The sequence below is a fragment of the Sphingomonas sp. TDK1 genome (assembly GCF_001650735.1).
Lineage (GTDB): Bacteria > Pseudomonadota > Alphaproteobacteria > Sphingomonadales > Sphingomonadaceae > Sphingomonas.
Window position 1 is genome coordinate 1 of the sequence record NZ_LXVY01000043.1, and the last position, 105,792, is coordinate 105,792.

Consider the following 105,792-nt stretch of genomic DNA (forward strand, 5'->3'; position numbering starts at 1 on the left):
CTGATCGCAGCGATCCAGAGCTGAGCGCCAACGCTCAACCTTCAACGCGCCGCGCCGAAACTACCGACCAGCTACTGCGAAGCCGTTTTTACACGGCCTGGCCCACAGGTGGGACGATCCGGGCTCAATCCATCATCGCATAGGCCGGCGCGGGGGCGTTGCTGCGCATCGTGCGTTCTTCCTCAACCCGGAACGCCTCGGCGTTGCGAAGCAGCGTGCTCGCTTCGCGATCCAGCGAGCGCGCGGCGGCGGAGGTTTCCTCTACCATTGCAGCATTCTGCTGGGTGGCGGTTTCCATTTCCATTACCGATCGCGTGATGTCCGAGATCGCGCTGGCCTGCGAGCGATTGTCCTCGCGCAGGGCCTGAAGCAGCGCCTGCACGCTTTCGAAATTTTCGACGATGTCGCCCAGCGCGGTGTCTACCGCACCTACTTCGCTGGCCGCCAGCGCCACGTCGATCTGCGTCTCGTTGATTAGCTCGCGGCCACGCTTCGCCTCTTCCTCGGCGCGCAGTGCGAGCGCGGAAACGAGATCGGCGACCACGGCGAAGCCGCGTCCCGCTTCGCCGGCGCGACCGGCCTCGACCGCGGCGTTCATCGCCAGCACGCGCGTCTGGAAGGCGATCTTGTCGAGGCCCTCCACCACCGTGTCGATGGCGTTGGCGCGTTCGGAGACATTGTTCATCGCGTTCGCTGCATTCTGCGCGGTGCTGCGGCCGGCATGGACCGCGGTGCCGGCTTGCTCCGCCCGGGCCATCGTCGTTTCGGCCGACTGGCTGCTGCTCTTCAGCCGATTTTCGATCAGCTGGATCGCGGCGCTGGTTTCCTGCAGTGTGTGCGCAGTGGTCTCGGTGCGGCGGGCGAGGTCTTCCGAGGCAGTGGCGATCTCGCTCGACCCGGTGCCGATGTTGCGTGCGCTTTGGATCGCAGTGCGCAGCATCTCCGAGAGTGCGCCGGCAGCGCGGTTGAAGCTTACACGCACGGGCTCGTAGATGCCCGGGAAGGGGGTGTGGATCCGGTGGCGGAGATCGCCGGTTTCCAGCGCGGCCAGCGCGGTGCCCAGCATTTCGCCGACGTGTTCCTGCTCGGCAAGATGCGCCGCATCCATCTCCGCGCGGCTGCGTGCGGCGGCGTGGAAGCGGGCCACAGCCTGGGCGATGTCGCCCAGTTCGTCGGTTCGGTCGCGATAGGGGATGGCGATATCCTGCCCGCGGGACAAGGTGGTCGTCGCCGTCGCGACTTCTGATAATGGCCGTGCGACGCGCCCGACCAGCCACCAGGCGAACCAGCCGATCGTGCCGAACAACCCCAGCGCGAGAAACGACAGCACCACGATCGAGGTGATCAACGACCCCGCCGATCGATCGCCAAGCGCCGTCTGTTCCTCTGCGGTGGCGCGGACCAGCGCGTCGATCGCCCTGCGGTGCGCGTCGTAGGCGGTGGTAAGCGCGGCGTAGCGGGCACGGGCGGCAACGAGATCATGGGCTGCGATGGCGGCGAGGAAGGGCCCCTGTACCTCCTGCCAGAACTGCATGGCCGGGGTATGCGTGTCGTTCAGAATGGCGCGCTTCAGGCGCTCGGGCAGCTCCGACTGGGCCCATACCGCGTGACGCTCGTCATAGGCTTTGCGCAGCTCCGCGAGATGCGCGCGGGCGGCATCCAGGCGCTCGGGATGGTCAAGCAGCAGCGTAGCTTCGAGATAGGGTTCGATGATGTATTCGGGCGGCGGCAGGATGTCGGCATTGAGGTCGGCGATCTGCATCGAGGCGCGATGCATCGGCCCGCCCATGCGGATCGTGTGAATGCGCCATGCCGAGACGGCAAAGGCGATCGCCAGAAGCAGAATGAGCGCAATCGCGCCGCTGCGGACCCGCGCGGTGATCGTCATGAATGTCCCCCCGAGTGCTTCGCACCCCCGTTTCGGAACCATTATAGAAACATTTCTAAAGCCGAGGTGGGAACGTCATTTCCTTTTTGACGGAGTGTTTGGTTCCTCCCGGTCGGACATAACGCATCGCTCTTGCGCCTGGTTATGAACGATTGCGGAGTGGAAACATTGTCCTGCCGCGAGAGGCAGGCGTGTCGCCCTGCACGAAGGAGCACAGTGCATGGGCGAGGCGGGGTATCCGATCGGGGGAGGGCAGCTGGGGCAGATGATCCGGGACTTCGATTGGTCGGCAACCGCGATCGGGCCGCTCTCGCGCTGGCCGCAGAGCCTCAAGTCCGTTACCCAGATGCTGCTTCTCTCGCCGGTGCCCATCGTCCTGCTGTGGGGAGCGGATGGCGTGATGATCTATAATGATGCCTATTCCGAATTCGCCGGCAGCCGGCACCCGGCGCTGCTGGGATCAAAGGTACGCGAGGGCTGGTCGGAGATCGCCGACTTCAACGACAATGTGATGCGTATCGGCCTAGGCGGGCGGACGCTCGCCTATCGCAACCAGGAACTGGCGCTGCAGCGGCGCGGCAAGCTGGAGCCGGTGTGGATGGATCTGGACTATTCGCCGGTACTTGATGAATCAGGCACGCCTGCGGGCGTGATCGCCATCGTCGTGGAGACTACGCAGAAAGTGATCGCCCAACGCCAGCTCCGCGAGAGCGAAGGCCGGCTGCGCGCCTTTGTCGAGGCGACCTCGGATGCGATCTACCGAATGAGTCCGGACTGGTCGGAACTGCTGCACATGGACGGCGGCACCTTCCTCGCTCATGCCGATACGGCGCTGGCGGATTGGCGGAACATCTACCTTCATCCCGAGGATAGGGATCGGGTGCAGGCGGCGATCGACGACGCCGTGGCGACGCAGGCGCCGCTGGCGCTGGAACATCGGGTTCACCAGGCTGATGGCAGCATCGGCTGGGTGGCTTCCCGCGCGGTGCCGCTGACGGATGAGGCCGGCAGACTGGTCGAATGGTTCGGGGCTGCGTCGGACATCACCGAGCAACGCCGCACAAACGAGCATCTCCGCCTTGTTATCAACGAACTGAATCATCGGGTGAAGAATACGCTGGCGATGGTGCAGGCGATCGCGGTGCGCACATTCCGCGCCGCTCCCGACCTCGCGGTTGCGCAGGAGCAGTTCGCCGCGCGGCTGGTGGCACTGGCCCAGGCCAATGACCTGCTGACCGGAGAACGTTGGGCCGGCGCATCGCTTTGCGAGGCAATCGAACAGGCGGTGCGACCGCATCAGCACGACCCGGCGCGCTGCACGCTTTCGGGGGCGGACGTGCGCGTGTCTCCCAAGACGGCGCTGGCATTGGCGCTGGCAATGCATGAACTTTCCACCAATGCCGTCAAGTACGGCGCCTGGGCCAACGAGCAGGGGCGGGTGGAGATCGTATGGCGGATCGATCAGGAGCAGCTGCGCCTGGAATGGCGCGAGCGTAACGGTCCGCCGGTGATTGCGCCTGCTCGTCCCGGTTTCGGCTCTCGGCTGATCGAACGGGGGCTGGCCGGGGAACTTGGCGGCAAGGTGACGCTTTACTTCGAGCCGGAGGGGCTGCGCTGCACCGTCGCCGCGCCGCTTGCTGCGGTTACCGTGGAATAGGGGTAGGGTCTTGCGTGTCCTGATCGTCGAAGATGAAATGACGATCGCTTTCCTGATCGAGGACATGCTGGAGGAACTCGGCCACGAAGTGGTGGAGGTTGCCATGCGGCTTTCCGATGCGCTGGAGGCAGCACGGCGAGTCGAGGCAGATCTGGCGATCCTGGACGTGAATCTCGACGGTCACCGATCCTTCCCGGTAGCCGATATTTTGCAGGAGCGGGCGATCCCCTACGCCTTTGCCACTGGCTATGGCGTGCTCGGGCTGGAAGGCGCGTATCGTGATCGGCCGGTGCTCGCCAAGCCCTTCCTGCGCGAGCATTTGGCCGCGCTGATCGTCAAGGCGTGTGGATAACCTTCTTTAGCCCCCTCCTCCTCGGAGGAGGGGGCGAAGAGCATCCTCAGCTGTGCAGGAAGTGCATCACGTCGCCGTCATGTACGACATACGCCTTGCCTTCGGCGCGCAGCTTGCCCGCCTCGCGGGCCTTGGCTTCGCCGCCGAGCGCGACGAAATCGTCATAGGCGATCGTCTCGGCGCGGATGAAGCCCTTCTCGAAATCGCTGTGGATCTCGCCGGCCGCGTTCGGCGCAGTGGCGCCGCGATGGACGGTCCAGGCACGCGCTTCCTTGGGGCCGACGGTGAAGAAGGTCAGGAGGTCGAGCAGCGTGTAGCCGGCGCGGATCACGCGGGCTAGGCCGGTTTCCTCCAGGCCCAGCTCGCCGAGGAATTCGCCGCGCTCCTCCAGCGGCATGGTCGCGATCTCGGCCTCGATCGCTGCCGAGACGACGACCGCCTGGGCACCCTCGGCCGCCGCTTTGGCGAAGACCTTCGCGGAGAGATCATTGCCGTTGGCCGCGTCTTCCTCGTTGACATTGCAGACGTACAGCACCGGCTTGGCGGTGAGCAGCTGAGCGAGGCGCAGGTGGCGGGCCTCGTCCTCGTCCTTGGGCTGGGTAAGGCGCGCAGGTTTGCCGTCGCGCAACAGGTCGAGCGCCTGGCCGAGCACCGACGCTGCGGCCTTGGCTTCCTTGTCGCCCTGCGCCGCCTTCTTGGCGAGGTTGGGCACGCGCTTCTCGAGGCTTTCGAGGTCGGAGAGCATTAGCTCGGTCTCAACAGTCTCGGCATCGGCAATCGGATCGACGCGGTTGTCGACATGCTGGATGTCGTCATTCTCGAAGCAGCGCAGCACATGGACGACCGCATCCACCTCGCGGATGTTGCCGAGGAACTGGTTGCCCAGGCCTTCTCCCTTGCTCGCGCCGCGCACCAGGCCTGCGATGTCGACAAAGCCGAGCTGCGTCTCGATGATCTTCTGCGAGCCGGCGATCTCGGCCAGCTTGTTGAGGCGCGGATCGGGTACCGCAACGTTGCCGACGTTCGGCTCGATCGTGCAGAAGGGATAATTGGCCGCCTGCGCCGCGGCCGTCTCGGTCAGCGCATTGAAAAGCGTGGACTTGCCCACATTGGGCAGGCCGACGATGCCGCAACGGAAACCCATTGTATTTCGATCCTGTCGTGAAGGGCCGGCGGGTGCGCCGGCGATATGGCGGGGTCGATACGCGCAGGCGGCGGGTTTTTCCAGTGTAACGCGTCCAGCCTTGACGCAGGGGCGTTCATCTGGGGTACAGGGGGCCAAGTCTTTTCCTGCGTGCGCCAGGTTCTCGAGGAGTTTTCGTATGATTCGCCGTTATGTCATTTTGGGCAGCGCCGCGGCTGCGGCCGTGCTCGCAAGCTGCAGCGGCGGTGGGAACTCCTCGTCGACGCCGACCCCCACGCCGACCAGCTCGCCCACACCGACTCCCTCGCCGACGCCGACCTATACCGCGTTCCCGCTTACGACCGCGACCGAGTTCAATACGCTGAACGCGACCACCAACTACACCGGCGATCCGGCAACGTCGGCAGTGACGCTGTCCGCCACCGCGACGGAGACCCAGACCGTGACCGGTCGCGTAAAGCTCGCGGCTACCGCGGACCTGACCAACGGCACCTTTGTCATGGACGAGGCCTCGGAGGAATCGCGCTTTACCGGCACCAATGTCGTGACGCAGCCTTCGCCGACGGTGACCGAGTTCGTCTATCGCATCGTCAGCACCGCCACCGGCGCGCTGCCGGGCAATTTCAGTCAGCTCGAAGTGCTCAACAATATCGGCGTGCGCACGGCGACCACCTCCACGCCCGCAGTGGTCACCAGCGACAGCCTGCTCGGCTCGCTGACCGTGCTGAGCTACGCCAACTGGTGGCGCGCTGATTCGACCACCGGTCAGAAGCGCCTGACCTATTCGGTCTGGGGCTATCCGACCCTGTCCTACGACATGCCGACCACCGGCACGGCGACCTACACCACCCGCATCGTCGGCCGCGCGGTGAGCGTCGCCAACAACGCTACCACGTTGAACCGCGTCGGCGGCACCGCCACCGTCACTGTCAACTTCGCGACGGGCCTGGTCACCACCACCCTGAACCTGACGACGGTGCCGACCAGCGGCGCGCAAACTCCCTATACTGCGCTCACCGTGCAGGGCGGCATTCCGATCAGCCAGAACCAGTTCACCGGCAGCCTTTCGGGCGCCAACGGGGTGACCGGCACGGTCGCCGGCTCCTTCTACGGTGCCAAAGGCGGGAATATCGGCTTGGTCTTCGGTGCGGCCGGCACGATCAACGGTGCGGACACGCGCATCGTCGGCGAAGTGGTCGGCGCGAAGCAGTAAACGACCGCCCTCGCAGCTATCGGAAGGGGCTCGGGAAACCGGGCCCCTTTCTTTTGGGTGGGTGCCTGGCGGTCAGCGGAGGAGCAGCATCACCGCTCCCGCCGCCAGGCCGAGCGTGAGGAGGCAGCCCAGCGAGGCAAGCACCTCGACCCACCATGGCCTGCCCCGTCCCAGCTGATAGCCGAAGATCTCCGCGACGCTCTGGATAGCGGCTTCGATCAGCCAGCCCATGAGTTCGCCTTCTCAGCGGGCCTGGGGTAGCAGTGGCGAATAGTCCGCCACCGTCATGAAGATGCTGTCGACCTTGGTCACCAGCTTGCCGTTCGCTTCCGACTCCGCGGCGACCCTCTGCCATTCAGGATCGGCGACGAACGCCTTCCAATCGGCTTCGCGCGCTTCGCGGCTGGGGTAGGACAGGATATAGACAACGCGACCCTCCGGGGCCTCGGGGCGTGCCAGTTCGTTCCAATAGGCGACGTTGCGCATGCCGTGCTTCTCGAACAGCTTGAGCGTGTGATTGCGGAATCGGGCGTTCAGCGCCTCGGCCTTGCCCGGCGCGGGGTAGTAGATACGCAGTTCGTACACCGGCTGCTGCGCGGCAGGGGCGGTGGTCTGCGCCCAGGCGGGCGCGGCGATCGGCAGCAAGGCGAGCATTGCAGGCAGGACAAGGCGCATCGGGATCCCCTTTGTCGATGTCCGCGGAGCATGCCATGGCCGTCGCCGGTATCAAGCCGCAACCGGCTGGAACTGCGGAGAAATCGCAGTTTCCGCAGGGTCAGTCCTGCAGCCGCCGTGCCACTTCGTTCATGAATCGCACATCGTCGCCGACTGCCAGCCACGGCGCCTCGGCGGCGATGGCACCCAGCATGTCGCTGAGCGGCTCGATCTCGGCCTTGGCGTAGTTGCCGAGCACATAGCCGGTCACCCGGTCCTTGTGTCCGGGATGGCCGATCCCGAGCCGCACCCGGCGAAAATCGGGGCCCAGATGGGCGTCGGTGGAGCGCAGGCCGTTATGCCCCGCGGTGCCGCCGCCGCGCTTCACCTTCACCTTCATCGGCACCAGGTCGAGCTCGTCGTGGAAGACGGTCACGTTCTCGGGCGACAGCTTGTAGAAATCCATCGCGGCGCGCACCGCGCGGCCGCTCTCGTTCATGAACGTACCGGGCTTGAGCAGCACGATCTTGTCGGTGCCGATGCGGCCTTCCTGGGTCCAGCCCTGGAACTGCTTCTTGGGCGCGGAGAAGCCGTGCACCTCGGCCAGCGCGTCCAGCGCCATGAACCCGACATTGTGGCGGTGCATCGCATATTGCGGCCCCGGATTGCCGAGACCCACCCATAGCTGCATCACCTACACTCCCGAAAAACAAAATCGCCCCCGCACCTAGGGTGCGGAGGCGATCTTTTGAACCCGTGAAGGGAAGGCCGATCAGCCCTCGGCCGACTCGGCTTCCGCTTCGCCGTCTGCCGACTTCAGCGCCGACGGCGCGACGACGGTGGCGATGGTGAAGTCGCGATCGGTGATCGACGGGGTCGCGCCCTTGGGCAGGGTCACGGCCGAGATGTGCAGCGAATCGCCGACTTCGAGGCCCTTGACCGAGATCTCGATCTGGTCGGGGATCTCTGCCGCGTCGACCACCAGCTCCAGCTCGTGACGGACGATGTTGAGCACGCCGCCGCGCTTCAGGCCGGGGGCCTCGTCCTCGTCGACGAAGACAATCGGCACTTCGACGGTGACGGTCGCGTGCTCGGAGATGCGCAGGAAGTCGACATGCAGCGGACGCTCGGTCACGACGTCGAAGGCGACGTCCTTGGCCAGCGTGCGCTCGCCGTTGACCATGATCACCGAATTGAAGAAGTGGCCGGTGTTCAGCAGCTTCTGCAGTTCACGCTCGTTGACGTGGACGCTCTTCGGATCCTGCTTGTTGCCATAGATCACGGCGGGGACGCGGCCTTCACGACGCAGCGCCCGGGAGGCTCCCTTGCCAGCCCGGTCGCGCGATTCGGCCGACAGCGTAAGCGTGTCGCTCATGTGTCGATTTCCAATGCACTAAATGTTTCAACCTGTATGCAGTGGCAGGCCTCCAGGGATGACCCTGCCACGGCAAGCGCGCGCCTATAGTGGAAGCGGGCGCGAATCGCAAGGCAGGATACAGACGGCCGACCAGCGTTCACTGCAGCCTCTCCACCTTCCTGCCGGCCCTGGATAGCAGTGCCAGCACGCTCGACTCCCCGGCCAGATGCCCGGCCCCCACCGCGACGAACACGGTGCCCGGCTGTTGCAGCCGCGTGGCGATCCAATCTGCCCAGGCACGGTTGCGGCGGAGCAGCAGGGTGTCGCGCAATTCGGGGTTGCCGGACAGATCGGCGTTGAGCTGGCCGGCGAGCGCATCGGCATCGCCCTTGCTCCAGGCGGCGACCGCGGCGTCGATGGTTGCGCCGGTTTCGGGCAATCCGGCCAGCGTGTCGCCGAGCAGGCGACCCTGCGCGGCGGCAGAGAGATGGTCGAAATAGCCGAACTGTTGCTCGGCGGTCTCCAGCCCTTGCACGCGCTTGCCCGCCTTCTTCGCGGCGGCCCGCAGCACCTGCTCGACGCCGCTCGCATCGTCATAGCCGAGCCTCTGGAGCGGCAGCAGCGACAGGGTGAGGGCGGCCAGCCACGGCTCGTCGCGGTCGAGCGACTGCGGCGAAAGCCCGGCCTGGCGGAGCGCGCCTTCCAGCCTGGCATGCTCGGGCGCGGGGAGGGCGGCGACGGTCGGATCGCCGGGGGTGCGGCCGAGCCTGTCGAGCAGCGCCTGGGTTTCGGCTTGCGGAGGCATCACCAGTTCGAGGACGAGCGTGTCGCTCGCGTCGAATGCCGTGCGCACCGGTCCTTCGAACCAGCGCAGGTCCGGGCGGAGCAAATGGACGGTGCCGAACAGATAGACGGTGGTATCGCCGTCGCGCACTGCCCAGAGCGCCGGCTTGGCGTCAGTCTGCGCGGCGTTGCAGCTGCCGAGGAGGAACAGGGCGGCGAGAAGAAGCGCGCGGAACATGGGCGCGGCTTGGCGGGCCGGGGGCAGGGGAGTCAATCGCCCTACAGCCGTCATCCCGACGAAAGTCGGGATCCAGACGCCACGCGGTCGGTAATGAAGCTGCGTCGGCGACCCCAATGGATCCCGGCTTTCGCCGGGATGACGGCCGAGGGCGAGGGGCCAGCTTCCCCTCCCGGTTGACCCCCTCGGCGCCCTGCGCCAAAGCGCTCCCCAAACCTTACAGGGTGACCAACTTGTCCGAACCTCTCAGCTTCCAGCGCATGATCCTGACGCTCCATGACTATTGGAGCACGCGCGGCTGCCTGATCCTGCAGCCCTATGACATGCGCATGGGCGCCGGCACCTTCCACCCCGCCACAACGCTGCGCGCGCTGGGGCCGGAGCCGTGGAACGCCGCCTTCGTCCAGCCCTGCCGCCGCCCGACCGACGGCCGCTATGGCGAGAACCCGAACCGGCTCCAGCATTATTACCAGTATCAGGTGATCCTGAAGCCGAGCCCGCCCGACCTGCAGGAGCTGTATCTCGGCTCGCTGGCCGCGATCGGCATCGATTTCACCAAGCACGACATCCGCTTCGTCGAGGACGATTGGGAATCGCCGACGCTCGGCGCCTGGGGCCTGGGCTGGGAAGTGTGGTGCGACGGGATGGAAGTCACCCAGTTCACCTATTTCCAGCAGATGGGCGGGTTCGACTGCAAGCCGGTGGCGGGCGAGCTGACCTACGGGCTCGAACGCCTCGCCATGTACATCCAGAACAAGGACAGCGTGTACGATCTCGCCTTCAACGACGCGGGCGTGACGTACGGCGACGTGTTCCTGGAGAATGAGCGCGAGATGTCGAAGTGGAACTTCGAGATCGCCGATACCGATGCGCTGTTCGACCTGTTCCGCAAGGCCGCGGCCGAGTGCGAGCGGTCGCTGGAGGCCAAGCTGCCGATCCCGGCCTATGAGCAGGCGATCGAGGCGAGCCACATCTTCAACCTGCTGAACGCGCGCGGCGTGATCTCGGTGGCCGAGCGCCAGGCCTATATCGGCCGGGTACGCGATCTGGCGAAGGGCGCCTGTTCGGCGTGGATCGAGAAAAAGAGCCCCGAGTGGGAAGCCGCCTATCCGGGGTGGGCGGCGTGATGCGCGCCTGCCGTTCCCTTCTCGGTGCGCCTGCGGAAGCAGGAGCCCAGGGCCGCACGCAGCTCGCTTCCCAACACTGGGCACTTGGCAACGCAGGTGCACTTGGAATTGCCCATGACTGACTTCCTTCTCGAACTCCGTTCCGAAGAAATCCCGGCGCGCATGCAGGAAAAGGCGCGGGAGGATCTCGCGCGCCTGTTCGCCGCCGAGCTGGACAAGGCCGGGCTCAAGGCCGCCGAGGTCGTGTCCTACGCGACGCCGCGCCGGCTGGCGCTGATCCTCAAGGGCCTGCCCGCTGAGACCGCCGCCGTCTCCGAGGAGACCAAGGGCCCGCGCGTCGGCGCGCCGCCCCAGGCGCTGGAAGGTTTCCTCCGCAAGACCGGCCTGACTGCCGACCAGCTGGTCGAGCGCGACGGGGTGCTGTTCGCCGTGGTCGACAAGCCCGGGCGCGCGACGGCGCAAGTGCTCGCCGCCGCGATCCCCGCGGTGATCCGCGCCTTCCCCTGGCCCAAGTCGATGCGCTGGGGGGCGGACTCGCTCTCCACCGAGTCCTTGCGCTGGGTACGTCCACTCCAGGGCATCGTTGCGCTGTTCGGCAGCGATGTGGTGCCGTGCGAGATCGCCGGCGTGACGAGCGGCGCGGCAACGGTGGGGCATCGCTTCCACCATCCGGGCACGATCACGATCGGTTCGGCCGACGACTATGTCGAGAAGCTGCGTGCCTGCCATGTCATCGTCGACGGTGCCGAGCGGCGTAACATCATCGCGCTGGGCGCCAAGATGGCGGCGCAGAAGGCCGGGCTCAGCCTGATCGAGGACGAGGGCCTGCTGTTCGAGAATGCCGGCCTCACCGAATGGCCGATGCCGCTGCTCGGTCGCTTTGACGAGGCCTTCCTGGCGGTGCCGCCCGAGGTGATCCAGCTCACCGCGCGGGTGAACCAGAAGTATTTCGTGTGCCGCGATAGCGCGGGCACGCTGGCCAACGCCTTCGTCTGCGTGGCGAATATCGACGCGGCCGATGGCGGCGAGAAGATCGTCGCGGGCAACCAGAAGGTGCTGGCGGCGCGGCTGAGCGACGCGCGCTTCTTCTATGAGACCGACCTGAAGGTGAAGCTGGCCGAGCAGGCGGCGAAGCTCGAGAAGATCGTCTTCCACGAGAAGCTGGGGACGGTGGCCGACAAGGTCGAGCGCGTCGCCAAGCTTGCGGAGTGGCTGGCGGCCGAGAAGATCGTGCCGAACTGCGATCCTGCGCTCGCGCGCCGCGCGGCAGAACTCGCCAAGGCGGACCTCGTTACCGGCATGGTCGGCGAATTCCCCGAGCTGCAAGGCCTGATGGGCGGCTATTACGCCGCCGCGCAGGGCGAGAACCCGGCAGTCGCCGCGGCGATTCGCGATCACTACAAGCCGGTCGGGCAGGGCGACGACGTCCCCACCGATCCGGTGACGGTGGCGGTGGCGCTGGCGGACAAGCTGGATACGCTTGTCGCGTTCTTCTTCGCGGACATGCCGCCAACTGGGTCGAAGGACCCCTTTGCCCTTCGCCGAGCGGCGTTGGGCGTGCTGGAATTGCTTACGCGCAACGGGCTGCGCCTCAACCTTTGGGAGGGTATCACCCGAGGCCTGCGAGGGATGACCGATCTGCGCGTATCGCCGGAATCCTCTGACGAGGCACTGGCCGAGCATAACGCCGCCATGGAAAGCGTTTTCACATCGCTTCCCACCTTCTTCGCCGACCGCCTTAAGGTCCAGCAGCGCGAAGCCGGTGTCCGCCATGACCTGATCGACGCGGTGTTCGCGCTCGGCGGCGAGGACGATCTCGTTCGGCTGCTCGCGCGGGTGAAGGCGCTGCAGGCGTTCGTCACCACCGAGGACGGCGCCAATCTGCTCGCCGGCTACAAGCGCGCGGCGAACATCCTCAAGAAGGAAGGCGTCGCGGCTGCCGGTGCTCCTGCGGAAGCAGGAGCCCAGCGTAGCGAAGGGCAGGGCAATCCTGGGTCCCTGCTTTCGCAGGGGAACGGGTTCGCCTACGAGCCCGAACCCGCCGAGGCCGCGCTTGCCGCTGCCCTCGACGACGCCGAACCCAAGGCGAGCGCTGCGATCGACGCCGAGCAGTTCGAGGATGCCATGGCCGCGCTCGCAATTCTGCGCGCGCCGATCGACGCCTTCTTCGATCAGGTAACGGTCAACGACACCGATCCGGTGAAGCGGGCCGCGCGGCTGAGCCTGCTCGCGCGCATGCGTGATGCAGTGCACAAGGTCGCGGATTTCGCTAAGATCGAAGGGTGAGCCGCTTAATTGTACGATTAATCGTTGGTTAAATCGGGCAAAACTGCCATCGTCCCGAAATAAACCGGCACCGACAACGCAATCAGCGGTTCCTGTGTCTTCGCAGCTGCGGTAGCGCCCTTTCTGTCTTGAAGGGGCGCTTTCGATCGGAAGGGGATCAGAATGACGCAATATGTGTACCGCTTCGGCGGCGGTGTTTCGGACGGTGGTGCTGGGGACAAGAATCTGCTCGGCGGCAAGGGCGCGAACCTTGCCGAGATGGCCTCGATCGGGCTGCCGGTGCCGCCGGGCTTCACCATCTCCACCGCGATGTGCACGCGTTATTATGAGGAAGGCGAAACCTTCCCGGAGAGCGTGAAGGCCGAAGTGGCGAATGGCATCGCGCATATCGCCGCGATCACCGGCAAGCAGTTCGGCGATGCGGCCGATCCGCTGCTCGTCTCGGTCCGCTCGGGCGCGCGGGTGTCGATGCCGGGGATGATGGACACCGTCCTCAACCTCGGCCTCAACGACCAGACGGTGGAAGGGTTGGCCGCCACGAGCGGCGACGCGCGCTTCGCCTGGGACAGCTATCGCCGCTTCATCCAGATGTATGCCGATGTCGTGCTGGGCCTCGACCATGGCCGCTTCGAGGAAGCGCTGGAGATCGCCAAGGAAGATCGCGGCTTCACCCTCGATACCGAGCTGGCGGCCGCCGATCTCCAGGCGCTGGTCGCCGAATATAAGCGCATCGTCGAGGAGCTGTGGAACAAGCCGTTCCCGCAGGACGTGCACGACCAGCTGTGGGGCGCGATCGGCGCGGTGTTCGGATCCTGGCAGTCCGAGCGCGCCAAGGTCTATCGCCGCCTGAACGACATCCCGGCCGATTGGGGCACGGCGGTGAACGTGCAGGCGATGGTGTTCGGCAATATGGGCGACACCTCGGCGACGGGCGTGGCCTTCACCCGCGATCCCTCGACCGGTGAGCGCGCCTATTATGGCGAGTTCCTGATCAACGCGCAGGGCGAGGACGTCGTCGCCGGCATCCGCACGCCGCAGTACCTGACGCAGCGCGCCCGCAAGGCGGCAGGCGCCAAGCCCGCCTCGATGGAAGAGGCGATGCCCGAGGTCTATGGCGAGCTGGCGGCGGTGTTCGACCGGCTCGAGACCCATTACCGCGACATGCAGGACATCGAGTTCACCGTCGAACGCGCCAAGCTGTGGATGCTGCAGACGCGCAGCGGCAAGCGTACGGCGAAAGCGGCGCTCAAGATCGCCGTCGACATGGCGAATGAAGGGCTGATCACGCGGGAAGAGGCGATCCTGCGTGTCGATCCGCAGGCGCTCGACCAGCTGCTCCACCCGACGCTCGATCCCAAGGCGCCGCGCGATGTGCTGACCAAGGGCCTGCCCGCCAGCCCGGGCGCGGCCTCGGGCCTCGCGGTGTTCGATAGCGACACGGCGGAGAAGCGCGCCAATGCCGGCGACTCCGTGATCCTGATCCGCGTCGAAACCAGCCCCGAGGACATCCACGGCATGCACGCGGCGCGCGGCATCCTCACCGCGCGCGGTGGCATGACCAGCCATGCGGCGGTCGTCGCGCGCGGCATGGGCCGGCCTTGCGTCTCCGGCGCGGGCAGCCTGTCGATCAACGCGCGCGAGAAGGTGATGCGCGTCGGCAGCCGTGAGGTCCGCGAGGGCGACATGGTCACCATCGACGGCGCCACCGGCGAGGTGATGGCCGGCCAGGTGCCGACCGTGCAGCCCGAGCTCTCGGGCGATTTCGGCACGCTGATGACCTGGGCCGACGAAGTCCGTCGCCTCAAGGTCCGCGCCAATGCCGAGACGCCGCTCGACTGCCGCACCGCGCGCGAGTTCGGCGCCGAGGGCGTCGGCCTGTGCCGCACCGAGCACATGTTCTTCGAACAGAGCCGCATCACCGCGGTGCGCCAGATGATCCTCGCCGAGGACGAGGCCGGCCGGCGGGCGGCGCTGGAGAAGCTGTTGCCTGAACAGCGCAGCGACTTCCTCGAGATCTTCGAGGTGATGGCGGGGCTGCCGGTGACGATCCGCCTGCTCGATCCGCCGCTCCACGAATTCCTGCCGCATGAAGAGGCCGAGTTCGCCGAAGTCGCCACGGCAGCGGGCGTCGATGTCGACACGCTCAAGCGCCGCGCGGCCGAGCTGCACGAGTTCAACCCGATGCTCGGCCATCGCGGCTGCCGCCTCGGCGTGACCTATCCCGAAATCTACGAGATGCAGGCGCGCGCGATCTTCGAGGCGGCGATTGCGGTCGCGGAGAAGTCGGGCGCGGCGCCGGTGCCGGAAGTGATGATCCCGCTCGTTGCCACCAAGCGCGAGCTGGAGCTGATGAAGGCAGTGGTCGACAAGGCGGCGCAGGCGGTGTTCGCCGAGAAGGGCCGCACGCTCGACTATCTGGTCGGCACGATGATCGAGCTGCCGCGCGCCGCGCTGATGGCGGGCGAGATCGCAGAGGTCGGTGCCTTCTTCTCGTTCGGCACCAATGACCTCACCCAGACGACGCTGGGCGTGAGCCGCGACGACGCCTCGCGCTTCCTGACGACCTATGTCGAGAAGGGCATCTACGCCAAGGATCCGTTCGTCAGCCTGGACGTGGAGGGGGTCGGCCAGCTGATCGCGCTCGCCGCCGAGCGCGGCCGGGCGACCCGGCCTGACATCAAGCTCGGCATCTGCGGCGAGCATGGCGGCGATCCGGCGTCGATCGCGTTCTGCGAGAAGACGGGGCTCGATTATGTCTCGGCTTCGCCCTATCGCGTGCCGATCGCGCGGCTCGCGGCAGCGCAGGCGGCCATTCGAGGGAAGTGATGCTGGTAGTGGCGGTAGCGACGGCGACGGACGATGCGGCGGCACTTAGCCGCGACCTTCTCGCCAGCCCTACCGCCACCGCCGTGCTGGAGCGTCGCTGCGGCGGCCCCATCCGCGCCGAGGTGAATCGCGCGGCGTATAAGGATCCCACCCCGGAGCAGCGCATCCGGCTGGGCGTAGGACCGGACGAGCGGGTCGTATATCGCAGCGTGGTGCTGAGCTGTGCGGGCGTGGCCTATTCGATTGCGGAGAACTGGTATGTGCCGGCGCGGCTGACGCCGGAGATGAACGCCGCGCTGGAGCAGGGGGATATCCCGTTCGGCGCAGTGATCCGCCCGCTCCATCCGCACCGCAAGCCGCTGGAACAGCTACAGGTGGGCATCCCGCCCTATATTCTGCGCCACCGCGCGCTGGTGCTGAACGGCGACGGGCGCGCGCTTGCCGAAGTGGTGGAGAATTATACGGCCGCGCTCGTTTCGCACGGAATGCGGCCCGCCCGATAGGCGGCGGTTAACGCACGGGTGCCTAGATGACCGCTCGATCTCCTCGATCGCAATGGGGGAAGGCGCGTGATTGTCGCTGCTTTGATGATATCGTTGGAGGGGCCGCAGCGCCCGGGACATGTTTCGTGGTCGCTCGTCCGAGAAGGCGGGTGCAGCGCCGTTTCGGCCTCGTCGATGCCGCGCTGGACGATCAGGCAGGACGCGCCGGGCAAGCCCGTGCTGATCGTGGAAACGCCGGCAGGGCCGCCATCGGGGGCGCCGGCGCAATTGCGCCTGTTCTGGGGACGCACCTTTACCCTGCCCGAACTTAAGGTAGCGCTGCCCGTCCAACCCACCGCTTCCGGATTCCAGCTCGACATCGGGGCGCTGGAACAGACAGCACCCGATCAATATTCCTTCGTCACGCTGTTTGGCGCGGGTTCGAAGGAGCCGATCGGCGCCATGACCAAGCGAAGCCTTGGGAGCGGGATCGCGCTTGTCCGCCGCTGCCTGCTGGAGCGGCGACAGAACGATCCGGGTTCGGGGGAGCCCGTCGCCACCCAGCCCAAGCTCCTTTCCATGCCGCTCAATGCGGACGACTATCCCTTTTATGCGCAGGCCGTGCATGCGGAGGGCGTGACGCGCCTTGCCCTCACGGTCTCCGCGGCGGGACGCGCAAGCCGCTGCGATGTCGAGCAATCCAGCGGCAACGAAGACCTGGATCAGGCCGCCTGCATGCTCGTCGTCTCGCGGGCCATTTATACACCGGCACGTGACGGGGCCGGGCGCCCGACGGAAGCAAAGGTCACGCAGCCCTATCGCTGGAAGCTCAATGATATGAGCGCGCCGCCGGCGAGCGCGGATAAAGACGCGGGCGCTGCGCCTTTCCGGTAATTCTCGTCCGGATACAGCTACCGGCGGAAGGGCTGGACATCGTCGGCCACGCCCCCCCCGTTCAGACCACCTGCCCGAACCGCCGGGCGTGTTCGTCGGTGCGTCCTTCGCGGAGCAACGCCGCCTGTTCGCGCCAATGCTCTTCGACGATCGTGCCGTGCGGCAGGCCCAACCGATCTTCCAGCGGCAGTTCGTCCTCGCGCGGCAGATCCTCGATGTCGCGGAAATGCTGAATGCCGAGCTGGTTGAGCTGGCGCTCGCGATGCTCGTCGATGCCGCGGATTCGCGCCAGCACGTCGGTGCCGCCGTAGAACCAGCTACGCATCGCCGAATCGCGTTTGGCGGGCGCCGGATCGGCGACCGGCGTCGGGCGACGGTCGACCAGGTTGCGCTCCAGCTTCGCGTTCGCCGCTTCCAGATCGCGGATGCGGGTGTTCGCCGTGCCGAGGTCCTTGCGCAGCGCCTCGTGCGCGTCGCGTTCGGTCTCATAGCGTTCGCGCCAGCGGCGACCGCTGCTGCTGCTCGCCAGCCCGAGCAGCCATCCGGCGACCAGCGCGAGCGCGAGCCCGATGAACTGCAAGGGCGTGGTATAGGGTAAGTCGCTCATGTTTTCAGGCTCCGGGCGTTCTGCCCACAACCTGCTACACGCGCGCGGGTTCCGTGAACGTCACTTCAGCAGCGCATCGTTGATCGAGCAGGCCGCCGGCCCGAGGATGACGATGAAAAGCACCGGCAGGATGAACAGGATCAACGGCACGGTCATGATCGCCGGCAGCCGCGCGGCCTTTTCCTCGGCCCGCATCATCCGTTCGTTGCGGAATTCCGCCGAGAGAACCCGCAGCGACGAGGCGAGCGGCGTGCCGTATTTCTCCGTCTGGATCATCGTCGTGACCACGCCGCGGATCGCGTCCAGATCGATCCGCATCGCGAGATTCTCGAAGGCGGCGCGACGATCCGTGAGAAAGCCCAGCTCGATCGAGGTCAGCGAGAATTCCTCGCCCAGCTCCGGATAGGCACGGCCCAGTTCGCGGGCGACGCGGCTGAAGGCGGCATCGACGGTAAGTCCGGCCTCGGCGCAGATCACCAGCAGGTCCAGCGCGTCGGGGATGCCCTTGCGGATCGCATGGCTGCGCTTCTGGATGCGGTTCTTGAGGTAGAGGTCGGGGAATTTGTAGGCGAGCAGGAAGCTGCCTGCGACGAGGCCATAGGCCTTTAGCGGGGACCAAGTGGCGAAGGCGTCGGTGCCGTACACGAAATACAGCATCGGGCCGCCGACGACGATCGGCAGCACCAGCCGGCCAAAGATCACCGCCACCGCCCATTCGCGGCGACGGATGCCGGCCTGGAGCAATTTGAGCTGGGCGACCTTGAGCTGTTCGTCCTGCAGCACCTTCAGCGAGGACAGCACGCTGCGCATGCGATCGGTGGTATCGCTGCGCTGCACCAGCTTGGCGCGACGCTTCGACGGGGCGGCGGCGATGCCGGCCTTCAGTTGCTCGCGCCGTTCGTTGAGCGCCTTCACCCGGCGGGACATGGGATTGCGCACCGTGGTGGCGGCATAGATGGCGACGAGCACAGCGAAGGTGGCGACGGCCGAGAGCAGAGTCGCGACCCAGGTGACGTCGATGCCGAGCAGGGTGGGGCCGGGGGTGGGATCCATTGCCGTCAGATCTCGAAATTGACCATCTTGGCCATGATGAACGCGCCCAGCGACATCCACACCAGCCCACCGCCGCCGGCGACGATCAGCCGCGGATCGGTGAAGAAGTGCATCATGTAGTTGTTGTTGATGAACCACACGAGCCCGAAAACGATGAACGGCAGCGAGCCGACGATCAGCGCCGAGGCCTTGCTCTCCGACGACATGGCGCGGATCTTCAGTTTCATCTGCGCGCGCTTGCGCAGCACGTCGGACAGGTTGCTCAGCGTCTCGGCGAGATTGCCGCCAGTTTCGCGCTGGATCGCGATGGTGATGGTGAAGAACTGGAATTCGGGCGTACCGAGCCGATCGGCGGTCTCCTGAAGCGCGGCGTCCAGCGTCCTACCGATCTTCATCTTGTCGCTGATCATGCGGAATTCCTCGCCGACCGGACCATCGACTTCCTGCCCCACCACGCCCATCGTCTCGGTGATCGGCAGGCCCGAGCGCAGGCCGCGCACAAGCAGGTCGATCGCATCGGGAAAGGCGGCGGTGAAGGTGCCGACACGGCGCTTGATGCAGAAGCCGACGACGAAATGCGGCAGCCACAGACCGACGAACGCGCCGAACATCAGCGCCAGCAGCAAAGGTGCGCCCTTGAACAGCAGGAGGACGATCATCGCCAGCGACAGGCCCAGCGTGGCGAGGCCGTACTGGCCCACGGTCCAGCTCTTCCCGGTCATCGCCAGGCGCTTTTCCAGCTGCTCCTGATTGGGCAGCAGCCGGGCGAAGGTGAGATCGAAGCCGCTGGCCTGGGCGGTGGAGATGCGGCGCAGCTGCGCTTCCATCGCGTTGGCCCCGGTAGCACTCACCATGTGGCGGTCGCGCAGCGAGGTCAGCCGCCGCGCGCCCGCGCGCTGGGCAGAGGGGCCGGACAGCGCCAGCACCAGCAGCACCAGCACTGCGACGACACCCAGGCCCAGCATGAGGAGCGGCAGCAGCGGCATGGCTATTTCTTCTTGCTCGCCATCAGCGCCTTCAGGTCGCCGAGCTTACTGAGCAGCGAGCCGCCCTTGGCCACGGCCTTCTGCGCGCCTTCCTCTCCGGCATCGGTGATGTCGAGGATGCGGACGGCGAGGTCGGTCAGCGGCGCGAAGCCGCGATGCGTCCGGCCCACTTCGGCCATCGGCTTGCCGAGCTTGGCGGCCTGGCTGGCGATCTTGGGCTCGAAGGGCACCACGAAGTCGATGGGGCGCTCGATCGAGCCTTCGAAATCCTTGCGGCTGATTTCGACGAGAGCGGGCTGCGGCACCTTGTTGGCGACGATGAAGAGCTGGGTCTGCGGCGCGTTCGACTTGAACCAGCTGAGGATGCGGATCGTGTCGCGGGCGGCGGAGAGGGTGAGCTCGGTCACCAGCACGGCCACCTGGACGTCGGCGATCAGGTGCGGGTGCTGCACCAGCATCTGGCGCGGCAGATCGGTGACGGTACACTCGAACGCGCCGCGCATCTCTTCCTGCAGCTGGTAGAAGGCGGCCCCGTCGCCGGTCATTGGCGTGTTGATCGGCGCTTCGGCGGAGAGCACGGCAAGCCGTTCGGATGCCCGGACCATCGCGCGTTCGATGAACAGCCCGTCGATGCGGCTGGGGTTCTCGATCGCGTCCGTCAGGCCGCGGCCGGGCTCCAGGTCCAGCGCCAGCGCGCCCGTGCCGAAATGCACGTCGAGGTCGAGCAGCGCGGTGGTGCGCGCCTGGCGCTCGCTCATCAGCCAGGAAAGCGATGTCGCGATGCTGGTGGCGCCCGAACCGCCGCGCGTGCCGATCACCGCCAAGGCGCAGTGGGGGCGGCCGGTGGCGACGTCGCTATGCTTGGGCGCGGCCAGTGCAGTCTGCGCCTGCAGGAACGCGTCGCGCAGCATGTCCGGATGGATCGGCTTGAGCAAATAATCCTGGATGCCGCTGGCGACGAGATCGCGGTATAGCCGCACGTCGTTCACCGCGCCGGCGGTCAGCACGATCGTGCCGGGCTCGCAGACTTCGGCGAGCGCGTTGATGTCGTGCAGCGGGTCGCCCGATTCGGACAGGTCGACGAACAGGACCGTCGGGCTGGCCGAGACGGCAAGCGTCTGCACCGCGTTGCGCAGGCCGCCCTTGTGTACCTTTTCCGGCGACCAGCCGAGTTCGATGGCGATGGGGCGCATCAGCTCGGCGGTGGCCTCGTCGCATACAAAGGCGGTGAAAGGCTCGCGACTAGCGGCGCGCGCGGGGTTGAAGGGCGCGTTCACTTCGGGGCGCTCCCGCTGGTCGTCTCGGACTTTACCGTCGTGCCGCCGCCGCCCGAGGGCATGGCGGCGCGATAGGCGCCGATCGCCTTGGTCATGGTCTGCGGGTCGGCGGTGGGGGCGCCGGGCGCGCCGCGGACCAGATCGGCCGGATCGGCGACCATCGCGGCGAGGTTCGACGCAGTGGCGCAGCCGAAGTTGGAGCTGGTGCTGGCGTCCGCCGTCATCCCGCTGGGATGGGAGTAGTCGGGGCAGCCGGGGACCGCGGCGCTGGCGCGGGTCAGCACGACGCGGACCATGCCGGAGTCGCTGGGCCTGCCGGTGGCGGGGGCGCGATCGGCGAGCATCAGGCCGTAGCGGCCGGCCGCAGCGGCCACTTCCGCGCGCGCCGTGGCGCCGTCGCCCCCGTCGTCTATCGCGAGTCGGTCGCCATAATGCAGGTTCATCGCGCCCATCCATTCGGCGAGGCGCTTGTCCTCGCCCGGCGCGAGGTGACCGCCCTCGGCCTGGAGGTCGAGCGTGAGGTCCTGGCGACTGACGACCGGCTGGTGCACCGAATCGAGGCCGCCATTATAGCCGGCGCATCCTGCGAGCAGCAGCGCGGGGGCAAGAAGGGCGAGAGCGGGGCGCGGGAACAAGGCGGTTCTCCTGGGCAAGCGCATCACAGGCCGAAGCCCGGGGCGGCCGCGGTCTTCCTGGACCTGGCGGGCCGGCCGGACGGCGGCGCGATCGGGGTGGGCGTCAGCGCATCGGTCGCCGGCGCGGCGCTGGGCGGCGCCATGGTCGGCATCGGCCGCTCGCCGCCGCTCTTCCCTTCGGCCAGCGAGCCCATGAAGATTCGGTCGAAATCATTGGGCGCCTTGTAGCCGTCGGTCGGCAGGCGGATCTGGTTCGCGTTGACCGGGCGGACGAGATAGGGGGTGATCACGATCACCAACTCGCTCTCGTTGCGCTGGAAGGCGTTGGAGCGAAACAGCGCGCCGAGGATCGGCATGTCGCCCAGGCCCGGCGTCTTGGTGATCGAGTTGTTGTGGCTGTTCTGCAGCAGCCCGCCGATCACCATGCTCTCGCCCGACCCCATCTCCACCGTCGTTTCGCTGCGACGGGTGGTGAGCGCGGGGATCGTGGTGTTGGCAAGCGTCACCGCGCCCGAGGAGGAGAGCTGCGACACTTCCGGCCGGACATGGAGCGAGATGCGGCCGTCCGCCAGCACCGTGGGGGTGAAGGCGAGGCTGACGCCATACTGCTTGTATTCGACCGTGGTGGTGCCGAGCGCCTGCGCGATCGGGATCGGGATTTCGCCGCCCGCAAGGAAGTTCGCCGTCTCGCCCGACAGGGCGGTGAGGCTGGGCGAGGCGAGGGTGGAGACCTGGCCGATCGTCTCGCCGAAATCGAGGCTGGCAAGCAGATCGGTACCCAGGAAGCGACCGGCTGCGCCGAGCATCGTGTTGCCGGTGCTGGGCGCGGGAAAGCTGAAGATCGAGCTGCCCGGCGCGGCGCCCGTCGCGGGATCGGGCGTCGCGCCGTTGTAGGTGGTGATCGTCCCCGGCTTGCCCTGGCTGATGCCGAACAGGAAGCTGCCGCGATCGCGGTTGGTGAGGTTGACGTTCAGGTTCTTGACGAAGCTGCGGCTCACCTCGGCGAAGCGCACCTGGAGCTGCACTTGGAGCGGCGTCGCGGTGCGCAGCCGGTTGACCACGCCGATCTTGAGCAAGGCGTTGGGATCGTTGGCGTTCACGCCCGGGTTGAGCAGCCCTGTGACGAGCCGCTGGGCCTGTTCGCTATCCTGCGGGGAGCGGACGGTGCCGTTCAGCACCGCGATCTGGCCGACGGTGGTGACGGTGATGTCCGAATCGGGCATCGCGGCCTTCATCATCGCATCGATGCTGTTGATGTTCTGGCTGACGCGGATGTTCGCCGAATAGACGATGGCGCCGCTGGCACTGGTGGCGAACACCGTCGCCTCGCCGAACGCCTTGCCATAGAGATGGATCTGCCTGGCGCTGGCGACATAGACATCGGCGACGCCGGGGTTCGACGTCCAGACATTGGCCGCGGCGGCGGGCAGGGTGACCAGCTCGCCTTGCCCGATCGAGAGCAGGACCTCGCGCGAGGGCCGCTGGCTGCCCGGGGGCAGCTGCGCCATGCGAGCGACGGGCTTGGCGGCACGGGTCTGGGCGAGGCCCGGCTCGGGGGCGGCCAGAACGGCAAGGATCGCCACGCGGAGGGGAAGGGTGCGCTGCATCTCAGTTCTTTCCGCCGACGGGGACGATCGTCGCGTCGCTGCCGCGCACGACCCGCACGACCGGGCCGGTTGCCTGCACGGCGCCCGGATAGCTGGTGGGAGGGGCTGGCGTTCCGCCCGGGGCCATGCCGATGGGGGCACCCTCGGTCTTGGCCGGCACGGTGCGGCGCTGGAAGCGGGACACGTCCGCGCCGGTGACGAAGCTGTCACCATCGTCCTGCGGCCGGCTGGCGACATGCGCGAGAAACGCCTTCTCCTTCGCGGGGTCGCCGGGCACGTTCACCGCGCCGCTGGCGATGGCCTCGTCCAGGTCGCTCTGCGTGTCGGCGATCGAGCGGAGCGACAGCGACAAGCTGCCGACGGTCTGCGCGACCGCGATCTTTTCCGCGATCTTCGGCGTCGCCTCGACGGTGACGGTGGAATAGGCGCTGACGACGGTATTGCCCTTGTCGTCGGTCTGCTTGTCGGTGCGCTGGTCGGTGGCGAGCACGCGCAGGTTGCGCAGCACCGTCTCCGACGCGCGCAGCGGCGGCCCGTCGCCGCCGCCGGTGACCGACTGGGTGAGGATGAGATCGACCCGGTCGCCCGGGAAGACGAAGCCGGCGACGGCGCTCTGGGCGGAGACCGGCACGGTTACCGCGCGCATCCCCGGGCCGAGGGCGGCGGCGAGGAAGCCGCGGTCGCCCGGCTTGACGAGCGCACCTTGCGACAGCGGCTGGCCGGCGGGGATGGCGAAGCGGACCACGGTGCCTTGCAGCTTGGCGGGCTCGCTCTGGCCGCGGACAAAATAGGCACCCTGCACCAGATCCTTGGGCCAGGGGCGGAATTCCAGCGCGGTCGGGTCGAGAATGGTGCCCACCGGCAGCGCGCGCTTGGCAACCAGGACTTCGGTGGTATTGACCGGCGGCACGGCGGCCGCGGCGGCGCCGTTCGGCGCGGCACCGGCGACGGGCGCGCCCGAGCCGATCACCAGGCTGCGCGCCATGAACGCCGTGATTGCGGCGACCACCAGCGCACCTACCAGCAGCAATAGCCTACGAGCATCCATCGTAAATCACGCCTTTTCGCGTTCTTAGGCCGACCCGGTTGTGGCCGCGTTAAGCATCACCCAATCCGGTTAAGAATCGGTTCGCTAAGGATAATCAGCGCTGCCAGGGTGATGGCCACGCCATAGGGGACTTCGATCGGTGCCTGCGCCTTGCGGCGACGCAGCTTTTTGCCGAGCAACATCAGCAGCGTGAGCGCACCGCCCAGCAGCGACATGAGGATCAGCATGCGCAGGAGCGGGGCCAGTGGCAGCCACAGGGCAAGCGCGCCGATCAACTTGACGTCGCCGCCACCCATCATGCTGAGCGCGAACGCGCCGACGAACAGCGCAAAGACCAGCGCGGCACATCCGATCTGGAGGGTGATGTCCGGCCAAAACGCCATGCCGCTTGCCCACCACCAGAGCGGCGCGCCCAGCGCGATGGCTGCGTTCTTGAGGTTGCCGATGGTGCGGAAGCGCACGTCCTCGACCCCGGCCGAAACCAGGAGCAGCGCCAGCGCGCCGAGCAGAATCAGCTGTAAAGACGCCCCCATACGTCAATTTGGTAGACGGACGGGCTTACGAAACCGTAACCACGCGCAATGGCAGTTTCCCTGAAGGCGCGGCGGGAAATCCCGGCCGGCGCGCGCGTGGATCATTGGAGCGCGCCGGACGGCTGGAGGCTCCGCCGCCTGCACTGGCCCGGTGAAGGCGCGCCGCGCGGCAGCATCCTGTTCCAGACCGGCCGCGGCGACGTGTTCGAGAAGTATCTGGAAAGCTTCGCCCATTGGCATGCACAAGGGTGGTCGATCACGGCGTTCGACTGGCGCGGCCAGGGCGGATCCGGACGGCTGACCCCCAAGGCCAATTGCGGGCATATCGACGATTTCGCGACTTATATCACCGATCTGCGCGCCTTCGCCGCGGCGTGGGTGGCGGAGACGCCCGGGCCCCATGTCGTGATGGGGCATTCGATGGGCGGCCATCTGGTGCTACGCGGCCTCGCCGAGAAGGCGATCGCGCCCGACGCGGCGGTGCTGATTGCGCCGATGCTGGCGGTACGCAGCGCGCTGGGCAGGCTGGCGGCTCCGATGGCGCGCCTGCTGGCCCGGCTGGGCGACCCGCGCCGGCCGGCATGGAAGGGCAACGAAAAGCCCTACACCACCGAAACCCGCGCCAACCTGCTCACCCATGACCCCGATCGCTATGCCGACGAGCTATGGTGGCAGGCGCAGGACCGCACGCTCCTGACCGGCGCGCCGAGCTGGCAGTGGCTGGTGGAGGCGTTCCGCTCGATGGCGGCGCTGGAGGCGGGGCCGCTCGAAACGCTGGAGGTGCCGCTGCTGCTGGTGGTGGCGGAGGCGGACGGGCTGGTCGATGCGCGCGCCGCCCTGCGGATCGCGCCGCGCCTGCCCGATGCTGAGCTGCTGCGGTTCGGGCCGGAAAGCGCACACGAGATCCTGCGCGAGGTGGATCCGGTGCGGGATCGCGCGATAGCCGCGATCGACCTCTTCCTGGACGCAAGGGCGCCGCGCCGGTGACGCGGTACGACATTGCCATCGTCGGCGCCGGCATCGCCGGGGCGAGCCTCGCCGCCGAACTGGCCCCGCACGCCCGCGTGCTGTTGCTGGAGGCCGAGGATCGGCCGGGCTATCATGCCACCGGGCGATCGGCGGCCTTCTGGTCCGAAACCTATGGTGGACCTGATATCCAGCCGCTCACCACCGCGTCCGGACCGATGCTGCGCGACAACGGGTTTCTGGATCCGCTGGGCGAGCTGCACCTGGCACGGGCTGGCGACGCCGCGCGGGCGGAGGCGTTCCTCGCGGCGTTCGAAGGCAGCGGGGTGGTGCTGGATCGCGTCGATCCGCAGGCAATGGTGCCGGGCCTTCGCGCAGAATGGGCGTACGGCGTGCACGAGCCCGGCTGCGCCTATATCGACGTCGCCGCACTGCATCAGCATTTTCTTGCCCGCGCCAGGGCGGCCGGTGCCGAACTCCATTGCTCGGCGGCGCTGGGAGGCGCGGCGCGCGCGGGCGGCACCTGGCAGCTCCAGACTCGCTCGGGGCGGTTCGCCGCCGAGGTGCTGGTGAACGCGGCTGGCGCCTGGGCGGATCAAGTGGCGGAACTGGCGGGCGCGGCGCCGATCGGCATCCGCGCCTATCGTCGCACCATGGTGCAACTCCGCACCGATCCGTCGCCGCCGCCGGGCTGCCCATTGGTCAGCGATCTGGCGGGGAGCTTCTATTTCAAGCCCGAGGCGGGCGGTCGGCTGTGGCTCACGCCGCATGACGAAGTGGACAGCCCCGCATGCGACGCCGCGCCGGAGGAAATCGACGTCGCCACCGCCATCCATCGCTTCGAGCAGGTGGTGGACTGGCGCGTCGCGGCGCTGGAACATCGCTGGGCGGGGCTACGCAGCTTCGCGCCCGATCGCCGTCCGGTCTATGGCTTCGATCCGGCGACGCCCGGCTTCTTCTGGTGCGCGGGGCAGGGCGGGTTCGGTATTCAGACGGCACCCGCGGCAGCGCGATTGGCCTGCCAGCTGCTTCGCCAAGAAACGACCTCGCTGGACTCCGATCGATACTTGCCCGACCGCTTTCGGGACTGATTGGTAAGGCCAAAGGCTTTGCGAAAGCCCGCCGCTCGCCTATGAGAGGGGGTGATGAAACTCAACCGAAGCAAACTCTATCAGCGCGTGGCCGCATCGATCGCCGACGGGATCGAAGGCGGTCGCTGGGCCCCCGGCACTCGCCTGCCGGGCGAGCGCGACCTGGCCGAAGAGTATAAGGTCAGCCGGCCGACGATCCGCGAGGCGATGATCGCGCTGGAGATGAAGGGCTGGATCGAAGCGCGGCACGGCTCGGGCCTGTACGTCACGCATCGCGACAGCTCGGGCGGGCTGCGCGAGGATGCGCTGAACCTCGATATCGGCGCTTTCGACCTGACCGAGGCGCGTATCCTGTTCGAAGGCGAGGCGGCGGCGCTGGCGGCGGTATCGATCACCGCGGACCAGCTGGCGGAACTCGATCATATCGCGCAGGAGATGGCCGATCCCGCGACCGGCAACGCGACGCTGTTCGATGCCGATCACCGTTTCCACATCGCGGTGGCCAATGCCACCGGCAATGCGGCGATCCGCAGCGTGGTGGAATATCTTTGGGAGCTGCGCACCCGCTCGCCGCTGTGCGCCAACATGTTCGATCGGGCGCGGCGCAACGGCGTGAATCCGCGCTATGACGAGCATCGCCCGATCCTCGACGCGCTGCATGCCCGCGATCCGCACGGTGCGCGCGCGGCGATGCGACGTCACCTGCGCGGCGTGGTGGACGACCTGCTCGAGGCAACCGAGCTGGAGCTGATCGAACGCGCCCGTCACGAGCTCGATGCGCGCCGGGACACGCTGGCGAAGCGGTTGGAAATCGGCCCGGCCTGACCATTTCCGCTACGGCAAGCGCGGCGCGCGCGCCCTGTTACCGTCTGTAGGAATATACTTGCCCGGCGGGTCGCTTGTCCGGGCCCGTTGGTCTATGATGCAAGGGTGAGCAACGCTGCGATTCCCTTCGAATTCCGGGTCGACGTCGAACAGGACGACATCGACTTCATGGGGCATGTCAACAATGCCTCCTATCTGAAGTGGGTGCAGGCGGCGGTGGTGAGCCACTGGCAGGCACTGGCGCCGGTGGAGGCCGTGGCCGAGCATCTGTGGGTCGCGCTGAAGCACGAGATCACCTATCGCCGCCCGGCCTTTCTTGACGACGATGTCGTCGCCACGGTGCTGCTGGAAAAGGTGCAGGGCGCACGGGCCTTTTACGAGACGATCATCCGGCGCGGTTCCGAGGTGCTGGCCGAGGTGAAGTCGAGCTGGTGCTGCCTCGACGCCGAAACCAAGCGGCCCGCGCGGCTGGCGAAGGACGTGATTGACCATTTCTTCGTCAAGGCGGCCGATTGACGGAAACATTTCAGACGCATAGCGTCTGGTCATGTTGTCTGCGTTCCGCCGCCGCTATCTCGACCTGCTGGGGTCGATCTACATCTACAACGAGTATCGCGGCTATACGAGCATCGATCGGGTGCTCGATGCGGTTCGCGTCCGCGCCCCGGACGACGCCGCGCTGATCGCAGCCATCGAGAAGCACCGCGCCGACGAACGCAAGCATTACCAGATGTTCAAGCGCTGGTTCGAGCTGCAGGGGCGGATGCCGCTGGCGGTGGACCGGACCTGCGGCCATATCGATCGCTTCGTCGAGATCATGTTCCGCCGCACCATCGACACGCTGGATACCCAGGCAGTGATCGACGACGACGCGCAGTTCGAAAAGCTCTGCCGGGTGGTCTCGCTGACCGAACGGCGCGGGCATCGCCAGGTCCATGTCCTGCTGAACCACCCCGCAGTGCTGAGCGACAAGGTGCTCACCCGCATCTTCCGCATCATCGAGAAGGACGAACCGAGCCATTGGGCGCCCTATGACGGCTGGCTGCGCGCGAACGGCAAGCGCGAACCGCGCTGGTGGGAGCGCGCGGTCGACACGTTCATCCACTCCGAACTTCTGTTCGTGAAGCTGCCTTTCCTGTTCCTCAATCCGTTCGTAAAGCGGCGCATCGATTGGGCCGATGCAGGCGAACCGTTGCATCATACGATAGGCTTGGCTGCGGCCTGAGCGCTTGCACCGCCGTGCAGCCGCGCGCATGGGCTCCCGCAGTTTCCCTGGTGCGAGTACCCGCATGGCTGCCCTTCGTCGCTGGATCGATCCCTATCTGTTGATGCTGCTGGGCACGGTGGGCCTTGCCGCGTTGTTCCCTGCCCGCGGCGGATGGGCCGATGTGGCGAGCGAAGCGGTGACGATCGCGGTGGCGCTGCTGTTCTTCCTCTATGGTGCGCGCCTTGCACCCTCGGCGATCTGGGCGGGGCTCACCAACTGGCGGTTGCAGCTGATCGTGTTCCTCAGCACCTTCCTGTTCTTCCCGCTGATCGGCCTCGGCGCCTATGCGATCGCCGGGCATCTGTTGCCGGGCGGGATCGCGCTCGGCATCCTGTTCCTATGCCTGCTGCCCTCGACGGTGCAGTCGTCCATCGCCTTCACCTCGATCGCGCGCGGCAACATCCCCGCGGCGCTGTGCAGCGCGTCGCTGTCCAACCTGATCGGCGTGATCATCACACCGCTGCTCGCCGCGTTGATATTGCCGCACGGCAGCGGCGCGGGCTTCTCGCTGTCGCAGCTCGAATCGATCGCGATGCAGATTCTGCTGCCCTTCGCGGCGGGGCAGGCGGCGCGGCCGCTGATCGGCGGCTTCATCCTGAAGCACAAGCTGCTGACCATGATCGTCGACCGCGGATCGATCCTGCTGGTCGTCTACGCCGCGTTCAGCGAGGGTATGGTCGCGGGTGTTTGGACGCAGGTCTCGCTGGCCGATCTGGCGCTGGTGGTGGCGTTCAACGCGGTCATGCTCGGTATCGTCATCCTCGTCACGATGTTCGGCAGCCGCAAGCTCGGCTTCTCCACCGAGGACGAGATCGCCATCGTCTTCTGCGGATCGAAGAAAAGCATGGCGAGCGGCATCCCGATGGCGACGATCCTGTTTCCCGGCGGTGCGGTGAGCCTGATCGTGTTGCCACTGATGATCTTCCACCAGCTCCAGCTGTTCGTCTGCGCGGTGTTGGCGCGCAAATATGGGGCCCGTCCCTGATGCGGGTGCTGCTTACCGGATCGTCGGGCTGGCTGGGGCGCTTCCTGGCGCCCATGCTTCGGCAAGCGGGACATCAGGTGATCGGTCTCGACGTGGCGCCCGGCGCGAATACCGACGTGCAAGGCTCGGTGGCCGATCGCGCCCTGATCGAGCGGGTCTTCGCCGCGCACGGCATCGAAGCGGTGATCCATGCCGGCGGGCTCCACCAGCCGGATATCGTCCGCTACCCAGCCCAGACCTTCGTCGACGTGAACGTCGCCGGCACGCTGAACCTGCTCGACTGCGCGGTAGCCGCGGGACATGACCGGTTCGTCTTCACCTCCACCACCTCGCTGATGATCAGCCAGTCGATCCGCGACGAATCGGGCGAATCGGCCGTATGGCTGGACGAAACAAGCGGCCCGATCGCGCCGCGCAACATCTATGGCGTGACCAAGCTTGCGGCGGAGGGGCTGTGTCGAATCGCATCGCTCGAAAAGGGCATGGCGACGATCGTCCTGCGCACCAGCCGCTTCTTCCCGGAGGGCGATGACGGCCACGCCATGCCATCGGGGGAGAATCTCATGGCGAACGAGCTGCTTCACCGCCGGCTGACGGTGGAGGACGCGGCACGTGCCCATCTGGTCGCGCTGGAGCGTGCGCCGACGGTGGGGCACGGTGTGTTCGTGATTTCTGCCCCGACGCCGTTCGGGCGGGCCGACTGCGCGCTTCTGAAGACCAATGCGGCGGCGGTGATCGCCCGGCGCTTCCCCGATGCGCCGGCGCTTTATGCTGCGCGCGGCTGGACGCTGCCGGCGAGCATCGGCCGGGTCTATGATTCGGCACTGGCGGAGCAGGTGCTCGGCTTCCGCTGCTCCACTGACTTCGCCAAGCTGCTCGCGGCGCTGCGCAGCGAAGCGCCGCTGCCCTTTGCGCATGATCCGTCCCATGTCTCTTCCAGGGAAGCGGCGCGCTGACGCTGTCGCAAGACCGCGCCGCGTTGGTCTGAGTTTTCCACCTGTCTCAATCCCCGCAATGCCATGTACACGGACTATTGACTTAACCGCGCGTCAACAATAGCGTGGCGATGTTAACGTGAACATCGCTCGAAAGGGGCAGGGCCGTGACATGCGCTTGCGTGTCCCGGGCAAGTCTTCCGCGCGATTTGTGAGACGAACCAAGGCGTTGGACTGGAGAGGAGCCGATCGGCAGCCGCGGTGCATTTGCTGCGCCGCGTCGTGAATGGGTGCGACCTGACGTCGTCGGCATGTTCGGCGCGTCCTCGCCACGCGTTCGCCGCCGCCTCCCGACGGTCCTTCGACCGACAAAAGGGAGGTGAGGATGTTCGAACATAAGAGGGATCGCCGCCGCACATTGTTGCGCACCACGTCCATCCGGCTGATCGTGGCCGGGATGGCGATGGCGCCGCTGCCGGCGCTCGCGCAGATCGCGGCCGAACCGCAGCCCCAGGCGGCGGAGACGAGCGTGCCGCAGACGCGCCCGGGCGATGCCGAGGCCGGCGAAATCATCGTCACCGGTTCGCGCATCGCGGTGAGCGGCTTCAACGCGCCGACGCCGACGACGGTGCTGGGTGAAGAGCAGATCGCCGCCAATGCGCAGCCCAACGTCTTCACCACCATCTCACAGCTGCCGTCGCTGCAGGGGTCATCGGGCACCCAGGTCAACACCTTCAGCACCTCCAGCGGCCAGCAGGGCCTCAGCTCCTTCTCGCTGCGTGGCCTGGGCACGATCCGTACGCTCACGCTGCTCGACGGCCAGCGCGTCGTCGGTGCCAATGTTACCGGCGTGCCGGATGTCAGCTTGTTCCCGCAACTGCTCGTCAAGCGCGTGGACATCGTCAACGGCGGCGCCTCTGCCTCCTATGGCTCGGATGCGGTGGGCGGCGTGGTGAACTTCATCACCGACACCCATTTCACCGGCATCCGCGGCAACATCCAGGGCGGCATCACCACCTATGGCGACGACGCGACGGGGCTCGTCCAGCTCGCGGGCGGCACCAGCGCGCTGGGCGGCCGGCTGCACCTCGTCGGCAGCGCGGAATATGACAAGGAAGAGGGCATCGGCGGCGGCGAGTTCGGCACCAAGCTCGCCAATGGCCGCAACTGGTTCACCCAGCGCTCGCTGATCGATCGCGGCGTGCTCAACGACGGCATGCCGCAGTTCATCGTGCGCGACTGGGCGCAGTCGATCACCTTCACCAAATACGGACTGATCACCGCCGGTCCGCTGCAGGGCATCGCCTTCGATCAGGCCGGCCAGCCCTTCCAGTTCCAGTACGGATCGAACGGCGTGCCCTCGCGCACCAACAGCGGCGCGGTGAGCGGCTGTATCTCCAGCTTCTGCCAGGGCGGTGATCTGTCCGGCAACGTCGATGCCGGCCGATCGCTCAAATCGGCAATCCAGCGCGTCAACGGCTATGGTCGCGTCGGCTTCGACATCGCGCCGGACAACGAGCTCTATTTCACCGCCAATATCGGCCAGGTGAAGACCAACAACCAGCCGGTGAACGGCCAGAACCGGCCGGGCCTGACGCTGCAATGCGCCAACCCGTACGTGCCGGCGCTAGTCCAGCAGGCCTGCGCGACCGCGGGCATCACCAGCTTCCAGTACGGCACCAGCAACGCCGCGCTGGGCAATAGCCGCGTCTATACCGATCGCCGGCAATATCGCTTCGTGCTGGGCGGCAAGGGCAAGGTGGAAGTGGCCGGTACGCCCTGGACCTACGACATCTATGGCGAGCACGGTACCAACTATACCGACATCGACGTCCGCAACATCATGCTCACCCGCCGCTTCAACCAGGCGATCGACGCGACGACGCTGAACGGCACGATCGTCTGCCGCGATGCCACGGCCCGCGCCAATGGCTGCCAGCCGCTCAACATCATCGGCGGCAACCCCTCGGCGGGCGCGCTCGCCTATATCATGCCCGAGCACGGGCCCTATCAGCGGACCCGCCAGACCCAGGACGTGGCGAGCATCAACATCTCGGGTTCGCCGCTTGACCTCTGGGCAGGGCCGCTCTCGATCGCGTTCGGCGGCGAGTACCGCCACGAATATTACAAGGTTCGCGCCGATCCCTATGGCGCCGGCTTTGCGGCGACCGCACCGGGCGGCGACTATCCGAACGATCCCGCGCTGCTGACGACCGGCAACAACTGGTATGCCGGCAACTACAAGAACGGCAGCGGCGCCTATAGCGTGAAGGAAGCCTTTTTCGAGGCGAACCTGCCCTTCCTGAATTCCGAGAAGCTCGGCCGCGCGAACCTGAACGGTGCGGTGCGGGTGACCGACTACAGCACCTCGGGCACGGTGTGGGCGTGGAAGATCGGTGGCACCTGGGATCTGCCGATCGACGGTTTCCGCATCCGCGGCGTCACCTCCCGAGACGTGCGCGCGCCCAACCTGTCCGAACTGTTCGCCGCGCCGGTCACGACGACGCTGCCGAACTTCTTCGATCCGTTCAACAAGGTGAACGTGCTGGCGATCCAGAATTCGATCGGCAACACCGCGCTGAAGCCGGAGATCGCGCGCAACACCACGGTCGGCATCGCGCTGGCGAACCCCAGTTGGGCGCGCGGGCTGAACCTCTCGTTCGACTGGTACAAGATCAAGATCGACGAGGTGATTTCCAGCCTGGCGGCGACCGACATCGTCCAGCTCTGCTACCAGAAGGTGCTGCCGGAGACCTGTGGTGCGTTCAACCTGAGCAACACCGCCGGCCCCAACTTCATCAACGTGCAGGCGTTTAACCTCGCCTCGATCCGCACCGAGGGCTTCGACATCGAGGCGAGCTATCGCTGGGCCCGGCCGCTGGGGCTTCCGGGCAACCTGACCCTGCGCGCGCTGGCCACCCATGTGATCAACAACATCACCGATACCGGCCTGCCGGGCACCATCCCGGTCGACAATGCCGGCAACAATCTGGGCGCGACGCCGCACTGGAAGTGGCTGGCGGTGCAGACCTATGATGCCGGGCGCTTCTCGCTGCTGGTGCAGGAGCGGTGGTTCAGCGCGGGCACGATCGGCAACCAGTATATCGTCTGCCAGAGCAACTGCCCGGCCTCGACCACCAAATATCCCACGATCGACAACAACTACATGCCGGGCTCCTTCTATCTCGACGTCGGCGCGACGTTCGATGTGGTGAAGGACGTGACGCTGTACGGGAAGATCGACAATCTGCTGGACCGCGATCCGGCACCATCGACCATCTTCAACAATCCGGCGCTCTACGACCAGATCGGCCGCGTCTACCGGGCCGGTGTCCGGTTCAAGTTCTGACCGGAGGCGTCCCCATGGGTAGGCGCGCGAGAGCAGATATCGATCTGGCGTGCCTACAACCCGGCTGCATCCATGCCCGGCGCTTCGTACGCGCCGTCCTCGCCGGGATAGCGCAACAACGTGCCGAAATGGCCATCTGCCTTGGCTAACGACCAGACGAGGCTCTGCCCCGCGGGCAGCACGTCGGGCTCCGACGTGAACAGCGGCGAGGCAAATGCCGTTTGGGCGTCGATGAGGTGCCAGCCTTTGGCTTTGAACATCGCAAGCAGGTCGCCGAGGAAAAGGCCCGTCGTCAGCCGATGATGCAGCAAGATCGTGTGATTGATAGAGTGTCCGAGCATGTTCTGCGCGAGCCGGTCGTAGAAGCTGGCGCGCGCCCAGATGTGGTCCAGATAGTAGCGGCGATAGGGCGCGATATCGGCGTTCGGCGACGCGGTCAGCCGTGCCCGGAGCCGATTGTCGATATACCAGTCCGATGTATCGATGGTGACATGCGCATTGGCATAGCCTTGGCTTTTCAGCAGCGCGCGCATGCGGTCCCTGCCGGCGGCCGTTTTCCCTTCTGCGAGAAACGGGAAGCGGAAAAGCTTGCGGAAGCCCGAATGGCCCGAAAGCAAGGGTTCGCACCGCAGGACGTCGGCCATGAACGCGTCGGGATCGCGCCCACTGAAATACTGGTGCGAGAAGCTGTGATTGCCCAGAAGGTGGCCGGCACGCGACCATGCGCCAAGTACCGACTCGCTGCGCGCGCCCTGCACATATTTGCCGGCGACGAACCCAGCGGCTTTCACCGCGTGCCGCGCCAGGGCGGCGCGGATCGCAGCGTCGCGCGCTTCTCCCGAAAGCAGGGGAGTATCGGACAGATCGAAATCATCGATGGTGATCGCGATGCCAGGGGTTCGCGCCGCCGCAGACGCGGCCATTGCTGACCTCCCGACAATGCCCGAAGCGACGAGCCCGGCAAGTAACGCGCGGCGATCGGGTCGGCAATGCATGGGGAAGGTATGCGAGAGGCCGTCTGACACTGCAACGCCTGATGCGCTGGACGCCGCGGGTCAATCGAGAACTATTTTCTACTAGCAGCACAAAATGTCCCTAAAGCTTGCATCCGCGCACGATTCGACTAGATCGCGCGCATGTCGCGTGAACCCCGCACCCTGTACGAGAAGATCTGGGCCGACCATGTCGTCGAGCGCCGGGACGATGGCACCTGCCTGATCTATATCGATCGGCACCTCGTCCATGAAGTCACCAGCCCGCAGGCCTTTGCCGGCCTTCGTGCGGCCGATCGCAAGGTGCGCCGCCCCGACCTTACCCTCGCGGTGCCCGATCACAACCTGCCGACCACCCCACGCGTCGACGCCGCCGGCAACCCGCTGTCGATCGCCGATCCGGCCAGCGCCGGCCAGCTCTCTGCGCTGCGCAGCAATGTCGCCGAGTTCGGCGTGCCCTATATCGACGCGCTCGATGCGCGGCAGGGGATCGTCCATGTCGTCGGTCCCGAACAGGGCTTCACGCTGCCCGGCACGACGCTGGTCTGCGGCGACAGCCACACCTCGGCGCATGGCGCGCTGGGGGCGCTGGCCTTCGGCATCGGCACCAGCGAGGTCGAGCATGTGCTCGCCACCCAGACGCTGCTGCTCAAGCAATCCAAGACGATGGAAGTCCGCGTCGACGGCAAACTTGGCCACGGCGTCAGCGCCAAGGACGTGGTGCTGGCGATCATCGGCAAGATCGGCGCGGCCGGGGGCACCGGCTATGTCATCGAATTCACCGGCGAGGTGATCCGCGACCTCTCGATCGAGGGGCGGCTCACCATCTCGAACATGTCGATCGAGGGCGGCGCGCGATCGGGCCTGATCGCGCCGGACGAGAAGACCTTCGCCTATCTCAAAGGCCGCCCGATGGCGCCGACCAGCGAGGCGTGGGACCGCGCCGTCGCCTATTGGAAGACGCTGCCGACCGACAAGGGCGCGGTGTACGACAAGGTCGTGACGCTGGACGCGGCCGACATCGCGCCGTCGCTCACCTGGGGCACCAGCCCCGAGGACGTGGTGCCGATCACCGGCGTCGTGCCCGATCCGGAGAGCTTCGCCGATCCCTCGAAGCGCGCCGCCGCGCAGCGCTCGCTCGACTATATGGGTCTCACCCCCGGCACCGCGATGCAGGACATTCCGGTGGAGCACATCTTCATCGGCTCGTGCACCAACAGCCGGATCGAGGATCTGCGCGCGGCCGCTGCGGTGGTGCAGGGTCGCAAGGTCGCCGATCGCATCCGCCAGGCGCTGATCGTGCCGGGCTCGGGGCTGGTCAAGCGCCAGGCCGAGGAAGAGGGGCTCGACCGCATCTTCCTGGAAGCGGGCTTCCAGTGGCGCGAGCCGGGCTGCTCGATGTGCCTGGCGATGAACCCGGACAAGGTTCCTGCCGGAGAACGTTGTGCTTCCACTTCGAATCGCAATTTCGTAGGACGCCAGGGTCCGGGTTCGCGCACGCATCTCGTCTCGCCCGCAATGGCGGCGGCGGCGGCGGTGACCGGGCACCTGACCGACGTCCGCGCGTTGATGGCGGACCAGGCGTAACGAATAAGGGGAGAGACGCCGTGAAAAAGGCGCTCGTCGCATTGATTGCCGGAACCATTCTCAGCGGTGTCGCCGCGGCCTATGCGGGTGCCTATCCGCGGCCCGAGACGCCGATCAAGACCATCCCGGCGCTCGAGCGGACCGTCGTCGCACCGCGCTGACGCGGGCGGCCGATTGCCGGAAATTCGGGATGGCCGCCGGCCATTCGTTAGGAAAGCTGTGTCCATGCATCTGAATACCGTGTCGGCGGAGCGCCGCTGATGGAGCCGATCCAGCAGGTTTCGGGGCGCGCCTACCCTTGGGGCGCCAAGAACATCGATACGGATATTATCATCCCTGCGCACTGGCTGAAGACCACGACGCGCGAGGGGCTGGGCAAGGGCGCCTTCGAAAGCGTGCGGGCTGAGCCTGGCAATCTGTTCGATGATCCCCGCTATGCGGGTGCGCCGATCCTGGTGGCGGGCGAGAATTTCGGCTGCGGCTCCAGCCGCGAGCATGCCGCCTGGGCGCTGGCCGATCTGGGCATCAAGGCGGTGATCGCGCCGAGCTTCTCGGACATCTTCTCGGGCAACGCCTTCAAGAACGGCATCGTCACCGTGGTGCTGCCTCAGGAGGCGATCGACCGGCTGGTGCAGGTGGCGACCGCCAACGAGATCACCGTCGACCTGGAGACGATGACCGTCACGACGGACTTCCAGGACCGCTTCGCCTTCGAGCTCGACCCGTTTCGCCGCGACTGCCTGATGCAGGGGCTGGACGAGATCGGCATGACGCTGGCACAAGATACCGCGATTTCGAAATTCGAATCTGCGGTTGCGCACGAACGCCCGTGGATCGCTGGTGGAGGCGGACATGAAGGCGTTGCTGTCGAAGGCGTCGGGCGGACCTGATACTCTAAGCCTGGAGGATCTGCCCGATCCCGTAGTGGGGAAGGGCCAGGTGCTGGTTGGCGTGCGGGCCTGCGCGATCAACTATCCCGACGTGCTAATCATCGAGGACCGCTACCAGTTCAAGCCGCCCCGCCCGTTCGCGCCGGGCGGCGAGATCGCTGGCGTGGTCGAAGCGGTGGGCGAGGGCGTTACCGACTGGGCGCCGGGCGACCGAGTGATCGCGGTGCCGGGCCATGGCGGGCTGGTCGAGAAGCTGGTGCTGAGCCCGGCGCAGCTCTACCGCCTGCCGGAGGGCCGCAGCTTCGAGGACGGCGCGGCGCTACTGCTCACCTATGCGACGACGATCCACGCGCTGCTCGATCGCGGCAAGCTGAGCGCCGGGCAGACGCTGCTGGTGCTGGGTGCGGCGGGCGGCGTCGGGCTCGCGGCGATCGAGCTGGGCAAGGCCTATGGCGCGACGGTGGTGGCGGCGGTCTCCTCCGAGGAAAAGGCCGAGGCGGCGCGGGCGGCGGGGGCGGATGCGACGCTCGTCTATCCGCGTGGGCCGCTCGACAAGGAAGCGTCGAAGGCGCTGGCCGAGGCGTTCAAGGCGGCGGTCGGCCCCAAGGGGGCGGACGTGATCTACGATCCGGTCGGCGGCGACTATGCCGAGCCGGCGCTCCGCGCGATCGGCTGGGAGGGGCGCTATCTGGTGGTGGGCTTCCCGGCGGGCATCCCCAAGTTGCCGCTCAACCTGACGCTGCTCAAGAGCTGCGACGTGTGCGGCGTGTTCTGGGGCGCCTTCGCTGCGCGCGACCCCCAGGCCAACCGCGCGCATGTCGACACGCTGTTCCGGCTATGGAGCGACGGCAAGATCGCGCCGCGGGTGACGGAGGTGTTTCCCCTCGCCGAGGGTGGCGCGGCGATCGCCAAGATGGCGGCGCGGGCGGTGATCGGGAAGGTGGTGGTGCGGGTGGCGGATTGAGCCGTTACGGCTTACCGCTGCTGGCAGGAGGCAGGCGTTGAGACATAATTCTCAAACCAGATCTTGCTTTTCCCATGCCCTTGCTCACGATCCGCTATCGCACATCGATTATAGCCATGCCGGGCCATCTCCCGTTCGATAAGGCGATGGCCTTGCGATGCGTCCAACGCGTACCCCCCAAAGGTTGTAAGCAGAATTAGCAACCCTGTGTGCCACCGCTTTCCGATGTCGGCACGTAACGCAATCGCTGCGGTCGCGGTGATGCCGGCCGCGATCGCCATGAACGCTGCTCGCAAGCTGGATGTATCGACGTCGATCGATGCTTGGTGGCGTTTGGCCTGCTGAAGCGCTTCCGTGAACGAAGAAATCCCCCCTCCGTCGAACATCCCGATGCCATCGAAAAACAGCAGCTGTACTGCGACTGCGCCAAAGGCGGTGAGAAGGACACCCCGCCATCGATAGGCGGCCGGTTTCTGATCGACTGTAGCCCCGTTCATGGTGGCCATCTGTACAATCACAGCATGCCGTCTGATCAAGGGGTAGGCTGTAGTTCTTATCGTTCTCCAGTCTTACGCTTGATGGCAGGCGATCGGTGATCCACCGCCATCCGGAACCTCCCCCGTTGCCAGCGCCGCCCGGCCCTCCTATCTCGGGCCCGAGTTTAGGTAAGGGGCATGTAATGAGCACATTCGACGATCGCGAACGGGCGTTCGAGGCGAAGTTCGCGCGCGACGAGGATATGGCGTTCCGCATCACCGCGCGTCGCAACAAGCTGCTCGGCCAGTGGGCCGCCGCCAAGATGGGCCTCACACCCGAAGAGACCGACGCCTATGCCAAGGCGGTCGTCCAGGCCGATTTCGAGGAAGCCGGCGACGAGGACGTGATCCGCAAGCTGCTCGGCGACATGCTCGCGGCGAATGTCGAGATCGACGACGCCACCGTGCGCCGCGCGATCGAGGAAAAGACCGTCGAGGCCCGCCGCCAGCTGATGGAATCCCAGTAACATGCCGATGCCCGCTGCCGAGATTGAGGCGCTGATCCGCGCCGGCATCCCCGACGCCCAGATCGAGATCACCGATCTGGCCGGCGACGGCGACCACTATGCAGCGCGGGTTGTCGCCCCCATGTTCCGGGGCATGCCGCGCGTGCGGCAACACCAGGCCGTCTATGCGGCGCTGGGTGGACGGATGGGCGGCGTGCTCCACGCGCTCCAGCTGACCACCGAAGCGACGCCCGAGGAGTAAGCAATGACCGACGATACCCAGGCCCGCATCAAGCAGCTGGTCGACGGCAGCGACGTGCTGCTGTTCATGAAGGGCAGCCCCCTGTTCCCCCAGTGCGGCTTTTCCAGCCGCGCGGTGGCGATCCTCAACCATCTCGGCGTCGAGTTCGACAGCTTCGACGTGCTGCAGGACCAGGGCGTCCGCCAGGGCATCAAGACCTTTTCCGACTGGCCGACCATTCCCCAGCTCTATGTGAAGGGCGAGTTCGTCGGCGGTTCGGACATCATGATGGAAATGTACGAAAGCGGCGAGCTGACCCAGCTGATGGCCGACAAGGGCGTCGCGGCGTCGGCCTGACGCGCGGTTCGTACCGATCGATGGGAAGGGCTCTCGCCGGCGGCGGGGGCCCTTTTCGTTTGAGGGGCAGGTGGTGGTCCCAAAGAACGTCAAGCCGCAGCCAGGCGCCTTGTGCTCGCGGCAGGCGCGAGATCGGCGACCCCAATGGGTTGCTACTTTCGTCAGAATGACGGGGAAGAGCCTGGGATGGAGAGAGACCCGGTGCGGGCGGGTCGATGGCCATGCCGGTGAACCATCGACCCGCCCTGAAGCGTCTGGGTATGACGCTTGGGGGTGCCCAATCTTTTGCAGGAGGCGTGCCAGAATCGCGGATCGACGGGGTTCTGCGGATTGCGGTGGTGAATGCGTCGTAACCCCGCGCGTCGGGTGTAAGCCAGGCCGACGCTTTTCAGCCCCGCAATCCCGGTTCATCTGCCATTCAGTGGATTGACTACAGACGTAATCGGAGCGATTACACGTGTAGTCAGTGAGGGCGTGATGACCGAGCGAATCAGCGAAGCCGAACATGCAGTGATGGAGGTGCTCTGGGAAGAGTCCCCGCTCACCGCGCAAGAGGTCACCGAGCGTGTGCCCGCCGATCGCGATTGGAGCGCCAACACGGTCAAGACGCTGCTTGGGCGGCTGCTCGCCAAGAACGTCATCGCGCACGAGGAGGAGGGGCGGCGCTATCGCTATCGCCCGCTCGTCGCGCGGGGCGATTATGTGGTAGGAGAGTCGCGCAAACTGATCGACCGGCTGTTCGGCGGCCGGCTGACTCCGCTGGTGGCGCATCTCGCCGAGCGCGACGCCATCACCGATCAGGACATCGCCGAAATCGAAGCTCTCCTGAAGGAGCTGAAGCAATGATCGGCTGGTGGATCGAAACCCTGCTCGCGAGCACGTTGCTGATGCTGCTCGCGCTTGCCCTGCGCGGCCCCGTTCGTCGCGCCTTCGGGCCGCAGCTCGCCTATGCCCTGTGGGTGTTGCCCGCCGCGCGGATGTTGCTGCCGCCGCTGCCCGGCCAGTGGCATTTGAGCCAATGGCTCGCGCCGCTCACCCGCAAGGCGACCGAGGCGCCGGCGATGGCGATGGGGGTACTCGTTCCCGCAAAGCTCCCGGCGACGATCGACCAGGGCGCGGTGGTCACCATCGATCTGAGCGCCGGCAGCCATCACCTGCCCGCCGCGCTGGTCGCGCCGACGCCGGTGGCCGAAGGGCTGAACGTCACGCTGCTGCTGCTCGCGCTGTGGAGCGCCGGCGCGCTGCTGTTCCTCGCTTATCATCTCGTGGCGCATCGCCGCTTCTGCCGTCACCTGCTCTCGCGGGCGCGGGTGGACCGTACCGTGGCGCAGGGCCGCGTGCGGGTGATCGAGACGGACGCCGCGCATGGCCCGCTCGCCTTCGGCATCTTCCGCAAATATGTCGCCTTCCCGCGCGACTTTTCCGAGCGCTATGACGAGGTCGAACGCGATCTCGCCCTCGCGCACGAACTCGGCCACCATCTGCGCGGCGACCTGATCGCCAATTGGGCCGCGCTGATCGTGCTGGCCGCCCATTGGTTCAATCCGGTTGCATGGCGGGCGTTTCGCGCCTTCCGTGCCGACCAGGAAATGGCCTGCGATGCCCTGGTGCTCGCCGGCCGCGCCCAGGCACTGCGCCATGCCTATGGCCGTGCGATCGTCAAGTCCGCGCATGGGGGCGCGGTCTCGGCTGCCTGTCACCTCCACACGATAAATGACGTCAAAGGGAGATTACGCATGCTCTCGATCCACCGGAAGCTTTCCCCCATCCGCATCGGCGCGGGGCTGGCCGGTATCACCACCGTTTCGCTCGCCGCGCTGGCGCTGACCGCCTCGGGCAGCCAGGCCGCCGAACGGCTTCGCGACAGCGTGGGCGCGGCGATCCAGGCGAAGAACGCGCCGGTTGCGCCCGTAGCACCCGTCGCCCCCGTTGAAGCCGTCGCACCGGTAGAGGCGGTCGAACCCGTCGAGCCGATCCCTGCGGTTGCACCCGTGGCGCCGGTCGCGCCCGTGGCCCCCGTGACGACAGCAGCGGCGCTCGGCCTTTCCGCGCAGGACGCGGCGGGCGACAAGCAGCGCGTCGTCCGCGTCGACCAGACCGTTCATGACGGCCAGGCCATCAAGAAAATGGTGATCATCCGCCGCGACGGGAAGCGCCAGGACATCGCCATGCCGGATATGGCCGCGATCCAGGCGAGCATCCCCGAGATCCGTAACGGCAGCTGCGGCAAGGGCACCAGCCCCACCGTCGAGCATCGCCGCGAGGGCAACAAGCAGATCACGATCATCTGCAGCGATCGAATCGCGGCAATGAGCGCCAACGCCACGCAGGTGGCGGCGATCAGCAAGGGCATGGCGATGCGCAGCGCGGAGATGAGCCTGCAGCATGCCCGCCGCACGATCGAAATGCAGCAGGGCCTGAGCGCAGCGCAGCGCGCGGAGGCGCTGGCCGGCATCGACCAGGCGCTGGCCGAACTGCGCGAAGACGCCAAGGACGACAACGACAATTGAAGTAGGGCCCCGCCGCAGTTTGCCCCGCGGCGGTGTTCTCGGCGGGACCGGCCTACTCCTTCGGGGCCGGTCCCGCTCCCCAATCGGCTTGCCCTTCGGCGCGGAATGCCCAAATGCGGCTGCATGACCGATGATGCGCCCACGGGCCTTGCGATCGCCCTGGAGCCGCTGGTGACGCGGATCCTCGCGGGCAATCCCTCGCCTTTCACCAACACCGGCACCCAGACCTATCTGGTCGGTACGACCGATCTGGCAGTCATCGATCCGGGCCCCGACGATCCCGACCATATCGCCGCGCTGCTGGCGGCGATCGACGGGCGGCCGGTGCGGGCCATCCTGTGCACCCATACCCATCGCGACCACAGCCCCGCTGCGCCGGCGCTTGCGGCGGCAACGGGCGCGCCGATCATCGGCTGCGCGCCGCTGGTGCTGGCGGATGCGGGCCCACGCGCCGACGCCTCCTTCGACAGCGCCTATGCTCCCGATGCCGTGCTGGCCGATGGCGAACAGGTGGCGGGGCAGGGATGGACGCTTACCGCCGTGGCGACGCCGGGGCATACTTCCAACCATCTCTGCTTTGCGCTGGAGGAGAGCGGCGCGCTGTTTACCGGCGACCATGTGATGGGCTGGTCGACGACCGTCGTCGCGCCGCCGGACGGCGACATGGCAGCCTATATGGCCAGCCTCGACAAGCTGATGGGGCGCGCGCAGGACCGCCTCTATTATCCGGCGCATGGCGAACCGGTCGAGAATCCGCGCCGCTTCGTGCGCGGGCTTGCCGGGCACCGGAAGCAGCGCGAAGGGCAGATCCTGCGGCTGCTCGGCGAAGGGGTTGGCACGGTGCCGGCGATGGTCGAGCGCATGTATGTCGGGCTCGATCCGCGGCTCCACGGCGCGGCGGGGCGATCGGTGCTGGCGCATCTGCTCGATCTCTCGGCGCGGAAGCGGGTAGAGCGCAGTGGCGAAGACTGGCGCTTGCCTCCCGAGTAATGCGTCAAAACGGGTAGAGTAGCACTGCGCAAGATTGTAGAATCCGACAAGTAGAGCTATACTCTCGCCAAATTGGAGGGGGTAGGTGATGGCGACGATTGCGCAGGATCCGCCGCGCGTCCGGGTGGGCGACACGCGCTTCTTTCTGGTGATGGCGTTCGTCATGGCCGCGATCGATGTCGCGGGATTCTCGCTCAACCTTGCGGCGGGTCGCTCCAGTTTCGCTGTGCCCATCATCTTCCACGTGCATGCGTTCGTCTTTTTCGGCTGGATCGCGCTCTACCTCGCACAGAATCTGCTCGCCGATACCGGATCGATGGCGCTGCACCGCCGGCTTGGGTGGGTTGCGCTGCTCTGGATGCCGCTGATGGTGGTGCTGGGCACGGTGATGACGGTCCTTTCGGTGCAGCGCGGGGCGCCTTTCTTCTTTGACGTGCGCGAATTCCTGTTCAGCAACCCGTTGCAACTGCTGCTGTTCGGCGGACTGGTCGGCGCGGCGCTGACGATGCGGCGGCAGACCGGTTGGCATCGGCGCCTGATGTATTGCGGCATGGCGATCCTCACCGGTCCCGGTCTGGGGAGGCTGCTGCCGATGCCGCTGTTCATGCCGCACGCCTGGTGGGCGACCGTCGTCGCGGTGCTGATCCTGCCGTTGATCGGCGCGTTCGCCGACTGGCGGCGGGCGGGGCGGGTCCATCCCGCCTGGCTGTGGGGCATCGGAATGTTGCTAGGGATGCAGCTTGCATCCGACACCATCGCCTTCAGTCCGGTGGGCACCGCGATCGCGCGCAGCGTTACCGCCGGCACGGCGGGCGGCCATCGTCCGATAACCCCCGCCTTCCCTTGATCCCGCGGCCCCGCCGGGCCATGTGGCGGCCAAACAAAGGGAGTTTCGGGAATGGACGCGCGCAACGGCATCGGCGGCAGCCTCAGCGGACTGGATCTCCGCGCCGAGATCGAGCGGCTGCGCAAGGAGCGCAACGCGGTGATCCTCGCGCATTACTACCAGAAGCCCGAACTCCAGGACCTGGCCGATTTTGTCGGGGACAGCCTGGACCTCAGCCGCAAGGCGGCCGAGACCGATGCGGACGTGATCGCCTTTTGCGGCGTACGGTTCATGGCGGAGACGGCGAAGATCCTGTCTCCGGACAAGATCGTCGTACTGCCGGACATGGATGCCGGCTGCAGTCTCGAAGACAGCTGCCCGCCCGATCAGTTTGCCGCCTTTCGCGCGCAGCACCCCGATCACATCGCGCTGACTTACATCAACTGCTCGACCGAGGTGAAGGCGCTGAGCGACATCATTGTCACCAGCTCCTCGGCCGAGAAGATCCTCGCGCAGATACCGGCGGACCAGAAGATCATCTTTGGACCGGATCGCAACCTGGGAGGCTATCTCCAGCGCAAGACCGGGCGCGAGCTGCTGCTGTGGCCGGGCGTGTGCATCGTCCATGAGGCGTTCAGCGAGACCGAGCTCTTGAAGCTCAAGGCCGAACATCCCGGCGCGCCGATCGCCGCGCACCCCGAATGCCCGGCCTATATCCTCGATCACGCCGACTATATCGGCTCGACCAAGGGCATCCTCGATTTCTCCAAGACCATGCCCGGCAACACGCTGATTGTCGCGACCGAGCCGCACATCATCCACCAGATGCAGAAGGCAATGCCGGAGAAGAACTTCATCGGCGCGCCGGGAGCAGACGGTAACTGCAACTGCAATATCTGCCCGTATATGGCGCTCAACACGATGGAGAAGCTCTACCTCGCATTGCGCGATCTGACGCCGAAGATCGAGATCGAGGAAAGCTTGCGCATCCAGGCGAAGAAGAGCCTCGATCGCATGCTGGAACTTGCGAGCGGCACCGTGGGGCAGGGCGATCTGGGACCGGTGCCGGCCTGATCGATCAGGAGCGGACGTCCGACAGGAGCGAAGCGAGCATCGCCGCCGTCGTGGCGATACCCAGATTGGGGATCGTGCGGCGGCGCACCGCGCGCCCTGGCGGGGCCGCAGCCGGACCATGAGCGGCATTGCCGTCGCGGATGGCGGTGACGATCGGTGCTTCCGACAATTCGAGGGCACGGGCGACGGCGCGGGCAAACCCGACCGCGTAAATTGGCGCACCGCAACGATCGAAACGGGCTGACTCTATTGCTTCCAGATGGTTGCGCCCGACTCGGGTGCGTTCGGCAAGCGTATCCAGCGACATGCCGAGACTCTCTCGTCGATCCCGCAAAATGGTAGCGGCAACATGCCAACCCTGCGGCCAGCTTTCAGGCAGCGTCGAATGCATCATTATGATACGGCGACCTCAGCTACGTCGACCAGCCCATTGATATGGGCTAGTAACGATTCGCAAACTGCGGGGTACTCATTTTGGGTGGGAAGAATGAGTACTTGCCTTCTTTTTCCCGCTGGGGCCGATTCCGCTGATGCAGGACATGATCCGATCCGCTCCCGCGAGCGACCGAAGGCCCGGCGCGCTGCCGCGGGGACGGTTGATGGCGCGGCTGATCGCCGATCTGGAAACGACGATGATCGCGAGCGGCATTCGCGCGCTGGACGGTGACCTGGACCGCGCAATCATTTTCATGGTGGTAGCGCGGGCAAGCGAGATGCTCTCGCCGCATGGTGCCGGTCATGCCGGGGGCGAGGGGCGCGCAGCCAAGGCGATCAGCATCAACGCGCTTGCCGCCTCGCTGGGGCGCCCGTTCGAGACGATGCGTCGCCACATCCATGCCCTGTGCGCCATGGGCCTTTGCGAGCGGGGTCCTGCCGGGGTGACCGTACCCGAAGCCGTGCATTGCCGGCCGGAGATCGCGACGCTGTTCCGCACCAACCATGACGCGCTTGTGCGGATGGTCGAGGATTTCCGTAGCTTCGGGGCCACGCTTCCGGAAAGCCGGCCACATCTTCCCTATGACTGGTACACCGGACTGGCGGCCGCCCATGATGTATTGTTGACCGGCATCGAGTTTCACGCGCACCGTTTCCATTCCTGGACGGACATGGCGCTGGCCAACGCGATCCTGAGCGCCAATGCGCGACCGCTCGCGGACAATCCCGGCCTGGCGCTGGCACATGCCGAATATGGCGCGCCGCCGCCCGACACCTTGTGCCAGCCGGTGTCGACCGGGGCGGTCGCCCGCGTGCTCGGCATTCCGGCCTCGACGGCGCATCGGCGGGTCGCGGCGATGACCGAGGCCGGTATCATCGCGCGACGCTCGCGCGGGGTGGTGCTCAGCGAAGCGATGCTCAGCGATCCCGCGCGCATCGAGGAAAGCCGTACCAGCATGCTGCATGTCCGCCAGATCCTGGCGCGCCTGGCCGCGGGCGGCTTTTGCTTCAACGATCCGGCAGCCAACTATCTGGATGGGCGGCCCGCGCCGCTGCAGTTCGCGTAGACGCGCACGGCGCGGGATTCTACAGCCCGCGCATGACCTTCGCGCTTTCCGGCTTCGATTGCGACTCGTTCGTCCGTGCTACCCTCGGCGAGGATCTCGGCCAGGGGGGCGATATTACCGCCGCCGCGGTGATCCCGGCAGAGGCTCGGTTCGACGGTGTGATGGATAGCCGTGACCCGATCACCGTCGCCGGCCTGCCGATCGCCGAGGCGTTCTTCCGCACGCTCGATCCCGAGGTGACCATCGAGCGGCTTGTCGAGGATGGCGCGCGGGTATCTGCCGGTACTGCGTTGCTCCGGCTCCGCGGACGCGCGCGGGCGCTGCTCACCGCGGAGCGTTCCGCGCTCAACACGGTCCAGCATCTCAGCGGCATCGCGACGATGACCCGCACCTATGTCGAGGCAATCGCGGAAACGGGCGCGACGTTGCTGGATACGCGCAAGACGCTGCCTGGCCTGCGGGTACTGGAGAAATACGCGACCCGCATGGGCGGCGCGACCAACCATCGCATGGGCCTGTGGGATGCGGCAATGATCAAGGACAACCACGTCGCGGTGGCCGGGTCGGTTGAAGCCGCAGTGGCGCGCGCCGTGGCGGCCGGCATTGCGCGGATCATCGTGGAGGTCGACCGGATCGACCAGATCGAGCCTGCGCTCGGCGCCGGTGCAACGCATTTGCTGCTCGACAACATGCCTCCGCCCGTGTTGCGCGAGGCAGTTGCGCTGGTCGCAGGGCGCGTGCCGACCGAGGCCTCGGGCGGCGTGCGGCTGGATACGATCCGGGCGATTGCCGAGACGGGCGTCACCTATGTCAGCGTGGGCCGGCTGACCCAGTCGGCACCGGCGGCCGATATCGGCCTCGATTTCGCGACTATCTGAGGGAGAAGGGGCATGAACGCGATTCTGTCAGGGTTCGGCATACTCGCCGCATTGGTGCCGGGGGCGGCGCTGGCGCAGGCGGAGATGTGCGTCGCGCCGGCCAAGGTGGAACGGCCGCTGCCCGAATTGCCGAGCGCCAAGGAGCCGCAGCGCGTGCTGCCGATCGGCAGCTACACGCTCGCACTCACCTGGGCACCGGGCTTTTGCCGGGCGCATGGCGACGAACCGGGTAAGGCCTTCCAGTGCGGCGGCGAGAATCGCTTCGGCTTCACCCTGCATGGACTCTGGCCGGACGGGCGCGGCAAGCTGTGGCCGCAATATTGCAAGGCCACGCCCATCCTCCCGCCCGCTTTGATCCGCAAGACAATGTGCGCGACGCCGTCGGAACAGCTGATCCAGCATGAATGGGCCAAGCACGGCACCTGCATGCGGACGACGCCGGAGGCGTATTTCCAGCGCTCGACCAGCATGTATCGCGCGATCCGCTTCCCTGACATGGTCGCGCTCTCGCGGGGGCAGCTGACCGTCGGTGACTTCAAGCGTGCGTTCGCTGATAAGAACCGCGCGATCCCGGCAAGCGCCATACGGGTGACGACAACCCGCGAAGGCTGGCTGGACGAGCTATGGCTCTGCCTCGACACGCGGTTCCGCTACCATCGGTGCGAGGCAGGAACGGGTGGTACGGCAGACGCTGCCGAACTGAAGATCTGGCGCGGGAAATAATCCCACCAGCGTAAGCCCCGCCTCGTGGAAGACGCGGGCGGGGCTCCAGGCGCGTTAAAGGTCGATTACCCGGCTCGCGGGGTGATGCTTGTCGAGATAGCGTTTGATCAGCCGCAGGTTTCGGGTGTTCGAGCGGAAGAAGAAGTCCGGCACCGCGCCGACAAAGGGGATCATCCCCAGCGCCCAGTCGACGCCGATATTCCCGGCCATGCGCGCGATGGTCCGCTTGGGCATGCCCAGATTGCGTGCCTCCCACGCCATGTATGCGCCCATGGCTGCCGCCACGCTGGGGCCGATCGCGGGCACGAAATCCAGCAGCACGTCCAAGCCGACCTTCCGCTTGGTGCCGGGAATGGTCATCATCCCCTCCAGCAGATGCTCCATCGCCTCGATCCGCTGGCGAACCGCCGCGGCATCGGTGCCGATCGGCAGCCGCTGCGCGAACCCTTCTTGCATTCGTGTTGCCCGTGCCATCCCTGACCTCATTGCTTGCGCAGATGGTTCAACGGGTGCCAGGCGCGCGCGTTCCCCTGCCAGTTGACCAGCCGCAGCGCGACGATCGACCAGCGTAGCGGCCGGGCGATCGGGATGAACGCGACATCGCTGGCGAGCATCGCATCGGCCTCTGCGATACGGTGGGTGCGATTGTAGAGATCGGGCGCATCGCGCGCCGCAGCGATCAGCGTAGCAGCATCGTCCGAGCAGGCGCGGCACGCATTGGCCAGATACCAACGGCCGCTATCATAGGGTGCGACGGCGTCCACCAGGGTCAGCTCCGCCCGTGCGTCGTTCAACGCCACCCGGTGTGGCGTGATGCCGATGCCGATCATCGCCGATGCGAGATGCCCCCACAGCAATGTCGCCCCGGGACCGGTCGGCAGCGCGATGGTGAGATCCACCGGCCCGCGATGCACCGCCTGCCATTCCCGCACGCGTTGGGCCGCCAAGGCGCGTCGCAGGTCCGGGGCGACGGTCATCCAGCTGCCGGGGGCGGGGGGCGCGGCGGAATCGAACTGCGCCGGCAGGACGGTTTCCGCAGGTGTCCAGTCCGGCGCGATGGCCGAGGTGAGGGCGGTGCGATCGATGGCCATCGCCACAGCGGCGCGGTTCTGCGGTGTCGACAGGAACCCGTCGCGCTTGAGGATCGCCAGCCCGAACAGGCCGATCGCCGAGTCGACCCGAACATTCTCGGGTGCAATGCCGGCCGCCGCAATGATGGGCCAATCGACCAGCGACCCGCCGAGGACGAGATCCGAGCCGCGCGCCCGGAATCGCGCGATGGCGACTGCGGCCCCTTCCCCGCGCAGGCGCACATAATCCTGCGGCGCGGGCGGTGTGCGGGTGTCGCTTGGGGTCTCTTCGATGGGACGGAGCAGCAGGCCCTCCCGCTTGCCGGGCACGATCCGGAAGGGGCCGGACCCTGCGAAGCCGCGCGGACGGAACACCGCCATCTCGGGCTGGGCGAACAGATTGAGCAGATCGGGCCGTGGGCTCTTCAGCCGCACCTCGATGACCTGGGGGGTCATTTCCACGATCTCGTCGATGACCGCGAGATAGGGGGCGAGGCGGCTCTGGCTGCCGGCGGCCACGGCGCGCCGCAGCACCTTCACGATCTCTCCGGCGGTGACCGGCTGCCCATCCGGCCACGTCGCTTCGCCCAAGCGGAAGATATAGCTCCGGGCATCGTCGAACACGTTCCAGCGCTCGGCCAGCGCAGGTTCGATCTGGCCGTTCCGATCGAACCGCACCAGTCCCTGCGCCGTCGCAGCCAAGGCCACCGCCTGGGCCTCATCGATAGCGACGGTGCTGGGATCGACGAGCAGCTTTTCGCTGCCGATCGCGCTGACCACCACCGGGGTGTTGTCCTTGCGCTGCCCTTGGGGGCCCCCGCACGCGGTGGCGGCGAGCATCAGAGCGATCACGGACAGGCGCAGGCGTGGCATCAGCAGGTCCCAGGCGACAAGGGGCAAGCTCTATGGGAGTGCGCCGCCGCTGCCAACCCCGACGGGTTTCGCGCGACGCCCGCCAAGCCTATCAGCATGCCATGGCGCTTCCCCGTTTTCGTTCGCACCCCGTCGCCGCAGTATCGCTTGCGTTGGCGCTGCGGGCATATCTGGCAGCGCGAACGGCCGGCTGGTTCTTGACTCGGCCGCGCACGCGCGGCGTGCGGGCGATTGCCGTTACTTCATCGGGGCAGGTCGTGCTGGTGCGCCACAGCTATATCGAAGGCTGGCATCTGCCGGGCGGTGGGCAGGGCCGGGACGAAGCTGCCGAGGCAGCGGCCTTGCGCGAACTGCGCGAGGAAATCGGCATGGTGTCGCATGGCCCGGCACGCGCGCTGGGCACGCTGCAGCATCGTCCGAACTTTCGTCGCGACACGGTGACGCTCGTTCTGGTCGAGCAGGTCGCGTTCGCCTTCCGGCCGTCGCTCGAAATCATCGAGGCGCGGGCATTCGATCTCGACGCGCTGCCGCCAGGAGTCACCAAAGGGACCGGCAGACGTCTCGCCGAATGGCGATCAAGGCAGCCGGTCCCCGATACATGGTGAAGGCGGCAAAAATGGTGCGGACGGCGGGACTCGAACCCGCACGCCCCGAGGGGCAGAAGATTTTAAGTCTCCGGCGTCTACCGGTTCCGCCACGTCCGCGTGGGCGGCAGGCAAGAGGCTGCCGCACGCCGCGTGTCAAGCGCGCATCACATATTAAGGCGAACGCGCATCTCCTTGCCGGGCTTGAAATAGGGCACGCGCTTGGCGTCGACCTCCACGGACTCCCCCGTCCGCGGGTTTCGGCCCAAGCGTGCGTCGCGCGCGCGGGTCGAGAATGCCCCGAAACCGCGCAGTTCCACGCGACCATCTTCACTCAGCCGGCCGACAATCTCATCGAAGAAGATCGAAACGATCTTTTCGACTTCCCGAACCGATAGGCCGGGATTTTCCTGTACCAGCAATTGAACCAACTCAGACCGGATCATCCGGGCCCCTCCCTTGGCGAACGCGCCCCACTTTGGCCGCGAAACGGCTATCCCCAAGGAAACCTTAGCGCTTTTTGCCAATCTGCATCAACCAGAAGATGTGGTTGATGCTGTCCTAAAATCAAAAAAGAAGGGCCCGGGAACCGCTCTCGCGGCGCCCGGGCCCCTTCTTTGGTCGTTCTTATCAGTTGTTCTGGCTGCGGGCCTTGAGCGCCTCGCCCAGAATGTCGCCCAGCGACGCGCCCGAGTCGGACGAGCCATACTGCTGCACGGCCTGCTTCTCTTCGGCGATCTGCATCGCCTTGACCGAGAAGGTCGGCTTCTTCGAACGATCGAAGCCGGTCACCATCGCATCGAACTTCTGGCCGACCTGGAAACGCTCCGGACGCTGCTCGTCGCGGTCGCGGCCGAGATCGGTGCGCTTGATGAAGCCGGTCGCGCCATCGTCGCCAACCTGCACTTCGAGGCCCGCGTCGCGGACTTCGAGGACAGTGACGGTGACGACTGCGTTCTTGCCGAGGCGATCCGCACCACCGGTCGAACCGGCAGCGGCGACGCCGCCACGCTCGAGCTGCTTCATGCCGAGCGAGATGCGCTCCTTGTCGGCTTCGACGGCGAGGACGACGGCCTTCACCATCTCGCCCTTGCGGTGCAGGGCCAGCGCGTCTTCACCCGAGATGCCCCAGGCGATGTCGGACATGTGGACCATGCCGTCGACGTCGTTGTCCAGGCCGATGAACAGGCCGAACTCGGTAGCGTTCTTGACTTCGCCCTCGACGGTCGAACCGACCGGGTGCTCTTCGGCGAAACGCTCCCACGGATTCTGCTGGGCCTGCTTGAGGCCGAGCGAGATGCGGCGCTTTTCCTGATCGACCTCGAGGACGACCACATCGACTTCCTGCGAGGTCGACACGATCTTGCCCGGGTGGACGTTCTTCTTGGTCCAGCTCATTTCCGAGACGTGGACCAGGCCTTCGATGCCCGGCTCCAGCTCGACGAACGCGCCATACTCGGTGATGTTGGTGACGCGGCCCGAGAGCTTCGCGCCGACCGGGTACTTCACGCTCGCGCCATCCCACGGATCGCTCTCGAGCTGCTTCATGCCCAGCGAGATACGCTGCGTGTCACGGTTGATGCGGATGATCTGAACGCGGACGGTGTCGCCGATGTTCAGGACTTCCGACGGGTGGTTGACGCGCTTGTAGCTGAGGTCGGTGACGTGCAGCAGGCCGTCGATGCCGCCCAGGTCGACGAACGCACCGTAATCGGTGATGTTCTTGACGACGCCGTCGATCACCTGGCCCTCGGCGAGGCTCTGGATCAGGCCCGAGCGCTGCTCGGCGCGGGTTTCCTCGAGCACCGCGCGACGCGACACGACGATGTTGCCGCGCTTGCGGTCCATCTTGAGGATCTGGAAGGGCTGGGCGATGTCCATCAGCGGGGTGACGTCGCGCACCGGACGGATGTCGACCTGGCTGCCCGGCAGGAAGGCCACGGCGCCGTTGAGGTCGACGGTGAAGCCGCCCTTGACGCGGCCGAAGATGACGCCTTCGACGCGGGTGTTCTGGGCGAATTCCGCTTCCAGCTTGTCCCAGGCGGCTTCGCGGCGGGCGCGGTCGCGGCTGAGCATCGCTTCGCCGTTCGCGTTCTCGACGCGGTCGACATAGACTTCGACTTCGTCGCCGACCTTGAGGTCCGCCTTCTGGCCGGGGGCTGCGAATTCGCGCAGCGGCACGCGGCCTTCGGACTTGAGACCCACGTCGATGACGGCGAGGTCGTTCTCGATGCCGGTGACGGTGCCGATCACGACGCGGCCTTCGAAGCCGTCCGCCTGACCGAAGGTTTCGTCGAGCAGTGCCGCGAAATCGTCGCGGGATGGGGTTGCCGTAGTGGCCATAAAAAAGAGGTTCCTAACGTTCGTTTTTCCGGCCAGCCGGTTGGGTCCGGCGGTCTTGAGGGCCAGAATCGCCGCGGCGGCCGAATGCCGGTCGCGACATCCTTTGCGCGGGTTCCAGTGGAGGACGAGCAAGTCGCGCCGAAACGCGAAAAGGGCGCATGGAAGCACGGCTTCCAGCGCCATCCCCCACGAGCACCCGCCCGCAGGATGCGCGCGCCTTACTGCGAACGGGGCGCGAAAGCAAGGTTTTCGGGGTGGGGCTCCTACTGAGCCCCTCGTCCTGGGAGGAGGGGTCGGGGGTGGAGGGGGTTTCGGAACGACTGCTGGTCTCGGTGAGATCCCGCCCCGCCCCCAACCCCTCTCCTGCAGGGGCGGGGCTTAGGCGGTCGCCCGCTTCTTCTCGACGATCTCGATCGCGCGCTGCACGGCCGCGTCGATCGACAAAAAGCTTGTGTCCAGCGTCACGGCGTCATCGGCCTGGGTGAGCGGGGCCTCGCTGCGCTTCGAGTCGCGCTCATCGCGCGCGCGGATGTCGGCCAGCACCTTGTCGAGGCTGACATTGATGCCGTTCTTGCGCAGCTCCAAATGCCGGCGCTGGGCACGGATCATCGGCGTCGCCTTGACGAACAGCTTCACGTCCGCGTCGGGCGCGATCACCGTGCCGATGTCGCGGCCGTCGAGCAGCGCGCCGCCGGGTTGCTGCGCGAACCGCTTCTGGCGCGCAAGCAGCGCGGCACGGACCAGCGGATGCGCCGACACGATCGACGCCGTCTGGCCGATCTCGTCGCTGCGCAGCGACGGATCGTGCAACAGCGAATCGTCGAAGCCGCAAGCGGCGACGGCATCGGCTTCCCGGGTTGGATCCAGCCCTTCGCGCAGTACCGTTGCGGCTACGGCACGATAGAGCAGGCCGGTGTCAAGATGCGGCAAGTTGTAATGGCGGGCGAGGGCGCGCGCGATGGTGCCCTTGCCCGAAGCTGCCGGGCCGTCGACTGCGATGATCATGCGGTCCACTCGCCAGCATCGCGCGGGACGTCAAGCGATTTGCCGTCAGTTCGTAGCATTAGTCGGTGGTCAGTGCGTCCAGCGTCGGAAAGAAATTCGGGTAGCTGGTCGCCACCGGCGCGACGTCGTCGATCGCGATCGGCTGTTCCGCGGCGAGCGCGGCGACCGTCATGCTCATCGCGATGCGGTGATCGAGCTTGGTCGCGACCGATCCCCCGCCGGCGAGCGGCTTGCCGCCGGAACCCTGGATGGCGAGGCCGTCCTCGAATTCCTCGGTTGCCACGCCGCACGCTTCCAGTGCGGTGCGCATCGTGGCGATCCGGTCCGATTCCTTGACGCGCAGCTCGTGGGCGCCGCGCGCGACGGTGCGGCCCTCGGCCAGCGAAGCCGCGACGAACAGCACGGGATATTCGTCGATCATGCTCGGTGCGAGAGCAGCGGGCACCTCGATCGCCTTCAAGGGCGCATGGCGGACGACGAGGTCGGCCACCGGCTCGCCGCCGACGGTGCGCGTGTTGGTCTCCGCGATGTCGGCGCCCATCAGGCGCAGCGCGGTGATCAGGCCGGTGCGCGTGGGGTTCATGCAGACATTGGCGATGGTGATGTCCGATCCCGGCACGATCGACGCGGCGACCATCCAGAAACCGGCGGAGGAGGGGTCGCCCGGTACGACGATATGCTGGGGCTTCAACTCGGCCTCGCCGGTGATCGAGATGACCTTGCCCTCGGGCGAGTCCTCGACGGTCAGCTCGGCACCGAAGCCGCGCAGCATCCGCTCGCTATGGTCGCGGGTGGGCACGGGCTCTATCACGCGGGTGATGCCCGGCGTGTTGAGGCCCGCGAGCAGTACCGCCGACTTCACCTGTGCCGAGGCGACGGGCAGGGTATATTCGATCGGCACCGCCGGGCACATGCCGCGGAGCATCAGCGGCAGGCGACCGCCGGGGCTGGCGGTGATCTCGGCGCCCATCTGGCTCAGCGGCTCGATCACGCGGCCCATCGGGCGGCTGGAGAGCGACGCGTCGCCGGTGAAGGTCGCGGTGATGCCGTGGCTGGCCACCAGTCCCATCAGCAAACGGGTGGAGGTGCCCGAATTGCCCATGTCGAGCGCCTGTCCGGGCTGTTGCAGCCCGCCGACCCCGACGCCGTGGACGCGCCAAACGCCGTCCTTGTCCCGCTCCACCCGGGCCCCCATCGCGCGCATCGCCGCTGCGGTGGCGAGCACGTCCTCACCCTCCAGCAGGCCTTCGATCCGGCTTTCGCCGACGGCAAGCGCGGAAAACATGATCGCACGGTGGCTGATCGACTTGTCGCCGGGGACGGTAACGGTGCCACGCAGCGGACCACGGGCGGCGAGGGTGAGAGGGCGGGGATCGGTGTTCGACATGGGCGCGGCTTTGACAGGCGGCTTGCAGCATGGCAAGGCGCGCCCCACTTTCCGGGATCACATCCCGAAATTTCCGAACACAGCGAAAGGCGAAGAGGCAACACATGGTGAAGCCGGAATGGGGCACCAAGCGCAGCTGCCCGAAGTGCGGTACGCGCTTCTATGATCTGACCAAGGACGAGCCGGTCACCTGCATCAACTGCGGTTTCGCCTGGGAGCCCGAGCCCATCCTGAAGTCGAAGCAACCGCTGCCGTTCGAGGCAGTGAAGGCCAATAGCGACAAGCCGGAAGCCGAGGATTCGGATCTGGTCGGTGATGACGATCTGGACATCGGTGCCGACGACGAGGAGCCCTCGCCGGACGACGACGTCGATCTCGGCGGCGACGACGACCTGGGCGTCGAGACCGGCAAGGACGAAGACGAGCAGTAAGTCTGAAAAATGTTGGCAAGCGCGAAAAAGGCGCTTGCCAACCCGGCAAGGCCCTTATAGAGGGGCCGCCTTCCCGGGGAATGGGGCCGTAGCTCAGCTGGGAGAGCGTCGCAATGGCATTGCGAAGGTCAGGGGTTCGATCCCCCTCGGCTCCACCATTTCCCCTCTTCATGACATCGTTGGTGGCAATCGGGCGTAGGGCGCTGCGGGGTTCTCCCCGCGCTGTCATGCGCTCTTTCTGCGTCTGTGCATGTGCCGCTCTCCTCCACCTGCGGGGTGGTTCCCCTATACCTCCGTTCGATTTCGCCGCCGAAACGCTGCTGCCATGACGAGCGCGGCCGATCGGGCGTGCGTGGCGCACTCTTGCTGGATCGGCGCGGATTCAAAAAGGAGCGCGGGGATGAACGGGTTCGGAGAAATGCTGGGCGTCACGCGCCGCGAGCTGCTCGAGGGCGCGCTGGCGATAGGTGCGGTGGCCGCAATCGCACCGGCAGCGCAGGCAATGGCCCAGGGCCATTCACATCATGGAGAAGAGAATATGGCTACCATCACGGTCAAGGACGGCACGACGATCTTCTACAAGGACTGGGGTCCCAAGACCGCCCAGCCGATCGTGTTCCACCATGGCTGGCCGCTCTCGGCGGATGACTGGGATGCCCAGATGCTGTATTTCCTGCAGCACGGCTATCGCGTGATCGCACATGACCGCCGCGGCCATGGCCGTTCGACCCAGACCGACACCGGCAACGACATGGCGACCTATGCGTCGGACGTGCTGGAGCTGGCCGAGGCGCTGGACCTGAAGAATGCCGTGCATATCGGCCACTCGACCGGCGGCGGCGAAGTCGCGGCCTATGTCGCACGTTCAAAGCCGGGCCGCGTCGCCAAGGCAGTGCTGGTCGGCGCGATCCCGCCGATCATGGTGAAGACCGCCAGCAACCCCGGCGGCCTGCCGATCGAGGTGTTCGACGGCTTCCGTGCCGCGCTCGCCGCCAACCGCGCGCAATTCTATCTCGATGTGCCGACCGGCCCGTTCTACGGCTTCAACCGTCCGGGCGCGAAGGTTTCGCAGGGCGTCATCCAGAATTGGTGGCGCCAGGGCATGATGGGTGGGTCCAAGGCGCAGTATGACTGCATCAAGGCCTTCTCGGAGACCGACCAGACCGAGGATCTGAAGAAGATCCAGGTGCCGGTGCTGTTCATGCACGGCGACGACGACCAGATCGTGCCGATCGCCGACTCGGCGATGCTGGGCGTGAAGCTGGTCAAGAATGGCGAGTTGAAGGTCTATAAGGGCTATCCGCACGGCATGCTGACCGTGCATGCGGACGTGCTGAACCCGGATCTGCTGGCGTTTATCCGCAAGTGATGCGGTGAAACGGGGCCGCACCTGCCGCAAGGACAGGTGCGGCCCCTTTTTTGGTATCTGCGCGGTTAGGCATGTTTGGCCACCGCTTGTTTACATCCCGATGCGAGACTGGCGCATCGGAGTAGCGCCATGATCGCCACCAACATTGCCCTTACCGGGGTTCAGGCCAGCGTCGCGCGCATCAATGTCAGCGCGCAGAACGTCGCCAATGCCAATACCACCGGCGAGACCGCCAAGGCGGTTACGGCGGCGAGCGCGATCGGCAAGACGGTCAACCACGCCTATCAGCCGATCGCCATCTACCAGGCCGCTGCGGCCGCAGGCGGCGTGAACGCCAAGCCCGTGCCGGCGGTGCCGGGCACGCAGATGCGCTACGATCCGGAATCGCAGGATGCCGACGCAGACGGGAACATCGAGGCGCCCGACGTCGACCTCGCGAGCGAGGATGTGGAACAGCGCAAGGCCCTGTTCTCGTTCCGCGCCAACCTTTCGGTACTCCGCACCCAGGACCAGATGATGGGCTCGCTGCTGGATACCCGAGTCTGACGCACACGAAAAAACCCTCTCCCAGACGGGAAGAGGGTCGCATCGTGCTCTAGAGCGAAGCGCCCCCGTCCTTCCTCGGGAAGGGCAGGGGCTCCTTGCGGTCAGGCCAGCGTCAGGCCGACATTCACATTGCCGCGGGTGGCGTTCGAATAGGGGCAGGTCTGGTGCGCGGCCTCGACCAGCTTCTGGGCCTCTTCGCGATCCATGCCCGGCAGGTCGATCAGCAGATCGGCGGTGATGCCGAAGCCGCCTTCCGAACGCGGGCCGATACCCACCGTTGCGGTGACCTTCACGTCGGCCGGAACCTTAATCTTCATGCCGGCGCCGACCGCCTTCAGCGCGCCGATGAAGCAGGCCGAATAGCCCGCCGCGAACAGCTGCTCCGGATTGGTGCCGTCGCCGCCGGCGCCGCCCAGCTCCTTCGGAGTCGACAGCTTCACTTCCAGCACGCCGTCTTCCGAACGAGCGCTGCCGTCACGGCCGCCGGTTGCAGTTGCCTTGGTGCTGTACTTCACATCGACCGACATCGGGTGTCTCCTTTGAAGATTGCGATAATCATTATCGCGATAACGAATAGATAGGCGAGGCTGCTCCCCTTGTCCAGAGGATTCGTTATCGCGATATATGATTTTGTCCCGTCGCTGTCGGCGGGCAGGAGTTTCCGCTTATGCCAGCCCCGCTTCCGCTCGACGGTCAGCTCTGCTTCTCGCTCTACAGTGCGAGCATGGCGATCACGCGCATCTACAAGCCGATCCTCGATCGGCTGGGCATCACCTATCCGCAATATCTGGTGCTTCATGCGCTATGGGAGAAGGACGGCCGTACCGTGGGTGCGATCGGCGAGCGCCTCGGGCTCGAGTCGAGCACGATCACTCCGCTGGTGAAGCGACTGGAGGCCGCCGGTCTGGTTGTACGCAAGCGCAACCCGGAGGACGAGCGCCAGGTCCAGGTGTTCCTGACCGAGCGGGGCAGCGCAATCCGCGAGGATTGCGGGTGCCTGGGCGAGGCCGTGGTCGACAAGACCGACCTGACGCTGGAGCGGCTGGCGCACCTCCATCGCGAAGCGCAGGCGTTGCGGGACTCGCTGGCGCGGGACTGATCGCTGCGCCAATCCCGGTTTGCCGCAGAGCGCCTTGCGGCTAAGGGAGGACGTTGACCCCCAAAATCTGCTGGAACCCGAGTTTCGATGCTGCGCCTGTCCGGACTTTCCCTGCCCCTCGACCATCCCGCCGACGCGCTCGCCCCGGCGATCGCGACGCGGCTGGGCGTGGCCCCGGCTGAGCTGCGCGGCTTCACCGTGTTCAAGCGCGGCAATGATGCCCGGCGGCGGAATGCCATCCTGCTGGTCTATACGGTCGATGTCGATCTCGCCGACGAGGCCGAGGTGCTGGCGCGGCTGGCCGGCGACAAGGATGTGCGGCCGACGCCGGACATGACCTATCGCGCGCCGTTCCATGCCCCCGAGGGGTGGCGCGGCCTGCGCCCGGTGGTGATCGGCGCAGGGCCGTGCGGCCTGTTCGCAGGGCTGATCCTGGCGCAGATGGGCTTCCGACCGATCATCGTCGACCGCGGCAAGATCGTGCGCGAGCGCACCAAGGATACCTGGGGCCTCTGGCGTCGCTCGGAGCTGAACCCGGAGTCCAATGTCCAGTTCGGCGAGGGCGGGGCAGGGACCTTTTCCGACGGCAAGCTCTATTGCCGGGTGAAGGATCCCCGTTTCCTGGGCCGCAAGGTGCTGGAGGAGTTCGTGAAGGCCGGCGCGCCCGACGACATTCTGTGGCAGGCGCACCCGCATATCGGCACCTTCCGCCTCGTCTCGATGGTGGAGAGCATGCGCCGCACCATCGAGGAGCTGGGCGGCGAATATCGCTGGCAGACCCGCGTCGAGGGCATCGAACTCGATGCGGAGCGCGGCATGCGCGGCCTGCACCTCCACGACGGCAGCTTCCTGGAGGCCGATCACGTCGTGCTGGCGGTCGGGCATAGCGCGCGGCCGACCTTCGAGATGCTCCACCGCCAGGGTGTCCATATCGAGGCCAAGCCCTTCTCGATCGGCGTGCGCATCGAGCATCCGCAGAGCTGGATCGACCAGGCACGCTTCGGCAACTGCGCCAAGCACCCGGATCTGGGCGCTGCTGCCTATGCATTGTCGCACCACTGCGCGAACGGCCGGACCGTCTACAGCTTCTGCATGTGCCCCGGCGGGCGGGTGGTGGCGGCGACCTCCGAAGAGGGCCGCGTCGTCACCAATGGCATGAGCCAATATTCGCGCGCCGAGTTCAACGCCAATTCCGGTCTCGTCGTCGCGATCGATCCGGCACGGGATTATCCCGAGGGACCGCTTGCGGGGATCGCGCTCCAGCGAAAGTGGGAAGATGCGGCGTATATCGCCGGGGGCTCCAACTATAACGCGCCGGGCCAGCTGGTCGGGGATCTCCTGGCCGGCCGCGCCTCTACCGCGCTGGGACAGGTCGTGCCCAGCTACAAGCCGGGCGTGACGCCGACCGACCTTTCCGCCTGCCTGCCGGATTTCGTGATCGAGGCATTCCGCGAGGCGCTGCCGGTGTTCGGCCGCCAGATCGCCCGCTACGATCATCCCGAAGCGGTGATGACCGGCGTGGAAACGCGCACTTCCTCCCCCATCCGCATCACGCGCGGCGGGGATTTCCACAGCCTCAACACGCCGCGCCTGTTCCCGGCCGGCGAGGGGGCGGGCTATGCCGGCGGCATTCTCTCGGCGGCGATTGACGGCATCAAGGTGGCCGAGGCTGTGGCCAAGAGCATCCTGGCCGACTAACCAAAGCGTTTGTCTTGTATACGAAATCCTGGCTGCTGCCTCTATAATGGGTAGCGAAGGGAACGTTTGTGCAGGATTACCGGGAAGCGGCGCGGCTCGATGCGCTGTATCAGTTGAAGCTGCTCGATACCCCCCCGAGCGAGCATTTCGACCGCATCACGCGCATGGCGGCGCAGATCTTCGGCCTGCCGATCGCGGCGGTGTCGCTGACCGACAGGGACCGGCAATGGTTCAAGTCACGCGTCGGCGTGGCGCACGACAGCATCCCGCGCGACAAGGCGCCCTGCGCGAAAGTCGCGGAGGCGCGCGAGCTGGTGGTGATCGAGGATTTCGCCACCCATCCCTGCTATGCCGACAGTCTGCTCGCGGGACATGGCACGCGCTTCTACGCGGGCGCGCCGTTGGTAACCAAGGATGGCTATGGGCTCGGCGCGCTTTGCGTGCTGGGCACCGAGCCGCGTGTTGCCGCACCCGAGGAGCTGGCGGCGCTGGCCGACCTTGCCGCGATGGTGATGGAGCAGATCGAGTTACAGCATGCCTTTGGCCGAATCGATCCGATCAGCGGGCTTCCGACGCGCGCGCAGTTCCGCGACGATCTCGTCGACCTCGCGCTCGACTGCCCGGGGCAGGCGCGCATCGCGGTGGTGGCCGATCTCGCGCGCGACGACCAGATCGCCAAGATTGTCGGCGCGATGGGCGCGGCCCGGCTCGACGAGATGGTGCGGGAGGCAGCGCATGCCATTCAGAACATCCTGGGGCCGAATCGGACCGCCTATCATGTCGGCACCACCCAATTCGCCTTCCTGTCGCCCCCAGACGCGGAGGTAATGGCCTATACCGCTTTGCTCGAACGCGGCTTTGAAGTGATCCGGGCAAACTCGAGCGTTCGTTTCGTCACCAGCGTGGCCATCGGTGTGCGTCCGTTCCGGCTGGGCGCGGTGCCGGCCGAGGACGTATTGCGCGGCGCCGCCAGCGCGGCGCAGGACGCGCGCCGCACCGACGGCGCGATCGCGCTCTACTCGGAGGCGCGGGACCATGCGATGCGGCGCCATTACGACTTGCTGCAGGACTTCGGCGCGGCGCTGGAAGCGGGCGACCAGCTGCGGCTGGTCTATCAGCCCCGTATCGACCTTGCCACCGGGTGCTGCCTGGGGGCGGAGACGCTGCTGCGCTGGCGCCATCCCGAGCTTGGGGAAGTATCGCCGGCCGAGTTCATCCCGATCATCGAACAGACCGCGCTGGCCCGCCCGACGACGCACTGGGTGCTGGAGCATGCGCTCGATCAGCTCGCCGCCTGGCAGGCGGCGGGGCTCGACATGACGCTGTCGGTCAACATCTCCGCCGCCAATCTGATGGAAGCGGACCTGATCCAGCGCATCCAGCTGGCGTTGATGACGCGCCAGTTGCGGCCCTCGCAACTGGAGATCGAGCTCACCGAAAGCGCGATGATGGCGCAGCCGGAAAAGGCGCTGGCGATGCTGCGTGAGCTGGCCGAGGCCGGGGTTGCGCTGGCGATCGACGATTTCGGCACCGGGCACAGCAGCCTGGCCTATCTGCAGCAGGTACCCGCGCACGTCGTGAAGATCGACCAGGCGTTCGTGCGCGGCCTCAGTGCGCCCTGGGGCGCCGATTACGTGTTGGTCGAAACGATGGTGGGCCTGCTCCACAAGCTCGGCCGCCGCGTCGTAGCCGAGGGCGTGGAGACCGAGGACGCCGCCACGATCCTCGCCGGCATGGGCTGCGAGGAAGCGCAGGGATACTGGTTCGCTCGGCCGCTGGAAGTGGCCGCCTTCGCCGATTGGATCGACGCGCGCAGGGCGCTGGCGGCCTGAGCGGTTCCTACCCCCGTTGCGGCGGAGGAAATGCCTGGTTTAAGCGGCTTCGGCGAACTGCAGCGCCGCGAGCCGCGCGTAGAGCCCGCCCTGCGCCACGAGCTCGGCATGGGTGCCGGTCTCGACGATCCGACCCGAATCCATCACGATGATCCGGGCGGCAGCGCGTACGGTGGCGAGGCGGTGGGCGATCACCAGCGTGGTTCGGCCCTGCATCAGCCGCTCCAGTGCGTCCTGCACCAGCTTCTCGCTTTCCGCATCGAGCGCGCTGGTCGCCTCGTCGAGCAGCAGAATGGGGGCGTCGCGAAGCAGCGCACGGGCGATGGCGAGCCGCTGGCGCTGCCCGCCGGAGAGACGCGCACCGCCTTCCCCGAGGAAGGTATCGAGCCCCTCGGGCAGCGCGCGCAGGAATTCGGCGGCGTTGGAGGCTTCGGCGGCCGCCCAGATCGCCTCGTCGCTCGCATCCCAGGCGCCATAGCGGAGATTATCGCGGGCACTGGCGGCGAAGATCACCGTTTCCTGCGGCACCATCGCCATGCGGGCCCGCACGTCCCCCGGATCTGCCTTGGGAATGGCGACGCCGTCGACGCGGATCTCACCGCTCTCGGGATCGTAGAAGCGCTGGAGAAGCTGGAACAGCGTGGACTTGCCTGCCCCCGAAGGGCCGACCACCGCCACCGTCTCGCCAGGTGCGACGAACAGCGAGAAGTCCTGTAGTGCCGAGACTTCGGGGCGGGTGGGGTAGCGGAAGGTCACCGCGTCGAACGCGATCGCTCCCTCCGCCGGGCTGGGCAGGGAAACGGGATTGGCGGGCGCGGCGATGTCCGGCTCCTGCTGGAGCAATTCGGCGAGTCGGCTGGCGGCGCCCGAGGCGCGCAGCAGGTCGCCATACACTTCGGTCAGCGCACCGAACGAGCCGACCACGAGGCCGGCGGTGATGACGAAGGCGGTAATCGCGCCGCCGCTGATCTGCCCGGCGGCAACGCCCGACACGGCATCCCACATGATCAGCGTGATCGCAGTGAAGAGCAGGCCGATCACGAGCGCGGTCATCACCGCGCGCAGCGCGAAGCGCTTCTGCGCGGCGGCGAAGCTGCGCACGACGGCGTCATGGAAGCGCTGGCCCTCGCGCCGTTCCTGCCCGAAGGCCTGGACGATTCGCATCGCCCCCAGCGTTTCGGAGGCGATTGCGCCGATATCGGCGATTCGGTCCTGGCTGGTGCGCGAATATTGCCGAACACGACCGCCCAGCCACACGATCGGCAGGATCGTGAGCGGCATGCCGACAAGCAGATAGGCCGCGATTTTCGGCGCGAGCACGAACAGATAGATCACGCCCCCCACGCCGGTGAGGAAATTGCGCAGCGCGATCGACACCGTGGAGCCCACCACCTGCTCGACAAGCGCCGTGTCCGAGGTGAGTCGCGAGGCGATCTCGGACGGGCGATTTTCCTCGAACCATTTCGGCGGCAGGCGCAGCAGATTACGGTGCACTGCAACGCGCAGATCCGCCACCGTCCGCTCGGCCACCCAGGAGATGAAAAAGAATCGGACCGCCGTCGCAATCGACAGCACCAGGATCACCGCAAGAAGCCCCTGGAAATACACGCCGATCTTGCTCGTATCGGCACCCGCGGAGAAGCCGTTGTCGACGATCTGCTTGAACGTCCGCGGAATCCACAGGGTCGCGGCGGAGGAGGTGAGGAGTGCGATCGTTGCCACTGCAATTTGCAGAGGATAGCAACGGGTGAACTGCCAGATAACGAGGAGGCTGCTGAGCTTGCGGCGCGGCGCAGGCGGCGGGGTCGTGTCGGCCATGACGAAAGCGCGTAGCGCGGTTCGCAGAGCAGGGGAACCACCTGCCTTCGTCTCGGTTCCGCATTGCTACGACGTTGCGGCGCACAAGGCGGACGTCTATATGCATGGCAAGACAAACCCCCGCTGCAGGGATCGGGGCACGGGGAAGGACATTTATGCTGTACGACGCGTACGAGATTCAGCGTTCCATGCTCGCCGGCGCTAGTGCCCTGGCCAATTTCAGCGCGGGCCTGCTCAACAATCCGGCCAACCCTTTCGCCTATTTTGGCGGCGGCCCGGTGATGGCCTCGGCGCTGGAGGTGTTCGCGCATGCGTCCGCTCCGCGCGGCAAGCCGGATTTCGCCCTCGATTTTACCGAGATCGACGGCCGTCAGGTGGCGGTGCATGAGGAGATCGTGCTGCGCAAGCCGTTCGGTCAGCTCAAGCGCTTCGTGCGCGAGGGCGTGGACGGCGGACCGAAGCTGCTCATCGTGGCGCCGATGTCCGGCCACTATGCTACGCTGCTGCGCGGCACGGTGCAGCGGATGCTGCCGGTGGCGGACGTCTACATCAGCGACTGGCGCGACGCCAAGCTGGTGCCGACCAGCGAAGGCCGCTTCGACCTCGACGACTATGTCGATTACGTGATCGATTTCCTGGCGCATATCGGCGCCGAGGGCGCGCCGCGCCCGCACATGCTGGCGGTGTGCCAGCCCTCGGTCCCCTGCTATGCCGCCGCGGCGGTGATGAGCGCGGACAACCACCCGAACCGTCCGGCGACGCTGACCATGATGGGTGGCCCGATCGATACCCGCGAGGCACCCACCGCGGTCAACACGCTGGCGACCGAGCGGCCGTACAGCTGGTTCGAGCACAATGTCATCGCCACCGTGCCGATGACCTATGCGGGCGCGGGGCGGAAGGTCTATCCGGGCTTCTTGCAGCTTGCCGGCTTCATGACGATGAACCTCGGCAACCACCTCATCTCGCACTGGGAGATGTTCAAGCATCTCGTCCAGGGCGATGACGAGAGCGCCGATGCGACGATGAAGTTCTACGAGGAGTATCGCTCGGTCTGCGACATGACCGCCGAATTCTACCTTCAGACGATCGCCGTGGTGTTCCAGACGCATGCGCTGCCCAAGGGCGAGATGCTGCATCGCGGCCGCAAGGTGGATCCGGGCGCGATCAAGGACATCGGCATCCTCGCGATCGAGGGCGAGCGCGACGATATCTCGGGCATCGGCCAGACCAAGGCGGCGCTGACCATCGCGACCAACCTGCCGGAATCGCACAAGCAATATCATCTGGCCGAAGGCGTCGGCCATTACGGCATCTTCAACGGCTCGAAGTGGCGCAACCGCATCGCGCCGGTCGTCGAGCAGTGGATGGCCACGCACGCCGGGTGATACCGCGCTAGAGTGTAGCTTTCAGGTCACCCTCACCCTCACCCTTCCGGCGCTTCGCGCCTTCTTCCCTCTCCCAATGGGAGAGGGAAGGGGCCCGTCGCCGAAGGCGGCGGGAAGGGTGAGGGTGAACCCCCTCAAATCCCGCCTTCGTCCAGGCTGAGCAGCGTCGCGTTGCCGCCCGCGCTGGTGGTATCCACCGACACCGCCCGCTCCGCGCAGAAGCGGTGCAGATAGTGCGGCCCGCCCGCCTTGGGGCCGGTGCCCGACAGGCCCTCGCCGCCGAAGGGCTGGGAGCCCACCACCGCGCCGATCATCGAGCGGTTGATGTAAAGATTGCCCACCCGCGCGTCCGCCTCGACCAGCTCGGCCGAGCGGGCGATGCGGCTGTGCAGGCCCATCGTCAGGCCGAAGCCCTTGGCGTTGACCCGCGCCACCGTCTCGGCGAGCTGGCCTGCCTTCCAGGTGGCGACGTGGAGGATCGGGCCGAACCACTCGCGGGTCAGATCTTCCGGGCGATCGATGCGGATCATCGTCGGTGGCACGAACAGGCCGGTGGCGGGTACCGGCACGGTCTTGATCCACTGGGCCTTGGCGCTGTCGCGATAGGCCATCAGCTTGTCGTACGCCGCCTGGTCGATCACCGGGCCGATATCGGTGCGCGGATCGGCGGGGTCGCCGAGGATCAGCAGCTCCATCGCGCCGCGCAGCATCTCGATCACGCCTTCGGCGATCTCCTCCTGCAGCAGCAGCAGGCGCAGCGCCGAGCAGCGCTGGCCCGCCGAGCGGAAGGCCGAGGTGAGCACGTCGGCTACCACCTGTTCGGGCAGCGCGGTCGAATCGACGATCATCGCGTTGATGCCGCCGGTCTCGGCGATCAGCGGCACCAGCGGGCGATCCTCGCCTTCGAGGAGCGCTGCGGCGATCTTCTTGGCGGTCGGCGTCGAGCCGGTGAAGGCAACCCCGGCGATGCGCGGGTCCGAGGTGAGCGCGGCGCCCACATCAGGGCCGCCGGTCACCAGCACCAGCGCATCCTCGGGCACACCCGCCTGATGGGCGAGGCGCACGGCGGCGCGGGCGATTTCGGGGGTCTGCGGCGCGGGCTTGGCGACCACCGCGTTACCGGCGACCAGCGCGGCTGCGGTCTGGCCGAGGAAGATCGCCAGCGGGAAGTTCCACGGCGCGATCGTCGCCCACACGCCGCGGCCTTCCATGCGCAGCTCGTTGCGCTCGCCCGTCGGCCCGGGGAGGGTGATCGGGGCGAGGCCGGTGCGGGCCTGTAGCGCATAGTAGCGGCAGAAATCGGCCGCCTCGCGGACCTCGCCGAGCGCGTCGGGGATGGTCTTGAAGGCTTCCTTCACGGCCAGCGCCATTAGCTCGATGCGGTTTTCCTCGAGCAGGTCGGCGAGGCGTTCGAGGATCGCGGCGCGGGTGGCAAGGGGCGTGGCGGCCCAGCCGGGGAAGGCAGCCGCGGCGCGGTCGATGGCGGACCTTACAAGCCCCTCCCCTTCAGGGGAGGGGTTGGGGGTGGGGACTGCACTGGGAGCGAGTCCTGCGCTTGAGGTTACAGGCCCCACCCCAACCCCTCCCCTGAAGGGGAGGGGCTTAGAAGCAATCGCCATCGCCGTTTCGGCCAGGATCGTCCGCTCGGCGAGATCGATCCCGCCGCTGTTCTTCCACGCGCTGAACAGCTCGACGGGCAGCGGAATGCTCGGGTGCCGCGTGCCACCGACCGCCGCGATCTTCTCCACCGGATCGGCGAGCAGCTCGGCCTCGCTCAGCTGCTCGTCGGCAAGCTGATGGACGAAGCTGGAGTTCGCGCCGTTCTCGAGCAGGCGGCGGACCAGATAGGCCAGCAGGTCGCGATGCCCGCCCACCGGCGCGTAGATGCGGCAGTGATAGCCCTGTTCGTTGACCAGGCGCTCGTACAGGCCTTCGCCCATGCCGTGGAGGCGCTGGAACTCGAAGTCGCGGCTGTCGCCAGCCCAGTCGAGAATGGTAGCGACGGTCAGCGCGTTGTGGCTGGCGAAGGCGGGCGCGATGTTCCGGGCCGCGAGCATGTCGCGCGCGCAGGCGAGGTACGACACGTCGGTCGCCGCCTTGCGGGTGAACAGGGGGTAATCGGACAGGCCTTCCACCTGGGTGCGCTTGATCTCGCTGTCCCAATAGGCGCCCTTGACCAGGCGGACATGCATCGGCCGGCCGAGATCGTCGGCCCAGCCGATCACCGCGCGGGCGCGCTTGCCATAGGCCTGCACCGCCATGCCGAAGCCGTTCCAGCCCTTCAGCTCCGGCCGGCGCGCGACCGAGCCGATGATGTCGAGGCTCATCTCCAGCCGCTCGCTCTCCTCGGCGTCGACGGTGAGGGGGATGCCCTGCGCCGCCGATTCCGAGGCGAGCTGCGCCAGCATGTCGGTCAGCTCCGGCACGCAGCGATCATATTGCGCGACTTCGTAGCGGGGGTGGAGCGCGGAGAGCTTCACCGAGATCGAATGACCGGCCTTGGGATCGCGGCCCACCGCGCGGATCGCCTCGAAATAGGCCTGGAAATAGCGCTCGGCATCGGCCTTGGTGCGCGCCGCCTCGCCCAGCATGTCGAAGCTCGCGGTGAAGCCCTTGTTCTCGGGCTTCTTCATCCGCTTCATCGCCTCGTCGATGGTGCGGCCCATCACGAAGACTTCGCCCATCCGCTTCATCGCGGCGCCCACCGCCTGGCGGACGAACGGCTCGCCGGCGCGCGAGATCAGGCGGCGGAGCGCCCCCGTCTTCTCGTCACCGACCAGCGCGCGGCCCAGCATCAGGCCCCAGGTCGCCGAATTGACCAGCACCGAGTTCGACTTGCCCGAATGCGCCTTCCAGTCCGCATCGCCGATCTTGTCGGCGATCAGCAGGTCGGCGGTCTCGGGGTCGGGCACGCGCAGGAATGCCTCGGCGAGGCTGAGCAGCGCCACGCCCTCGGACGAGTTCAGGCGGTATTCCTGGAGGAACTGGTTCACCCAGCCGCGGGTCTGCGCCGCGCGCAAATCCGCCAGCAGCGCAAGGGCATGATCCATCACCCGCTCGCGCGAATCGGGGGTGAGTCGTGCCCGCTCCAGAAGCGGTTTTAGAACATCGGGTTCGGCCGCACGGTGCAGCTTGGCCATCGTTTCGCGGTGGTGTGACGGTACGGCAGTCGGCATTTTCCAGTTTCCGGTCGGCTAAAGCTTGCAGGGAGGCCGGTGGCCCCACTAGATATGGCGTGCCTATGAAAGATAATTACGCGAGAGGATAGTCTTGGCGGCGACCGTCACCCCGCACGCGATGGCCGAACGGATCGGTGCCGAGCATGTCTCGGACTGGGTGGAGATCACCCAGGCGATGATCGACCAGTTCGCGGAAGCGACCGGCGACCACCAGTTCATCCATGTCGATCCGGTGCGCGCGGCCGAAACGCCGTTCGGCGGCACGATCGCGCATGGTTTCCTGACGCTCTCGCTGATGCCGATGCTCGCCGCGCGCACCGATGCGCCTGCCATCGAAGGCGCGCGAATGGGCGTGAACTATGGGGGGAACAAGGTCCGGTTCCTCACGCCGGTGCGCTCGGGCAAGCGGGTGCGCGGTCGATTCACGCTCAGGAAGTTCGTCGAGCGCAAGCCCGGCGTCTGGGAGCAGGTGCAGGACTATGTGCTCGAGATCGAAGGCGAGGAGAAGCCGGCGGTGATCGCCGAGTGGATCGCGCTGGTGTATGTTTGAAAGACAAAAGCCCCTCCCCTTCAGGGGGGGGGGGGGGGGGGGGGGATGTCCGATCCACCAGCCCGCAACTGACAGAATAGTCCCCACCCCAACCCCTCCCCTGAAGGGGAGGGGCTTGAGAATTCAGAAGAGAGGAACCCTATGCGCTCCGCAGTCATCGTTTCCACCGCCCGCACGGGCATCGGCCGGGCCTATCGCGGGGCGTTCAACGCTACGCCGGCGCCGACCCTGGGCGCGCATGCGATCCGCGCCGCGGTCGAGCGGGCGGGCATCGAGCCGGGCCAGGTCGACGACGTGGTGTTCGGCGCCGCGCTCCAGCAGGGCAGCCAGGCGCCCAACATCGCCCGTCTCGCGCTGCTCCGCGCCGGCCTGCCGGTGGAAGTGCCGGGCATGTCGATCGACCGCCAGTGCGCCTCGGGCCTGATGGCGATCGCCACGGCCGCGAAGCAGATCGTCGTCGACAATATGGACATCACGCTGGGTGGCGGCGTGGAATCGATCAGCATCGTCCAGACCCCGCAGATGCGCGTCGAGCCCGATCGCGAGCTGATCGCGCTGCACAACGACACCTATATGCCGATGCTCCAGACCGCCGAAGTGGTGGCCGCGCGCTACGGCATCGGCCGCGAGGCGTGCGACGCCTATGCGCTCCAGTCGCAGCAGCGCACTGCCGCCGCGCAGGCCGCCGGCAAGTTCGACGACGAGATCGTCTCGGTCACCGCGACGATGAACGTCGTCAACAAGGAGACCAAGGAGGTTTCGCAAAAGGAGATCACCCTCGCCAAGGACGAGGGCAATCGTCCCGAAACGACGCTCGAAGGCTTGCAGGCGCTCCAGCCGGTGGTGCCGAACGGTACCGTTACCGCGGGTAATGCCAGCCAGCTGTCGGACGGCTCTTCGGCTGCGGTGCTGATGGAAGAGAAGCTCGCCGAAAAGCGCGGCCTCACCCCGCTGGGCCGCTATATCGGCATGGCAGTGGCGGGCACCAAGCCCGACGAGATGGGCATCGGCCCGGTCTATGCCATCCCCAAGCTGCTCGAGCGCTTCAACCTGAAGATGGACGATATCGGCCTTTGGGAGCTGAACGAGGCGTTCGCGGTGCAGGTGCTCTACTGCCGCGACAAGCTGGGCATTCCCAATGAGTTGCTCAACGTCAACGGCGGCGCGATCTCGATCGGTCACCCGTATGGCATGTCCGGCGCACGCATGACCGGCCATGCGCTGATCGAGGGCAAGCGCCGTGGTGCCAAGTATGTCGTCGTGACGATGTGCATCGGCGGCGGGATGGGCGCGGCGGGTCTTTTCGAGACGCTGTAAGCACTTGACCGGAGGGTGCGGCGCGCTGCACCCTCCGCCCCATGACAGCAGCCAGCTATCGCGACGGGGTGTCGCTGCGGAACGGCCTCCGCGCCATCGGCCAGAGTTTCGTCTTCCAGGGGCGGTCCACCCGGAGCGAACTGACCAGCGCGCTGATCCTGATCGCGATCGGCGAGCTGGTGTTGTTCCTCGCCTTCCACTTCTTCCATCCGCCCACGCCGTTGAACGTCGCGCTCTTCTGGCGTCGTGTCGCGGTGGAAGAAGGGCTGGCGCTGCTGTTGTTCCTGCCCCTGATCGGTCTGATCGTGCGGCGCCTGCACGATGTCGGCTTGCCGGCCATTCCGGGTCTGGTGCTCGCTGCGATCGGCGTGGCCGGGGACCTGGATCGCACGCAGGTGGCGATGGGACTGTATCCCGGGGTGCCGTTGCTGCCGACGGCGGGGCAGGTGGCGCTGGTGGTGCTGGCGGTGGCGCTCTACTGGTCCCCCGCGAGCGGCGGAAATCGCTTTGGTCCCGATCCGCGCGCGGCATGAAGTCTTTGCGGGAACGGCACTAATTGCAGTTTATTTATTGCTACGGTAACCATTGTTAGCGATATCGCCTGTTCGAACTTCGAGAAGAAGTCGGCAGGGGGAGAGACCACAGTGGAAAACGGCGTGGCGCTGGTGGCCGATATTGGCCGACAATCCGTTCGGTTCGGACTGGCTGGTGGTCCGGAAGGCGCCGCCCCACGCGAAATCAAACGTTTTTCCAACCACGACCATCAGACCTTCACGAGTGCATTGGTCTCATATCTTGCAGATGTCGGTCTGCGCGATGCGCGCCTGCCCAGCGTGCTTGCGGTGGCGGGCGCCGTGCGTGGGGACCTGATCAATCTGACCGGAAGCCGCTGGTATATCTCGCTGGCGGGCGTGGAAGCGGTGCTCCGTCAGAAGCCAATGGCGCTGAACGAGTGCGCCGCGAATGCGCTGGCGCTCTCGCAGCTGCCGATGACAGCGTTTACCGGGCTTTCCGGGCCCTCGCCACGCCCGATTTCCGGGGATGGCAATTATGCGGTGATCGGTGTCGGCACGGGGCTCGGCGTCGCTGCACTCATCGGCGCGAACGGACATCATGTGCCGGTGCAGAGCGAGGCGGGCCATATCGGTTTCGCGCCGCAGACCGGCGACGAGGAGCGCTTCGCCAGCTTTTGCAAGGCGCGCGGCATGCTGGTGGAGGTGGAGACGCTGGTGAGCGCCAATGGCCTGCTGCTGGCCTATGAGGCGCTGTCCGGGGGCAAGCGGTTGCCGTCGCCCGAGGATGTGACGCGGAATGTGAGCCGTGATCCCGTTTGCGCGGCGGTGGTCCGGATGTTCGTCGACCATCTGGGCGCATTTGTCGGCGACCTGGTGCTGACCTTCGATGCCTGGGACGGGGTGTACCTGACCGGCGCCATCGCCCGCGCCTTGGAATCGCAGCTCAAGGAGCCGGGCTTCCGCCGGCGCATGGAGGCGCGCACCGCCTTTCGCAGGCAGCTTGCGGACACGCCGGTGGCGCTGGTGAACCGCAATGATCTGGAGCTGATCGGCGCGGCCGCGGCAATCCGGAACGCCTGAGCGGACCCGCACGTTACCCGGCAGCTATCCAACACCGGGAGACGATCATGGCCGACACGGTCGAACTGAAGAAGCATTTCTGGTCCAAGCTTGCCGACAGCCCCTTTCTGATGGTGGGTCTGCAGGATGGCCAGCACAGCGAACCGCTGACCGCGCAGCTCGACGAGGATCAGGTCGACACGATCTTCTTCTTCATCGGCAAGGACAATCGCATGGCCAAGGGCGGCCCGGCGATGCTGCAGTTCGTGTCCAAGGGGCATGACTTCTTCGCCTGCCTCGCCGGCAATGCGCGGATCGACAATGATTTCGGCATGATCGACAAGCTCTGGAATAACCAGGTCGAGGCGTGGTTTCCGGGCGGCAAGCAGGACCCCAACCTCGCGCTGCTCCGCGTCGACATCGACGATGCCGAGATGTGGGAAACCGACATGTCGCTGACGGGCAAGCTCAAGATGCTGTTCGGCGGCAAGATCAAGTCGGACGAAACCGGCAGCCACGCCAAGGTCGAGACGACCGCGGAGCGGTGAACGCACATTGACCGGCGCACGCGGCTGGGCGATTCAGGGCCATGGGTCCTTCGCTCGCTCACCGCGTCCGCACCGAGGCGCACGCCGTATGGCTCGCCATCCGCGATCCGCGTACGCCCCTGGCAGCGCGGATCGTTGGCATATTGGTCGCCGCCTATGCGCTGTCGCCGATCGACCTGATCCCCGATTTCATTCCCGTGCTCGGGCTGGTGGACGATGCCATCCTGATCCCGCTCGGCGTCTGGCTGTTCGAGCGGCTGATCCCCGCGGAGCAATTCGCCGAGCACCGCATGGCGGCCGAGGAAGCGAGCCACCGGCCGGTAAGCTGGGGCGGAATCCTGATCGTGCTGGCGGTGTGGGCGCTGCTGGCGTGGGGCGTGTGGAGCTGGCTGGTGACGAAGTACGATTGAGGGGCGGCCGCCGTCGATCCTCTTGCTCATTCCGGCGGAAGCCGCGATCCATCGGGGTTTGCGGATCGGCCTTAGACGGGATGGGGGGCGACCGGATACCGGCTTTCGCCGGGGTAACGGTTGAGAGAAGGGCGCGGCCCTCAGCGCTCGCCGTCTTCCTTGTCCATCCGCACCACCGGCTGTACGTCCGGATAGGGCATGATGATCCTGCCGTCTGGCGCCGCGGTGAAGGTGGTCTGGGTGGGGTAGGGGATCGCGATTCCCTCTTCCGCCAGCTTGCGGATGATCGCCACCAGGATACGGTCGCGGGTCGGGTGGCCCACGTCCCAGCTGCCGGTCGCGACCTCGGCGATCAGCTCGTAATCGATCGAGCTCGCGCCGAAGCCCACAAAGCCGTTACGTACCGCCGTCGCGCCGTTGGCCTCGACGATCGCCTTGAACATCTCCGGCAGCCGCTCGAGTTTTTCCGGCGGAGTCTCGTACGCCACGCCGATCTTGAACGGCAGCCGGATGCGCGTCCGATCGGTGAGGTTCTGCAGTTCCTTGTCGAGCAGCTGGCGGTTCGAGATGATGTGCATCTCGCCGTCGAACGAGCGGACGCGGGTGGACTTGAGGCCGATTTCGGCCACCGTGCCGCTGGTCTGGTCGAACTTGATGTTGTCGCCGACGCGGAACGGGCGGGTGAACAGAATCGACAGCGCCGCGATCAGGTCGCCGAAGATGCCCTGCGCGGCGAGACCGATGGCGATGCCGCCGACGCCGAGACCGGCGATCAGGCCGGTGACGTTCACCCCGATATTGCCGAGCACCATCACCAGCGCGATCGCGAACAACGCGATCGAGATCAGCAGCCGGATGATGCCCACCGCGCTGGCCAGGCTCTCGCTGGGGCTGTCGCCGCGGGTGCGGTGCTCGATCAGCCCGAAAATGACCTCGCGGATCCAGATCGCCACCTGGAAGGTCACCGCGATGGTGAACAGGAAGGTGATCGACTTGTCGAGCAGCTGCGGGGTTTCCGCCACGTTCACGACGAGACGGATCGCGGTCATCACGATGAAGAAGTTGTTGGTCCGCGAAATGGTGCGGCCGAAGATCGTGTACCAGTTGGCGCCGTTGCCGTCGCTGTTCCGGCACAGTCGCATGCCCCAGGAGCGCAGCGTGTGGAGGAACAGCGCGATACCGATCGCGATGCCGATCGCGACCAGGATGCTCAGCCAATGGTCGGCGATCCAGTCGGGCGTGTCGCCGATGAATGCTTGGAGCTGGCGTTCGAAATGGGTGGGCTTGGTGCGGGCGGTGATCAGCATTGGGTCTCGTCAGGCTGCCTTGGCGGGCTGTACGGCAGGATCGGTTTCCAGGAAGACGATCAGGCCGCGTTCGTAGCGGTCGAGGTACTGCGTCGTGCGGGGCAGGCGCAACCCGGCGCAGAACAGTGCCTGGGCGGCCTTGTCGCGTGCCAGCTCGATCAGCCGCGGGTGGACATAGGATTTGCGGGCGATGGCGGGGGTGTTGCCCAGCGCTTCGGTCACGGGCTCGAGCAGCGTTTTCAGCCCGATCGGCTCGGGCGCCTGCGCCAGCGTGCGATAGGCGATGACGCTCGCCCCCCAGGTGCGGAAATGCTTGGCGCTGAACGGCGCGTCCATCGCTTCCCGGATATAGGCGTTGACGTCGCTGGAGGTGACCGGATGCGCCTCGCCGGCATCGTCGATCCAGCGGAACAGGTTCTGGCCGGGCAAGTCCTGGCACCGCTTGACGAAGCGGCTGAGCGACTTGTCCGTCACCGTCATCACCCGCAGCTTGCCGGACTTGGCGCGGAACTGGAGCTTGAGCGTGCCGCCCGCGACCTTGACGTGGCGCTTGCGCAGCGTGGTGGCGCCGAAGCTCTTGTTCTCTTGCGCATAGGCCTCGTTGCCGACGCGGATCGAGCCGAGGTCGAGCAGGCGGACGACGGCAGCGACCGCCTTGTCCTTGCACAGCCCGCGCAGCTGCAGATCGGCCTCTACCTTGCGGCGCAGGCGGGGCAGGCGCTCGCCGAACATGCCGCAGCGATCGTATTTCGCCGCCTCCTGCGCCTCGCGAAAGCCGGCGTGATAGCGATACTGCTTGCGGCCTTTCACGTCATAGCCAGTCGCCTGGATATGCCCGTTGGGATCGGGGCAGAACCACGCATTCGCATAGGCGGGCGGCAGGCCGATGGCGTTCAGCCGGTCGATTTCGTCGCGGTCGGTGATGCGGGTGCCGTCCGCGTCGAAATAACCCCAGCCGTGGCGCATCTTGCGCCGGGTGATGCCGGGGGCCTGGTCTTCGACATAGACGATGTCGGCGCTGTCCATCGCGGTTCCTTGGAGCAGAGCCTAGGCAAATGCGCCGCAGCAACAATTCGTTCCGGAACAAGGGGCGGGGGCTCCGGGTTGGCGGGGCATCTTCCGAAAAACGGGAAAGGATGCCCCATGGCCAATCTCCAGAATGCGCGCGTGCTGATGCTCGCGACCGACGGCTTCGAGGAATCGGAGCTGTTCGAACCGCGCCAGGCGCTGCTTGATGCCGGCGCGCAGGTGACGCTCGCCTCGATCACGACCGATCCGATCACCGGCGAAAGCGGCGGCGAGAAGGGGAAGAGCATCACGCCGGACACGACGCTCGACCAGATCGAGCTCGATCAGTTCGATGCGCTGGTGCTGCCGGGCGGCGTCGGCAATCCGGACAAGCTGCGCATGAATGCGAAGGCGGTCGAGATCGCCCGCAGCTTCATGGATTCGAACCGGCTGGTCGCGGCGATCTGCCATGCGCCCTGGCTGCTCGCGGAAGCGGATGTGGTCGCCGGTCGCCGGCTTACCAGCTGGCCGTCGATCCGCACCGACCTCGCCAATGCCGGCGCGGACGTAGTCGATGAGGAAGTGGTGAGCGACGGCAACCTCATCACCAGCCGCAAGCCGGACGATATCCCGGCGTTCAACCTCGCGGTGATCGCCGCGCTGGAAGACGTGACCGCTCCGGCCTGAACCCGAGACGGTTGATCCATCGCTGCGCGGGGCGCTCCACCCAGCGGTGGAGCGCCACCGACGCCGCGAGGACCAGCAGCAGATACAGCATCGCCAGCGGCCAGCCGATCGTCTCCCGATGCACAAAGACCAGCTTGAAGGCGAACCACAGCAGGAAGTGGCTGAGATAGGTCGCGTAGCTGATCTCGCCGAGGCGGTGGAGCCACACGCCGTCGAGCGGATGGCCCGGCCGGCCGGTGGTGAGGGCAAGCCCCAACAACAGTGCGGCAAGGGCTGCGGGAACCGTCAGCGTTTCCGGTGCACCGAACCACCACGCTATCCCGATCAGCGCGGCGGCACCGAAGCAGGCAAGGGCGGCGCGGCGTTCCCGCCACCGATGCCAGAGCGTGTAAAGCAACGTCCCGCTCGCGAATTCCAGCAGGCAGCGGATAAGCCCGAGGTGTCGGATGTCGTCCCCCAGCCCGCTTGCGCCGCGGATGGCGAATGCCGCATGCAGGACCAACAGCAGCGCGGCCAGTCCGGCGAGCACGATGCGCGCATCCCGGCGACGCCAGTCGACTGCACAGACCCAAAGCGGAAACAGCAGATAGGCGGCCAGTTCGCACGAGATCGACCAAGCCGGATCGTTCCAGCACAGTGGCTCGGTAAAACCCCAGGCCTGCACCAGCAGAAGATGTGCGGGCAATGCGGGCAGCGAAAAGTCCGGCGTTGCCCGGCCCGATGCGCGGAGCACGCCCAACAGCAACAGCGCAAAGCCGAGCATCACCGCATGGAGCGGCCAGATCCGCGCCACACGCCGGCGCAGAAAATCGGGAACGTCCGCCAAGCCGGTGGCGCGAAGCCGTTCGCCGTGACTGAGCGCCAGCACGAAGCCGGATAGCAGGAAGAAGAAGTCGACGGCCAGATAGCCCTTTGCAAGCACCGTTTCCGCCGCCGGCGGCAAGCCTTCCAGCGAGACCCGCAAATGATAGAGCACCACCCACCATGCGGCGATTCCCCGCGCCGAGGTCAACGCGCGCAGTTCGGGGCGGGCGCTCATGCCGCGGCGACGCGCGCCTTGCGCAGTGGCCGCCAGTCCGCGGCGGCGCGCTTGCGCCCGCAATAGGTGTCGAGCCCGATCTGCGCGCCGATCAGCATGTAGACGAAGGGCTGGAAGGCGATCGCCACAAAGGCGGCGCCGAGCAGGTAGACGATGTGCCCGTTCTGCAGCGCGGCGGCGAGCGGTGCGATCCATGCTTCATCGTCCCGGGCGCGGGCATAGCGGCGACGCAGCACCTCCATGCGGAACAGCCCGGCGAGGTTGATGAGCAACCACAGCGCCAGGCCGGGATAGCCCTGCTCGCCCAGCATCTCGAAATAGGCGCTATGGTAGGCGCGGGCCTTGTCGACCTCCAGGGAGCGATCGACCACCGCGACTCCGCCCTGGTCCGTCACCGCCACCTTCTCGTAGCGGATCTGGTTCTGGCGATAGGCTTCGAACCCGCCGCCGAGTGGATGGCTGCGGGCATAATCCATCGTCCATTGCCATACGGCGAGGCGCGTGGAGGCGGAGGCATCGCCCTGGTAGGTCTTGATCGTTCCCATCCGCTCGGTGAAGGCGGAAGGCAGGAAGGGCAGGGCGGCCAGGCCCATCGCCGCCACGCAGCCGAGATAGAGCAGCTTCTTCTGGCTGTCCCGCAGCATCAGCAGGGCGACCAGCCCGATGCAGAGCAGCCCGGTGCGTGTAGAGGTGCCGATCGGGATCAGCAGGCAGGCGAAGCACAGGGCATAGGCGAAGATCTTCATTCGCCAGTACGGCGCGAAGATCGTGCCGTGCCGGGTGAACCACAGGATCAGCGGCAGGATGGCGATCGCGACGGTGGAAATCGTGCTGCCCTCGTACAGGCCCGAATTGTTGGAGACCATCAGGTTCAACTCGCCATAGCCGCCGCCCGAGAGGATGGTCTTGATCGCGCCGACGATGATGATCGAACTGGCCGAAAGCACCATGAACAGCAGCAGCGCCTCGATGCGCAGGCGCGTGCGCAGGGTGAGCGGCAGGAAGGCGGCGAAGGCCAGCGCCTTCCAGACCCAGTCCCATTTGTCCTTCGCCTCGACCGGAAAGTCGGCGTGCAGCGTGGTGAACCAGCAATAGGCGATCAGCGCCACGATCATCAGCTGGCGCGGTGCTGCGCGCACATCGCGCTTGTCGTCGAACAGCAGGAAGCCGCCCAGTGCCAGCGCCGCCGCCATCGCCGAGATCGGCAGGGAATTGAGCAGGAGGTAAGTCAGCCGCTGGGGCGCTACGATATCGATATAGGCGTAGACCAGCACGAACAGGAACGGCTTGCGAAAGCCGGTGCCGAAGAACGCCGCCAGGAACAGGACGAAGATATAGTCACGCACCGGGCTTGCCCCGGCGGCGGCGCGGCTTTTCCTGTTCGGCGGGAGCGGCGTCTTCCTTGTCGAGGTCGGGGCGGCGCAGCAGGAGGAACGCCGCCAGCAGCATCAGCCCATGGGTGAGGGCGAGCGAAAGATTGTCGATCATCGGGCGGGCCGTTCCTTCCGGCCTCTTCCTAGCGCTGGTGCAGTTGACGCGGCGTTAAGCGCGCCGTGGCATGCAGGCTGGCATGCGAGTCCTGCACCTCCTGGATCACGGCCTGCCGCTGCACAGCGGCTATGCGTTTCGTACCCGCGCCATCCTCAAGGCCGAATTGGCGCGCGGCTGGGAGGTGGCGGCGGTCACCGGGCCGCGCCATGGCCCGGCGCCGGCCAGCGAGGAGACGATCGACGGCCTGCGCTTCTATCGCACCCGGCCGGTCGCCCAGCGACTTCCGGGTCTTGGCGAGTGGCGCGAGATCGATGCCTTTGCGCGTCGCGTTCACCAAGTGGTCAGGCGCTTCCAGCCCGATGTGCTGCACGCGCATTCGCCCGTGCTCTGCGCGCTGGCCGGGATTCGTGTACGGCGCTGGACGGGCGTGCCGCTGCTCTACGAAATTCGAGCCTTCTGGGAAGATGCGGCCGTTGGCAACGGCACCGGGCGCGAGGGCAGCCTTCGGTACCGAATCACCAAGGCGCTGGAGACCCATGCCGTCCGCCGGGCAAACGCGGTGGCGGTGATCTGCGACGGGCTGCGCGGGGACCTGATCGGCCGGGGGATCGATCCGGGCAAGATCGTCGTCTCTCCCAACGGTGTCGACATGGGAATGTTCGGCGAGCCGCTGCCGCATGACGGGGCATTGGCCGCCGAACTCGGCCTGCGAGGCGCTGAGACGATCGGCTTCATCGGCAGCTTCTATGACTATGAGGGGCTGGATGTGCTGCTGGCGGCGATGCCGGCGCTGGTCGCGGCGCGGCCGGCGATGCACCTGCTGCTGGTCGGCGGCGGCCCGGCCGAGCCGGCGCTTCGCGCGCAGGCCGCTGCTTCGCCCGTTGCGGATCGCATCCATTTCCTTGGCCGCGTGCCGCACGACGCCGTGGAGCGCTATTACAGCCTGATCGACGTGCTGGTGTATCCGCGCAAGAAGATGCGGCTGACCGATCTCGTCACGCCGCTCAAGCCGCTGGAAGCGATGGCGCAGCAGCGTCTGGTCGCCGCTTCGGACGTGGGCGGGCACCGCGAGCTGATTGCGGATGGCGATACCGGCACTCTGTTCACGGCAGATGATCCGGCGGCCCTCGCCAGCGCCGTTGCGAAAATTTTTGGTGTTCGTGATCAATGGGATGCGCGCAAAAAACGCGCCCGAGCGTATATCGAGGCCGAGCGCAACTGGTCTGTAAATATTGCAGTGTATGACGGAGTGTATGAAAAGCTTGCCATAAGTATGGCATGAGAACCACGTGGTCGCACACGTTTCGGGTGAACGCATGAACCTGCCCCGTGTCCCCCTTGCCGCCCTCCTGCTGGGCGGCGTCTCGGCGCTTGCCGTTGTCGCGCTTCCGGCGTCGATGGTGCACGGCCTGCTTTCCGGCGCCGAATGGAACGCCTTCCTGCCGGAGCAGGTCGGCGCTGCGTCGCGCCCGCTCCTGGCACTTGTGACGGGGGCGATGGGCATTGGTGCCGGCATGGCTGGCGCGCAGTTGTTCGGGCGGCGGGAACACGAAGTGGCGAGCTTCGGCCCCGGCCCGATGCCCGCCATTCGCCGAATCGACGCACATCCCGACGCCCGACCGCGCCAGCCCCTCCGCGCGACGCACGAACTCGATCTGCCGGCATGGGCAGCGGACAAGGACGCCGATGCGGTCTCCGCCGCGCCTGTCCTGCCGTCCGAGCGCGACCTTCCCGCCGATCTCGATCAACCGCTCGCCGCCTTCGATCCGCAGGCCATCCCTACGGTGCCGTTGCCACCGCCGGTGCCGCCCCGCCGCGAACGGGCAGCCACGCCCGCGCTTCGCCCCCAGGCCAATCGCGATCCCGCCGAGCGGCTCGTCCGTCCGGAAACCGACGCGACGGTGCATGCATTGCTGGAGCGGCTGGAGCGTGGCGTCGTTCGTCGCAACCAGGCCGCGCAGGCCCGCGCCCGTGCGCGGACCGATCGCGGGCTCGACGATGCGCTGGCCGCCCTGCGGAGCCTTGCACGCCAGGCCTGAGTGTCGCTCAGCATTCCTCCACGGTCAGCGCCTCCAGCGTCGCGCGCGCCTGGCCGTCCTGCGCGTGCAGCGCCGCCACCACCAGATCGGCGACGAGGTGGCCGGCCAGTTTCAGCTCCAGCTCCGGGAGCGCCGCCAGCCAATGGCGCAATGCCGGACTCTCCTCGACCTCCAGCACGATCCGGTGTCGTGCTCCGGTGAAGGTCACGCTCGCCCAAGGCGTCCAGTCGGCTTCGACCACGCGTATCGCGCAGCCATGCGCGGCAGCGGAAACCGTCAGCGCGCGTTCGAGGCGCGCGCCGACGTCGCGCCGCCGCGCCGCGCCGGTTGCCAGGCCGGCGGGGCGGCGAGGAACGCGCGCACCCGCGCCGCCAAGACCGGCCCCGGCACCCGCCCCTGGCGCAGATCCCCTACCAGACGCGGATCGCCCGCCGCCAATCGTCCGAACCGCGTCGCCGACATGTGCGTCCGCTCCAGAAACGCTTCGATTTCCTTGTGCAAGGACATCCATCGCCCTCCTCCTTCGACTCAGATGATCCCGATATGTTCTCATCTGTGGCTTGCGTAGGAAAAATCCTGCGTGTAGGAAAGAGGGCATGGAAGCCGATGTGCAACGGGCGAATTTTGCGAAACTCGTGGCGGAGCGCGGGCTCCGGCTGGCGCGCCTGTCGCGCGTCCTGGGGCGTAATCCGGCCTATTTGCAGCAGTATCTGATGCGGGGATCGCCGCGCGAGTTGCCCGAGCGCGATCGGGCGCGGCTGGCGGAATATCTCGGCGTGGACGAGACGGTGCTCGGCGGGCGGGCGCAGGCGGCGCTGATTGCCTTGCCGCGGATCGACCTGGGTGCCTCGGCGGGGCCGGGAGGCTGGGCGGAGGAGGAGACGCTGCGCGCGCCATTCGGCTTTCCGCCGGCATTGCTGCAGCAGCTCGGCGTCCGTGGCGAGGCCGCATCGATAGTGCGCGTTTCGGGAGAGTCGATGGCGCCGACGCTCCGCGATGGCGACGAGGTCCTGGTCGATCGCGACCGGTGCCGGATCGATCCGCGCGGCATCTTCGTGCTGCGGGTGGAGGGAGAGTTGCTGGTCAAGCGCGTGCGACCCGCCGTGGGCGGGGTGGAACTGGTGAGCGACAATCCGGACTATCCGGTCCGGCGGGTAGGTTCGGGCAGCTTCCGGCTGATCGGGCGTGTCGCCTGGCTGGGGCGTGCCCTGTGACGGCGGACCCGAGCATCGCCGCGTTCATCCGCGCGCAGCTGCCGGTAGAGCCGGTGCCTGGGCTGCCCCATCTCCGGCTGCACAAGGCGGGTCCGGCAAGCGGTGTCGGGCGCCTGGGCGAGACGCCGCCCTATTGGGCCTATTGGTGGGCCGGCGGCCTCGCGCTCGCACGGTACCTGACCGATACCCCCGCCGCAGTCGCAGGACGTCGCGTTTTCGATCTCGGCGCGGGCTCGGGATTGGTGGGCATCGCGGCCGCACGGGCGGGGGCGGTGCAGGTGACTGCCTCGGAGCTGGACCCGAATGCGCAGGTCGCCATCGCGCTCAATGCCGCCCTGAATCAGGTCGAGATCGCGCCTATTCTAGGCGACCGGACCCGCGAAGAGCCGCCGGATGCCGAGGTCCTGCTCGTCGGCGACGTCTTCTACGCGCCTGACGTTGCCGCGAAGATGACGGCGTTCCTCGATCGATGCGCTTCGGCCGGAATCACGGTGCTGGTCGGCGACCCGTGGCGAGGCCCGCTGCCGCTGGAGCGGCTGGAGCTGCTTGCCCGCTACGATGTGGCGGAGACGGGCGCGGACAAGCCGGCCGGCGTGTTCCGCTACAACTCGGCTGCTTGATGCACGGGCCGGGGGTGCGGACCCCCGGCTCCATGCTCACCAGACGTGGACGCGGGCTTCCGGCGCCACGTACAGCGCATCCCCCGGCTTCACGCCGAACGCCGCATACCAAGCGTCCATGTTCCGGACGATGCCGTTGACGCGATACTTGTCCGGGCTGTGCGGGTCGGACAGCAGCTGCGCCCGCACCGCGCCCTCGCGCCCCTTGCCCTGCCAACTTGCCGCATAGGCAAGGAAGAAGCGCTGGTCGCCGGTCAGGCCGTCCAGCACCTTGGGCTCGCCGTGCCGGGCGACGTAGCGGCGATAGGCGGCATAGGCGACTTCCAGCCCGCCCAGATCGGCGAGATTCTCGCCCAGCGTCAGCTGGCCCTTGATGTGGACGCCGGGGATCGGCTCATAGGCGTCGAACTGCTTGACCAGCGCCTGGGCGTGCGCCGTGTAACGCTCCGCGGCCTGCGGCGTCCACCAGTCGCGCAGCTTGCCGCTGGCGTCGAACTGGCGGCCTTCGTCGTCGAAGCCATGGCCCATTTCGTGGCCGATCGTGGCACCCGTCTCGCCATAGTTGACCGCGGGATCGGCGGCCGGATCGAAGAACGGTGGCTGCAGCTGCGCGGCCGGGAAGGTCACCTGGTTCATCACCGGATCGTAATAGGCGTTCACCGTCTGCGGGGTCATCTCCCACAGGCTGCGATCTACCGGCTTGCCGAGCCGCGACAGCTGCAGCTTCCACTCGAAATCGTCGGAGGCGAGATCGTTGGCCAGCGGGTCGGTGGCACTGACCCGCATCGACGCATAATCGATATATTTCTCCGGATGGCCGATGCGCGGATCGAACGCGGCCAGTTTGGCGAGCGCTTCCTTGCGGGTCGGCGCGTCCATCCAGGCCGCCGCCTTGATCTTGTCCGCGTAAGACGCGCGCAGATCTTCGACCAGTTCCTTGGACAGCGCCTCCGCCGCCGGGCCCCAGTGGCGCTCGGCGTAGATCTTGCCGATCGCCTCGCCCAGTGCGCCGTTCACCACGCGAACGCCGCGCTTCCACCGCTCCGACTGCGCCTGCACGTCGCGGAGCGTATGGCCGTAGAAATCGAACTGCGCGGCATCGAACGCCTTGGGCAGCACCGCGGCATGATCGCTGATGAAGCGGAAGCGCAGCCAGTCCTTCCAGGTGGCGAGCGGCACGTCGCCCAGCCGCTTGGCGGCGGCGGTGACGGCGGTCGTCTCGCGCACGACAACGATAGGCATCTTGCCTAGCCCCTGATCGCCGAGCACGGCATCCCAGTCGAACTCGGGCGCCAGCTTCGCAAGCTGGGCACGGTCCATCGGATTATAGGTCTTCTGCGGATCGCGGCGCGCCTCGGGCGTCCACTGGTCCTTGGCGAGGCTGGTCTCGAGTGCCAGGATCGCATCCGCCTTGGCTTCGGCATCGGGGATGCCGGCAAGCTGCTGGATCTTGACGATATAGGCGCGATACGCCTTGCGGATCGTCTCGTACTTCTCACCGGGCAGCAGATAATAGTCGCGGGTCGGCAGCCCCAAGCCTGCTTGACCGGCCATCACGGTGTAGCGGCTGGGATCCTTCTCGTCGGCCGATATGCCGATGCCGATGGGGCTGGCATAGCCATGGTCCGCCATCAGCAGTTCGAGGTCGAGGCGGTTCTGCACGGCGTCGATACGGGCGAGATAGGGCTTGAGCGGCGCGGTGCCGCGTGCCTCGATGCCCGCTTCATCCATGAAGGCGTGGTAATAGGTTGCGACCTGCCGCAGCACGGGATCGCTGGGCGAGGGCCCCGCATCCTCGATCAGCTTGCGCACCTCGATCTCGGTTTCGTCGGGAAGGTCGTAGTTATAGCCGATCCGCGCCTTGTCAGCCGGGATCGGCGCGTCGCGCAGCCAGCTGCCCAGTGCATAGCCATAAAAGTCGTCGCCCGGCTTCACGCTGCGATCCATCGTGGTGAGGTCGACGCCCCACGGGCCGTACTTCGCCTTGTCGGCGGTCTGGGCCTTGTCGGCGGTTTGGGCGAGGGCGGGCGAAGCGAGCAGGGAAGTGCCGAGCAGCAAGGCTGCGAGACGCGGAAGACGCATGGAGGCGGAGTCCTTCTGGGTGACGTAGCTGGCTAGCACGGTGGCAGGTTGCGCTCAATCGCTTGGCTGCGAAGTCGGGTACCAAAGGAAAAGGGCGCCCGGATCGCTCCGGACGCCCCTTCTTCAGCCGATCCGCGCGGGATCAGCTCGAATAGTACATGTCGTACTCGACCGGGCTCGGGGTCATTTCCCAACGGGCCACGTCGGCGCGCTTGATCTCGATATAGGCCTCGATCTGGTCCTTCGAGAACACGTCGCCCTTCAGCAGGAAGTCGAAATCGGCTTCCAGGCTGTCCAGCGCCTCGCGGAGCGAACCGCATACGGTCGGCACTTCGGCCAGCTCGGCCGGGGGCAGATCGTACAGGTTCTTGTCCATCGGGTCGCCCGGGTGGATCTTGTTCTGGATGCCGTCCAGGCCCGCCATCAGCAGCGCCGAGTAGCAGAGATACGGGTTGGCCAGCGCGTCCGGGAAGCGGAACTCGACGCGCTTCGCCTTGCTGCCCGTGCCGTACGGGATGCGGCACGAGGCCGAGCGGTTGCGGCTCGAATAGGCGAGCAGCACCGGCGCCTCATAACCCGGAACCAGACGCTTGTAGCTGTTGGTCGACGGGTTGGTGAAGGCGTTCAGCGCCTTGGCATGTTTGATCACGCCGCCGATGAAGTAGAGGCAGGTGTCGCTGAGGCCCGCATAGCCGTTGCCGGCGAAGAGGGGCTGGCCCTTTTCCCAGATCGACATGTGGGTGTGCATGCCCGAACCGTTATCTTCCTTGATCGGCTTCGGCATGAAGGTCGCGGTCTTGCCATAGGCCTGGGCGACCTGGTGCACGACATACTTGTAGATCTGCATGCGATCGGCGGTGGTCACCAGCGTGCCGAAGGTCAGGCCCAGCTCGTGCTGCGCGGCGGCGACTTCGTGGTGGTGCTTGTCGCAGGGCAGGCCCATTTCGAGCATGGTCGAAACCATCTCGCCGCGGATGTCGACGGCGCTGTCGACCGGCGCGACCGGGAAATAGCCGCCCTTGGCGCGCGGACGGTGGCCGAGGTTGCCGGCTTCGTACTCGCGGCCCGAATTGCCCGGCAGTTCGATGTCGTCGATCTTGTAGTAGCTGGTCGAGTAGCTGTTCTCGAACCGCACGTCGTCGAACATGAAGAACTCGGCTTCGGGGCCGACATAGATGGTGTCGCCGATGCCGGTGGTCTTCAGATACGCCTCGGCGCGCTTCGCGGTCGAGCGCGGGTCGCGGGCATAGAGTTCGCCGGTCGACGGCTCGACGATGTCGCACACCAGGATCAGCATCGGGGTGGCGGAGAACGGATCGACCCACACCGCGTCCAGATCCGGCTTCAGGATCATGTCGGACTCGTTGATCGCCTTCCAGCCCTCGATCGACGAACCGTCGAACATCAGGCCGTCGGTCAGCTCGTCCTCACCGAGGATCGAGGCGACCATGGTCAGGTGCTGCCACTTGCCCTTGGGGTCGGTGAAACGCAGATCGATCCACTCGATCTCCTGATCCTTCACCATCTTCAGGATGTCACTGGCCGAATTCGCCATCGTATTGCCCTTTCGCTCTCTTTCGTCTGCCCGACGAATCGGGCAATAAAATTGCTCGTGCGGCGGCCTCCATCGCCGCCGCCCCCGCCCACGTCAAACGGCGTTTTCGTTTCGCTCCCCGGTGCGGATGCGCAGCGCCGTCTCGACGGGGATCACGAAGATCTTGCCGTCGCCGATCCGGCCGGTCTGCGCGGCGGCGGCGATCGCCTCCACCACGCGCTCGGCCAGCGTGTCTTCCACCACCACTTCCAGTTTCACCTTCGGCAGGAAGTCGACGACATATTCGGCGCCGCGATAGAGCTCGGTGTGGCCCTTCTGGCGGCCGAAGCCCTTCGCTTCGGTGACGGTGATCCCCGAGACGCCCACTTCGTGCAGCGCCTCCTTCACTTCATCTAGCTTGAATGGCTTGATGATGGCTTCGATCTTTTTCACATGGTCCCCCAGGCAGCGGTTTTGGGCCGCGACAGGTCTGATTCCTGGGTGTTTAGCAACCTGCATGCCAGAACGGGAATAGCCAGCGTGCCCGCACGCGCCGAACGGATTTCGGCGCGGGAATCTGCCTGATTATCGGGCAGCGCTTGCTCAATCGCGCGGCAAATCAGGCCGCTCGCACCTCCACGAGGAACCGTTCGATTCCGTCGGACAATGCTTCCGCCCCGACGAGCAGGCCGGCGGAGAGATTCGCGATGGCAGTGGCGCTGTCCGATGCCGCGAGGGCGGATGCGCGGACGGTCTCGATATCGTCCTGCACGCCCCGTGTGCCCGAGACGCTTTCGTTGACATTCCGCGCGATACTGTACGTCGCCTGATGCTGCTCCCGCACCGCGCATTCGATGCTGGAGGAAAGGTCGGCTATCCCGGTGATCGCCTGCTCGACGCGCGCCTGGTTGCTGGTTACCCGGTCCACGACCGCGCGAACGTCCGCCACCTGGGTACTCACGCTTTGCGCGGCGTGGCGCACCTGTCCGGCCAGGGCCTTGATCTCGTTCGCGACAACGGTGAAGCCGCGCCCTGCGTCGCCTGCGCGTGCAGCTTCAATGGAGGCGTTGAGCGCGAGCAGGTTCACCTGTCCCGCAATCTCCCCGATGGTGGAGGTTACCGCGCCGACGGTCTGGGCGAAGGCGTCCAGCTCGGCCGTGCCCAGTCGACTGTCGTCGACGAGCGCGACCGCCCCGGCAGCGGATGCGCGGGCCGTCACGGTGTCGCGCCCGATGGCGTCGAGCGTCGCTGCCAGCGCATCGGATTCGCGGGCGATCACCGCGAGATTGTCGTGGCTCTGGGCGACTGCGGCGGCGAGAGCCGTAGCGGAAGCGGAATTGGCGGTTGCGCGCTCGGCGGTGGCGGCGGCGCTGGTGCGGAGTGTCGTCGCCAGCCCGCGAAGCTGGCCGGCCATCGCGCCCACTTCCGCCTCGATCCGGTCGCTCGCGGCCTCGATGCGGCGGGCCCGCGCCATCTGGAAGGCGGCCTCCCGAACCTGGTCTTCGGCAGCCAGCTGGATGATCCGCCGGTTGCTGATCGCCGCGAACAGCTGGCCGCTGCGGGTCAGGATCATGCCTTCCTGCCCGTCGGCGGCGGCGTAGGCGTCGACGAGTGCGCGCGGCGGCTGCGCATAATCGGCGGTGGGGCAGGGGCGGACCATCGACTCCAGCCTGCGGCCATAGGCGGGATTGCGCAGCAGCGCGTGGCCGAAGGGGTTGAGCAGCAGCCGACGCACATCCTTCTCGAACACCGCGCCCAACGGCCGATGCGCTGCATCCAGCACCGGCAGCAGGCGCAGCGAGGGATCGTCCTGAAAGCACCGCACCGCTTCGCCCAGCGGCGTCTCCAGCGTGAGCCAGGGCGGCGAGCGTTCGGCGGCGGTCAGCCATTCCAGGAGGAAGCGGAGATGGGCGGGGGTGTCGAGCATCGGCGCTCCGGTACGGCACCTCGGTAAACGAGCCATTATTGTTTGATGACAGGTTTACGACATATGCCCATCAAATCTTCGAACATTTACGGCTCATGGCCGTTGAAGGCCGCGATGGGTCTGAACCGTTGAGGTGAGGAAGCAACGATGCGGCTGCCAGCGATGAATGCCCCAGCGGAATTGCGACGGCGGATCGTCGATGCGGCGCCGCTGGCGGACGATCGTATCGTGGTGGTAGCGCGAGGGCCGTTGGTGCTGATGGCGCATGGGCTTTGCGCGGTCGAGCCGCCGCTGCGTGAGGATTGCTGGATCGAGGCGGAAGGCGGGATGCTGACCGCCGAGGAGACCATGGCGCTGCTTCACCATTGGACCACCGGTGCCCCGATGGGACGCGCGGTTTAGCGCGGCCTAGCGCTACTTTCTGGACGCGCCCGGCTTCTGGTGGCACAGGGCCGCCTTCACGTTTTCCATGCCCGGCTGCTATCTATCCGGCCGGGCCGACCAGAGCGTTACGAGGATCCGCTGTTCATGACCGTCGATACGCGCGCGCCCGCGCTGCTTCCCGAACATCCCGCCTTCGCCACCGCCAAGGTGCTGTGGGTGCGCCACTGGAACGAGCATCTGTTCAGCTTCGCGATCGAGCGGCCGGCCAGCTTCCGCTTCCGTTCGGGCGAGTTCGTGATGATCGGCCTGGAGGGCGATGGCGGCAAGCCGCTGATGCGCGCCTATTCGGTCGCCAGCCCGTCCTGGGCCGAGGAACTCGAATTTCTCTCGATCAAGGTGCAGGACGGTCCGCTGACCTCGAAGCTGCAGAAGATCGTGCCCGGCGACGACATCTATCTCGGCAAGAAGTCGACCGGCACACTGGTTGCCGACGCGCTGCTGCCGGGCCGCCGCCTGTTCCTGCTCTCGACCGGCACCGGCCTGGCGCCGTTCCTCAGCGTCGCGCGCGATCCCGAGATTTACGAGCGGTTCGAGCAGGTGATCGCGGTGCACAGCGTGCGCCGCGTGAGCGACCTCGCCTATCATGATGAACTCGTCGCCAAGCTGGCAGAGGATCCGCTGATCGGCGAACAGGCCGCGCACCAGTTCCACTATGTGCCGACGGTGACCCGCGAGCCGTTCCACACCAGTGAGCGGATCGGTGCGCTGCTCGAGAACGGCAAGCTGTTCGAAGGCGTGCCCGGCGATGCGGTGCTCCACCCGGAGACCGATCGCGTGATGCTGTGCGGATCGATGGACATGATCCGCGATTTCGCCACGCTGCTCGAAGGCAAGGGCTTCAAGGAAGGCTCAAACAACGCGCCGGGCGATTTCGTGATCGAGCGGGCCTTCGTCGGCTGATCTTCCATTTCCTCCCCCGGGTCTGCCTGGGGGAGGAAATACGATCGTTCAGGCTGCCATCGCCGTCGTCCCGCTCACTGCACGGATGTCTGCGGCCAACTGGTCCACCCGCGCCGGATCGGCATCCCAGGCGAACATGAAGCGGGCCCCCCCGCCGATAAAGGTGTAGAAGCGCCAGCCGCGTGCGCGCAGTGCTTCCAGTACCGCCTCCGGAGCGCGGACGAACACGCCGTTTGCCTCCACCGGGAACATCAGTTCGATACCTTCAAGACCGCGGATCTGCCCCGCCAGCTGCTGCGCACACGCGTTGGCATGAGCGGCGTTGCGGAGCCAGGCGCCGTTCTCCAGCATGCCGACCCAGGGTGCCGCCAGGAAGCGCATCTTGGAGGCAAGCTGCCCGGCCTGCTTGCAACGATAATCGAAGTCCTGTGCCAGCGCGCGGTCGAAGAAGAGCACGGCTTCGCCTACCGCCATGCCGTTCTTGGTGCCGCCGAAGCAGAGCACGTCCACCCCGGCCCGCCAGGTGATATCGGCGGGATCGCAGCCGAGCGTCGCGCAGGCATGGGCGAAGCGCGCGCCATCCATGTGCAGCTTGAGACCGAGTTCGCGGCAAACTGCCGAGAGCGCCTTCACTTCGTCCACCGTGTAGACCTGACCGGTCTCGGTCGGCTGGGTGATCGTCACGACGCGTGGCTTGGGGAAGTGGATGTCGGAGCGGCTGGTCGCCACCGCGCGCACCGCCTCCGGCGTCAGCTTGCCGTCCTCGCTCTGTGCGACGAGCAGCTTGGAGCCGTTGGAGAAGAACTCCGGAGCGCCGCACTCGTCCGTTTCGACATGCGCCGCTGCCGAGCAGATCACGCTGTGATAGGATTGGCAGAGCGCCGCCAGCGCGAGGGAATTTGCCGCCGTGCCGTTGAACGCGAAGAACACCTCGCAATCTATCTCGAACAGCGTGCGAAAGGCGTCGGCGGCGGTGTGGGTCCACTGGTCGTCGCCATAGGCGGGGGCATGGCCCCGGTTGGCGGCGTCCATTGCTGCCCATGCCTCGGGGCAGATTCCGGCATAATTGTCGCTGGCGAATTGCTGGGCTTCGGTCGTCACGCTCTACTGCCTTCTTCCTGTTCCAGGAGGCGGGCGACGACGGGAAATGTGGCGTAGACACCGTGTTGCCGGGTTCGGCCACATCCCTCCACTTTGCCATGGAGGCACCACCTTGCACGGGGCAGGTTGGTGCCGGGCGTCGGCCCGACTCTTGATGCTGCAGCAGCGAATAACGGAAGTTGCGAGGCGGCGCAAGATTGTTGCGGCGTTCCCCTCCCTCTTGCGGGAGGGGCGCGCAGATAGAGGCGTTCGCCCCTTTAATAGGGCGGCTGGTGGAGGCCCTTGGGGCTGGTCGTGAAGATCTCGCAGCCGGTTTCGGTGATGCCGATCGAATGCTCGAACTGCGCCGAAAGCGAGCGGTCGCGCGTCACCGCCGTCCAGCCGTCGTCGAGCAGCTTCACGTCCGGGCGGCCGATGTTGATCATCGGCTCGATCGTGAAGAACATGCCCGGGCGCAGCTCGGGGCCGGTGCCCGGGCGGCCGACATGGACCACCTCGGGCGCGTCGTGGAACACCTGGCCGAGGCCGTGCCCGCAGAAATCGCGGACCACGCCATAGCGATGCTTCTCGGCATGGCGCTGGATGGCGTGGCTGATGTCGCCCAGATGGTTGCCCGGCTTGGCCTGCTCGATGCCGAGCATCAGGCATTCATAGGTGACGTCAACCAACCGACGCGCCTTGATCGGCACGTCACCGACCAGATACATGCGGCTGGTGTCGCCGTGCCAGCCGTCCAGCAGGGGGGTGACGTCGATATTCACGATATCGCCGTCCTTCAGCACGCGATCGCCCGGAATACCGTGGCAAACGACATGGTTGATCGAGATGCAGCAGCTATGGGTATAGCCGCGATAGCCGAGCGTCGCGGGCACGCCGCCGCCGGCGACGGTCATCGCGCGGACGATGTCGTCCAGTTCAAGCGTGGTCACGCCGGGCACGACGTGTGGCACCAGCGCATCAAGGATTTCGGCGGCGAGGCGGCCGGCCTTGTGCATCCCAGCAAAGCCTTCCGGGCCATGGAGCTTGATCGCATGGCTGCGCGCCTGCGGCATGTCCGCCGTCACGTTCACATATTCGGTCATGCTTGCGATATAGGAGCCTGGGGCGCAAAGGGCGAGAGGGCATGGGAGGATGCGGATGCAGGAATCAGGCGCGACGTGGCTGGAAGGCGGATGCGCCTGCGGCGAGGTGCGCTACCGCGTGGCCGCCGATCCGATCCTCGTCAACAATTGCTACTGCTCGCTCTGTCAGCGCCAGACTGGCTCGACGAGCGTCGTCAATCTGTTCATCGAAGCTGAGAAGCTGGAGCTGCTCACTGGCGAGACGCACAGCCATGTTCTGAAGGCGGCCTCCGGCGGCCCGCACGAGATCGTCCGCTGCGTGACGTGCGGTACGGCGCTGTGGAGCTTCTATCCGCGGCTGGGCCGTCTGGGCGCGGGCGTGCGTGTAGCGACGCTCGACGAACCGGCGCGAGTCCAGCCCGACGCCGCCATCTTTACGGCCGATCGCATGCCCTGGGTGACGCTGCCGGAAGGCGTGCCGCAGTTCGAGGGCGCCTATGATCCTGCCAGCTTCCTGCCGCCCGATCGGCTGGCGCGGATGCGTGCACTGGCCGAACGCAAGCGGATGGCGGCGCTCTGATGGCTCCGCGAATCTGGACAGCGGCCCTGGTGGTGATCGGCGACGAAATCCTGTCGGGCCGAACCCAAGACAAGAACATAGCGCAACTCGCCACCTGGCTGAACGCGCAGGGCATCCGCCTCGCCGAAGTGCGGGTGGTGCCGGACAGGCAGGAAGCGATCGTGGAGGCGGTCAACGCGCTGCGCGCCCGCAATGACTATTGCTTCACCACCGGCGGCATCGGCCCGACGCATGACGACATCACGGTGGACGCGATTGCCGTGGCGCTGGGCGTGCCGGTGGTGGTTCATCCGCAAGCGCGCGCGGCACTGGATACCTATTATGCGAGCAAGGGCGGGCTCACCGACGCGCGGTTGCGCATGGCGCGGGTTCCGGAGGGGGCCGACCTGATCGTCAACCGCATGTCGGGTGCGCCAGGTATCCGCTGGGGCAACATCTTCATCCTTGCCGGGGTGCCCCATATCGCGGCGGGTATGCTCGACGCGCTGACCGGGACACTGGAAGGCGGCCTGCCGGTGGTCTCGCGCACGATCGGGTGCTGGGTAGCGGAAAGCGAGATCGCCGACCTGCTGGGCGATACCGAACGCGCGCAGGAAGGCGTGTCGATCGGCAGCTATCCCTTCTTTCGGGAGGGACGTGTCGGTGCGAACTTCGTCGTGCGGGCAACCGACGCGGCGTTGGTGGACCGGGTAATTGCGGTGCTCGCCGAAGGGCTGCAGGCTCGTGGGTTCGACGCAGTGGACGGAGGGATTTGAGGCCGCGCATGCGGCACCTTACCCCCGCGTCAGAATTTCCCGCGCACGCGCCGCATCCTGGTCCATCTGTGCCGTAAGCGCCGCCAGATCATCAAACTTCGCCTCGGGGCGGAGATATTCGATCAGCTCCACCTCCAGTATCTGCCCGTACAGGTCGCCGCTGAAATCGAAGAAGAAGCTTTCCAGCAGTTCGATCGGCGGATCGAAGCTTGGGCGGATGCCCAGGTTCGCCACACCGTTCAGGACACGCCCATCGGGCAGTCGCCCGCGAACGGCGTAGATGCCGTATTTCGGGCGAAGATAACTGCCGAGCCGCATATTGGCGGTGGGATAGCCGAGCTGCCGCCCCAGCTTGGCGCCGCCTTCCACCTCGGCGGCGAGGGCGAAGGGGCGGGTGAGCAGCGCGGCGGCGGCGCGGGGGGCACCGGCTGTCAGGAATTCTCGGATGCGACTGGAGGAAACGGTGGCACCGTCTAGTGTGACGGGGGCGACCGTCTCCGCAGAGAAGCAAAGGTCTTGACCGAGCGCGGCGAGCGTTTCCACATTCCCCTCGCGGCCCTTGCCGAAGGTGAAATCCTCGCCGGTCACCACCCCGGCGGCGCCGACAGTTTCGACCAGTTGCTCCGCGAACTGTCGGGCCGTGAGGCGGGCCAGGGTCGCGTCGAAATGGAAAACGAGCATTGCCGCTGCACCGGCTGCACCGAACAACGCCTGGCGCTGGTCGAGCGTGGTCAGCCGGAAGGGCGGGGCCTCGGGCTGGAAGAAGCGGCGCGGGTGCGGATCAAAGGTTGCGACGATCGCCGGGCGGCCCTCGGTACGCGCGCGCGTCACCGCGCGGCCTACTACCGCCTGGTGCCCAAGATGGAAGCCATCGAAATTCCCGAGCGCGACGATCGCGCCCCGAAGAGGAAGCGGAACCGCCGAGCCGCCGTCCAGCCGCTGCATGGCGCTGGCTATAGGGATTGGCCGGCGGGATGCCAATGGGGAGCTTTCCGAGCCCTTCTCCTTCAAGGGAGGGGTTGCAGTGGGGCAATGTTCACCGCGGCCAACGCGTGTTCCGGATCCCTGCACCCTGACCCTACCGCCGGGAAAAGGGGCTCAATCTTTGCCCGGTTGCATCCCCGCGCGCAGCACACGCAACACGTTGCCGCCCATCACCTTGCCGATCTCCTGTTCGGAAAAGCCCCGCTCGACCAGCGCCTGTGTGACCACCGCAAGCTGCGCGGCATCGAATGCGGTCGTCACCGCGCCGTCAAAGTCCGAGCCGAGGCCGACATGGTCGATTCCCACCAGGTCGCGTACATGCGCGATCGCTTCTGCCACTGCCTTGGTGCTGGTGGAGCAAATCGCCGCATCCCAATAGCCGATGCCGATGACGCCGCCGGTGCGGGCGATGCCGCGGATCTCGTCGTCGGAAAGGTTTCGATTGGCCTTGCAGGTCGCCTGCACGCCGCCATGGCTGGAGACGACCGGGCGACGCGCCATAGCGAGGATGTCTGCCACCCCCGCATGGCTGACATGGGCGACGTCGACCACCATGCCAAGCGCCTCCATCCGCCGCAGCATCTGCCGGCCGAACGGGGTCAGCCCGCCCTTCGCCACCCCGTGCATCGATCCGGCCGCTTCGTTGTCGAAGAAATGGGCGAATCCGGCCATGCGGAACCCGGCCGCATAGAGCCGATCGAGATTGGCCGGGTCGCCTTCCAGATCCTGCAGCCCCTCGATCGAGAGCAGTCCGCCGGTCACCTTTCGCCCGGCGGCGCGGTCGGCGAGCAGGCGGTCGAGATCGGCGGCCGTGTGGATCACGCGAAGGTGCCCGTCCGAGCCGCGAGCGGCGCGCTTGAGCTTTTCGGCGTGCCATAGCGAGCGCTGGAACAACGAGCCCCAGGTACGCGGCGGCTGGAGCTGCGCGATGGCGAGCAGGGTGATGTTGTCGCTGTCGGCGCTATTGGCATCGTAATTTTGGTGGCGCGGCGTCTTGGTGACCGAGGAGAATACCTGCAACGCGACATTGCCCGCCTGCAGCCGCGGCAAATCGACTTGGCCGCGTTCTGCCCGGTCCAGCAGGCTGCGCCGCCACAACAGCGTATCGGCATGCATGTCGGCAATCTGGAGGCCGGCATGCAGTGCGCGGGTCTGCGCGGTGACATGCGGCAGGGGTACCGGCGCGACGCGGTTCATGCTCGCGTCCACCAGCACGGGTGCGATGCCGAAGAAGGCGACGGCTGCGATGGCCAGCACTGCCAGCACGCCGAGCAGGATCGGGCGCTTCACCCGCGACGTTCCAGCGTGACGAACGCATAGGCAGGGCGTTCGCCTTCCGCGGGGTGTTCCTCGCGTGCCGCCTCCTGCCAATCAGCGGGGTCGAACGGGGGGACGTGCACATCGCCCTCGGCATCCAGATGCACCTCGGTCAGTTCAATGCGATCGGCGCGGTCGAGGAAAAGCGCGAAGATCTCCGCGCCGCCGATGATCGCAGCATCGTGCCCGGACAGAGCAAGCGCCGCGTCCACGTCATGCGCGACTTCGGCCCCTTCGGCATGCCAGCTGGCATCCCGCGTGAGGACGATGTGGCGGCGGCCGGGCAGCGGCGCGGGGAAGGACTCGAAGGTCTTGCGGCCCATGATCATCGGGCGTCCGATGGTTTGCGCCTTGAACCGCTTCAGATCGGCGGGCAGGCGCCAGGGTAGCTGACCGTCACGGCCGATCACGCCATTGTTGGCGCGGGCAAGGTGAAAACTTATCATGGGCAGACCCGAGGTTGCAGGATCGCGCCGCGCACGCGGCGGTGCTGCCGTCCGGTACCGGACCTGTTCGAATCGATGGTGATGACGGACACGCTTCCCTCCCGCGCCGCTGATAGTCCTTTGTGGCGGCGACGGTCGATGGCTAATGCCAGGTGGGCGTCAGCCGAGCAGCGTGCGGTAGGAAAAGCCGGGCTTGGGCACCTGCGCGACCCGGGGATCCGCCCAGCAGGCGTTGAAGAAGCGGACGAAGCGGTCGCAGTGCTTGCCCGTGCCGATCGGAAACTGGCGCAGCCGCCACCGGTTTTCAGCACCGCCGTTGTATCGCACCGATCCGGCATTGTACGCCGCCGCCACCAGGGGTGGATCGAAGCCGGTTTCGCGCGCCTGGCTCCACATATAGGCCATGCCCGCACTTATCGAGGTGGCCGGGTTTTCCAGGTCGGCAAGCGTCAGGCCGGGTTGGCGTAGGGCGCTGCGGGCGGTCGACAGCAATGTCTGGGTGAGTCCGACCGACACCCGCGTGGGCGTGCGTTCCGGATTCCGGTGGTCGCAGCCCGGTTCCAGGCGGCGCGCGGCAGGGCGGCCGGAGCTTTCGGCGAGGATCGTCGCCACCACGAGTTCGATCGGTACCTTGTACACGGCGCTGGCGCTGGCGATCTGCTGTGCGAAATTGTCGAGGATGCGCGCCGCCTCGGCACGGCCGAGCATGGGCACGCCAAGCCCTTCGATCTCAAGCCCCTTGTCGGTGATCCGCCAACTATAGCCGCCGGCGAACCGCGCGTGAAAGGCACCGAGCCGGGCTCGCTGTGTATCCGACAGTATCTGGTCGGCCTCGGTCTCCAACGCATCGCCGGCCGAGGTACCGTGCAGTGCCCGCCAGGTCTGCCCGCCGATCACGCCGTCGGAGGTCAATCCCTTGCTCTTCTGGAATTGCAGGACGGCGCCGTGGGTGGCGAGGCCGAATATGCCGTCGACCTTGATGCCACTGCTGGTCGGCTTCAGCAGTGCCTGCGCGCGCGCGATCTCGTCGCCTCGCATCATCGGCGCGGCGAGCCGATAGTTGCGCGTCAGCGGAGGCAGTTCGGGCGGCATCAGGAGCAGCTCCGTGTCGTTCTGGCCTGGGTGATCTGTGCGCGGCGTTGAGCAAGGCGGTCGCTGAATGTGGCATCCGCACCGGGTGTGGTGGGCAGCGCCGCAAGCGCAGCCGCCAGCTGCGGGCACTGGGCGCTGGAGATGGCGGCTACGCGCAGTGCCTGGTTCAGCAGCACGCCCGCGCGGTAATAGCCGGCATGTTGGGCGGCATCGCCGGGTAGGGTCTGCAGCGTATCGGCGTTGGCGTTCAGCGCCGCGTTGATCCCGTCGATCTCGACATTGGGCGAGAAGGCGCGGCGCAGCTCGAGCGCCTCGCCAAGCCCGGTGGCGGCGACCCGACGCACATCGGCCGAGCCACCCGCCAGTCCCTTGCGGAACGCGGCCTCGGCGCTGCCGGTCACCTTGCGCATCTGTGCGGCCGGCGCGGTAGCGCTCATCGCATCGGCACGGGCCAGGCACGCCGCGCCGATATGGTCGTAGATGCGGGGGCAGGCATCGGCGACGCTGCTCGTGCAGGTCAGCGGCCGGTCGCAGAATTGCGCATAGCCGGGCGTGCCCTTGGCTTTCTCCATCTGGTGGAGCAGCGCGAGATCGGTATCGCGCTGGGTCAGGATCTGCTGGTCGCTCTTGCAGGCGCCCAGCGCGAGGAGCAGGCCCATCGCGAAGATGCCTCGCAGCGCCAGGTGCGCAGGTCGCACGCGGCTCATGCGAGTTCCTCCGTCAGCTGCCCTTCGGCCTGCTGATCCGCTGCATCCTCCGCCATCTTGTTTTCCGCCACCGCGCGTATTCCCTCCGGCAAAAGTCCTTGCGCCGCCTCGAAGCCTTTCTTGAGAAGCGCGGCGAGCCCGCCGCTGCCTGTCACACCGCGCAGCGTCTCGATCAGCGAGACGGTCTGGTCGACCGCGTCGGCCGCGCCGGGGATCTGGCGCAGGAGTTTGATCGCGCTGACGAATTCGCTTGTCGGCAGGTCGCTGTCCGGTGCCCCCGCATCGGGGCTCATGACCGCGAGCCTGGGCGGCAGCGCGGCGATGGCGTTCAGCGCGATGATGCCGGTGCGATATTCTTCGATCGCCTCGGTAAGGGCGGGCACGTCCTTGAACGCCTGGATCGCCTGGGTAAGGTCTTCTGGTGGCGCTTCCAACCAGGCGGCGGCAATGGCGCTCGCGGGCTGTGGCGCATCATTCGAACTGCTGCCGAGCAGGCGGAACAGTGCAGTTGCGGCAGGCATGTCCCGTACGCCGTCGATCGTGACCGCGTTGTTCATCAGTGGTGCGAAATCGAGCACCTGCAGGATGGCGGTGTCGCTCAGCCGGTCCGCGCGCAGCAGTTCCAGGTCGAACGGTCGCTCGGTGAGCGCGGCCTTTAGCCGGTCGAAGCGGAGCTGGTCGCCTACCAGCGACGCGCCCGATGCGAGCAGCCCGCCCACGATGCCGAGGGGGCCGGACAGCCCGACGAGTGGGGCGATCTTCATGATCGCGGCGGCGATTGCGGTTTGGCCGATGCCGCTTCCGGCTGCCCCGGCGGGCGCGCCGTTGCTGTCCAGTGCCGCGGCGGCCTGGGACAGCAGATCGAAGATGGTCGAGACCACGGGTGCGTCCGGCAACACCTTATGGACCAGATCCGCCATATCGTCGGCGGTCTTCGCCAGCGTGCCTGCGTCGGTTTCGCCGGCGAGTAACGGGGCGATCACCGCAAGGCCCTGCTTCACCGTATCCAGCAGGTCGACCGCGCGCGAAACCATCTGGGGGCCGCTGGCGACCGATCCGACCGCCTCGAGTACCGACTTGAGATTGGTGAGATCGGCCTGGACATCGAGCAGGCGCTGTCGCGATTGCGCGGCCGCAGTCTGGGCGGCGGCATCGGTCGCGCTGGGGACGGGCCCGCTGCTCTGGTTCAACGCGCTCGCGACGCTGTTCTTCGCTTCCTCTGCCGTGCGGCTCGCGTGATCGGCTGCCTGGCTGGTTTGCGTGAGTTGGTCCTGCGCCTTGCCGAGTTGATCGCGCATCTGCTCTGTCGCGGTCGCTGCCCGCTCCGCCGTGGCCTGTGCTGCTGCCGCCTTCTCGGTGGTGTCGCGCACCGCCTGCTCGGTTCGGGTCGAAAAGTAGAAGGCAATCACCGCACCGATGAAGCCGGTAATCGCCTCGGCGCTGCGAAGACCCAGCGGCTCCTGCAGCACCACGACCGCGAACCCGAACACGATGACGAACAGGGAAAGCAGCGCCCGCACCGAGCCTTCGGGAATACCGAGTGGCAGGTTCAGCAGCGCGGGGACCGTCGTTTCGGTAGTCGGGATCTTTGCAACCTGATCGCGCAGACGGCTGGCGAGGAGATAGGCGCCGATGAGAAACACCAGCACCGCAACGGCAAGGCCGAGCACGGCATAAGGCCGGTTGCGCCGGGCCGCCTCGCGATCAAGGCGATCCTGCTCTTCCTCGAATTGTGCCTGCGTCAGTACCGGTCGCTGGGCAGTCGTTGGCGCTGTGGAAGGCGTACGTACAGGTGCAGCGGATATTCTCGACGCCGAAACGTTAGTGCTAACGTTTCCATTTTCGGCTTGAGCGAGGGATTTTTCCGTCACTGCAAAAAGGACGCCAAAGGTGGCGAGCAATAGACATGCCAATAAAGCCAGCTTTGCGCCGCCAATACCTCGCCACATGTAGATCGCCCCCGACGTCACATCGTGCCGACTCGCGCCGCAAACGCGCTGCCGACTCCATAATACATGGAGTTGCTCCCCGGAACAACAAGAGAGAGGCTTGGCTTCGATGGGAAACTTGCGCGTTATAAGGGTCTAAGTCGCTGCCAACACCGGTGATTTTTGTCCTACACTAAGGAGGTTTTGTCCTACACTAAGGAGGGCGCGGCGGGCGCGCGAGAAACCTTGCCGCGACGGCCGCGCATGCGCAGCAAGGAATGGGGGGAGAAATTGCTCCGAATCGGACCAAGTTCGCGAGGGCGGACGCCCGGTTCCGGCCTGCGCCCCTTCAGACCGCCACTTCGCCATGGATCGGCGGGTGCGGCGTGTAGCCGCTGACCTCGAAATCGTCGATGCGATAGTCGTCGATCGTATCGGGCTTGCGCAGCAGGTGCAGCGTGGGGAGCGGCAGCGGCTCGCGGGCGATCTGCGCGCGCACCTGCTCCTGGTGGTTCAGATAGACATGGACGTCGCCGCCTACCCATACCAGCGTGCCGGGCGTCAAGTTCGCCTGTTGCGCGACCATATGGACCAGTGCTGCGGCTCCGGTGAAGTTGAACGGCGCACCCAGGAAAAGGTCAGCGGAGCGCTGGAACAGGAGGCAGTTCAGCTCGCCGCGGGAGTTGACGTGGAACTGGTAGACCATGTGGCAGGGCGGCAGCGCCATCTGCTCTACCTCGCCGACATTCCAGGCGTGGAACAACATCCGGCGGCTGGACGGGTTGGTCTTCAGCGTTTCGACCAAGGTCGCGATCTGATCGTGCTCGGCGCCCGAAGCATCCTTCCAGCGACGCCATTGCTTCCCATAAACGGGCCCGAGCTCGCCCCATTGCGCTGCAAATGCATCGTCGGCGAGGATGCGATCCTCGAAGGCTTGCTGGCTGATGTCTTCGCCGGTCTCGCGACGATAGCGGGCGAGCGGCCAGTCGCTCCAGATCCTGACATTCTCGCGCAGCAGCGGTCGGATGTTGGTGCCCCCGGTCAGGAACCACAGCATCTCCTTGACCGAGGTCTTCCAATAGACGCGCTTGGTGGTGAGGATCGGCACTTGCCCGCCGCTCAGGTCGAAGCGGAGCAGCTCGCCGAACAGCGATTTGGTGCCGACGCCGGTGCGGTCCAGGCGTTCGTCGCCCTTGGCGAGGACGCGGTCCAACAAGTCGAGATATTGCCGCTCGGGGTGGGGCATGTCGGTCCTTCCAAATTCATCCGGCGCGCTGCTCAGCCGATCGGCTATGCCGAATAGAGGTGCACAGCCGCCACGCAAAGCGCCGATCGCATGAATGGGCCGAGGGCGGGGCGCAGCCAAGCGGAGCTCATCGCAACCCGTTGCTCGGAAACGGAGGCGTTTTCGCACGCCAGAAAAGCCTTTTTGCTGACAGATCGAGGCATGGCCGTTTCCGCACCGCACCGTATTGCCGATGTCGCCGCCGCGCACGCGCTGTTCCACCCACTCGCGGCGGCGGCGGTGGAGATCGCTGCCTTTGCCTATCTCGATGCCAACGCGGGTCTGCTCGGCCTGCGACACAGCTGCGGGGCGCATGGGAATGCAGTGGATGTGGAGGTGCGGCGCGTGGTCGGCGATGCGCTGGCCTTCGATGCCGTCGCCGTGGTGATGGCGCACAACCACCCCAGCGGCGACCCGCGGCCGAGCGCCGCCGACCGCGAGACGACGCGCCGGCTGCGACGGGCGCTCGAGCATGTCGACGTGCGCCTCGTCGACCACATCATTCTGGCGCGTGGCGGGCTGACGAGCTTCCGCGCCATCGGCTGGCTCTAAACCATCTGTCGGCTGGCCTGAGGTTGCCTAGCGGGAGAGCGCGGTCAGCACACTGCGATAATAGGTGATCGACGGTGCGATCTCGCCCAGCGGTGACTTTTCGTTGAGGCCATGTGCAAAGCTTTCGCCGGGTGTGGTGAATATCGGGCTGATACCGTAGCTGGGTACGCCCCTGGCGCGGAACCACATGGAATCGCTGGCGCCCGCGCTCATGCCCGGCACCACCGGTACGTCGGGGAAGCGGGCATGGATCGCCGTGGTAACCGCGTTCACCACGTCCGGACGCAGCGGCGAGGCCGGGCTGGCAACGGTTCCGCTGTCCAGTGTGCGAATGGTGAGCCCTGGCTCGGCTGCTGCCTCAGCGAGCGTCTCGCGCACGGCTTCCACCGACGTGCCTGGGAAGATGCGGCAGTTGACGTTGGCGGTGGCGCGCTGGGGCAGCGCGTTCGTGGCGTGGCCCGCCATGACCATGGTGGCAACGCAAGTGGTGCCGGTCTGCCCGATCAGGCTCGGATCGGCCCGGAGCGCGGCGAGTGCCTCGGCATCCCGTGGGTTGGCAAGGAAGCGGCGAATCATCGCGGCACGCGTAGGATCCGCCTTGGCGGCCTCGGCTTCCCAACTCGCGCGGGTGATGTCGTTGATCTGGCCGGGGAAGCCATATGCCTCGATGCGGGTGAGCGCATGGGCAAGGCTGTAGATGGCGTTGTCGCGGCGCGGCGCGCTCGAATGGCCGCCAGCGTTGGTGACGACCAGCTCGAAATCGGCATAGGTCTTCTCGGCCCCGTCGATGCCGTAGAAGGTGGGCTTGCCGGCGGGGTCGAGTGCGCCGCCGCCGCCGTCAATGTTCAGCAGCAGTTCGGCGCCGGCAAAGCGGTCGGCCATCAGCGCCGCTGTTTTCATGCTAGTTTCTTCGTCGCCGGAAAGCAGCAGCACGATGTCGCGCGCAGGGCGGAAGCCGGTGCGCTTGAGGTCGATCAGCGACGCAACCATTGTCGACAGGTCGTACTTCATATCGGCGGCACCGCGGCCATATATATAGCCGTTTTCGATCACCGGGGTAAACGGATCGCGGGTCCAGTCGGCGGGTTTGGCTTCCACCACGTCCATATGGCCGGAGATCAGCAGCGGCTTGGCGCCGCCCTTGGCCTTGCCGGTGCCGCGATAGCGGGCGACTAGATAGGCGGTGTCGCCTACCGGCACGATCTCCACATCGGAGTCGGCGAAGCCGCCAGCGACCAGGACCTGCTTGAGATGCGCAGCATAGGCGGGAGTCTGGTTTCCCGCGCCCGAAACGGTGCGGAAGGCAATACCGCGCTTGAGAAGGTCGAGTGCCTGTGCCTCCGCCTGAGGGTGGCCTTGCGCCTGCGCAGGTGCCGTTGGCGATGTGTAGGCAACTGCCGCAATGGTGACGAGAACGCGTAGCCGCATGATACTCCCCCAGGAAACGGATGCGGTGATCCTAGGGCCAGGCAGAGCATCGTCAATCGCGACCCGCGAAGCCGGCCTGCGCGACGGGGTGAGATTGCCCGATCTTTGCGATCTGCAATGCCTAGCCCGTCGGCATGCGCGGATATGCCAAGTTGTCCCACCAGCTGACCTGATAGTCTGACAGATACGGACGAAAACCGCTGGACTTGATGTAGCAAATTCACTTTATCGCACTTGGCAGTTATGCCGTCAGGGGGGATAAAATGGTAGGTTCTGCGTCGTGGCGTCGGCGTCGTGTGTCGTTCGCGTTTGGTACAAGCGCGCTTGTATGGGGCGTGCTGGTGCCGGTCCTCGCGGAGGCGCAATGCGCACCCGAACCTACCGTCGTCGGCGGTACGACGATCTGCAGCGGCACCGACGCCAACGGCGTCCGGATTACGACATCTAACACCGTACTGAACGTTGCCGGCGACGGGATCGTCATCAACACCGGCGCCCCTGCCGTTACTGTCGAAATACCGAATGCCACTTATTCCAGTTTCACCAGCATTGCCGTCAGCGGACGTATCTCCAGTGATACGCAGAGCGGTATCTTGCTGCTGAGCGGTGGGGGCTCCACCTACAGCGGCACCACTACACAGCTGTCGCTTAAGGTCGATGAGGGCGCTTCCGTCTCCGGCGCAACCGCGCTCGCCATGGGCCAGACCCCCGGCAACACTTCTGCCTTGCTGGTCGCCGATATCGACAATGCCGGCACGCTGATCGGAACCTCGGGCGTTGCGTTGCGCGGTGATGTCGTCGCGGCATCCTATGGCTACGCAAGCAGTTCTTCGGGCTTCACCTCGATCATGAATCGCGCGACCGGCGTGATTTCGGGCAGCGTCGTCGGTCCCGTCGGTAGGGTAACCAATGCCGGACTGATCGATGGCGGGGCGAGCAGCGCGTTCACGTCCGGCGCCGCGGGCACCAGCTATCCTTATCTGATCTGGCCCGGCACCTGGACCAATACCGGAACCATCCAGTCGAATAGCGCGGTTGCGACGATCGTCTCCTCGACGATCAACAGCCTGAAGAACAGCGGCACCATCGCCAACAGCGGATCGGGGGCGGCGATCAGTTCTTCCTATCTCGATATCCAGAATGACGCCGGTGGCCAGATTAGCAGCAGCGGCGGCACCGCGATCATCAGCAGTAACTATCTTCGACTCATCAACGCCGGGACGGTCACCGGCAATGTCGTGACCGGAAACAGTGGCAGCACCATCGATTCGACGGCCGGGACGATCGACGGGTCCGTGCTGTTCGGGTCCGGCGACGACATCTTAGTCGTGCGCTATGACGCCGCCAGCGCGTCGATCGTGACCGGCATCACCGGAAGCATCAACGCGGGGGGCGGCACCAACACCGAACAGGTCAAGTTCGCTGGAGACGTGACGCTCAACACGGGCGTTGCGCCGCTGAGCGGGTTCCAGCGGCTGATGCTGGACCCGGCCTCCGGCACGACGGTGACGCTTGGATCCGGCTTTGTGAGCAACACGGCGCTGATCTTGAGCGGAAATGGTGCGGTCGTGAACCAGGGACAGATCACGACCAACGGCCCTGCGGTCACCGATATCAGCTATTCTTTCGGCAATCGCGTCACGTTCTGCAACGACGGCGCGATCGCTGCCGCGATGTCCAGCTTCGGGTACGGCATTACGCTGTCGAACGACCGCTTCGTCAACAACGAGACGGTAACGGTGACCGGCGGCAACGGCGTTTCGATGTCGTATAATGATCTGGTCAATACCGGCACGATCAGCGCGACGGGCGGCGTCGGTGTGGACGTTTTCGATGCGGTGCTGACCAACAGCGGCACTATCAGCGGCAGCACCATCGGCGCCACGCTCAACGGCAATGTCGGCTACACCGCCTCGAACAGCGGCACGATCCGCGGGGCCACCGCGGGCGTGAGCACCGGCATCTATCTAACAAACACCGGCACCATCAGTTCGTCGGGCGTGGGCGTACAGGTGCAACCCTATGGCTATCTGATCAACGGTGCCGGCGGCGTCGTGAACGGCGGCACCGGTGGCGCCGTGACGGTAAATTCGTTCAACGCGGGCGTGGCCAATGCCGGCACGATCAATGGCGATGTTACCTTCAGTGGTTTTGGTTCGGGTAACAACCTTATCTATTTTGCGCTGGGGGCAACTGTGACGGTCAGGCGAGCGTGATAGGCTGTCGTTTACGGATCATGGCGTTGAGGATGACGAGAAGTTGTCTTGCGATGGCGATGAGGATGGTCTTGGGTGATTTGCCCTTGGCGCGCATCCTGTCGCGCATGGCGGTGAGGGCAGGAATGCGGCGTGAGGCATTGAGCGCGGCGATGTAGAGCGCCTCGCGGACCTTGCGTCGTCCGCCCCAGATGCGGCGGGTACCGCGCCAGGATCCGCTTTCGCGAGCATGGGGTGCGAGGCCGGCGAGGGAAGCGATTCGTCGGCGGCAGAGGGTGCCGAGCTCGGGGAGTTCGCCGAGCAGGGTGGCCAGGACGGTGGGTCCGATGCCGGGGACGGGGGTGAGCAGTGCGGCCTGCTGGGCGAGCGTCTGGTCTTCGGCGATGCAGGCGGCGATCTGGCGGTCGAGAGCGGCAATCTGTTCGTCGAGCAGGGCGATCATGGTT

The 105,792-nt window shown here is 66.6% G+C and carries 105 protein-coding genes, 2 tRNA genes and 1 riboswitch; of the genes, 57 read left to right on the plus strand and 50 right to left on the minus strand.

What is annotated here, in order from left to right; genetic code table 11:
• Positions 1-124: 124 nt before the first annotated feature.
• Entirely contained in the window at positions 125-1,888 is a 1,764-nt protein-coding gene (locus tag A7X12_RS19525) for a methyl-accepting chemotaxis protein (protein ID WP_064313131.1), read from the minus strand.
• A 220-nt stretch (positions 1,889-2,108) separates the two neighbouring features.
• Between A7X12_RS19525 and A7X12_RS19530 the strand changes: the two genes are divergently transcribed.
• Both A7X12_RS19530 and A7X12_RS19535 read left to right on the plus strand, forming a co-directional pair.
• Positions 2,109-3,545, plus strand: coding sequence for a sensor histidine kinase (locus A7X12_RS19530; protein WP_064313132.1), 1,437 nt, complete (start codon positions 2,109-2,111; stop codon positions 3,543-3,545).
• A gap of 10 nt (positions 3,546-3,555) precedes the next feature.
• On the plus strand, positions 3,556-3,897 hold the full coding sequence (locus A7X12_RS19535) for a response regulator (RefSeq protein WP_084445779.1): 342 nt from the start codon (positions 3,556-3,558) through the stop codon (positions 3,895-3,897).
• Between the two features lie 46 nt (positions 3,898-3,943).
• Here the strand turns inward: A7X12_RS19535 and ychF are convergent, their stop codons facing one another.
• Entirely contained in the window at positions 3,944-5,041 is a 1,098-nt protein-coding gene (gene ychF, locus A7X12_RS19540) for a redox-regulated ATPase YchF (protein ID WP_064313133.1), read from the minus strand.
• 178 nt (positions 5,042-5,219) lie between these two features.
• On the opposite strand from ychF, the gene A7X12_RS19545 reads away from it, so the two are divergent.
• A complete protein-coding gene (locus A7X12_RS19545) occupies positions 5,220-6,254 on the plus strand; it encodes a transferrin-binding protein-like solute binding protein (protein ID WP_064313134.1) in 1,035 nt (344 codons plus the stop codon).
• Positions 6,255-6,326: 72 nt separating this feature from the next.
• Here the strand turns inward: A7X12_RS19545 and A7X12_RS25685 are convergent, their stop codons facing one another.
• The 5 genes from A7X12_RS25685 to A7X12_RS19565 all read right to left on the minus strand — a co-directional run bounded on the left by A7X12_RS25685 (position 6,327) and on the right by A7X12_RS19565 (position 9,286).
• On the minus strand, positions 6,327-6,485 hold the full coding sequence (locus A7X12_RS25685) for a hypothetical protein (protein ID WP_157105661.1): 159 nt from the start codon (positions 6,483-6,485) through the stop codon (positions 6,327-6,329).
• Between the two features lie 12 nt (positions 6,486-6,497).
• Complete coding sequence (locus A7X12_RS19550) at positions 6,498-6,929, minus strand: NIPSNAP family protein (RefSeq protein WP_064313135.1); 432 nt, start codon at positions 6,927-6,929, stop codon at positions 6,498-6,500.
• A 100-nt stretch (positions 6,930-7,029) separates the two neighbouring features.
• Entirely contained in the window at positions 7,030-7,599 is a 570-nt protein-coding gene (pth, locus tag A7X12_RS19555; protein WP_064313136.1) for an aminoacyl-tRNA hydrolase, read from the minus strand.
• A gap of 81 nt (positions 7,600-7,680) precedes the next feature.
• Entirely contained in the window at positions 7,681-8,283 is a 603-nt protein-coding gene (locus A7X12_RS19560) for a 50S ribosomal protein L25/general stress protein Ctc (RefSeq protein ID WP_064313137.1), read from the minus strand.
• Between the two features lie 139 nt (positions 8,284-8,422).
• Positions 8,423-9,286, minus strand: a complete 864-nt coding sequence (locus A7X12_RS19565; RefSeq protein WP_064313138.1) for a TraB/GumN family protein — start codon at positions 9,284-9,286, stop codon at positions 8,423-8,425.
• 260 nt (positions 9,287-9,546) lie between these two features.
• Between A7X12_RS19565 and A7X12_RS19570 the strand changes: the two genes are divergently transcribed.
• The 5 genes from A7X12_RS19570 (at position 9,547) to A7X12_RS19590 (ending at position 16,901) form a co-directional block, all read left to right on the plus strand.
• Entirely contained in the window at positions 9,547-10,413 is an 867-nt protein-coding gene (locus tag A7X12_RS19570; RefSeq protein ID WP_064313139.1) for a glycine--tRNA ligase subunit alpha, read from the plus strand.
• A gap of 114 nt (positions 10,414-10,527) precedes the next feature.
• Positions 10,528-12,699, plus strand: coding sequence for a glycine--tRNA ligase subunit beta (gene glyS, locus A7X12_RS19575; RefSeq protein ID WP_064313140.1), 2,172 nt, complete (start codon positions 10,528-10,530; stop codon positions 12,697-12,699).
• A 162-nt stretch (positions 12,700-12,861) separates the two neighbouring features.
• The gene (ppdK, locus tag A7X12_RS19580; RefSeq protein ID WP_064313141.1) at positions 12,862-15,525 is read left to right on the plus strand and encodes a pyruvate, phosphate dikinase; all 2,664 of its coding nucleotides are present in this window, start codon (positions 12,862-12,864) and stop codon (positions 15,523-15,525) included.
• The gene (locus tag A7X12_RS19585; protein ID WP_064313142.1) at positions 15,525-16,028 is read left to right on the plus strand and encodes a chorismate--pyruvate lyase family protein; all 504 of its coding nucleotides are present in this window, start codon (positions 15,525-15,527) and stop codon (positions 16,026-16,028) included. Before ppdK ends, A7X12_RS19585 begins: the two co-directional genes overlap by 1 nt.
• Positions 16,029-16,202: 174 nt before the next feature.
• Positions 16,203-16,901 carry an energy transducer TonB gene (locus A7X12_RS19590; protein WP_064313143.1) on the plus strand — a complete coding sequence of 233 codons (699 nt, stop codon included), beginning with the start codon at positions 16,203-16,205 and terminating at the stop codon, positions 16,899-16,901.
• Positions 16,902-16,962: 61 nt separating this feature from the next.
• Here the strand turns inward: A7X12_RS19590 and A7X12_RS19595 are convergent, their stop codons facing one another.
• The 8 genes from A7X12_RS19595 to A7X12_RS19630 are packed head-to-tail and all read right to left on the minus strand — an operon-like array spanning position 16,963 to position 24,647.
• The gene (locus A7X12_RS19595) at positions 16,963-17,508 is read right to left on the minus strand and encodes a hypothetical protein (protein WP_064313144.1); all 546 of its coding nucleotides are present in this window, start codon (positions 17,506-17,508) and stop codon (positions 16,963-16,965) included.
• Positions 17,509-17,568: 60 nt separating this feature from the next.
• Positions 17,569-18,561 (minus strand): type II secretion system F family protein, encoded by a 993-nt coding sequence (locus tag A7X12_RS19600; protein WP_064313145.1) that lies wholly within the window; start codon positions 18,559-18,561, stop codon positions 17,569-17,571.
• A 5-nt stretch (positions 18,562-18,566) separates the two neighbouring features.
• Positions 18,567-19,547 carry a type II secretion system F family protein gene (locus A7X12_RS19605; RefSeq protein WP_064313146.1) on the minus strand — a complete coding sequence of 327 codons (981 nt, stop codon included), beginning with the start codon at positions 19,545-19,547 and terminating at the stop codon, positions 18,567-18,569.
• Positions 19,548-19,549: 2 nt separating this feature from the next.
• The gene (locus A7X12_RS19610; protein WP_064313147.1) at positions 19,550-20,824 is read right to left on the minus strand and encodes an AAA family ATPase; all 1,275 of its coding nucleotides are present in this window, start codon (positions 20,822-20,824) and stop codon (positions 19,550-19,552) included.
• Positions 20,821-21,459, minus strand: a complete 639-nt coding sequence (locus A7X12_RS19615) for a CpaD family pilus assembly lipoprotein (RefSeq protein ID WP_198162107.1) — start codon at positions 21,457-21,459, stop codon at positions 20,821-20,823. The genes A7X12_RS19610 and A7X12_RS19615 overlap by 4 nt, the downstream gene beginning before the upstream one ends.
• Before the next feature lie 23 nt (positions 21,460-21,482).
• Positions 21,483-23,066, minus strand: coding sequence for a type II and III secretion system protein family protein (locus A7X12_RS19620; protein ID WP_064313149.1), 1,584 nt, complete (start codon positions 23,064-23,066; stop codon positions 21,483-21,485).
• A gap of 1 nt (position 23,067) precedes the next feature.
• Entirely contained in the window at positions 23,068-24,114 is a 1,047-nt protein-coding gene (gene cpaB / locus A7X12_RS19625) for a Flp pilus assembly protein CpaB (protein ID WP_064313150.1), read from the minus strand.
• A 56-nt stretch (positions 24,115-24,170) separates the two neighbouring features.
• Entirely contained in the window at positions 24,171-24,647 is a 477-nt protein-coding gene (locus tag A7X12_RS19630) for an A24 family peptidase (RefSeq protein WP_064313151.1), read from the minus strand.
• Positions 24,648-24,695: 48 nt separating this feature from the next.
• Between A7X12_RS19630 and A7X12_RS19635 the strand changes: the two genes are divergently transcribed.
• The 8 genes from A7X12_RS19635 to A7X12_RS19670 all read left to right on the plus strand — a co-directional run bounded on the left by A7X12_RS19635 (position 24,696) and on the right by A7X12_RS19670 (position 34,065).
• Positions 24,696-25,634: an alpha/beta fold hydrolase gene (locus tag A7X12_RS19635; RefSeq protein WP_064313152.1), complete on the plus strand. Its 939-nt coding sequence runs from the start codon at positions 24,696-24,698 to the stop codon at positions 25,632-25,634.
• Entirely contained in the window at positions 25,631-26,704 is a 1,074-nt protein-coding gene (locus A7X12_RS19640; RefSeq protein ID WP_064313153.1) for an NAD(P)/FAD-dependent oxidoreductase, read from the plus strand. Before A7X12_RS19635 ends, A7X12_RS19640 begins: the two co-directional genes overlap by 4 nt.
• Before the next feature lie 54 nt (positions 26,705-26,758).
• The gene (locus A7X12_RS19645; protein ID WP_064313154.1) at positions 26,759-27,529 is read left to right on the plus strand and encodes a FadR/GntR family transcriptional regulator; all 771 of its coding nucleotides are present in this window, start codon (positions 26,759-26,761) and stop codon (positions 27,527-27,529) included.
• Positions 27,530-27,634: 105 nt separating this feature from the next.
• Entirely contained in the window at positions 27,635-28,045 is a 411-nt protein-coding gene (locus tag A7X12_RS19650) for an acyl-CoA thioesterase (RefSeq protein ID WP_064313220.1), read from the plus strand.
• A gap of 31 nt (positions 28,046-28,076) precedes the next feature.
• Positions 28,077-28,754: a hypothetical protein gene (locus A7X12_RS19655; protein WP_064313155.1), complete on the plus strand. Its 678-nt coding sequence runs from the start codon at positions 28,077-28,079 to the stop codon at positions 28,752-28,754.
• Between the two features lie 64 nt (positions 28,755-28,818).
• Positions 28,819-29,781 carry a bile acid:sodium symporter family protein gene (locus A7X12_RS19660; protein ID WP_064313156.1) on the plus strand — a complete coding sequence of 321 codons (963 nt, stop codon included), beginning with the start codon at positions 28,819-28,821 and terminating at the stop codon, positions 29,779-29,781.
• Complete coding sequence (locus tag A7X12_RS19665) at positions 29,781-30,737, plus strand: NAD-dependent epimerase/dehydratase family protein (RefSeq protein ID WP_064313157.1); 957 nt, start codon at positions 29,781-29,783, stop codon at positions 30,735-30,737. The genes A7X12_RS19660 and A7X12_RS19665 overlap by 1 nt, the downstream gene beginning before the upstream one ends.
• A gap of 364 nt (positions 30,738-31,101) precedes the next feature.
• Positions 31,102-34,065: a TonB-dependent receptor plug domain-containing protein gene (locus A7X12_RS19670; protein WP_064313158.1), complete on the plus strand. Its 2,964-nt coding sequence runs from the start codon at positions 31,102-31,104 to the stop codon at positions 34,063-34,065.
• Positions 34,066-34,118: 53 nt separating this feature from the next.
• Here A7X12_RS19670 and A7X12_RS19675 read toward each other — a convergent pair whose 3' ends face one another.
• Entirely contained in the window at positions 34,119-34,988 is an 870-nt protein-coding gene (locus A7X12_RS19675; protein WP_064313159.1) for a polysaccharide deacetylase family protein, read from the minus strand.
• A gap of 213 nt (positions 34,989-35,201) precedes the next feature.
• On the opposite strand from A7X12_RS19675, the gene leuC reads away from it, so the two are divergent.
• The 4 genes from leuC (at position 35,202) to A7X12_RS19690 (ending at position 38,498) form a co-directional block, all read left to right on the plus strand.
• On the plus strand, positions 35,202-36,644 hold the full coding sequence (leuC, locus tag A7X12_RS19680; RefSeq protein WP_064313160.1) for a 3-isopropylmalate dehydratase large subunit: 1,443 nt from the start codon (positions 35,202-35,204) through the stop codon (positions 36,642-36,644).
• Positions 36,645-36,664: 20 nt separating this feature from the next.
• The gene (locus A7X12_RS25690) at positions 36,665-36,805 is read left to right on the plus strand and encodes a hypothetical protein (RefSeq protein ID WP_157105662.1); all 141 of its coding nucleotides are present in this window, start codon (positions 36,665-36,667) and stop codon (positions 36,803-36,805) included.
• Between the two features lie 99 nt (positions 36,806-36,904).
• Positions 36,905-37,534: a 3-isopropylmalate dehydratase small subunit gene (leuD, locus tag A7X12_RS19685; RefSeq protein WP_064313161.1), complete on the plus strand. Its 630-nt coding sequence runs from the start codon at positions 36,905-36,907 to the stop codon at positions 37,532-37,534.
• Positions 37,497-38,498 (plus strand): NADPH:quinone oxidoreductase family protein, encoded by a 1,002-nt coding sequence (locus tag A7X12_RS19690; RefSeq protein WP_198162109.1) that lies wholly within the window; start codon positions 37,497-37,499, stop codon positions 38,496-38,498. Before leuD ends, A7X12_RS19690 begins: the two co-directional genes overlap by 38 nt.
• An 11-nt stretch (positions 38,499-38,509) precedes the next feature.
• Here A7X12_RS19690 and A7X12_RS19695 read toward each other — a convergent pair whose 3' ends face one another.
• Positions 38,510-39,004 carry a hypothetical protein gene (locus A7X12_RS19695; RefSeq protein ID WP_064313162.1) on the minus strand — a complete coding sequence of 165 codons (495 nt, stop codon included), beginning with the start codon at positions 39,002-39,004 and terminating at the stop codon, positions 38,510-38,512.
• Between the two features lie 173 nt (positions 39,005-39,177).
• On the opposite strand from A7X12_RS19695, the gene A7X12_RS19700 reads away from it, so the two are divergent.
• From A7X12_RS19700 to nadA, 8 genes are all read left to right on the plus strand, one after another.
• Complete coding sequence (locus A7X12_RS19700) at positions 39,178-39,501, plus strand: DUF1476 domain-containing protein (protein WP_064313163.1); 324 nt, start codon at positions 39,178-39,180, stop codon at positions 39,499-39,501.
• Between the two features lies 1 nt (position 39,502).
• Complete coding sequence (locus A7X12_RS19705; protein WP_064313164.1) at positions 39,503-39,742, plus strand: BolA family protein; 240 nt, start codon at positions 39,503-39,505, stop codon at positions 39,740-39,742.
• A gap of 3 nt (positions 39,743-39,745) precedes the next feature.
• Entirely contained in the window at positions 39,746-40,078 is a 333-nt protein-coding gene (gene grxD, locus A7X12_RS19710) for a Grx4 family monothiol glutaredoxin (RefSeq protein ID WP_064313165.1), read from the plus strand.
• A gap of 477 nt (positions 40,079-40,555) precedes the next feature.
• Positions 40,556-40,924: a BlaI/MecI/CopY family transcriptional regulator gene (locus A7X12_RS19715; RefSeq protein WP_064313166.1), complete on the plus strand. Its 369-nt coding sequence runs from the start codon at positions 40,556-40,558 to the stop codon at positions 40,922-40,924.
• Entirely contained in the window at positions 40,921-42,588 is a 1,668-nt protein-coding gene (locus A7X12_RS19720) for a M56 family metallopeptidase (protein ID WP_064313167.1), read from the plus strand. The genes A7X12_RS19715 and A7X12_RS19720 overlap by 4 nt, the downstream gene beginning before the upstream one ends.
• A gap of 123 nt (positions 42,589-42,711) precedes the next feature.
• Entirely contained in the window at positions 42,712-43,578 is an 867-nt protein-coding gene (locus A7X12_RS19725) for an MBL fold metallo-hydrolase (protein ID WP_064313168.1), read from the plus strand.
• 88 nt (positions 43,579-43,666) lie between these two features.
• On the plus strand, positions 43,667-44,425 hold the full coding sequence (locus A7X12_RS19730) for a hypothetical protein (protein WP_064313169.1): 759 nt from the start codon (positions 43,667-43,669) through the stop codon (positions 44,423-44,425).
• Between the two features lie 51 nt (positions 44,426-44,476).
• Positions 44,477-45,478, plus strand: a complete 1,002-nt coding sequence (gene nadA, locus A7X12_RS19735) for a quinolinate synthase NadA (protein ID WP_064313170.1) — start codon at positions 44,477-44,479, stop codon at positions 45,476-45,478.
• A gap of 4 nt (positions 45,479-45,482) precedes the next feature.
• On the opposite strand, the gene A7X12_RS19740 is transcribed toward nadA, so the two are convergent.
• Positions 45,483-45,872, minus strand: coding sequence for a helix-turn-helix domain-containing protein (locus tag A7X12_RS19740; protein WP_084445789.1), 390 nt, complete (start codon positions 45,870-45,872; stop codon positions 45,483-45,485).
• Positions 45,873-46,017: 145 nt separating this feature from the next.
• On the opposite strand from A7X12_RS19740, the gene A7X12_RS19745 reads away from it, so the two are divergent.
• From A7X12_RS19745 to A7X12_RS19755, 3 genes are read left to right on the plus strand one after another with little or no spacing between them, the layout of a single operon-like run.
• Complete coding sequence (locus A7X12_RS19745; RefSeq protein WP_232318607.1) at positions 46,018-46,980, plus strand: helix-turn-helix domain-containing protein; 963 nt, start codon at positions 46,018-46,020, stop codon at positions 46,978-46,980.
• A 32-nt stretch (positions 46,981-47,012) separates the two neighbouring features.
• Positions 47,013-47,858 carry a carboxylating nicotinate-nucleotide diphosphorylase gene (gene nadC / locus A7X12_RS19750; RefSeq protein ID WP_064313173.1) on the plus strand — a complete coding sequence of 282 codons (846 nt, stop codon included), beginning with the start codon at positions 47,013-47,015 and terminating at the stop codon, positions 47,856-47,858.
• 12 nt (positions 47,859-47,870) lie between these two features.
• Positions 47,871-48,581 carry a ribonuclease T2 family protein gene (locus tag A7X12_RS19755; protein ID WP_064313174.1) on the plus strand — a complete coding sequence of 237 codons (711 nt, stop codon included), beginning with the start codon at positions 47,871-47,873 and terminating at the stop codon, positions 48,579-48,581.
• A gap of 54 nt (positions 48,582-48,635) precedes the next feature.
• Here A7X12_RS19755 and A7X12_RS19760 read toward each other — a convergent pair whose 3' ends face one another.
• Both A7X12_RS19760 and A7X12_RS19765 read right to left on the minus strand, forming a co-directional pair.
• Entirely contained in the window at positions 48,636-49,037 is a 402-nt protein-coding gene (locus tag A7X12_RS19760) for a DUF4112 domain-containing protein (protein ID WP_157105663.1), read from the minus strand.
• A 26-nt stretch (positions 49,038-49,063) separates the two neighbouring features.
• Complete coding sequence (locus tag A7X12_RS19765; RefSeq protein WP_064313222.1) at positions 49,064-50,524, minus strand: ABC transporter substrate-binding protein; 1,461 nt, start codon at positions 50,522-50,524, stop codon at positions 49,064-49,066.
• 101 nt (positions 50,525-50,625) lie between these two features.
• On the opposite strand from A7X12_RS19765, the gene A7X12_RS19770 reads away from it, so the two are divergent.
• Positions 50,626-51,129, plus strand: a complete 504-nt coding sequence (locus A7X12_RS19770) for an NUDIX domain-containing protein (RefSeq protein ID WP_064313176.1) — start codon at positions 50,626-50,628, stop codon at positions 51,127-51,129.
• A 12-nt stretch (positions 51,130-51,141) separates the two neighbouring features.
• Here the strand turns inward: A7X12_RS19770 and A7X12_RS19775 are convergent.
• The 5 genes from A7X12_RS19775 to aroA form a co-directional block, all read right to left on the minus strand.
• Positions 51,142-51,228 (minus strand) — tRNA-Leu (locus tag A7X12_RS19775).
• Positions 51,229-51,275: 47 nt separating this feature from the next.
• On the minus strand, positions 51,276-51,554 hold the full coding sequence (locus A7X12_RS19780; RefSeq protein ID WP_064313177.1) for an integration host factor subunit beta: 279 nt from the start codon (positions 51,552-51,554) through the stop codon (positions 51,276-51,278).
• 184 nt (positions 51,555-51,738) lie between these two features.
• Entirely contained in the window at positions 51,739-53,451 is a 1,713-nt protein-coding gene (rpsA, locus tag A7X12_RS19785; protein WP_064313223.1) for a 30S ribosomal protein S1, read from the minus strand.
• Between the two features lie 378 nt (positions 53,452-53,829).
• Positions 53,830-54,456, minus strand: a complete 627-nt coding sequence (gene cmk, locus A7X12_RS19790) for a (d)CMP kinase (protein WP_064313178.1) — start codon at positions 54,454-54,456, stop codon at positions 53,830-53,832.
• Between the two features lie 58 nt (positions 54,457-54,514).
• The gene (gene aroA / locus A7X12_RS19795) at positions 54,515-55,843 is read right to left on the minus strand and encodes a 3-phosphoshikimate 1-carboxyvinyltransferase (protein ID WP_064313179.1); all 1,329 of its coding nucleotides are present in this window, start codon (positions 55,841-55,843) and stop codon (positions 54,515-54,517) included.
• A gap of 104 nt (positions 55,844-55,947) precedes the next feature.
• Here aroA and A7X12_RS19800 point away from each other — a divergent pair, with 104 nt between their 5' ends.
• The 4 genes from A7X12_RS19800 to A7X12_RS19815 all read left to right on the plus strand — a co-directional run bounded on the left by A7X12_RS19800 (position 55,948) and on the right by A7X12_RS19815 (position 58,189).
• On the plus strand, positions 55,948-56,274 hold the full coding sequence (locus tag A7X12_RS19800) for a TIGR02300 family protein (protein WP_064313180.1): 327 nt from the start codon (positions 55,948-55,950) through the stop codon (positions 56,272-56,274).
• An 82-nt stretch (positions 56,275-56,356) separates the two neighbouring features.
• Positions 56,357-56,432: transfer RNA gene (locus A7X12_RS19805), tRNA-Ala, on the plus strand.
• 380 nt (positions 56,433-56,812) lie between these two features.
• Positions 56,813-57,643, plus strand: a complete 831-nt coding sequence (locus A7X12_RS19810; protein ID WP_064313224.1) for an alpha/beta fold hydrolase — start codon at positions 56,813-56,815, stop codon at positions 57,641-57,643.
• 129 nt (positions 57,644-57,772) lie between these two features.
• Complete coding sequence (locus A7X12_RS19815; protein ID WP_064313181.1) at positions 57,773-58,189, plus strand: flagellar basal body rod protein FlgC; 417 nt, start codon at positions 57,773-57,775, stop codon at positions 58,187-58,189.
• Positions 58,190-58,290: 101 nt separating this feature from the next.
• Here the strand turns inward: A7X12_RS19815 and A7X12_RS19820 are convergent, their stop codons facing one another.
• Positions 58,291-58,716, minus strand: coding sequence for an organic hydroperoxide resistance protein (locus tag A7X12_RS19820; RefSeq protein ID WP_064313182.1), 426 nt, complete (start codon positions 58,714-58,716; stop codon positions 58,291-58,293).
• 140 nt (positions 58,717-58,856) lie between these two features.
• Between A7X12_RS19820 and A7X12_RS19825 the strand changes: the two genes are divergently transcribed.
• From A7X12_RS19825 to A7X12_RS19835, 3 genes are all read left to right on the plus strand, one after another.
• A complete protein-coding gene (locus tag A7X12_RS19825) occupies positions 58,857-59,288 on the plus strand; it encodes a MarR family winged helix-turn-helix transcriptional regulator (protein WP_064313183.1) in 432 nt (143 codons plus the stop codon).
• Between the two features lie 87 nt (positions 59,289-59,375).
• Entirely contained in the window at positions 59,376-60,986 is a 1,611-nt protein-coding gene (locus A7X12_RS19830; protein ID WP_064313184.1) for an NAD(P)/FAD-dependent oxidoreductase, read from the plus strand.
• 68 nt (positions 60,987-61,054) lie between these two features.
• Positions 61,055-62,818: a putative bifunctional diguanylate cyclase/phosphodiesterase gene (locus tag A7X12_RS19835; protein ID WP_064313185.1), complete on the plus strand. Its 1,764-nt coding sequence runs from the start codon at positions 61,055-61,057 to the stop codon at positions 62,816-62,818.
• A gap of 39 nt (positions 62,819-62,857) precedes the next feature.
• Here the strand turns inward: A7X12_RS19835 and A7X12_RS19840 are convergent, their stop codons facing one another.
• On the minus strand, positions 62,858-64,636 hold the full coding sequence (locus A7X12_RS19840; RefSeq protein WP_064313186.1) for an ABC transporter transmembrane domain-containing protein: 1,779 nt from the start codon (positions 64,634-64,636) through the stop codon (positions 62,858-62,860).
• 155 nt (positions 64,637-64,791) lie between these two features.
• Here A7X12_RS19840 and A7X12_RS19845 point away from each other — a divergent pair, with 155 nt between their 5' ends.
• The gene (locus tag A7X12_RS19845) at positions 64,792-66,024 is read left to right on the plus strand and encodes a polyhydroxyalkanoate depolymerase (RefSeq protein ID WP_064313187.1); all 1,233 of its coding nucleotides are present in this window, start codon (positions 64,792-64,794) and stop codon (positions 66,022-66,024) included.
• 134 nt (positions 66,025-66,158) lie between these two features.
• On the opposite strand, the gene putA is transcribed toward A7X12_RS19845, so the two are convergent.
• The gene (putA, locus tag A7X12_RS19850; protein WP_232318610.1) at positions 66,159-69,164 is read right to left on the minus strand and encodes a bifunctional proline dehydrogenase/L-glutamate gamma-semialdehyde dehydrogenase PutA; all 3,006 of its coding nucleotides are present in this window, start codon (positions 69,162-69,164) and stop codon (positions 66,159-66,161) included.
• Positions 69,165-69,294: 130 nt separating this feature from the next.
• Between putA and A7X12_RS19855 the strand changes: the two genes are divergently transcribed.
• From A7X12_RS19855 to A7X12_RS19880, 6 genes are all read left to right on the plus strand, one after another.
• Entirely contained in the window at positions 69,295-69,753 is a 459-nt protein-coding gene (locus A7X12_RS19855; RefSeq protein WP_443029314.1) for a MaoC family dehydratase, read from the plus strand.
• Positions 69,754-69,894: 141 nt separating this feature from the next.
• A complete protein-coding gene (locus tag A7X12_RS19860; RefSeq protein WP_064313189.1) occupies positions 69,895-71,070 on the plus strand; it encodes an acetyl-CoA C-acyltransferase in 1,176 nt (391 codons plus the stop codon).
• Positions 71,071-71,111: 41 nt separating this feature from the next.
• Positions 71,112-71,603 (plus strand): DUF805 domain-containing protein, encoded by a 492-nt coding sequence (locus A7X12_RS19865; protein WP_064313190.1) that lies wholly within the window; start codon positions 71,112-71,114, stop codon positions 71,601-71,603.
• Between the two features lie 111 nt (positions 71,604-71,714).
• A complete protein-coding gene (locus A7X12_RS19870; protein WP_064313191.1) occupies positions 71,715-72,665 on the plus strand; it encodes a glucokinase in 951 nt (316 codons plus the stop codon).
• A 47-nt stretch (positions 72,666-72,712) separates the two neighbouring features.
• A complete protein-coding gene (locus A7X12_RS19875; protein WP_064313192.1) occupies positions 72,713-73,192 on the plus strand; it encodes a pyridoxamine 5'-phosphate oxidase family protein in 480 nt (159 codons plus the stop codon).
• A 41-nt stretch (positions 73,193-73,233) separates the two neighbouring features.
• Positions 73,234-73,602 carry a YkvA family protein gene (locus tag A7X12_RS19880; protein WP_064313193.1) on the plus strand — a complete coding sequence of 123 codons (369 nt, stop codon included), beginning with the start codon at positions 73,234-73,236 and terminating at the stop codon, positions 73,600-73,602.
• Between the two features lie 140 nt (positions 73,603-73,742).
• Here A7X12_RS19880 and A7X12_RS19885 read toward each other — a convergent pair whose 3' ends face one another.
• Positions 73,743-74,909, minus strand: coding sequence for a mechanosensitive ion channel family protein (locus A7X12_RS19885; RefSeq protein ID WP_064313194.1), 1,167 nt, complete (start codon positions 74,907-74,909; stop codon positions 73,743-73,745).
• Between the two features lie 9 nt (positions 74,910-74,918).
• Positions 74,919-75,935 (minus strand): DNA topoisomerase IB, encoded by a 1,017-nt coding sequence (locus tag A7X12_RS19890; RefSeq protein WP_064313195.1) that lies wholly within the window; start codon positions 75,933-75,935, stop codon positions 74,919-74,921.
• Between the two features lie 117 nt (positions 75,936-76,052).
• Here A7X12_RS19890 and A7X12_RS19895 point away from each other — a divergent pair, with 117 nt between their 5' ends.
• Positions 76,053-76,604 carry a DJ-1/PfpI/YhbO family deglycase/protease gene (locus tag A7X12_RS19895; protein ID WP_064313196.1) on the plus strand — a complete coding sequence of 184 codons (552 nt, stop codon included), beginning with the start codon at positions 76,053-76,055 and terminating at the stop codon, positions 76,602-76,604.
• On the opposite strand, the gene A7X12_RS19900 is transcribed toward A7X12_RS19895, so the two are convergent.
• Genes A7X12_RS19900 through A7X12_RS26045 form a run of 3 tightly spaced genes read right to left on the minus strand, consistent with a single transcriptional unit; the run spans position 76,555 to position 79,131 of the window.
• On the minus strand, positions 76,555-77,643 hold the full coding sequence (locus A7X12_RS19900) for an acyltransferase family protein (protein WP_064313226.1): 1,089 nt from the start codon (positions 77,641-77,643) through the stop codon (positions 76,555-76,557). The two genes, A7X12_RS19895 and A7X12_RS19900, sit on opposite strands and share 50 nt — an antisense overlap.
• Complete coding sequence (locus A7X12_RS19905; protein ID WP_064313197.1) at positions 77,640-78,989, minus strand: putative O-glycosylation ligase, exosortase A system-associated; 1,350 nt, start codon at positions 78,987-78,989, stop codon at positions 77,640-77,642. Before A7X12_RS19905 ends, A7X12_RS19900 begins: the two co-directional genes overlap by 4 nt.
• Positions 78,982-79,131 carry a hypothetical protein gene (locus A7X12_RS26045; RefSeq protein WP_198162111.1) on the minus strand — a complete coding sequence of 50 codons (150 nt, stop codon included), beginning with the start codon at positions 79,129-79,131 and terminating at the stop codon, positions 78,982-78,984. The genes A7X12_RS19905 and A7X12_RS26045 overlap by 8 nt, the downstream gene beginning before the upstream one ends.
• 82 nt (positions 79,132-79,213) lie before the next feature.
• On the opposite strand from A7X12_RS26045, the gene A7X12_RS19910 reads away from it, so the two are divergent.
• Both A7X12_RS19910 and A7X12_RS19915 read left to right on the plus strand, forming a co-directional pair.
• Positions 79,214-80,416, plus strand: a complete 1,203-nt coding sequence (locus tag A7X12_RS19910; protein ID WP_064313198.1) for a TIGR04063 family PEP-CTERM/XrtA system glycosyltransferase — start codon at positions 79,214-79,216, stop codon at positions 80,414-80,416.
• A 34-nt stretch (positions 80,417-80,450) separates the two neighbouring features.
• Positions 80,451-81,173: a hypothetical protein gene (locus tag A7X12_RS19915; RefSeq protein ID WP_064313199.1), complete on the plus strand. Its 723-nt coding sequence runs from the start codon at positions 80,451-80,453 to the stop codon at positions 81,171-81,173.
• 7 nt (positions 81,174-81,180) lie between these two features.
• Here the strand turns inward: A7X12_RS19915 and A7X12_RS19920 are convergent, their stop codons facing one another.
• On the minus strand, positions 81,181-81,381 hold the full coding sequence (locus A7X12_RS19920) for a hypothetical protein (protein ID WP_232318608.1): 201 nt from the start codon (positions 81,379-81,381) through the stop codon (positions 81,181-81,183).
• A gap of 68 nt (positions 81,382-81,449) precedes the next feature.
• The gene (locus A7X12_RS19925; protein WP_064313228.1) at positions 81,450-81,680 is read right to left on the minus strand and encodes a hypothetical protein; all 231 of its coding nucleotides are present in this window, start codon (positions 81,678-81,680) and stop codon (positions 81,450-81,452) included.
• A gap of 89 nt (positions 81,681-81,769) precedes the next feature.
• On the opposite strand from A7X12_RS19925, the gene A7X12_RS26650 reads away from it, so the two are divergent.
• Both A7X12_RS26650 and A7X12_RS19935 read left to right on the plus strand, forming a co-directional pair.
• Positions 81,770-82,387, plus strand: coding sequence for a S24 family peptidase (locus A7X12_RS26650; RefSeq protein WP_064313200.1), 618 nt, complete (start codon positions 81,770-81,772; stop codon positions 82,385-82,387).
• A complete protein-coding gene (locus A7X12_RS19935; protein WP_084445792.1) occupies positions 82,384-83,007 on the plus strand; it encodes a class I SAM-dependent methyltransferase in 624 nt (207 codons plus the stop codon). Before A7X12_RS26650 ends, A7X12_RS19935 begins: the two co-directional genes overlap by 4 nt.
• Before the next feature lie 36 nt (positions 83,008-83,043).
• Here A7X12_RS19935 and A7X12_RS19940 read toward each other — a convergent pair whose 3' ends face one another.
• The 4 genes from A7X12_RS19940 to A7X12_RS19955 all read right to left on the minus strand — a co-directional run bounded on the left by A7X12_RS19940 (position 83,044) and on the right by A7X12_RS19955 (position 88,550).
• The gene (locus A7X12_RS19940; protein ID WP_064313230.1) at positions 83,044-85,089 is read right to left on the minus strand and encodes a M13 family metallopeptidase; all 2,046 of its coding nucleotides are present in this window, start codon (positions 85,087-85,089) and stop codon (positions 83,044-83,046) included.
• Positions 85,090-85,231: 142 nt separating this feature from the next.
• On the minus strand, positions 85,232-86,644 hold the full coding sequence (gene glnA, locus A7X12_RS19945) for a type I glutamate--ammonia ligase (protein ID WP_064313201.1): 1,413 nt from the start codon (positions 86,642-86,644) through the stop codon (positions 85,232-85,234).
• A 93-nt stretch (positions 86,645-86,737) separates the two neighbouring features.
• Entirely contained in the window at positions 86,738-87,076 is a 339-nt protein-coding gene (locus A7X12_RS19950; protein WP_010544265.1) for a P-II family nitrogen regulator, read from the minus strand.
• 166 nt (positions 87,077-87,242) lie between these two features.
• Positions 87,243-88,550 (minus strand): methyl-accepting chemotaxis protein, encoded by a 1,308-nt coding sequence (locus A7X12_RS19955; protein WP_064313202.1) that lies wholly within the window; start codon positions 88,548-88,550, stop codon positions 87,243-87,245.
• A 147-nt stretch (positions 88,551-88,697) separates the two neighbouring features.
• Here A7X12_RS19955 and A7X12_RS19960 point away from each other — a divergent pair, with 147 nt between their 5' ends.
• Positions 88,698-88,952: a hypothetical protein gene (locus A7X12_RS19960; RefSeq protein WP_064313203.1), complete on the plus strand. Its 255-nt coding sequence runs from the start codon at positions 88,698-88,700 to the stop codon at positions 88,950-88,952.
• Between the two features lie 126 nt (positions 88,953-89,078).
• Positions 89,079-89,894 (plus strand): ferredoxin--NADP reductase, encoded by an 816-nt coding sequence (locus A7X12_RS19965; protein WP_064313204.1) that lies wholly within the window; start codon positions 89,079-89,081, stop codon positions 89,892-89,894.
• A gap of 48 nt (positions 89,895-89,942) precedes the next feature.
• On the opposite strand, the gene A7X12_RS19970 is transcribed toward A7X12_RS19965, so the two are convergent.
• The gene (locus A7X12_RS19970) at positions 89,943-90,995 is read right to left on the minus strand and encodes a threonine aldolase family protein (RefSeq protein WP_064313205.1); all 1,053 of its coding nucleotides are present in this window, start codon (positions 90,993-90,995) and stop codon (positions 89,943-89,945) included.
• A gap of 51 nt (positions 90,996-91,046) precedes the next feature.
• A riboswitch (SAM-I-IV-variant riboswitch) is annotated at positions 91,047-91,158 on the minus strand.
• Positions 91,159-91,252: 94 nt separating this feature from the next.
• Positions 91,253-92,077, minus strand: coding sequence for a type I methionyl aminopeptidase (gene map, locus A7X12_RS19975; RefSeq protein ID WP_064313206.1), 825 nt, complete (start codon positions 92,075-92,077; stop codon positions 91,253-91,255).
• Positions 92,078-92,132: 55 nt separating this feature from the next.
• Between map and A7X12_RS19980 the strand changes: the two genes are divergently transcribed.
• Together A7X12_RS19980 and A7X12_RS19985 are read left to right on the plus strand one after the other, a co-directional pair.
• Entirely contained in the window at positions 92,133-92,636 is a 504-nt protein-coding gene (locus A7X12_RS19980; RefSeq protein WP_064313207.1) for a GFA family protein, read from the plus strand.
• Entirely contained in the window at positions 92,636-93,391 is a 756-nt protein-coding gene (locus A7X12_RS19985) for a competence/damage-inducible protein A (RefSeq protein WP_064313208.1), read from the plus strand. The genes A7X12_RS19980 and A7X12_RS19985 overlap by 1 nt, the downstream gene beginning before the upstream one ends.
• A gap of 18 nt (positions 93,392-93,409) precedes the next feature.
• Here the strand turns inward: A7X12_RS19985 and A7X12_RS19990 are convergent, their stop codons facing one another.
• The 7 genes from A7X12_RS19990 to A7X12_RS20020 form a co-directional block, all read right to left on the minus strand.
• Positions 93,410-94,336: a bifunctional riboflavin kinase/FAD synthetase gene (locus tag A7X12_RS19990; RefSeq protein WP_064313209.1), complete on the minus strand. Its 927-nt coding sequence runs from the start codon at positions 94,334-94,336 to the stop codon at positions 93,410-93,412.
• A 153-nt stretch (positions 94,337-94,489) separates the two neighbouring features.
• Entirely contained in the window at positions 94,490-95,665 is a 1,176-nt protein-coding gene (locus tag A7X12_RS19995; RefSeq protein ID WP_064313210.1) for a dipeptidase, read from the minus strand.
• Positions 95,662-96,138: a dihydrofolate reductase gene (locus tag A7X12_RS20000; RefSeq protein WP_064313211.1), complete on the minus strand. Its 477-nt coding sequence runs from the start codon at positions 96,136-96,138 to the stop codon at positions 95,662-95,664. The genes A7X12_RS19995 and A7X12_RS20000 overlap by 4 nt, the downstream gene beginning before the upstream one ends.
• A gap of 159 nt (positions 96,139-96,297) precedes the next feature.
• Positions 96,298-97,230, minus strand: coding sequence for a transglycosylase SLT domain-containing protein (locus tag A7X12_RS20005; protein ID WP_064313212.1), 933 nt, complete (start codon positions 97,228-97,230; stop codon positions 96,298-96,300).
• On the minus strand, positions 97,230-97,937 hold the full coding sequence (locus tag A7X12_RS20010) for a hypothetical protein (RefSeq protein WP_064313213.1): 708 nt from the start codon (positions 97,935-97,937) through the stop codon (positions 97,230-97,232). Before A7X12_RS20010 ends, A7X12_RS20005 begins: the two co-directional genes overlap by 1 nt.
• Positions 97,934-99,607 carry a hypothetical protein gene (locus A7X12_RS20015; protein WP_064313214.1) on the minus strand — a complete coding sequence of 558 codons (1,674 nt, stop codon included), beginning with the start codon at positions 99,605-99,607 and terminating at the stop codon, positions 97,934-97,936. The genes A7X12_RS20010 and A7X12_RS20015 overlap by 4 nt, the downstream gene beginning before the upstream one ends.
• Before the next feature lie 607 nt (positions 99,608-100,214).
• Complete coding sequence (locus tag A7X12_RS20020) at positions 100,215-101,111, minus strand: thymidylate synthase (protein WP_064313215.1); 897 nt, start codon at positions 101,109-101,111, stop codon at positions 100,215-100,217.
• Positions 101,112-101,312: 201 nt separating this feature from the next.
• On the opposite strand from A7X12_RS20020, the gene A7X12_RS20025 reads away from it, so the two are divergent.
• Positions 101,313-101,702, plus strand: coding sequence for a JAB domain-containing protein (locus tag A7X12_RS20025; protein ID WP_064313216.1), 390 nt, complete (start codon positions 101,313-101,315; stop codon positions 101,700-101,702).
• A 27-nt stretch (positions 101,703-101,729) separates the two neighbouring features.
• Here the strand turns inward: A7X12_RS20025 and A7X12_RS20030 are convergent, their stop codons facing one another.
• Complete coding sequence (locus A7X12_RS20030; protein WP_064313217.1) at positions 101,730-103,130, minus strand: M20/M25/M40 family metallo-hydrolase; 1,401 nt, start codon at positions 103,128-103,130, stop codon at positions 101,730-101,732.
• Positions 103,131-103,471: 341 nt separating this feature from the next.
• On the opposite strand from A7X12_RS20030, the gene A7X12_RS20035 reads away from it, so the two are divergent.
• A complete protein-coding gene (locus A7X12_RS20035; RefSeq protein ID WP_198162113.1) occupies positions 103,472-105,346 on the plus strand; it encodes a beta strand repeat-containing protein in 1,875 nt (624 codons plus the stop codon).
• Here the strand turns inward: A7X12_RS20035 and A7X12_RS20040 are convergent.
• Positions 105,333-105,792 (minus strand): IS110 family transposase (locus A7X12_RS20040; protein ID WP_064313231.1); only part of this gene is annotated, 460 nt, incomplete at its 5' end. The two genes, A7X12_RS20035 and A7X12_RS20040, sit on opposite strands and share 14 nt — an antisense overlap.

What these genes read in the sequence shown, in the direction of transcription:
- A7X12_RS19890 (WP_064313195.1), bottom strand. Translation starts at nt 75,935, where the DNA reads ATGGACAGCGCCGACATCGTCTATGTCGAAGACCAGGCCCCCGGCATC.
- A7X12_RS19910 (WP_064313198.1), top strand. Translation starts at nt 79,214, where the DNA reads ATGCGAGTCCTGCACCTCCTGGATCACGGCCTGCCGCTGCACAGCGGC.
- A7X12_RS19570 (WP_064313139.1), top strand. Translation starts at nt 9,547, where the DNA reads ATGATCCTGACGCTCCATGACTATTGGAGCACGCGCGGCTGCCTGATC.
- leuC (WP_064313160.1), top strand. Translation starts at nt 35,202, where the DNA reads ATGTCGCGTGAACCCCGCACCCTGTACGAGAAGATCTGGGCCGACCAT.
- glyS (WP_064313140.1), top strand. Translation starts at nt 10,528, where the DNA reads ATGACTGACTTCCTTCTCGAACTCCGTTCCGAAGAAATCCCGGCGCGC.
- A7X12_RS19770 (WP_064313176.1), top strand. Translation starts at nt 50,626, where the DNA reads ATGGCGCTTCCCCGTTTTCGTTCGCACCCCGTCGCCGCAGTATCGCTT.
- A7X12_RS20005 (WP_064313212.1), bottom strand. Translation starts at nt 97,230, where the DNA reads ATGCCGCCCGAACTGCCTCCGCTGACGCGCAACTATCGGCTCGCCGCG.
- A7X12_RS19940 (WP_064313230.1), bottom strand. Translation starts at nt 85,089, where the DNA reads ATGCGTCTTCCGCGTCTCGCAGCCTTGCTGCTCGGCACTTCCCTGCTC.
- A7X12_RS19585 (WP_064313142.1), top strand. Translation starts at nt 15,525, where the DNA reads ATGCTGGTAGTGGCGGTAGCGACGGCGACGGACGATGCGGCGGCACTT.
- A7X12_RS19705 (WP_064313164.1), top strand. Translation starts at nt 39,503, where the DNA reads ATGCCGATGCCCGCTGCCGAGATTGAGGCGCTGATCCGCGCCGGCATC.
- A7X12_RS19740 (WP_084445789.1), bottom strand. Translation starts at nt 45,872, where the DNA reads ATGATGCATTCGACGCTGCCTGAAAGCTGGCCGCAGGGTTGGCATGTT.
- cpaB (WP_064313150.1), bottom strand. Translation starts at nt 24,114, where the DNA reads ATGGATGCTCGTAGGCTATTGCTGCTGGTAGGTGCGCTGGTGGTCGCC.
- A7X12_RS19715 (WP_064313166.1), top strand. Translation starts at nt 40,556, where the DNA reads ATGACCGAGCGAATCAGCGAAGCCGAACATGCAGTGATGGAGGTGCTC.
- A7X12_RS20030 (WP_064313217.1), bottom strand. Translation starts at nt 103,130, where the DNA reads ATGCGGCTACGCGTTCTCGTCACCATTGCGGCAGTTGCCTACACATCG.
- cmk (WP_064313178.1), bottom strand. Translation starts at nt 54,456, where the DNA reads ATGATCATCGCAGTCGACGGCCCGGCAGCTTCGGGCAAGGGCACCATC.
- A7X12_RS19605 (WP_064313146.1), bottom strand. Translation starts at nt 19,547, where the DNA reads ATGCCGCTGCTGCCGCTCCTCATGCTGGGCCTGGGTGTCGTCGCAGTG.
- A7X12_RS19690 (WP_198162109.1), top strand. Translation starts at nt 37,497, where the DNA reads ATGAAGGCGTTGCTGTCGAAGGCGTCGGGCGGACCTGATACTCTAAGC.
- A7X12_RS19985 (WP_064313208.1), top strand. Translation starts at nt 92,636, where the DNA reads ATGGCTCCGCGAATCTGGACAGCGGCCCTGGTGGTGATCGGCGACGAA.
- A7X12_RS19675 (WP_064313159.1), bottom strand. Translation starts at nt 34,988, where the DNA reads ATGGCCGCGTCTGCGGCGGCGCGAACCCCTGGCATCGCGATCACCATC.
- aroA (WP_064313179.1), bottom strand. Translation starts at nt 55,843, where the DNA reads ATGTCGAACACCGATCCCCGCCCTCTCACCCTCGCCGCCCGTGGTCCG.
- A7X12_RS19565 (WP_064313138.1), bottom strand. Translation starts at nt 9,286, where the DNA reads ATGTTCCGCGCGCTTCTTCTCGCCGCCCTGTTCCTCCTCGGCAGCTGC.
- A7X12_RS19635 (WP_064313152.1), top strand. Translation starts at nt 24,696, where the DNA reads ATGGCAGTTTCCCTGAAGGCGCGGCGGGAAATCCCGGCCGGCGCGCGC.
- A7X12_RS19695 (WP_064313162.1), bottom strand. Translation starts at nt 39,004, where the DNA reads ATGGCCACCATGAACGGGGCTACAGTCGATCAGAAACCGGCCGCCTAT.
- A7X12_RS19665 (WP_064313157.1), top strand. Translation starts at nt 29,781, where the DNA reads ATGCGGGTGCTGCTTACCGGATCGTCGGGCTGGCTGGGGCGCTTCCTG.
- A7X12_RS19630 (WP_064313151.1), bottom strand. Translation starts at nt 24,647, where the DNA reads ATGGGGGCGTCTTTACAGCTGATTCTGCTCGGCGCGCTGGCGCTGCTC.
- A7X12_RS19880 (WP_064313193.1), top strand. Translation starts at nt 73,234, where the DNA reads ATGGGTCCTTCGCTCGCTCACCGCGTCCGCACCGAGGCGCACGCCGTA.
- ychF (WP_064313133.1), bottom strand. Translation starts at nt 5,041, where the DNA reads ATGGGTTTCCGTTGCGGCATCGTCGGCCTGCCCAATGTGGGCAAGTCC.
- A7X12_RS19875 (WP_064313192.1), top strand. Translation starts at nt 72,713, where the DNA reads ATGGCCGACACGGTCGAACTGAAGAAGCATTTCTGGTCCAAGCTTGCC.
- A7X12_RS19810 (WP_064313224.1), top strand. Translation starts at nt 56,813, where the DNA reads ATGGCTACCATCACGGTCAAGGACGGCACGACGATCTTCTACAAGGAC.
- A7X12_RS19530 (WP_064313132.1), top strand. Translation starts at nt 2,109, where the DNA reads ATGGGCGAGGCGGGGTATCCGATCGGGGGAGGGCAGCTGGGGCAGATG.
- A7X12_RS19700 (WP_064313163.1), top strand. Translation starts at nt 39,178, where the DNA reads ATGAGCACATTCGACGATCGCGAACGGGCGTTCGAGGCGAAGTTCGCG.
- A7X12_RS26650 (WP_064313200.1), top strand. Translation starts at nt 81,770, where the DNA reads ATGGAAGCCGATGTGCAACGGGCGAATTTTGCGAAACTCGTGGCGGAG.
- A7X12_RS25685 (WP_157105661.1), bottom strand. Translation starts at nt 6,485, where the DNA reads ATGGGCTGGCTGATCGAAGCCGCTATCCAGAGCGTCGCGGAGATCTTC.
- A7X12_RS19980 (WP_064313207.1), top strand. Translation starts at nt 92,133, where the DNA reads ATGCAGGAATCAGGCGCGACGTGGCTGGAAGGCGGATGCGCCTGCGGC.
- A7X12_RS19820 (WP_064313182.1), bottom strand. Translation starts at nt 58,716, where the DNA reads ATGTCGGTCGATGTGAAGTACAGCACCAAGGCAACTGCAACCGGCGGC.
- A7X12_RS20010 (WP_064313213.1), bottom strand. Translation starts at nt 97,937, where the DNA reads ATGAGCCGCGTGCGACCTGCGCACCTGGCGCTGCGAGGCATCTTCGCG.
- A7X12_RS19900 (WP_064313226.1), bottom strand. Translation starts at nt 77,643, where the DNA reads ATGAGCGCCCGCCCCGAACTGCGCGCGTTGACCTCGGCGCGGGGAATC.
- A7X12_RS19745 (WP_232318607.1), top strand. Translation starts at nt 46,018, where the DNA reads ATGATCCGATCCGCTCCCGCGAGCGACCGAAGGCCCGGCGCGCTGCCG.
- A7X12_RS19595 (WP_064313144.1), bottom strand. Translation starts at nt 17,508, where the DNA reads ATGAGCGACTTACCCTATACCACGCCCTTGCAGTTCATCGGGCTCGCG.
- A7X12_RS26045 (WP_198162111.1), bottom strand. Translation starts at nt 79,131, where the DNA reads ATGATCGACAATCTTTCGCTCGCCCTCACCCATGGGCTGATGCTGCTG.
- A7X12_RS19990 (WP_064313209.1), bottom strand. Translation starts at nt 94,336, where the DNA reads ATGCAGCGGCTGGACGGCGGCTCGGCGGTTCCGCTTCCTCTTCGGGGC.
- A7X12_RS19620 (WP_064313149.1), bottom strand. Translation starts at nt 23,066, where the DNA reads ATGCAGCGCACCCTTCCCCTCCGCGTGGCGATCCTTGCCGTTCTGGCC.
- A7X12_RS19825 (WP_064313183.1), top strand. Translation starts at nt 58,857, where the DNA reads ATGCCAGCCCCGCTTCCGCTCGACGGTCAGCTCTGCTTCTCGCTCTAC.
- A7X12_RS19725 (WP_064313168.1), top strand. Translation starts at nt 42,712, where the DNA reads ATGACCGATGATGCGCCCACGGGCCTTGCGATCGCCCTGGAGCCGCTG.
- grxD (WP_064313165.1), top strand. Translation starts at nt 39,746, where the DNA reads ATGACCGACGATACCCAGGCCCGCATCAAGCAGCTGGTCGACGGCAGC.
- glnA (WP_064313201.1), bottom strand. Translation starts at nt 86,644, where the DNA reads ATGGCGAATTCGGCCAGTGACATCCTGAAGATGGTGAAGGATCAGGAG.
- A7X12_RS20025 (WP_064313216.1), top strand. Translation starts at nt 101,313, where the DNA reads ATGGCCGTTTCCGCACCGCACCGTATTGCCGATGTCGCCGCCGCGCAC.
- A7X12_RS19560 (WP_064313137.1), bottom strand. Translation starts at nt 8,283, where the DNA reads ATGAGCGACACGCTTACGCTGTCGGCCGAATCGCGCGACCGGGCTGGC.
- leuD (WP_064313161.1), top strand. Translation starts at nt 36,905, where the DNA reads ATGGAGCCGATCCAGCAGGTTTCGGGGCGCGCCTACCCTTGGGGCGCC.
- A7X12_RS19655 (WP_064313155.1), top strand. Translation starts at nt 28,077, where the DNA reads ATGTTGTCTGCGTTCCGCCGCCGCTATCTCGACCTGCTGGGGTCGATC.
- A7X12_RS19965 (WP_064313204.1), top strand. Translation starts at nt 89,079, where the DNA reads ATGACCGTCGATACGCGCGCGCCCGCGCTGCTTCCCGAACATCCCGCC.
- A7X12_RS19780 (WP_064313177.1), bottom strand. Translation starts at nt 51,554, where the DNA reads ATGATCCGGTCTGAGTTGGTTCAATTGCTGGTACAGGAAAATCCCGGC.
- A7X12_RS19915 (WP_064313199.1), top strand. Translation starts at nt 80,451, where the DNA reads ATGAACCTGCCCCGTGTCCCCCTTGCCGCCCTCCTGCTGGGCGGCGTC.
- A7X12_RS19550 (WP_064313135.1), bottom strand. Translation starts at nt 6,929, where the DNA reads ATGCGCCTTGTCCTGCCTGCAATGCTCGCCTTGCTGCCGATCGCCGCG.
- A7X12_RS19845 (WP_064313187.1), top strand. Translation starts at nt 64,792, where the DNA reads ATGCTGTACGACGCGTACGAGATTCAGCGTTCCATGCTCGCCGGCGCT.
- A7X12_RS19925 (WP_064313228.1), bottom strand. Translation starts at nt 81,680, where the DNA reads ATGTCCTTGCACAAGGAAATCGAAGCGTTTCTGGAGCGGACGCACATG.
- A7X12_RS19865 (WP_064313190.1), top strand. Translation starts at nt 71,112, where the DNA reads ATGACAGCAGCCAGCTATCGCGACGGGGTGTCGCTGCGGAACGGCCTC.
- A7X12_RS19670 (WP_064313158.1), top strand. Translation starts at nt 31,102, where the DNA reads ATGTTCGAACATAAGAGGGATCGCCGCCGCACATTGTTGCGCACCACG.
- A7X12_RS19525 (WP_064313131.1), bottom strand. Translation starts at nt 1,888, where the DNA reads ATGACGATCACCGCGCGGGTCCGCAGCGGCGCGATTGCGCTCATTCTG.
- A7X12_RS20000 (WP_064313211.1), bottom strand. Translation starts at nt 96,138, where the DNA reads ATGATAAGTTTTCACCTTGCCCGCGCCAACAATGGCGTGATCGGCCGT.
- A7X12_RS19765 (WP_064313222.1), bottom strand. Translation starts at nt 50,524, where the DNA reads ATGCCACGCCTGCGCCTGTCCGTGATCGCTCTGATGCTCGCCGCCACC.
- A7X12_RS19545 (WP_064313134.1), top strand. Translation starts at nt 5,220, where the DNA reads ATGATTCGCCGTTATGTCATTTTGGGCAGCGCCGCGGCTGCGGCCGTG.
- A7X12_RS19815 (WP_064313181.1), top strand. Translation starts at nt 57,773, where the DNA reads ATGATCGCCACCAACATTGCCCTTACCGGGGTTCAGGCCAGCGTCGCG.
- nadC (WP_064313173.1), top strand. Translation starts at nt 47,013, where the DNA reads ATGACCTTCGCGCTTTCCGGCTTCGATTGCGACTCGTTCGTCCGTGCT.
- A7X12_RS19830 (WP_064313184.1), top strand. Translation starts at nt 59,376, where the DNA reads ATGCTGCGCCTGTCCGGACTTTCCCTGCCCCTCGACCATCCCGCCGAC.
- A7X12_RS19860 (WP_064313189.1), top strand. Translation starts at nt 69,895, where the DNA reads ATGCGCTCCGCAGTCATCGTTTCCACCGCCCGCACGGGCATCGGCCGG.
- ppdK (WP_064313141.1), top strand. Translation starts at nt 12,862, where the DNA reads ATGACGCAATATGTGTACCGCTTCGGCGGCGGTGTTTCGGACGGTGGT.
- A7X12_RS19955 (WP_064313202.1), bottom strand. Translation starts at nt 88,550, where the DNA reads ATGCTCGACACCCCCGCCCATCTCCGCTTCCTCCTGGAATGGCTGACC.
- map (WP_064313206.1), bottom strand. Translation starts at nt 92,077, where the DNA reads ATGACCGAATATGTGAACGTGACGGCGGACATGCCGCAGGCGCGCAGC.
- A7X12_RS19645 (WP_064313154.1), top strand. Translation starts at nt 26,759, where the DNA reads ATGAAACTCAACCGAAGCAAACTCTATCAGCGCGTGGCCGCATCGATC.
- A7X12_RS19885 (WP_064313194.1), bottom strand. Translation starts at nt 74,909, where the DNA reads ATGCTGATCACCGCCCGCACCAAGCCCACCCATTTCGAACGCCAGCTC.
- rpsA (WP_064313223.1), bottom strand. Translation starts at nt 53,451, where the DNA reads ATGGCCACTACGGCAACCCCATCCCGCGACGATTTCGCGGCACTGCTC.
- pth (WP_064313136.1), bottom strand. Translation starts at nt 7,599, where the DNA reads ATGCAGCTATGGGTGGGTCTCGGCAATCCGGGGCCGCAATATGCGATG.
- A7X12_RS19755 (WP_064313174.1), top strand. Translation starts at nt 47,871, where the DNA reads ATGAACGCGATTCTGTCAGGGTTCGGCATACTCGCCGCATTGGTGCCG.
- A7X12_RS20020 (WP_064313215.1), bottom strand. Translation starts at nt 101,111, where the DNA reads ATGCCCCACCCCGAGCGGCAATATCTCGACTTGTTGGACCGCGTCCTC.
- A7X12_RS19895 (WP_064313196.1), top strand. Translation starts at nt 76,053, where the DNA reads ATGGCCAATCTCCAGAATGCGCGCGTGCTGATGCTCGCGACCGACGGC.
- A7X12_RS19720 (WP_064313167.1), top strand. Translation starts at nt 40,921, where the DNA reads ATGATCGGCTGGTGGATCGAAACCCTGCTCGCGAGCACGTTGCTGATG.
- A7X12_RS19960 (WP_064313203.1), top strand. Translation starts at nt 88,698, where the DNA reads ATGCGGCTGCCAGCGATGAATGCCCCAGCGGAATTGCGACGGCGGATC.
- putA (WP_232318610.1), bottom strand. Translation starts at nt 69,164, where the DNA reads ATGGCCAAGCTGCACCGTGCGGCCGAACCCGATGTTCTAAAACCGCTT.
- nadA (WP_064313170.1), top strand. Translation starts at nt 44,477, where the DNA reads ATGGACGCGCGCAACGGCATCGGCGGCAGCCTCAGCGGACTGGATCTC.
- A7X12_RS19760 (WP_157105663.1), bottom strand. Translation starts at nt 49,037, where the DNA reads ATGCAAGAAGGGTTCGCGCAGCGGCTGCCGATCGGCACCGATGCCGCG.
- A7X12_RS19660 (WP_064313156.1), top strand. Translation starts at nt 28,819, where the DNA reads ATGGCTGCCCTTCGTCGCTGGATCGATCCCTATCTGTTGATGCTGCTG.
- A7X12_RS19840 (WP_064313186.1), bottom strand. Translation starts at nt 64,636, where the DNA reads ATGGCCGACACGACCCCGCCGCCTGCGCCGCGCCGCAAGCTCAGCAGC.
- A7X12_RS19800 (WP_064313180.1), top strand. Translation starts at nt 55,948, where the DNA reads ATGGTGAAGCCGGAATGGGGCACCAAGCGCAGCTGCCCGAAGTGCGGT.
- A7X12_RS19730 (WP_064313169.1), top strand. Translation starts at nt 43,667, where the DNA reads ATGGCGACGATTGCGCAGGATCCGCCGCGCGTCCGGGTGGGCGACACG.
- A7X12_RS19590 (WP_064313143.1), top strand. Translation starts at nt 16,203, where the DNA reads ATGCCGCGCTGGACGATCAGGCAGGACGCGCCGGGCAAGCCCGTGCTG.
- A7X12_RS19600 (WP_064313145.1), bottom strand. Translation starts at nt 18,561, where the DNA reads ATGGATCCCACCCCCGGCCCCACCCTGCTCGGCATCGACGTCACCTGG.